Annotated in this window: 111 protein-coding genes and 1 tRNA gene (1 of these 112 cut by a window edge); 64 read left to right on the top strand and 48 right to left on the bottom strand. The window is 64.6% G+C overall.

Translation table 11 applies throughout. The features are described 5' to 3' along the window. From AKN83_RS34210 to AKN83_RS34195, 4 genes are all read left to right on the top strand, one after another. A protein-coding gene (locus tag AKN83_RS34210; protein ID WP_050405469.1) for an ABC-F family ATP-binding cassette domain-containing protein crosses the window boundary here: on the top strand, nt 1-374 show its 3' portion. 1,216 nt of this gene lie to the left of the window's left edge; the window shows 374 of its 1,590 coding nt (coding positions 1,217-1,590); its start codon lies beyond the left edge, outside the window; it ends in the stop codon at nt 372-374. A gap of 707 nt (nt 375-1,081) precedes the next feature. Next, on the top strand, nt 1,082-1,366 hold the full coding sequence (locus AKN83_RS34205) for a hypothetical protein (protein WP_050405468.1): 285 nt from the start codon (nt 1,082-1,084) through the stop codon (nt 1,364-1,366). A gap of 225 nt (nt 1,367-1,591) precedes the next feature. Beyond that, on the top strand, nt 1,592-3,412 hold the full coding sequence (locus AKN83_RS34200; protein WP_050405467.1) for an AAA family ATPase: 1,821 nt from the start codon (nt 1,592-1,594) through the stop codon (nt 3,410-3,412). Nucleotides 3,413-3,439: 27 nt separating this feature from the next. Continuing rightward, entirely contained in the window at nt 3,440-4,579 is a 1,140-nt protein-coding gene (locus AKN83_RS34195; RefSeq protein ID WP_083992365.1) for a DUF4238 domain-containing protein, read from the top strand. A 478-nt stretch (nt 4,580-5,057) separates the two neighbouring features. Here the strand turns inward: AKN83_RS34195 and AKN83_RS34190 are convergent, their stop codons facing one another. The 3 genes from AKN83_RS34190 to AKN83_RS34185 all read right to left on the bottom strand — a co-directional run bounded on the left by AKN83_RS34190 (nt 5,058) and on the right by AKN83_RS34185 (nt 6,405). Continuing rightward, nucleotides 5,058-5,702, bottom strand: coding sequence for a reverse transcriptase domain-containing protein (locus AKN83_RS34190; RefSeq protein ID WP_172803661.1), 645 nt, complete (start codon nt 5,700-5,702; stop codon nt 5,058-5,060). 25 nt (nt 5,703-5,727) lie between these two features. Next, complete coding sequence (locus AKN83_RS40775; RefSeq protein ID WP_172803660.1) at nt 5,728-5,907, bottom strand: hypothetical protein; 180 nt, start codon at nt 5,905-5,907, stop codon at nt 5,728-5,730. A 408-nt stretch (nt 5,908-6,315) separates the two neighbouring features. After that, a tRNA-Ser gene (locus tag AKN83_RS34185) sits at nt 6,316-6,405 on the bottom strand. Nucleotides 6,406-6,617: 212 nt separating this feature from the next. Here AKN83_RS34185 and AKN83_RS34180 point away from each other — a divergent pair. Further along, nucleotides 6,618-7,481, top strand: a complete 864-nt coding sequence (locus AKN83_RS34180; protein WP_050405464.1) for an alpha/beta fold hydrolase — start codon at nt 6,618-6,620, stop codon at nt 7,479-7,481. A 197-nt stretch (nt 7,482-7,678) separates the two neighbouring features. Here the strand turns inward: AKN83_RS34180 and AKN83_RS34175 are convergent, their stop codons facing one another. Continuing rightward, nucleotides 7,679-8,824 (bottom strand): ROK family protein, encoded by a 1,146-nt coding sequence (locus AKN83_RS34175; protein WP_050405463.1) that lies wholly within the window; start codon nt 8,822-8,824, stop codon nt 7,679-7,681. A 108-nt stretch (nt 8,825-8,932) separates the two neighbouring features. Next, nucleotides 8,933-9,736 carry an SDR family NAD(P)-dependent oxidoreductase gene (locus AKN83_RS34170; RefSeq protein ID WP_050405462.1) on the bottom strand — a complete coding sequence of 268 codons (804 nt, stop codon included), beginning with the start codon at nt 9,734-9,736 and terminating at the stop codon, nt 8,933-8,935. A gap of 124 nt (nt 9,737-9,860) precedes the next feature. On the opposite strand from AKN83_RS34170, the gene AKN83_RS34165 reads away from it, so the two are divergent. The 4 genes from AKN83_RS34165 (at nt 9,861) to AKN83_RS34150 (ending at nt 12,703) form a co-directional block, all read left to right on the top strand. Continuing rightward, nucleotides 9,861-10,811 (top strand): GlxA family transcriptional regulator, encoded by a 951-nt coding sequence (locus AKN83_RS34165; RefSeq protein ID WP_050405461.1) that lies wholly within the window; start codon nt 9,861-9,863, stop codon nt 10,809-10,811. Nucleotides 10,812-11,066: 255 nt separating this feature from the next. After that, the gene (gene rplU / locus AKN83_RS34160; protein WP_050405460.1) at nt 11,067-11,537 is read left to right on the top strand and encodes a 50S ribosomal protein L21; all 471 of its coding nucleotides are present in this window, start codon (nt 11,067-11,069) and stop codon (nt 11,535-11,537) included. Between the two features lie 102 nt (nt 11,538-11,639). Further along, nucleotides 11,640-11,909 carry a 50S ribosomal protein L27 gene (gene rpmA / locus AKN83_RS34155; RefSeq protein ID WP_024583287.1) on the top strand — a complete coding sequence of 90 codons (270 nt, stop codon included), beginning with the start codon at nt 11,640-11,642 and terminating at the stop codon, nt 11,907-11,909. Nucleotides 11,910-12,079: 170 nt separating this feature from the next. Further along, the gene (locus tag AKN83_RS34150) at nt 12,080-12,703 is read left to right on the top strand and encodes a GNAT family N-acetyltransferase (RefSeq protein WP_050405459.1); all 624 of its coding nucleotides are present in this window, start codon (nt 12,080-12,082) and stop codon (nt 12,701-12,703) included. Between the two features lie 136 nt (nt 12,704-12,839). Here AKN83_RS34150 and AKN83_RS34145 read toward each other — a convergent pair whose 3' ends face one another. Further along, nucleotides 12,840-13,754, bottom strand: a complete 915-nt coding sequence (locus tag AKN83_RS34145) for a DMT family transporter (RefSeq protein ID WP_050405458.1) — start codon at nt 13,752-13,754, stop codon at nt 12,840-12,842. Between the two features lie 159 nt (nt 13,755-13,913). On the opposite strand from AKN83_RS34145, the gene AKN83_RS34140 reads away from it, so the two are divergent. The 12 genes from AKN83_RS34140 (at nt 13,914) to AKN83_RS34085 (ending at nt 25,365) form a co-directional block, all read left to right on the top strand. After that, nucleotides 13,914-14,393 (top strand): MaoC family dehydratase, encoded by a 480-nt coding sequence (locus tag AKN83_RS34140; RefSeq protein WP_050405457.1) that lies wholly within the window; start codon nt 13,914-13,916, stop codon nt 14,391-14,393. A 205-nt stretch (nt 14,394-14,598) separates the two neighbouring features. Next, complete coding sequence (obgE, locus tag AKN83_RS34135; protein ID WP_050405456.1) at nt 14,599-15,648, top strand: GTPase ObgE; 1,050 nt, start codon at nt 14,599-14,601, stop codon at nt 15,646-15,648. A 70-nt stretch (nt 15,649-15,718) separates the two neighbouring features. Then, nucleotides 15,719-16,861, top strand: a complete 1,143-nt coding sequence (proB, locus tag AKN83_RS34130) for a glutamate 5-kinase (RefSeq protein ID WP_050405455.1) — start codon at nt 15,719-15,721, stop codon at nt 16,859-16,861. Nucleotides 16,862-16,983: 122 nt separating this feature from the next. Further along, on the top strand, nt 16,984-18,276 hold the full coding sequence (locus AKN83_RS34125; protein ID WP_063695659.1) for a glutamate-5-semialdehyde dehydrogenase: 1,293 nt from the start codon (nt 16,984-16,986) through the stop codon (nt 18,274-18,276). A gap of 45 nt (nt 18,277-18,321) precedes the next feature. Continuing rightward, a complete protein-coding gene (locus AKN83_RS34120; protein WP_050400861.1) occupies nt 18,322-18,945 on the top strand; it encodes a nicotinate-nucleotide adenylyltransferase in 624 nt (207 codons plus the stop codon). A 201-nt stretch (nt 18,946-19,146) separates the two neighbouring features. After that, nucleotides 19,147-19,515, top strand: a complete 369-nt coding sequence (rsfS, locus tag AKN83_RS34115; protein ID WP_050400862.1) for a ribosome silencing factor — start codon at nt 19,147-19,149, stop codon at nt 19,513-19,515. 50 nt (nt 19,516-19,565) lie between these two features. Further along, nucleotides 19,566-20,048: a 23S rRNA (pseudouridine(1915)-N(3))-methyltransferase RlmH gene (gene rlmH, locus AKN83_RS34110; RefSeq protein WP_050400863.1), complete on the top strand. Its 483-nt coding sequence runs from the start codon at nt 19,566-19,568 to the stop codon at nt 20,046-20,048. Between the two features lie 40 nt (nt 20,049-20,088). Beyond that, nucleotides 20,089-21,483, top strand: a complete 1,395-nt coding sequence (locus tag AKN83_RS34105; protein WP_083992364.1) for a murein hydrolase activator EnvC family protein — start codon at nt 20,089-20,091, stop codon at nt 21,481-21,483. After that, nucleotides 21,480-22,862, top strand: coding sequence for a S41 family peptidase (locus AKN83_RS34100; protein ID WP_050400864.1), 1,383 nt, complete (start codon nt 21,480-21,482; stop codon nt 22,860-22,862). Before AKN83_RS34105 ends, AKN83_RS34100 begins: the two co-directional genes overlap by 4 nt. Before the next feature lie 151 nt (nt 22,863-23,013). Next, nucleotides 23,014-24,228 carry a divergent polysaccharide deacetylase family protein gene (locus AKN83_RS34095; RefSeq protein WP_050400865.1) on the top strand — a complete coding sequence of 405 codons (1,215 nt, stop codon included), beginning with the start codon at nt 23,014-23,016 and terminating at the stop codon, nt 24,226-24,228. Nucleotides 24,229-24,309: 81 nt separating this feature from the next. After that, on the top strand, nt 24,310-24,813 hold the full coding sequence (locus AKN83_RS34090) for an RNA pyrophosphohydrolase (RefSeq protein WP_050400866.1): 504 nt from the start codon (nt 24,310-24,312) through the stop codon (nt 24,811-24,813). 45 nt (nt 24,814-24,858) lie between these two features. Continuing rightward, nucleotides 24,859-25,365 carry an RNA pyrophosphohydrolase gene (locus AKN83_RS34085; RefSeq protein ID WP_050400867.1) on the top strand — a complete coding sequence of 169 codons (507 nt, stop codon included), beginning with the start codon at nt 24,859-24,861 and terminating at the stop codon, nt 25,363-25,365. Nucleotides 25,366-25,380: 15 nt separating this feature from the next. Here the strand turns inward: AKN83_RS34085 and AKN83_RS34080 are convergent, their stop codons facing one another. From AKN83_RS34080 to AKN83_RS34055, 6 genes are all read right to left on the bottom strand, one after another. Further along, nucleotides 25,381-26,412, bottom strand: a complete 1,032-nt coding sequence (locus AKN83_RS34080) for an AraC family transcriptional regulator (RefSeq protein WP_050400868.1) — start codon at nt 26,410-26,412, stop codon at nt 25,381-25,383. 454 nt (nt 26,413-26,866) lie between these two features. Beyond that, nucleotides 26,867-27,274, bottom strand: a complete 408-nt coding sequence (locus AKN83_RS34075; protein WP_050400898.1) for a F0F1 ATP synthase subunit epsilon — start codon at nt 27,272-27,274, stop codon at nt 26,867-26,869. A gap of 116 nt (nt 27,275-27,390) precedes the next feature. Beyond that, nucleotides 27,391-28,833: a F0F1 ATP synthase subunit beta gene (atpD, locus tag AKN83_RS34070; protein WP_050400869.1), complete on the bottom strand. Its 1,443-nt coding sequence runs from the start codon at nt 28,831-28,833 to the stop codon at nt 27,391-27,393. Nucleotides 28,834-28,859: 26 nt separating this feature from the next. Further along, on the bottom strand, nt 28,860-29,738 hold the full coding sequence (locus AKN83_RS34065) for a F0F1 ATP synthase subunit gamma (RefSeq protein ID WP_050400870.1): 879 nt from the start codon (nt 29,736-29,738) through the stop codon (nt 28,860-28,862). 91 nt (nt 29,739-29,829) lie between these two features. Continuing rightward, complete coding sequence (gene atpA / locus AKN83_RS34060; protein WP_050400871.1) at nt 29,830-31,359, bottom strand: F0F1 ATP synthase subunit alpha; 1,530 nt, start codon at nt 31,357-31,359, stop codon at nt 29,830-29,832. Beyond that, a complete protein-coding gene (locus AKN83_RS34055; protein ID WP_050400899.1) occupies nt 31,359-31,919 on the bottom strand; it encodes a F0F1 ATP synthase subunit delta in 561 nt (186 codons plus the stop codon). The genes atpA and AKN83_RS34055 overlap by 1 nt, the downstream gene beginning before the upstream one ends. 630 nt (nt 31,920-32,549) lie before the next feature. Between AKN83_RS34055 and AKN83_RS34050 the strand changes: the two genes are divergently transcribed. Further along, a complete protein-coding gene (locus AKN83_RS34050; RefSeq protein WP_050400872.1) occupies nt 32,550-33,038 on the top strand; it encodes a septal ring lytic transglycosylase RlpA family protein in 489 nt (162 codons plus the stop codon). Nucleotides 33,039-33,139: 101 nt separating this feature from the next. Here AKN83_RS34050 and AKN83_RS34045 read toward each other — a convergent pair whose 3' ends face one another. Continuing rightward, on the bottom strand, nt 33,140-35,350 hold the full coding sequence (locus tag AKN83_RS34045) for a primosomal protein N' (RefSeq protein ID WP_050400873.1): 2,211 nt from the start codon (nt 35,348-35,350) through the stop codon (nt 33,140-33,142). A 123-nt stretch (nt 35,351-35,473) separates the two neighbouring features. Between AKN83_RS34045 and AKN83_RS34040 the strand changes: the two genes are divergently transcribed. Next, nucleotides 35,474-36,445 carry a tyrosine recombinase XerC gene (locus tag AKN83_RS34040; RefSeq protein WP_050400874.1) on the top strand — a complete coding sequence of 324 codons (972 nt, stop codon included), beginning with the start codon at nt 35,474-35,476 and terminating at the stop codon, nt 36,443-36,445. 157 nt (nt 36,446-36,602) lie between these two features. Beyond that, nucleotides 36,603-37,193 (top strand): DUF4337 domain-containing protein, encoded by a 591-nt coding sequence (locus AKN83_RS34035; protein ID WP_050400875.1) that lies wholly within the window; start codon nt 36,603-36,605, stop codon nt 37,191-37,193. 213 nt (nt 37,194-37,406) lie between these two features. Here the strand turns inward: AKN83_RS34035 and AKN83_RS34030 are convergent, their stop codons facing one another. The 12 genes from AKN83_RS34030 to AKN83_RS33975 all read right to left on the bottom strand — a co-directional run bounded on the left by AKN83_RS34030 (nt 37,407) and on the right by AKN83_RS33975 (nt 51,587). Next, nucleotides 37,407-37,946 (bottom strand): hypothetical protein, encoded by a 540-nt coding sequence (locus tag AKN83_RS34030; protein WP_050400900.1) that lies wholly within the window; start codon nt 37,944-37,946, stop codon nt 37,407-37,409. 38 nt (nt 37,947-37,984) lie between these two features. After that, nucleotides 37,985-39,385: a dihydrolipoyl dehydrogenase gene (gene lpdA, locus AKN83_RS34025; protein WP_050400876.1), complete on the bottom strand. Its 1,401-nt coding sequence runs from the start codon at nt 39,383-39,385 to the stop codon at nt 37,985-37,987. An 83-nt stretch (nt 39,386-39,468) separates the two neighbouring features. Beyond that, nucleotides 39,469-40,218 carry an SDR family oxidoreductase gene (locus AKN83_RS34020; protein ID WP_050400901.1) on the bottom strand — a complete coding sequence of 250 codons (750 nt, stop codon included), beginning with the start codon at nt 40,216-40,218 and terminating at the stop codon, nt 39,469-39,471. Between the two features lie 72 nt (nt 40,219-40,290). Continuing rightward, on the bottom strand, nt 40,291-41,538 hold the full coding sequence (odhB, locus tag AKN83_RS34015; protein ID WP_050400902.1) for a 2-oxoglutarate dehydrogenase complex dihydrolipoyllysine-residue succinyltransferase: 1,248 nt from the start codon (nt 41,536-41,538) through the stop codon (nt 40,291-40,293). Between the two features lie 188 nt (nt 41,539-41,726). Beyond that, a complete protein-coding gene (locus AKN83_RS34010; protein WP_050400877.1) occupies nt 41,727-44,687 on the bottom strand; it encodes a 2-oxoglutarate dehydrogenase E1 component in 2,961 nt (986 codons plus the stop codon). 255 nt (nt 44,688-44,942) lie between these two features. Further along, on the bottom strand, nt 44,943-45,824 hold the full coding sequence (sucD, locus tag AKN83_RS34005) for a succinate--CoA ligase subunit alpha (protein WP_050400878.1): 882 nt from the start codon (nt 45,822-45,824) through the stop codon (nt 44,943-44,945). A gap of 27 nt (nt 45,825-45,851) precedes the next feature. Further along, a complete protein-coding gene (locus tag AKN83_RS34000; protein ID WP_050400879.1) occupies nt 45,852-46,328 on the bottom strand; it encodes a DUF1579 family protein in 477 nt (158 codons plus the stop codon). Nucleotides 46,329-46,330: 2 nt separating this feature from the next. Next, nucleotides 46,331-47,527 (bottom strand): ADP-forming succinate--CoA ligase subunit beta, encoded by a 1,197-nt coding sequence (gene sucC / locus AKN83_RS33995; RefSeq protein ID WP_050400880.1) that lies wholly within the window; start codon nt 47,525-47,527, stop codon nt 46,331-46,333. Nucleotides 47,528-47,687: 160 nt separating this feature from the next. Next, nucleotides 47,688-48,656 (bottom strand): malate dehydrogenase, encoded by a 969-nt coding sequence (gene mdh / locus AKN83_RS33990; protein WP_050400881.1) that lies wholly within the window; start codon nt 48,654-48,656, stop codon nt 47,688-47,690. A gap of 221 nt (nt 48,657-48,877) precedes the next feature. After that, entirely contained in the window at nt 48,878-50,065 is a 1,188-nt protein-coding gene (gene zapE / locus AKN83_RS33985; RefSeq protein ID WP_050400882.1) for a cell division protein ZapE, read from the bottom strand. A gap of 147 nt (nt 50,066-50,212) precedes the next feature. Beyond that, a complete protein-coding gene (thpR, locus tag AKN83_RS33980; protein ID WP_050400883.1) occupies nt 50,213-50,749 on the bottom strand; it encodes an RNA 2',3'-cyclic phosphodiesterase in 537 nt (178 codons plus the stop codon). 166 nt (nt 50,750-50,915) lie between these two features. Further along, on the bottom strand, nt 50,916-51,587 hold the full coding sequence (locus AKN83_RS33975; RefSeq protein WP_050400903.1) for an arylesterase: 672 nt from the start codon (nt 51,585-51,587) through the stop codon (nt 50,916-50,918). Between the two features lie 55 nt (nt 51,588-51,642). Between AKN83_RS33975 and AKN83_RS33970 the strand changes: the two genes are divergently transcribed. The 3 genes from AKN83_RS33970 to AKN83_RS33960 all read left to right on the top strand — a co-directional run bounded on the left by AKN83_RS33970 (nt 51,643) and on the right by AKN83_RS33960 (nt 55,972). Next, the gene (locus AKN83_RS33970; protein ID WP_050400884.1) at nt 51,643-52,362 is read left to right on the top strand and encodes an ABC transporter ATP-binding protein; all 720 of its coding nucleotides are present in this window, start codon (nt 51,643-51,645) and stop codon (nt 52,360-52,362) included. A gap of 13 nt (nt 52,363-52,375) precedes the next feature. Continuing rightward, nucleotides 52,376-54,946 (top strand): ABC transporter permease, encoded by a 2,571-nt coding sequence (locus AKN83_RS33965; protein WP_050400885.1) that lies wholly within the window; start codon nt 52,376-52,378, stop codon nt 54,944-54,946. A gap of 234 nt (nt 54,947-55,180) precedes the next feature. Further along, a complete protein-coding gene (locus tag AKN83_RS33960; protein ID WP_021078796.1) occupies nt 55,181-55,972 on the top strand; it encodes a Bax inhibitor-1/YccA family protein in 792 nt (263 codons plus the stop codon). Between the two features lie 271 nt (nt 55,973-56,243). Here AKN83_RS33960 and AKN83_RS33955 read toward each other — a convergent pair whose 3' ends face one another. The 3 genes from AKN83_RS33955 to acnA all read right to left on the bottom strand — a co-directional run bounded on the left by AKN83_RS33955 (nt 56,244) and on the right by acnA (nt 60,871). Then, the gene (locus AKN83_RS33955) at nt 56,244-56,615 is read right to left on the bottom strand and encodes a DUF2794 domain-containing protein (RefSeq protein ID WP_050400886.1); all 372 of its coding nucleotides are present in this window, start codon (nt 56,613-56,615) and stop codon (nt 56,244-56,246) included. 527 nt (nt 56,616-57,142) lie between these two features. Beyond that, nucleotides 57,143-57,904 (bottom strand): DUF1223 domain-containing protein, encoded by a 762-nt coding sequence (locus AKN83_RS33950; protein WP_050400887.1) that lies wholly within the window; start codon nt 57,902-57,904, stop codon nt 57,143-57,145. A 246-nt stretch (nt 57,905-58,150) separates the two neighbouring features. Continuing rightward, nucleotides 58,151-60,871 carry an aconitate hydratase AcnA gene (gene acnA / locus AKN83_RS33945; RefSeq protein ID WP_050400888.1) on the bottom strand — a complete coding sequence of 907 codons (2,721 nt, stop codon included), beginning with the start codon at nt 60,869-60,871 and terminating at the stop codon, nt 58,151-58,153. A 240-nt stretch (nt 60,872-61,111) separates the two neighbouring features. Here acnA and ccmA point away from each other — a divergent pair, with 240 nt between their 5' ends. The 6 genes from ccmA to AKN83_RS33915 all read left to right on the top strand — a co-directional run bounded on the left by ccmA (nt 61,112) and on the right by AKN83_RS33915 (nt 64,564). After that, entirely contained in the window at nt 61,112-61,714 is a 603-nt protein-coding gene (gene ccmA, locus AKN83_RS33940; RefSeq protein ID WP_050400889.1) for a heme ABC exporter ATP-binding protein CcmA, read from the top strand. Next, nucleotides 61,711-62,379, top strand: a complete 669-nt coding sequence (gene ccmB / locus AKN83_RS33935) for a heme exporter protein CcmB (RefSeq protein ID WP_050400890.1) — start codon at nt 61,711-61,713, stop codon at nt 62,377-62,379. Before ccmA ends, ccmB begins: the two co-directional genes overlap by 4 nt. Before the next feature lie 75 nt (nt 62,380-62,454). Beyond that, a complete protein-coding gene (locus AKN83_RS33930) occupies nt 62,455-63,240 on the top strand; it encodes a heme ABC transporter permease (protein WP_050400891.1) in 786 nt (261 codons plus the stop codon). A gap of 4 nt (nt 63,241-63,244) precedes the next feature. After that, nucleotides 63,245-63,424, top strand: a complete 180-nt coding sequence (ccmD, locus tag AKN83_RS33925) for a heme exporter protein CcmD (protein WP_050400892.1) — start codon at nt 63,245-63,247, stop codon at nt 63,422-63,424. Then, nucleotides 63,421-64,014, top strand: coding sequence for a DsbE family thiol:disulfide interchange protein (locus tag AKN83_RS33920; RefSeq protein WP_050400893.1), 594 nt, complete (start codon nt 63,421-63,423; stop codon nt 64,012-64,014). Before ccmD ends, AKN83_RS33920 begins: the two co-directional genes overlap by 4 nt. A gap of 175 nt (nt 64,015-64,189) precedes the next feature. Further along, a complete protein-coding gene (locus AKN83_RS33915; protein ID WP_050400894.1) occupies nt 64,190-64,564 on the top strand; it encodes a ComEA family DNA-binding protein in 375 nt (124 codons plus the stop codon). Nucleotides 64,565-64,614: 50 nt separating this feature from the next. On the opposite strand, the gene AKN83_RS33910 is transcribed toward AKN83_RS33915, so the two are convergent. Together AKN83_RS33910 and ftsY are read right to left on the bottom strand one after the other, a co-directional pair. Continuing rightward, the gene (locus AKN83_RS33910; RefSeq protein WP_050400895.1) at nt 64,615-65,214 is read right to left on the bottom strand and encodes a septation protein A; all 600 of its coding nucleotides are present in this window, start codon (nt 65,212-65,214) and stop codon (nt 64,615-64,617) included. Further along, nucleotides 65,214-66,155 carry a signal recognition particle-docking protein FtsY gene (ftsY, locus tag AKN83_RS33905; protein ID WP_063695658.1) on the bottom strand — a complete coding sequence of 314 codons (942 nt, stop codon included), beginning with the start codon at nt 66,153-66,155 and terminating at the stop codon, nt 65,214-65,216. Before ftsY ends, AKN83_RS33910 begins: the two co-directional genes overlap by 1 nt. Nucleotides 66,156-66,204: 49 nt before the next feature. On the opposite strand from ftsY, the gene AKN83_RS33900 reads away from it, so the two are divergent. Both AKN83_RS33900 and AKN83_RS33895 read left to right on the top strand, forming a co-directional pair. Beyond that, nucleotides 66,205-66,906: an RluA family pseudouridine synthase gene (locus AKN83_RS33900; protein WP_050405627.1), complete on the top strand. Its 702-nt coding sequence runs from the start codon at nt 66,205-66,207 to the stop codon at nt 66,904-66,906. Between the two features lie 127 nt (nt 66,907-67,033). Beyond that, nucleotides 67,034-68,173: a DUF2336 domain-containing protein gene (locus AKN83_RS33895; RefSeq protein ID WP_063695657.1), complete on the top strand. Its 1,140-nt coding sequence runs from the start codon at nt 67,034-67,036 to the stop codon at nt 68,171-68,173. Between the two features lie 185 nt (nt 68,174-68,358). On the opposite strand, the gene mtaB is transcribed toward AKN83_RS33895, so the two are convergent. After that, on the bottom strand, nt 68,359-69,642 hold the full coding sequence (gene mtaB, locus AKN83_RS33890; protein WP_050405625.1) for a tRNA (N(6)-L-threonylcarbamoyladenosine(37)-C(2))-methylthiotransferase MtaB: 1,284 nt from the start codon (nt 69,640-69,642) through the stop codon (nt 68,359-68,361). Nucleotides 69,643-69,660: 18 nt separating this feature from the next. Continuing rightward, nucleotides 69,661-70,536: a diaminopimelate epimerase gene (gene dapF, locus AKN83_RS33885; protein WP_050405624.1), complete on the bottom strand. Its 876-nt coding sequence runs from the start codon at nt 70,534-70,536 to the stop codon at nt 69,661-69,663. A gap of 344 nt (nt 70,537-70,880) precedes the next feature. Between dapF and AKN83_RS33880 the strand changes: the two genes are divergently transcribed. Continuing rightward, the gene (locus AKN83_RS33880; RefSeq protein ID WP_083992363.1) at nt 70,881-71,585 is read left to right on the top strand and encodes a GyrI-like domain-containing protein; all 705 of its coding nucleotides are present in this window, start codon (nt 70,881-70,883) and stop codon (nt 71,583-71,585) included. Nucleotides 71,586-71,590: 5 nt separating this feature from the next. Further along, entirely contained in the window at nt 71,591-72,319 is a 729-nt protein-coding gene (locus AKN83_RS33875; RefSeq protein ID WP_050405628.1) for an SIMPL domain-containing protein, read from the top strand. A 104-nt stretch (nt 72,320-72,423) separates the two neighbouring features. Here AKN83_RS33875 and AKN83_RS33870 read toward each other — a convergent pair whose 3' ends face one another. Beyond that, the gene (locus AKN83_RS33870; protein ID WP_050405622.1) at nt 72,424-73,488 is read right to left on the bottom strand and encodes an MBL fold metallo-hydrolase; all 1,065 of its coding nucleotides are present in this window, start codon (nt 73,486-73,488) and stop codon (nt 72,424-72,426) included. A gap of 467 nt (nt 73,489-73,955) precedes the next feature. Here AKN83_RS33870 and ffh point away from each other — a divergent pair, with 467 nt between their 5' ends. From ffh to rimM, 3 genes are all read left to right on the top strand, one after another. Then, entirely contained in the window at nt 73,956-75,503 is a 1,548-nt protein-coding gene (gene ffh, locus AKN83_RS33865) for a signal recognition particle protein (RefSeq protein ID WP_063695656.1), read from the top strand. 85 nt (nt 75,504-75,588) lie between these two features. Then, a complete protein-coding gene (gene rpsP / locus AKN83_RS33860; protein ID WP_050402543.1) occupies nt 75,589-75,921 on the top strand; it encodes a 30S ribosomal protein S16 in 333 nt (110 codons plus the stop codon). A gap of 17 nt (nt 75,922-75,938) precedes the next feature. Next, the gene (gene rimM, locus AKN83_RS33855) at nt 75,939-76,460 is read left to right on the top strand and encodes a ribosome maturation factor RimM (RefSeq protein ID WP_050402542.1); all 522 of its coding nucleotides are present in this window, start codon (nt 75,939-75,941) and stop codon (nt 76,458-76,460) included. A 14-nt stretch (nt 76,461-76,474) separates the two neighbouring features. Here rimM and gcvA read toward each other — a convergent pair whose 3' ends face one another. Further along, on the bottom strand, nt 76,475-77,386 hold the full coding sequence (gcvA, locus tag AKN83_RS33850; RefSeq protein WP_050402541.1) for a transcriptional regulator GcvA: 912 nt from the start codon (nt 77,384-77,386) through the stop codon (nt 76,475-76,477). A 171-nt stretch (nt 77,387-77,557) separates the two neighbouring features. On the opposite strand from gcvA, the gene AKN83_RS33845 reads away from it, so the two are divergent. The 6 genes from AKN83_RS33845 to AKN83_RS33820 all read left to right on the top strand — a co-directional run bounded on the left by AKN83_RS33845 (nt 77,558) and on the right by AKN83_RS33820 (nt 83,423). Further along, nucleotides 77,558-78,757 carry an MFS transporter gene (locus AKN83_RS33845; RefSeq protein ID WP_050402540.1) on the top strand — a complete coding sequence of 400 codons (1,200 nt, stop codon included), beginning with the start codon at nt 77,558-77,560 and terminating at the stop codon, nt 78,755-78,757. Between the two features lie 137 nt (nt 78,758-78,894). Continuing rightward, nucleotides 78,895-79,977 carry a quinone oxidoreductase family protein gene (locus tag AKN83_RS33840; RefSeq protein ID WP_050402539.1) on the top strand — a complete coding sequence of 361 codons (1,083 nt, stop codon included), beginning with the start codon at nt 78,895-78,897 and terminating at the stop codon, nt 79,975-79,977. A 9-nt stretch (nt 79,978-79,986) separates the two neighbouring features. Next, nucleotides 79,987-80,748, top strand: coding sequence for a tRNA (guanosine(37)-N1)-methyltransferase TrmD (gene trmD, locus AKN83_RS33835; protein ID WP_050402538.1), 762 nt, complete (start codon nt 79,987-79,989; stop codon nt 80,746-80,748). Between the two features lie 109 nt (nt 80,749-80,857). Next, nucleotides 80,858-81,238, top strand: a complete 381-nt coding sequence (gene rplS, locus AKN83_RS33830) for a 50S ribosomal protein L19 (protein WP_050402537.1) — start codon at nt 80,858-80,860, stop codon at nt 81,236-81,238. Between the two features lie 360 nt (nt 81,239-81,598). Beyond that, on the top strand, nt 81,599-83,005 hold the full coding sequence (gene leuC, locus AKN83_RS33825; protein WP_050402536.1) for a 3-isopropylmalate dehydratase large subunit: 1,407 nt from the start codon (nt 81,599-81,601) through the stop codon (nt 83,003-83,005). 208 nt (nt 83,006-83,213) lie between these two features. Next, entirely contained in the window at nt 83,214-83,423 is a 210-nt protein-coding gene (locus AKN83_RS33820; RefSeq protein WP_050402546.1) for a hypothetical protein, read from the top strand. A 145-nt stretch (nt 83,424-83,568) separates the two neighbouring features. On the opposite strand, the gene AKN83_RS33815 is transcribed toward AKN83_RS33820, so the two are convergent. Both AKN83_RS33815 and AKN83_RS38945 read right to left on the bottom strand, forming a co-directional pair. Next, on the bottom strand, nt 83,569-83,907 hold the full coding sequence (locus AKN83_RS33815) for a hypothetical protein (protein ID WP_063695662.1): 339 nt from the start codon (nt 83,905-83,907) through the stop codon (nt 83,569-83,571). A 126-nt stretch (nt 83,908-84,033) separates the two neighbouring features. Beyond that, nucleotides 84,034-84,288, bottom strand: coding sequence for a hypothetical protein (locus tag AKN83_RS38945; RefSeq protein WP_083992362.1), 255 nt, complete (start codon nt 84,286-84,288; stop codon nt 84,034-84,036). A 318-nt stretch (nt 84,289-84,606) separates the two neighbouring features. On the opposite strand from AKN83_RS38945, the gene AKN83_RS33810 reads away from it, so the two are divergent. Next, nucleotides 84,607-84,828, top strand: coding sequence for a hypothetical protein (locus tag AKN83_RS33810; RefSeq protein ID WP_050402534.1), 222 nt, complete (start codon nt 84,607-84,609; stop codon nt 84,826-84,828). A 23-nt stretch (nt 84,829-84,851) separates the two neighbouring features. Here AKN83_RS33810 and AKN83_RS33805 read toward each other — a convergent pair whose 3' ends face one another. Continuing rightward, nucleotides 84,852-85,178, bottom strand: coding sequence for a hypothetical protein (locus tag AKN83_RS33805; RefSeq protein WP_050402533.1), 327 nt, complete (start codon nt 85,176-85,178; stop codon nt 84,852-84,854). Nucleotides 85,179-85,292: 114 nt separating this feature from the next. On the opposite strand from AKN83_RS33805, the gene AKN83_RS33800 reads away from it, so the two are divergent. From AKN83_RS33800 to AKN83_RS33780, 5 genes are all read left to right on the top strand, one after another. After that, the gene (locus tag AKN83_RS33800; protein ID WP_050402532.1) at nt 85,293-85,691 is read left to right on the top strand and encodes a metallopeptidase family protein; all 399 of its coding nucleotides are present in this window, start codon (nt 85,293-85,295) and stop codon (nt 85,689-85,691) included. An 87-nt stretch (nt 85,692-85,778) separates the two neighbouring features. After that, nucleotides 85,779-86,381: a 3-isopropylmalate dehydratase small subunit gene (gene leuD, locus AKN83_RS33795; protein WP_050402531.1), complete on the top strand. Its 603-nt coding sequence runs from the start codon at nt 85,779-85,781 to the stop codon at nt 86,379-86,381. A gap of 93 nt (nt 86,382-86,474) precedes the next feature. Then, nucleotides 86,475-87,266, top strand: a complete 792-nt coding sequence (locus AKN83_RS33790; protein WP_050402530.1) for a hypothetical protein — start codon at nt 86,475-86,477, stop codon at nt 87,264-87,266. A gap of 75 nt (nt 87,267-87,341) precedes the next feature. Then, nucleotides 87,342-87,767, top strand: a complete 426-nt coding sequence (locus AKN83_RS33785; protein ID WP_050402529.1) for a hypothetical protein — start codon at nt 87,342-87,344, stop codon at nt 87,765-87,767. A gap of 10 nt (nt 87,768-87,777) precedes the next feature. Further along, nucleotides 87,778-88,137, top strand: coding sequence for a c-type cytochrome (locus AKN83_RS33780; protein ID WP_050402528.1), 360 nt, complete (start codon nt 87,778-87,780; stop codon nt 88,135-88,137). A 24-nt stretch (nt 88,138-88,161) separates the two neighbouring features. On the opposite strand, the gene AKN83_RS33775 is transcribed toward AKN83_RS33780, so the two are convergent. Further along, nucleotides 88,162-89,034, bottom strand: coding sequence for an HpcH/HpaI aldolase/citrate lyase family protein (locus AKN83_RS33775; RefSeq protein WP_050402545.1), 873 nt, complete (start codon nt 89,032-89,034; stop codon nt 88,162-88,164). A 142-nt stretch (nt 89,035-89,176) separates the two neighbouring features. On the opposite strand from AKN83_RS33775, the gene AKN83_RS33770 reads away from it, so the two are divergent. After that, entirely contained in the window at nt 89,177-89,833 is a 657-nt protein-coding gene (locus tag AKN83_RS33770) for a carbonic anhydrase (RefSeq protein WP_050402527.1), read from the top strand. Nucleotides 89,834-89,847: 14 nt separating this feature from the next. On the opposite strand, the gene AKN83_RS33765 is transcribed toward AKN83_RS33770, so the two are convergent. Together AKN83_RS33765 and AKN83_RS33760 are read right to left on the bottom strand one after the other, a co-directional pair. Beyond that, complete coding sequence (locus AKN83_RS33765) at nt 89,848-90,399, bottom strand: TIGR00645 family protein (RefSeq protein WP_050402526.1); 552 nt, start codon at nt 90,397-90,399, stop codon at nt 89,848-89,850. A gap of 28 nt (nt 90,400-90,427) precedes the next feature. Next, entirely contained in the window at nt 90,428-91,462 is a 1,035-nt protein-coding gene (locus AKN83_RS33760; protein WP_050402525.1) for an aspartate-semialdehyde dehydrogenase, read from the bottom strand. Nucleotides 91,463-91,579: 117 nt separating this feature from the next. Here AKN83_RS33760 and AKN83_RS33755 point away from each other — a divergent pair, with 117 nt between their 5' ends. Both AKN83_RS33755 and AKN83_RS33750 read left to right on the top strand, forming a co-directional pair. After that, nucleotides 91,580-92,374, top strand: a complete 795-nt coding sequence (locus tag AKN83_RS33755) for a hypothetical protein (protein WP_050402524.1) — start codon at nt 91,580-91,582, stop codon at nt 92,372-92,374. Nucleotides 92,375-92,551: 177 nt separating this feature from the next. Beyond that, nucleotides 92,552-92,959, top strand: a complete 408-nt coding sequence (locus tag AKN83_RS33750) for a hypothetical protein (protein WP_050402523.1) — start codon at nt 92,552-92,554, stop codon at nt 92,957-92,959. Between the two features lie 82 nt (nt 92,960-93,041). On the opposite strand, the gene leuB is transcribed toward AKN83_RS33750, so the two are convergent. Beyond that, entirely contained in the window at nt 93,042-94,154 is a 1,113-nt protein-coding gene (gene leuB, locus AKN83_RS33745) for a 3-isopropylmalate dehydrogenase (protein WP_050402522.1), read from the bottom strand. 150 nt (nt 94,155-94,304) lie between these two features. Between leuB and AKN83_RS33740 the strand changes: the two genes are divergently transcribed. The 3 genes from AKN83_RS33740 to AKN83_RS40190 all read left to right on the top strand — a co-directional run bounded on the left by AKN83_RS33740 (nt 94,305) and on the right by AKN83_RS40190 (nt 96,824). After that, nucleotides 94,305-95,168: an EamA family transporter gene (locus AKN83_RS33740; protein ID WP_050402521.1), complete on the top strand. Its 864-nt coding sequence runs from the start codon at nt 94,305-94,307 to the stop codon at nt 95,166-95,168. A gap of 89 nt (nt 95,169-95,257) precedes the next feature. Beyond that, nucleotides 95,258-96,463, top strand: a complete 1,206-nt coding sequence (locus AKN83_RS33735) for a YbfB/YjiJ family MFS transporter (protein ID WP_050402520.1) — start codon at nt 95,258-95,260, stop codon at nt 96,461-96,463. Then, entirely contained in the window at nt 96,447-96,824 is a 378-nt protein-coding gene (locus tag AKN83_RS40190) for a hypothetical protein (RefSeq protein ID WP_157113696.1), read from the top strand. Before AKN83_RS33735 ends, AKN83_RS40190 begins: the two co-directional genes overlap by 17 nt. A gap of 25 nt (nt 96,825-96,849) precedes the next feature. Here the strand turns inward: AKN83_RS40190 and AKN83_RS33730 are convergent, their stop codons facing one another. The 3 genes from AKN83_RS33730 to AKN83_RS33720 form a co-directional block, all read right to left on the bottom strand. Continuing rightward, the gene (locus AKN83_RS33730; protein WP_050402519.1) at nt 96,850-97,635 is read right to left on the bottom strand and encodes a molybdopterin-binding protein; all 786 of its coding nucleotides are present in this window, start codon (nt 97,633-97,635) and stop codon (nt 96,850-96,852) included. Between the two features lie 11 nt (nt 97,636-97,646). Next, entirely contained in the window at nt 97,647-98,279 is a 633-nt protein-coding gene (locus tag AKN83_RS33725) for a cytochrome b/b6 domain-containing protein (protein WP_050402518.1), read from the bottom strand. A 181-nt stretch (nt 98,280-98,460) separates the two neighbouring features. Beyond that, nucleotides 98,461-99,015, bottom strand: coding sequence for a fasciclin domain-containing protein (locus tag AKN83_RS33720; protein WP_050402517.1), 555 nt, complete (start codon nt 99,013-99,015; stop codon nt 98,461-98,463). A gap of 329 nt (nt 99,016-99,344) precedes the next feature. On the opposite strand from AKN83_RS33720, the gene AKN83_RS33715 reads away from it, so the two are divergent. Next, on the top strand, nt 99,345-100,745 hold the full coding sequence (locus AKN83_RS33715) for an MFS transporter (RefSeq protein WP_050402516.1): 1,401 nt from the start codon (nt 99,345-99,347) through the stop codon (nt 100,743-100,745). Nucleotides 100,746-100,947: 202 nt separating this feature from the next. Here AKN83_RS33715 and AKN83_RS33710 read toward each other — a convergent pair whose 3' ends face one another. Continuing rightward, nucleotides 100,948-101,709, bottom strand: coding sequence for an SDR family oxidoreductase (locus AKN83_RS33710; RefSeq protein WP_050402515.1), 762 nt, complete (start codon nt 101,707-101,709; stop codon nt 100,948-100,950). An 87-nt stretch (nt 101,710-101,796) separates the two neighbouring features. Here AKN83_RS33710 and AKN83_RS33705 point away from each other — a divergent pair, with 87 nt between their 5' ends. Beyond that, complete coding sequence (locus AKN83_RS33705) at nt 101,797-103,323, top strand: malonate--CoA ligase (RefSeq protein WP_050402514.1); 1,527 nt, start codon at nt 101,797-101,799, stop codon at nt 103,321-103,323. A 147-nt stretch (nt 103,324-103,470) separates the two neighbouring features. On the opposite strand, the gene AKN83_RS33700 is transcribed toward AKN83_RS33705, so the two are convergent. Continuing rightward, the gene (locus AKN83_RS33700) at nt 103,471-104,328 is read right to left on the bottom strand and encodes a sulfite exporter TauE/SafE family protein (protein WP_050402513.1); all 858 of its coding nucleotides are present in this window, start codon (nt 104,326-104,328) and stop codon (nt 103,471-103,473) included. A gap of 687 nt (nt 104,329-105,015) precedes the next feature. Between AKN83_RS33700 and sdhC the strand changes: the two genes are divergently transcribed. Genes sdhC through AKN83_RS33680 form a run of 4 tightly spaced genes read left to right on the top strand, consistent with a single transcriptional unit; the run spans nt 105,016 to nt 108,452 of the window. Then, entirely contained in the window at nt 105,016-105,414 is a 399-nt protein-coding gene (sdhC, locus tag AKN83_RS33695; protein ID WP_050402512.1) for a succinate dehydrogenase, cytochrome b556 subunit, read from the top strand. Nucleotides 105,415-105,428: 14 nt separating this feature from the next. Next, nucleotides 105,429-105,803, top strand: coding sequence for a succinate dehydrogenase, hydrophobic membrane anchor protein (gene sdhD / locus AKN83_RS33690; protein ID WP_083992366.1), 375 nt, complete (start codon nt 105,429-105,431; stop codon nt 105,801-105,803). Between the two features lie 3 nt (nt 105,804-105,806). After that, nucleotides 105,807-107,648 carry a succinate dehydrogenase flavoprotein subunit gene (sdhA, locus tag AKN83_RS33685; RefSeq protein WP_050402510.1) on the top strand — a complete coding sequence of 614 codons (1,842 nt, stop codon included), beginning with the start codon at nt 105,807-105,809 and terminating at the stop codon, nt 107,646-107,648. Nucleotides 107,649-107,666: 18 nt separating this feature from the next. Continuing rightward, nucleotides 107,667-108,452 carry a succinate dehydrogenase iron-sulfur subunit gene (locus tag AKN83_RS33680; protein WP_050402509.1) on the top strand — a complete coding sequence of 262 codons (786 nt, stop codon included), beginning with the start codon at nt 107,667-107,669 and terminating at the stop codon, nt 108,450-108,452. 31 nt (nt 108,453-108,483) lie between these two features. Here the strand turns inward: AKN83_RS33680 and AKN83_RS33675 are convergent, their stop codons facing one another. Both AKN83_RS33675 and AKN83_RS33670 read right to left on the bottom strand, forming a co-directional pair. Next, a complete protein-coding gene (locus AKN83_RS33675) occupies nt 108,484-111,234 on the bottom strand; it encodes a bifunctional acetate--CoA ligase family protein/GNAT family N-acetyltransferase (RefSeq protein WP_050402508.1) in 2,751 nt (916 codons plus the stop codon). A 128-nt stretch (nt 111,235-111,362) separates the two neighbouring features. Then, a partial coding sequence (locus AKN83_RS33670) for a transposase (protein WP_172803659.1) occupies nt 111,363-111,643 on the bottom strand: 281 nt, incomplete at its 5' end.

The raw sequence follows: 111,643 nt of genomic DNA, 5'->3' as shown, positions 1-111,643 counted from the left end.
CGGTCAGCCTGCTCGATGCGTCAGCCTCCATCCTGGACAATTTCCGGCGCATCAACCCGGATGCGAGCGAGAACGCCTGTCGCGCCGCACTGGCGCGTTTCATGTTTCGTGCCGATGCGGCCTTGCAGAGCGTCGCGAGCTTGAGCGGCGGCCAGCTGCTCCGCGCCGGCCTCGCCTGCGTGCTGGGCGGCGTGAGCCCGCCGCCGCTCCTGATCCTGGATGAGCCGACCAATCACCTCGACATCGAATCGATGGAAGCGGTCGAGGCCGGACTGCGCGCCTATGACGGCGCGCTGCTGGTGGTGAGCCACGACGAGACCTTCCTCGAAGCCATCGCGATCACCCGCAGGTTCGAGCTCGCTTCGTCGAGATGATGCGGAGAGGTCAATCAACCAAGCCTGGTCGGGAAATGAACAGCCGAGCACGCGTCGCCTTGGGGTAGGTCGTAAAGGCGCGGTGCCCGGCTGTCAGGCCGCGCGGCGGTGCGGCCATTCCGCCAACCTCGCTCGTCCCCCGAGCAGGGCCGTCGGAGCTGAATCTCGATCTCGCCTGTTGCTAAATCCGCGCCGTCGAGTGGAGTGCGTTGCGCCAAAGGGCAAATGCGACAAAGCTTGCCAGCAGCAAGAAGCCGCCGCCGACCGCGATCAAAAAATACGCGAACGTCATGTTGGAACATCCCCAATGAGGAGCATCGTGCGGCGCGATATGCGCCGCAACCTGGCAATCACATGCACTTCAAAATGGATTTGCCCCGCCGGCCGCCGCCGGACAGCCCGAAAGGTGGCTGGCACTGCGCTCTGCCCACCCTTCGATTCCAGAGAGGTCGTCAGGCCACTCGGCTGTTGCCTCTCATCGTGCGGTTCGTCACGCCGCTCAACTGTCACGAGGATAGTCGATAAAATTTTACCGACAATCGAAAGAGAAAATTAAGGTTACCGGCGCGCGGCCGAGCGTCGGCAAATGCCGATCGGGCCTTGCGGCCGCCGCTCCCGCCAAAATATCGAAAACAACCCCATGCACAGTAGCCGGCAGGCGCCGTCCCAGCCCGAGCGGCGGTTGATCGCTGCTCAATTTGCCTGACGTGACGAATGACCTGACGAGCATTTGGAGCGACCTATGGAAGACGGTCGATTCCGTTAACGGCCTTCTCTCGTCGGGCGTCGGCCTTCCCGCCGAACTCGTCGTCACGTTACGAAAGTTTCAAGCCATTGATCATCGGCAGTTTGCCGGAAACCACAACGGCCAGTTGGTTCAGGCAATCTCATACTGGAAGGCCTATCGTCTGGCCCTCTGGAATAATGCCGATGCCTCTGGCCCAGAGCTGGTCGAAGACCAGGACGCGTCCGCAGCTGAATCGGTTGCATGACGCATTGCGCATCCCCGGGGAGCTTACTTCCTTTCCGCTCCGGGGCGCGACAAGTCAGGCGAGTGTCGCGAGCAAATAACCCCTGACAGCCGGTGCGAGGCCCCCTAACCTCGGTGACCGGCTTCGACCAAAATCCCGTATACAACCACAGTGTGTACCCGTAAGCTCACGAACTTTCAGAGGTACTTCGGGGCAGATGTCGGCTTTTGCCCATCGTGGGGGAATATGAAGCTCGTTCAATTTCGTGTGCAGAATTACCGAAATATCTTAGATTCAGGTCCAATCAACGTCGGGAAAGTAACGGCTTTTGTCGGTCAGAACGAAGCCGGAAAAAGCAATTTGTTTGAAGCCCTCTACTGTATCAACCCGATTACGCCCGACTCATACAAGCCCGATGAGGATTGGCCTGTTGACCAATGGCAGGGGCGCGCAGAGGCAAATGGCACGGAGGTATGCTCGGCCGAATTCGCTTTGAGTGCAGCCGAGATTCGGGAACTATTCACGTATGCAGCACCGCCGGCACCTACGCCGCCTGCCGATACCCCAGAAGGGTCTTCCAAGCCGCCTGCTTCAGCCCCAGTTCCTCTACCCAAGGAAGCGATTCTGCTGGCCCGTCGTGGATATGGGGGCGAAACCCGTTTCAAGATGCGCGCCGATGGCGCCCAAAGCCTGGACGCCACCAAGCTCACGGAATGGATGACGAAGAGGCTTCCTAAATTTGTGCTTGTCCGCGAGTACGATATGTCCGGCGAACAGGTCGAACTCGATCAGTTGCGCCAAAGGCTGGCAAACGCTGGCGGCAAGCGTCAATCCCTCTCGAACGAAGATCAAACGATCCTGATCATTCTCGATCTCGCAGCGATCGTTTTGGAGGACTTTTACACGAAGGGCCAGACGCCGGAGGGGCGCACCGTTCGTCAATTCGATAAGCGTTCGGCATCGGCTTATCTGACAAAGCAGTTTAACAGACTGTGGACACAGAAGGACGTGCGCTTCGACATCGACGTTGACGGCAACACGCTGAACATCTTTGCGGAAGACAAAGAGATCGGCATGCCCGTGCGCCTTAAGCGGCGGTCAACCGGATTCCGTTGGTACGTCTCATTCGCGTGGAAGTTCACTCACGCCACGAAAGGGGAATTCAAGGACTGCATCCTGTTGCTGGAAGAGCCCGGGATCCATTTGCACTACAGTGGCCAAAAGGATCTTCTGGATACGTTCGAGCGTCTCTCTGCAGACAACACCATTCTCTACACCACACACCTCGCATCAATGGTTGACCTCGCGAATCCTGAGCGGGTACGGATCGTCGAGAGCCGGGATCACCATCTTGGCATAACTCAGGGCGTCGTTAGCTCGTCGCGTGGGCCTATGGCCGTCATTGAGCGCTCGCTCGGCTTAACGGGCGATCTGAGCGGCATGTTAGGTAACCGGCAGGTCCTCATTGTCGAGGGTGGGACCGATGCATTGATCTTGCAGAAGCTGTCCGGGCTCCTGTCCAAGGACGGGAAGGGACTATCCGACCGTGTGTTCCTGTGGCCCGCGCAGACCGCATCCAAAACACCGATGTATGCGGCCTTCTCAATCGGGCAGAAGTGGGACGCTGCGGTACTCCTTGACACCGATCCAGAAGGCAATGCCGCTAAGGAAAAGATCAAGACTCAGTATCTTGATAAGCTCGCGCAAGACCAGCAAAATCGCTTTCGCGTTCTCATGCTCGGAAGTGCCGCAGGCATCAAAAAGACCGACGCGGGGATCGAGGACATATTTCCCGACGCGTTCTATCTTGAGTGCGTCAATGCCGCCTACGGCATCGCAATTAAAATCGGCGATCTTCCGCAAGACGGATCGGACATGATCACCAAGCGCGTCGAACAGGTCCTAACGAGCCGACATGCCTACAAGGCCCTAGATAAAGACCGGGTGTTTGCACAAATGCTCCTGAGGTTTGATCAATGGGAAAAAGTAGAGGATTTGCCGGTGGACACCGCCGAGCGCGCAGCACAGCTATTCGCCGCGATTAATCGAACATTCGCTGGCGACTAGCGTGACGGCGACCCCCATAGACGGTCAATGACTGATCGTAAGAATCAACACTTTGTCCCGCGGTGCGCACTAAAGCCATTCTCGCTGAGCGGTGAGGGGCGCGCAATCAACACTCATTTGATCGAAACACAGAGAGCGATTTCTAACGCCAGCCTGAAGAATCAATGCGCAAGGGATTACTTCTATGGTGCTGACCTGGAGGTCGAGACAGCCCTTGGTGACCTCGAAGGACAATATGCGCGCATCGTAAAGCTCTTGAGCGCTGGAAATGACTTGAGCGCTGACGACCAGGAATGGCTCAGGCTGTTCGTGCTAGTCCAAAATCGCCGAACCGAGGGGGCGATTGCTGACCTTGGTGCGATGCAAGAGCGATTAAAGTCCGAAATCTTCAAGCACCACGAAGATCAAAAGCCGCCCCCGCTCACCCATCACGAGCTCGTTGCGATGTCGATGAGCGCTGGGCTTGGGTCACACGACCTCGCCCGCGACCTAAAATTCATCGTGCTTCGCAACCAGACTAACGATGATTTCATTACATCAGATGATCCGGCGATATTCACGAACAAGTTTCACTTCGAGAAGAAATTGCACGGGGGATTTGGGGTGATTAGTTCGGGAGCAATTTATGCTTTGCCGCTAACACCAAAGCTTGTCGCGTTGTTCTTCGATATCGGCGTCTATACGATATCCATTCCACGCGGCACAAAATTTGTCGATGTTACCCTCGCCGCTGACGTCGCGGCGATCAACCACCTTCAGTGCATCAGCGCCAATAAGAACCTCTATTTTTCTGATTGGGAGAAACGATCAACGATTTTAGAAGCAGCAAATCTTGCTAAGTTGGTCCGGTCTCAGGTCAAGCATGAGGTGGAAACTATGGTGCGTGCGTCGGGAGTGACCGGCGAGGCGTTTCGTAAGGGCTCGGCTGACGAAGAAAAACAGGCCGAGAGTGCTTTGGTGCGAGCTAGCTTTTTATCTCGACAACCTTCAACGTGGCCGAGCTTTCTGAAGTATCGTCCCAAGCCGACAACGTTCAGCAACGGTACGACGATCGGGCACGTACGGAAAGAGGAATGGTTAAGGGGCGAGCATCGACAAACGGGTCGTGCCAGGACCGCATTTCGACCAGCGGCGGCGACGGCTCCTTCGCCGCCGCCTGCGGGATGATCGACGCGCGTCGTTAGCGCTCTATGACCTTCCGCGTGTCTTTAGCCGGGATTTGGGAGCGCACTTGGCGACGCAGATGATATGTCGGAGGGTTGCGATTCGCGGTCGGTCAAGCGAGGAGTCTACCTTCTCCCATAATTTAATCTGCGGACGAGCCATTGCTGCGCGCAATCGTCCCCACTACGTCTTACCCCGACAAAGAGCTGGCCGAAGCGTGTAGGGGGCACCGGTAGGCGGTAAACGTCCAAAAATCCCCAACCCGCTGGCTCAACGCGCGATGTCGGCTAAGTTAGGACCCCGCGCAGAGATTGGAGGGCACCATGTTGGTGTTTCTCACTCTCGAAGCCAGCCAACCGAGCGGAAAGACGTTCCGTCTTGGCCTCGGGTGCAATTTGCATCTGGCTTCGATGATCGCCTTACTGTCTAAGTTGTTCTGAACGGGCGGGACGCTCCGGCAACGGGGCGTCCTTTCCTCTTTTTAAACGTTCTGTGATCGCACGAGATCCCGGTACTCGTCGAACCCCGCGTCTGAAAGAGGGGTGCGGTCGGTGCGTGCGAGATATTTCGCGACCCGATCCGTTGTTACCTCAGCGGCGCCGCTGGTCAGGTCGCAGTTAAATGCGGTTATCGCCGCTTGCGGTGGCGCCAGCTTGCTAGGATTGGGAATAAACCCGGCCGCAACACACGTTGCCCGGATGTCCTCGTAAGCCTCCTTAAGCACCGCCTCGTCGTCATGAGAGCCGATAAAGTCATCAAGGTACACCGAGATGCACACGCCTTTTGCTGTGGCGCGGTCGATTGCTTCGGCAACTTCCGACTTGATCAACGCCAGGCTCGCGAGGAGCGGCGATTGGACGAAGCCGATAGGCAGCGCGTGTTTTGGTCCCGGTAGCGGATTGCGAACGCATGACCACATCGCAAACGTGTTAGCGCCGGGGTATCCCCACTGGCGCAGTGCGCGCGTTACCCGCATTCTCGCGATCGAGTAGTAGAAATTCTGGATGTCGATTTTGAAGAAGAGCTGATTGTTTAAATGCGCGTGAAGGGCCCCGACGTGGCCGCCCTTCTTAAAATGGTACATGTAGTCAGGAAACACGAGGCGCCGCTTGAAGTAGGCCAGCATGCGCCGACCGCGTCGCTCGCACTTGTCATTGGGAACGAAGAACCACTTGCCTCGCGAGCGATACTTGAACTCGTAATTTACGATCATGGCAGTTGGCGACCTTACCCACAATTTCGATCAGAAGATTGACGACGGTCAGGACCGGTATCAACCATTCCGCGATCTTGCGGGTAAGGGTCGCCATACGTGCAAAAAATTTGCTCATATGGCATCTCCATAGTTCACCGCCAGCTACCCGCGACCCAATAACTTGGAGTCGTCAACCGAGAAGCACTTGATACGCCGCGCTACGCACGTCGCGTCAATTGTCCGAACCGTACGCTTCGCAGCGACTACGTTACGAAACGCCCGATGTCGCCAGGTCATCGCCAGCGGAAAGCACAACGTAGAGATGCAGCTCAATTATTTCAATAGCTGTTGAGTTAAGGGCGCGCGGTCGAAGTTTCCGGCAGGCCAAGACCGGGATGCGGCTTGTTGGCGCGTCTCGTTTGGCCGAGCACTCGGCCCGAGCTCCAAACGTTATAGCTAAGGGCCGCAGTCCAGACTGCAACGTGTGCTAATCCGGGGGGCGTCCTCAGATTTCTTGAAAAACTGTAGTAATTTCAATTGGATATGGCGGAGAGGGAGGGATTCGAACCCCCGATAGGCTTGCACCTATGCCGCATTTCGAGTGCGGTGCATTCAACCACTCTGCCACCTCTCCGATGGCCCGGGTGATTTGCGCCACCCGCGGTCGGGGCGTGTTCTAGGCGAGGATGGCGAGCCAGACAAGGCGCTGCAATAATATTTCCGGCGCCGGTGCCGAGCGCCATCGGAGCACCGGGATGAGCTGAGAAAGTGCGCGGAAACAATGCGCTAGCGGGACGGTTCTGGTCCGGTCGGCGCACGGGCGAAGCAAATAAGCGGGAGCGGCTGATGGAGCATGTGACGATTCGAGCCAATGGCGCGGCGTTCCACGTCGCGCGGACCGGGAGCGGTCCTCAGCTGCTGCTGTTGCACGGCTGGCCGGAATTCTGGCTGACCTGGAAGCCTGTGATGGCGCGCCTCGCCGACCGCTACACCCTGATCGCGCCCGACCTGCGCGGCTTCGGCGACAGCGACAAGCCGCAAGGCCCGTTCGGCCCCGACCAGCATACCGACGACATGCTGGCGCTGCTGGACGCGCTCGGGATCGAGAAAGCCGGCGTGGTCGGCCACGACGTCGGCGGCGCCGTGATGCAGCCGCTCGCGCGCAGGGCGCCCGACCGCATCGCCGGGCTATTGTTCTTCGATTTCGTCTATCCCGGCATCGGGGCACGGATGGCCGCGCCCGACCGGCTGAACCACATCTGGTACCAGTCGTTCCACCAGATGGAGATGGCGCCCGCGCTGGTCGGCGCCAACAGAGAGACCTGCCGCCTTTATATCGGCCATTTCCTGCACAACTGGGCGCATCGCAAGGCTGCGTTCGACGACGTGATCGAGGACTTCGCCGACAACTTCTACAAGCCCGGCAACCTCGCCGGCGGCTTTGCGCATTATCGCGCGTCGCATGCCGGGCGCGTGAAGATGATGCAGGGCGAGGCGCCTTCGCTGCCGCCGATCACCGTGCCGACCTGCATCCGCTGGGCCGAGCACGATCCGCTGTTTCCCTATGCCTGGACCGACCGGCTGGGCGAGACCTTCTCGAACCTGGACCTGAAGATGTTTCCCGATGTCGGGCACTTCCCGCATCGCGAGGATCCTGACCGCGCTGCCAGCGAGATCGCCGGCTTCTTCGGGCGGATCAATTGGAGGTAGAAAATGGTGGGACCGCCAGGACGCGACAAAAACTGGCGGTCCCGTGCCGCTTCTTAGTATTGCTGGCCGGGAAGTGCGGCTTCGCCGGTCGGCGGGAGCGACACGGTCCACGGTAGCGGCGGGCGCCGAAACGGCAACGCGAAGCCGATCTTAACCTAACCGATCAACCTTACCGCGCGATCGCCGAGGCGCGGGGCTCAGGCATCGGCCTTCTTGGCTTTTTTGGCTTTCTTCTCGTCCTTTTCGCCCTCGCTGTCCTTGTCCTTCTTCTCGTCCTTGCCGTTGTCTTTCTTGCGGTTGGTGTAGCGGGCATTGCCGAGCCCGGTTCCGATCGTCAGTACGCCCCAGCGCGCGACATCCTGCATGAACGGGACCTCGGCCAGCCCCTGCACCACGCCGTCATTGTGCATCACGATCGCGGTGTCATGATCGCCGATCTGCGGGATCGCCTCGACCAGGCTTGCCGGCAAATTGAATTTGCTGCTCTCCCAATTGCCGGGCAGATTCTGCGCGCCCTTTTCGATCGAGCCATCCTCTTTGATGACGCCGGGACAGGCTATGCCGATGAACGGCGCGAGCTTGAGATTTTCCTTTTCGGCTTCGGCGATCAGGTCCTTCAGCATCTTCACCAGCCGCTTCACCGCGCCTTCGCGCGTCGGCTCGTCATCGGCATGGCGCCACAGCCCGGATTTCCAGACCATCGCCTTCGAGAGATCGGGCGCCTTCTTCCAGCGCGTCTCGACCACGCCGCAGCGGATATTGGTGCCGCCGATATCGACCGCGAGCACGCCGTCATGGGCCTCGAAGATCCACGACGGCGCCAGATTCAGCGTGCCGATCAGCCCGGCATCATCAGGGTGAAAGCGGATCGGCACCAGGTCGACCTTGAAATCCTCCGACTTCAGGATGATGTCGGTCCGCGCGATGGCGAGCTCACCGAGCCTGGAGTCGCGGAAGCCGCCGCCGACCACGATGCGCTCGGTCTTCGCCCAGGCCTTGGTGTTGAGGAAGCGCCGCGTCACATAGGCCAGCTCCTGGGCAAACTCCTCGATCGCGCTGTGCACCACCGCAGAGGCCTCGGTGTCGTCGCCGACCAGCATCTCATCGAGCTTCTTCTTGCTGATCTTGTCCGACGGCTCATCGCCGAACGGATCCTCGCCGGATTTGCGCAGAGGCTTGCGCCAGCGGTCGAAGATCTTGCGGAACGCGCCCTTGGAGGCGCGATCGCCGAGAAAACCCTCGTCGTCTTTCAGCTCGACGTTGAAGCTGTCGATGTCGACGGAGGGCAGCCGCGCGGCACCGTGGTGCGCGATGCCCGTGGTCAGTCCGGTGTCTTCAGCCATTTAGCTCTTTGCCTGCCCGCTTGAGGTTCCCGGCATTAACGATGGGGAACTCAAAAGGTTGCTTCCCGCGCGGCGCTTCCGGCCGCGCGGGACGCAATTTCGCAGGTCTCAGGCGACCTTCACCCCGTAGCGCGCCGCAGGCGCACTGCGCGAGAGGTTCGGCATCAGCTTCTGGCGGGCCGCCTCATAGGCCTGCCAATCCGCAGCCTCCGGCAGCGACGGCACAGTGAACACCTCGCCCTGGTCGAAACCGGCGAGCGCGGCATCGACCATGTCCTCGGCCTTCATCACGATCTCGCCGGGCAGATGCGCGACCGGCGTGCCGGCGATGTCCCAGAACTCGGTGGCGGTAGCACCGGGCAGCACGGCCTGGACCCGGATGTTCTTGTCCTTCAGCTCATGCTGCAGCGAGTGGGTCAGCGCCAGCACGAAGGCCTTGCTGCCGCCGTAGACGCCGTTGAGCAGCTCCGGCTGGACGCCGACGACCGAGGCGATGTTGATGATGGTGCCGCCGCCGCGCGCGACAAATCCCGGCACCGCTGCATAGGTCAGGCGCATCAGCGCGTCGACATTGAGCGCGATCATATCGCTCATCTTGTCGACATCGGATGCGAGCAGCGGCGCGGTCGCCCCGACGCCAGCATTGTTCACCAGCAGGCTGATGCCGGCATTGTCGCGCAGAATGGATTCGATCCGCGATACATCGGCGCGCTTGCTGAGGTCGGCGGCAACGATCTCGATCGATCGGCCTGTCTCCCTCACAAGACGCTTGGCGAGCCCATCGAGGCGCTCGCGGTTACGTGCGACGAGGATCAGATCGTAGCCACGCCGTGCGAGTCGGTCCGCATAAATGGCACCGATTCCGGACGACGCACCGGTAACGAGCGCCGTCCCCTTGGCTGACTTGGTCATGTTGGTCTCCTGTTTGACCTGAACGGCCGGACTTGGCCGTTGCTCAGGTTCTACAGGCCCCCTTGCATGTCTCAAATGTCATATATACACCTTTTTAGGACATGGATTGTCGTCGGAGAGTTCCATGAAGGAAATCGGCTTCGTCATCTTCCCGGACTTCCAGGTGATGGGCTTCACCGCCATCACCGCCTTCGAGGTCGCCAATTTGATCGCAGGCACGCCGTTCTATGAGGTCACGCTGCTGTCCGAGCACGGTGGCCCGGTGCGGTCCTCAGCCGGCTTCAATGTCGAAACGCAAGCCTTCGGCGATCGCAGCTTCGACACGCTGTTCATCGGCGCCGGCCACGAGCTACATCCGGCATCTCCGAAGCTGATCGACTACATGCGACGCGCCATGACGACATCGCAGCGGATCGCCGCACCCTGCATCGGCGCCTTCTCGCTGGCTGAAGCCGGCCTGCTCGACGGCCGCCGCGTCTCGACGCATTGGCAATTCGCCCCCGAATTGCAGGCCCGATTCCCCGGGCTCAAGGTCGAGCAGGACCGCATCTACATCGTCGACGGGCCGATCTGGACCTCGGCCGGCATGACCGCGACGATCGATCTGGCGCTGGCGATGGTCGAGCATGATCTCGGCGTCGAGATTGCCCGCTCGGTGGCCCGCAAGCTCGTGGTCTATCACCGCCGCACCGGCGGCCAGTCGCAGTTTTCCGCGCTGCTCGAGCTCGACCCGAAATCCGACCGCATCCAGAACGCGCTCCGCTACGCCAAGGCGCATCTGCGCAACGAGCTTTCGGTCGAGGAATTGGCTGAGGTCGCACGGCTCAGCCCGCGCCAGTTCAGCCGCGCGTTCCGTTCAGAGACCGGCCAGTCACCGGCCAAGGCGATCGAGCAGCTCCGGGTCGAGGCCGCGCGCGAACTGATCGGCGACGGCCGCCATTCGATGGACGAAATTGCCGGTGAGACCGGCTTTGCCGATCGGGAACGGATGCGGCGGGCGTTCCTGCGGGTGCTGGGCCAGCCGCCCCAGACCATCCGCCGGCATGCGCGGGCCGCGGCCAGGACCGCCGCTTGAGGGGCAATGCAGGCCAAAATCATGCCAAACCCTTCATTTTTGGCCGGTTTTCGCCCTGCTTTGCCTTGACTCTGGGTCGATTGCGGTTATAAGTCCGCCCATCCGGCGCGGGGATTTCTCGCGCCGATCGTTTTTGTGCGATCCAATTTGGGAATTCATTCCCTTCGCGCGAAACACATAACCCATAGCGACTGAACAAAAAGCCGACCCGGGCGATCCGTCCGAGGCCGGAACCGAACACGAAGGAATCAAACGATGTTCGCAGTCATCAAAACCGGCGGCCGGCAGTACCGTGTCGTTCCGAATGATGTACTCGAGATTGGCAAGATCGCCGGCGATGTCGGCACGATCGTGCAGCTAGGCGAAGTTCTGGTGCTCGGCGGTGACACGCCGGTGCTGGGAACGCCCACCGTGGCAGGCGCCACCGTTGCGGCGGAGGTGCTGCAGCACAAGCGCGGCGCCAAGGTGATCGCGTTCAAGAAGCGTCGCCGCAAGAATTCACGCCGCAAGCGCGGCTATCGCGACGAGCTCACGGTGCTTCGCATCACCGAGATCCTCGCCGATAACGCCAAGCCGACCATCGGCCCGCGGCCGAAGAAGGAAAAGGTCGCAGCGCCCGCCGAGGATGGCGAGGACGCAGCACCGAAGGCGGCCAAGAAGAAGGCGCCCGCAAAGGCGCCGGCCGCAAAGAAGGCTCCGGCGAAGAAGGCCGCGGCCAAGGCTTGAGAAGAAGTGATCGTCGCGCTTTCAGATGTGAAGCGTGACAAAACGTGAAATGATTCCGTCAAGGAATTGATCTACAGATCAAAGCGAAGTCGGAGACGAGCCATGGCTCACAAAAAAGCAGGCGGTTCATCGCGCAACGGACGTGATTCCAAGGGCAAGCGCCTTGGCATCAAGGCGTTCGGTGGCGAGCGCGTGATCCCCGGAAACATCATCGCGCGTCAGCGCGGCACCACCTGGCATCCTGGCCTTAATGTCGGCATGGGCACCGATCATACTCTCTTCGCCAAGGTCGAGGGTCATGTCGAGTTCCGTGCCAAAGCCAATGGCCGCACGTTCATCTCGGTTATTCCGATGGCAGAGGCGGCCGAGTAGACGGTGGACACACATGAGTCCGCCGGGTCCTGTTGAACCGGCGGAGTCGCAAAGGGCTCCAAGGGGAGGCGGGATGACCGGCCTCCCCTTTTTGTTGCGCGCGATCCGGTTCGACCGCGCGTGACGTTCCAAGCGTTGCGTATCGATTTTTCGCATCACAGGAGCTCGACATGTTGCAGGACATCCCGACGCCGACCTTGCGCGAGGCAAGAGCTTGCGTCCTCGAGACCGAACGGCTGACCTTGCGCAAGCCGACGCTCGCGGACGTAAAAGCCATCGCACGCCTCGCCAATGACCGCCGCATCGCGGAGAACACCCGGCGCCTGCCGCATCCCTATACCCAGGACGACGCCATCGACTTCGTGCGCACGCTCGGCGCCGGCGGACGCGAGACCGTTTTCCTGATCGAGAACAATCACACGCCGATCGGCATGGTCGGCATTGACTGGCGCAAGCCTGACGGCATCGACTGGCGCGAGGAGACCGCGGCCGCCGAACTTGGCTACTGGCTCGGCGTCGATTATTGGGGCCAGGGCTACGGCACCGAGGCCGCGCGCGCCGTGATCGACTATTTCTTCGAGGAATTCGATCTCGACCAGCTGATCGCAGGCGCCCGCGTCGTCAACCCGTCGTCGCGCAACATCCTCGAGAAGTGCGGCTTCCAGTGGAGCGGCGTCGAACTGCACCGCTTCGAGGCGCTGGGCTCATCGAGCCCGGTAGATGCCTTCCGGCTGTCGCGCGGCGTCTGGGCGTCGCTGAAGAGCTGGAATAGTTCGAAGCGGCGGGAGAGCTAGCACCCGTCATTGCGAGGAGCTCGCGACAAAATTGCAAAGCAATTTTGCGCTGAAGCGACGAAGCAATCCATATCGCCAATTGCGGCACCATGGATTGCTTCGCTTCGCTCGCAATGACGGAATCTGTCGAACAACCCTACGCCGGCGGGTTCAGCGCGGAGTCCCCGCGCCCGAGTTGCTGCTCGCGCACGAAGATGTAGAGGCCGGCCGCGATGATGATGGCGGCGCCGACGATGGTGGCCCAGGACGGCACGTCGCCGAACACCACGAAGCCGAAGATCACCGCCCAGACGATCATCGAATACTGGTAGGGCACCACCACACTCGCCGGCGCGAGCTTCAGCGAGCGGTTCACGCACAGCAGCGCTGCGACCGAGATGATGCCGGCGGTGAAGAACAGCACGAGGCTGCCGGCTGACGGCGTCACCCAGCCGATCGGCGAGAGCACGAGGCCAAGGATGAACGTGCCGACGAATTGCGACGTCGCCAACACGATATCGGGCGTCGCGCGCAGCGAGCGCGTGATCAGCATCAGCACCGCAAACGACAGGCTGCCGCCGAGCGCGATCATCGCCGGCCAGCTGATGGTCTGCGCCGATGGCCTGAGCGCGATCAGCACCCCGCAAAAGCCGACCAGGATCGCGGTCCAGCGCCGCCAGCCGATGTGCTCGCCGAGCACGAGGCCCGACATCGCGGTGACGAAGATCGGTCCGGCCAGGTAATAGGTGATGACGTCGGCGAGCGGCAGATAGACGGTCGCCAGGAAGAACGCCGCGACCTCCAGCGTCGACAGCGTGACGCGCAGCAATTGCAGCCACGGCCGCTCCAGATGCAGGAAATCCGCGCGCCGCTTCCACACGATCGGCAGCAGCACCAGCAGCGCCGCGCAGGCGCGCAGCCACAGCAATTGTCCGACCGAATAGGTGGCGACGAGGAATTTGCCCATCGCATCGCCGAACGAGAACATGAAGATCGACAGCAGCATCAACCCGATGCCGGCAAGCCGCGCCGATCGATCGTCGTAGGAGGACAGTTTTGCGAACAGGCTCATGGAGGAATTCCGGGGGGTCGTCCGGTTTAAGAGCCGTGGGTGCCCGGGACAAGCCCGCCCATGACGAATTGAACGAAGACCAATTGAACGGATTGCCGCACCTGCATCGCTGCGATACCGGTAGCTGATCCCGGCAACAAAAAGAGCAGGAAACGCCGCATGAGCGAATTCGACCCCACCCAGCATCGCATGGTCCCCGCGCAGCGCTGGTTCGAGGATTTCGTGCTCGGTGAGCGCTTCGTGATTCCGAGCCGGACCCAGACCTCGGCGGTGTTCGCGGCGTTCCAGACCGCCAGCGGCGACACCCATCCGATCCATTACGACGTCGAATATTGCCGGGCGCGCGGCATGCCGGATCTGCTCGCGCACGGCTTCCAGACCCTGGTGCACACCGCGCCCGGCGCCGGGCTGTTTCCCTATGTCGTCGAGGAGTCGCTGGTCGGCTTCCTGGAACAGGCGAGCAAGTTCCTGAAACCGGTCTATGCCGGCGATACCATCTACCCCGCGCTGGAGGTGATCGAGCTCGAGCCGGGCAGGACCACTGGCGTCGTGACACTGCGCTCGACCGTGCACAACCAGCGCCGCGAGCTGGTGCTGGAGGGGATGCAGAAATTCCTGGTCCGGCGGCGGCCGGCCTAGCCGGCAGGCCGCAAAAAGGCCCGAAAATTAAGGCTTTTCGCCGAAGTCGGGGCGCTGGCGGGTTGCCGCCAAGGCCGCCCTGGCTTAACTAGAGCGGACCGGTCCTGAACGGGTCAGAGCCGGTACGCTCCCGATTTTCATTTTGACGCGTTTTTGTCCGGCGAACCGGCGTCCGCTTCGCACGAAAGCGCTATAGTAGCGGATCATGAAATTCCTCGATGAAGCCAAGGTCTATATTCGCTCCGGCGACGGCGGCAATGGCTGCGTCGCGTTCCGGCGCGAGAAGTTCATCGAGTTCGGCGGTCCCTCCGGCGGCAATGGCGGCCGCGGCGGCGACGTCATCATCGAATCCGTCGACGGCCTGAACACGCTGATCGACTACCGCTACCAGCAGCACTTCAAGGCGCAAAAAGGCACCAATGGCATGGGCAAGGACCGCCATGGCGCCAACGGCAAGCCGATCGTGCTGAAGGTCCCTGTCGGCACCCAGGTGTTCGACGAGGACCGCGAGACGCTGCTGCACGACTTCACCGAACTCGGCGAGAAATTCGTGCTGGCTGAAGGCGGCAATGGCGGCTTCGGCAACGCGCATTTCAAATCCTCCACCAACCGCGCGCCGCGCAACGCCAATCCCGGCGCCCCGGGCGAGGAGCGCTGGATCTGGCTACGGCTGAAGCTGATCGCCGACGCCGGCCTGGTCGGCCTGCCCAACGCCGGCAAATCGACCTTCCTGTCGGTGGTCAGCGCGGCACGGCCGAAGATCGCCGACTATCCCTTCACCACGCTGCATCCGCAGCTCGGCGTCGTGAATTACGGCGGCCGCGAGTTCGTGCTCGCCGACATCCCCGGCTTGATCGAAGGCGCGCATGAGGGTGCCGGCCTCGGCGACCGTTTCCTGGGCCATGTCGAGCGCTGCCGTGTGCTGCTGCATCTGGTCGATGCGACCTGCGAGCATGCCGGCAAGGCCTACAAGACGGTGCGCACCGAACTCGAAGCCTATGAAGGCCAGCTCGCCGACAAGATCGAGATCGTCGCGCTCAACAAGATCGACGCGGTCACGGCTGACGAATTGAAGAAGCAGAAGGACCGCCTCAAGCGCGCGGCGAAGAAGACGCCGCTGCTGCTCTCCGGCGCGACCGGCGAAGGCGTGCAGGATGCGTTGCGCGCGCTGGTCGAGGTGATCGGCGAAGCGCCGGTGTCCAACAAGGCCAAGAGCCAGGCGGAGCCGTGGGCGACGCCGCTGCCGCAGGGTTGAGCGGCACATCGATCTCTTAAAGCCACATCGTGGCGCCTCTTTGCTTCTACCTTCCTGCCAGACCGAACCCATGAAACGCCCCGCGCTCAAGAACTTTCGCCGCATCGTCGTCAAGGTCGGCTCGTCGCTGTTGGTCGACTCGCAGGCCGGCGAGGTCCGTGCATCCTGGCTCGCGGCGCTCGTCGACGACGTCGCAAAACTCCACAAGCGGGGCTGCGAGGTCATGGTGGTGTCGTCGGGCTCGATCGCGCTCGGCCGCAGCCGCCTGAAGCTGCCGCGCGGGCCGCTGAAGCTCGAAGAGAGCCAGGCTGCCGCGGCAGTCGGCCAGATCGCGCTGGCGCGGATCTGGTCGGAGGTGCTCGGCCATCACGGCATTGGCGCCGGGCAGATCCTGGTGACGCTGCAGGATACCGAGGAGCGCCGCCGCTATCTCAACGCGCGCTCGACCATCGCCAAGCTGCTGGAATGGGGCGCGGTGCCCGTCATCAACGAGAACGACACGGTCGCCACGACAGAGATCCGCTACGGCGACAATGATCGCCTCGCCGCCCGCGTCGCCACCATGGCAAGCGCGGACCTGTTGATCCTGCTGTCCGATATCGACGGCCTCTACACCGCGCCGCCCGCGCTCGATCCCGATGCGAAGCTGATTCCTGTGGTCGAAAGCATCACCTCGGAGATCGAGGGCATGGCCGGCTCGGCCGGCTCCGAGCTGTCGCGCGGCGGAATGACCACCAAGATCGAGGCCGCGAAGATCGCGACCACCGCCGGCACCCACATGCTGATCGCCTCCGGCAAGATCGAGCATCCCTTGCAGGCGATCGCCGACGGCGGCCGCTGCACCTGGTTCCTGACTCCGGCCAATCCCGTCACCGCACGCAAGCGCTGGATCGCGGGCTCGCTCGAGCCGAAGGGCACGCTGACCATCGATGCCGGCGCGGTGGCGGCGCTGCGTGCCGGCAAGAGCCTGCTGCCGGCCGGCGTGATCCGGGTCGACGGCCAGTTCGCCCGTGGCGATGCCGTGGTGGTGCGCGGCCCCGACACCCATGAGATCGGCCGCGGCCTCGTCGCCTACGACGCCGAGAACGCCGAGAAGATCAAGGGCCGCTCCTCGCCGGACGTGATGGCCATTCTGGGCATCAGCGGCCGGTCGGAAATGATCCACCGCGACGACCTCGTGATCGGCCCGGCAGGCACGATCCCGCCGAAATAGGCGGTCGGGTCGGCCATTGGCCGAGCGGGCGGCCTGCCGCCCACCTGCCATGCCGGTTCCGCGCCTCGCCACCCCTCAATTGCCATGCTAGAACATGGCCTTAGTCCAAAGCTGGTAGTTTCATGAGCGCCCCCCTGAAGGCAATCGACGGCAACGCCGATCTCGCCGCCCTGATGACCGACCTGGCCGCCAAGGCCCGCGCCGCTGCGCGCGTGCTGGCGCTGGCGCCGCCGGAGCAGAAGAACCGAGCGCTCTCCGCGATCGAAGCCGCGATCCGCGCCAACGCTGCGGCCATTCTCGCCGCCAATGCCGAGGATGTCGCCGAGGCGCGGGCCGGCGGCATGAGCTCCGCTTTCGTCGACCGGCTGACACTGACGCCGGCGCGCGTCGACGGCATGGCCGATGGCGTTGCCACCGTGCGCGAGATCATCGATCCGGTCGGCGCCGTCACCGAAAGCTGGCAGCGTCCGAACGGAATGACCATTGAGCGCGTCCGCGTGCCGCTCGGCGTGATCGGCGTGATCTTCGAAAGCCGCCCCAACGTCGCTGCCGACGCCGGCGTGCTGTGCCTGAAGTCCGGCAACGCCGTGATCCTGCGCGGCGGCTCCGACAGCTTCCGCTCCTGCCGCGCGATCCATGACTGCCTGGTGCAGGGCCTGCGTGAAGCCGGCCTTCCTGAGGCTGCGATCACCCTGGTGCCGACCCGCGACCGCGCCGCCGTCGGCCTGATGCTGACGGGACTGAACGGCGGCATCGACGTGATCGTGCCGCGCGGCGGCAAGAGCCTGGTCGCACGCGTCGAGGCGGAAGCGCGCGTTCCGGTGTTCGCGCATCTCGAGGGCGTCAACCACATTTACGTCGATGCCAGCGCCAGACTCGATATGGCCAAGTCGGTGGTGCTGAACGCCAAGATGCGCCGTCCCGGCGTCTGCGGCGCCGTCGAAACCCTGCTGATCGATCGCAACGCTGCCGCGACCAAGCTGAAGCCGCTGGTCGAGATGTTGATCGAGGCCGGTTGCGAGGTGCGCGGCGACGACACCGTGCAAGGCGCCGATAGCAGGGTGAAACCTGCGTCCGACGAGGATTGGAACACCGAATATGAGGACGCGATCATCTCGGCGAAGATCGTCGACAGTCTCGATGATGCAATCGCGCATATTCAAAATCACGGCTCGCATCACACCGATGCGATCGTGACGGAGGATGCCGCTGCCGCGCAGAGATTCCTCAACGAAGTCGATTCGGCGATCGTGCTGCACAACGCGTCGACCCAGTTCGCCGACGGCGGCGAATTCGGCTTCGGCGCGGAGATCGGAATTGCCACCGGCAAATTCCACGCCCGCGGCCCGGTCGGCGCCGAGCAACTGACGAGCTTCAAGTACCGCGTCCACGGCACCGGGCAGACACGGCCGTGATCATTGTCGCACGCGCACGGTAGCCCCTTGCAGCAAGCTTCCACCGTGCCGTTATCCGCAGCGCAGGCGCTTCCGTTCTACACCAACGGCATGCGCATCGGGCTGCTCGGCGGCTCCTTCAATCCGCCGCACGCCGCGCATCGCGCCATCAGCCTGTTCGCGCTCAAGCGGCTGCAGCTCGACCGCGTGTGGTGGCTGCTGACGCCGGGCAATCCGCTGAAGAACCACGACGGCCTGCATGCGCTCAACGAGCGCGCCGCGGCTGCGCGCCGCGTTGCCGACGATCCGCGCATCGACATCTCCTGTCTCGAAGCTGTCATCGGTGTCCGCTACACTGTGGACACGATCATCCACTTGCGCCGCCGCGTCTCCGGCGTGCACTTCGTCTGGATCATGGGCGCTGACAATCTCGCGCAATTTCATCGCTGGAAAGATTGGCGGCGCATCGCGTCCGATGTGCCGATTGCCGTGATCGACCGTCCGCCCCAGAGTTTCCGCGCCCTTGCCGCACCAGCGGCGCAGGCGCTTTCGCGCTATCGCATGCCCGAAAATCAGGCGACACGGCTGGCCGACCAACAGGCGCCGGCCTGGGTGTTCCTGACAGGAATGAAATCCAATCTGTCTTCGACCGGACTGCGGAACCCGGATGGGAGCTGGAGAACGGCATGAAGCGCAAAAGGGTTACTGGAATATTGAAACCATTAACCCCACATGCGTAGTATGGCGCGTGGGGCCGAGGATTCGGCGCCCGCGATACAGTGAAAGGAATGGTCCCTGGCCACATCTGTATTGTCCAAGTCTGTTTTACCCAAGGTTCCAAAGACTTCAGGTCCAAAGACTGCGCGTAAAACATCGACGAAAACCGCGGCCTTGCAGGCGCAACCGGACGCCGACAAACCGGATGCCGACAAGACGCTGAGCCTGATCCTCTCCCGCCTCGAGGATATGAAGGCGGAAGAAACGGTCACCATCGACCTTCGCGGCAAATCCGCATATTCCGACTACATGATCGTCACCACCGGCCGGGTTAACCGGCACGTTGGCGCGATCGCGGAAAATGTGACGAAGAGCCTCAAGGAAAACGGGGTCAAGAACATCCACGTCGAGGGCTTGCCCAATTGCGACTGGGTGCTGATCGATTCCGGCGACGTGATCGTGCACGTGTTCAGGCCTGAGGTGCGCGAGTTCTACAACCTCGAGCGGTTGTGGACTCAGAACCCGGCGGTCGCGGCGGTCTAAGGCGTATCGAAGCCGATGCGAATCGGCTGCAGCGCATATAGCTTGCGCTGATGCGCCTCGTCGTCATCTGCATCGGCCGCCTGAAACAGGGCCCTGAACGGGAGCTCGCCGAGCGTTACCGCGAGCGCTTCGAGGATATCGGCCGCAAGCTCGGGTTTCGCGGCCTCGACGTCCACGAGATTGCGGAGAGCCGCGCGCGCGACACGGGCGCGCGCATCGCCGAGGAGGCCGCGGCGATCGCGGCCTTGCTGCCTGAGAAGCACATGCTGGTCGCGCTCGACGAACGCGGCAAGAGCATCGACAGCGCAAGCTTTGCGCAGCAGCTCGGCCGCTGGCGCGACGACGGAGCAGCGCATACTGTCTTCGTGATCGGCGGCGCCGACGGACTTTCGCCAGAATTGCAGCGCAAGGCTTCGTTGCGTATTGCATTCGGCTCCGCGACCTGGCCGCATCAAATGGTCCGCGTCATGCTTCTGGAACAGATTTATCGAGCCGCGACCATTTTGGCCGGCCATCCCTATCATCGCGCCTGAGCCGCGGTGACGGACAGTCGAAAGCGCCGAACCCACGCGAATGCAGCACAAGCGGGACACAGCTTCGGATTCGCATCTCGGCACCGCGTGCCGGCGCTGGCTGCCGGCATCCCTGCCCGTGTCGATCATCATGCTCGCCGCCGCTCCGCTGGCAGCAGCGTATGCGCAAGCGGCACCACCCGCACAACCCGCCCCGGCGGCACAGCAGGCCGCAACGGAGACATCGCCGGACGCCATCAAGCAGCGCGAGCAGGAGCTCGAGGCCGCGCGCGAACAACAGCGCAAGGCCACCGAGCTGCAGGAGAAGCTGAAGGCCGACATCGCCGCGATGGGCCAGGACCGCAGCAAGCTCAACCAGCAGCTGATCGACATTGCCGGCCAGGTGCGCGGCGTCGAGACGCGGATCGCCGATGCCGAGGCGCGTCTGCAGCCGCTCGACGGCCGCGAGCGCGACATTCGCGGCTCGCTCGATTCACGCCGCTCCGAAGTGATCGAGGTGCTGGCCGCTTTGCAGCGCGCCGGGCGGCGCACGCCGCCGGCGCTGCTGGTGCGGCCCGAGGACGCGCTGCAATCGCTGCGTACCGCGATGCTGCTCGGCGCGGTGGTGCCGGAATTGCGCGTCCGCGCCGAGAAGCTGGCGGCCGATCTCGGCGAACTGGTGGCGCTGCGCAAGACCATCTCGACCGAGCGCGATGCGCTGGCGGCCGACCGCGACAAGCTGAAGGAAGACCAGACCCGCCTGGCCGCACTGGTCGACGAACGGCAGCGGCAGCAGAGCGCGGCCGAAAAGGACATGGAAGCCGAAGGCACCCGCGCCATCGCGCTGTCGAAGCAGGCCGCCGATCTGCAGAGCCTGATCGCCAAGATGGAGCAGGACCTCAAGAGCGCGGCGAAGGCCGCCGCCACGGCCAGCCTCCAGGGGGCCCCGGCAACCGTTAACGGCAAGCCGAATCTGGGTGCTCTCAAGGATCCGGCCCGCATGAGCCCGGCGGTCGCCTTCGCCTCGGCCAAAGGCCTGTTTTCCTATCCGGTGAACGGCACCAAGATTCGCGAATTTGGCGGTTCCGACGGTGCGGGCGGCGTACAAAAAGGCATTTCTTTGGCCGCCAAACCGGGCGCGCAGGTCACAACCCCGTGTGACGGATGGGTTGTTTACGCTGGTCCTTTCCGCAGCTATGGACAACTCTTGATCCTCAATGCCGGGGGCGGGTATCATGTCCTGATCGCCGGGATGGAGCGTATTTCGGTAAACATCGGCCAGTTTGTGCTAACGGGGGAGCCGGTTGCGACCATGGGGTCGACATCCCAGGTTGCATCGATTCTCGCGACCAATGCGAGCCAGCCAGTGCTCTATGTCGAGTTCCGGAAAGACGGCACTCCAATCGATCCAGGTCCATGGTGGACCGCAAATGAAGGCGAAAAGGTTCGCGGATGATGCGCAAGACTTCGGTAATTCTCCTTAGCGCCGCCACCGGCGCGGCCCTGACGCTTTTCGTCACGCAGCCCCGCGCTGTGCTGATGGGATCGAGCGCGCGCGCCGCGACGTCGGACACCTATCGCCAGCTCAATTTGTTCGGCGACGTGTTCGAGCGGGTGCGCAGCGACTATGTCGAGAAGCCGGATGACAGCAAGCTCGTCGAGTCCGCGATCTCGGGCATGCTGTCCGGCCTCGACCCGCACTCGAGCTACATGGATGCCAAGAGCTTCCGCGACATGCAGGTGCAGACCCGCGGCGAGTTCGGCGGCCTCGGCATCGAGGTCACGATGGAAGACGGTCTGATCAAGGTCGTCTCGCCGATCGACGACACCCCGGCCTCGAAGGCCGGCATCATGGCCAACGACATCATCACCACACTCGACGACGAGGCCGTGCAGGGCCTGACGTTGAACCAGGCGGTCGAGAAGATGCGCGGCCCGGTCAACACCAAGATCAAGCTCAAGATCATCCGCAAGGGCCAGGACAATCCGATCGACGTCACGCTGGTGCGCGACAACATCCGCGTCCGCTCGGTGCGTGCGCGCGTCGAGGCCGACGACATCGCCTATATCCGCATCACCACCTTCAACGAGCAGACCACCGAAGGCCTGAAGAAGGAGGTTGCCAACCTTCAGGGCCAGATCGGCGACAAGCTGAAGGGCTACATCATCGACCTCCGCAACAACCCCGGCGGCCTTCTCGAAGAAGCCGTCACCGTGTCCGACGCCTTCCTGGAGCGTGGCGAGATCGTCTCGACCCGCGGACGCAATGCCGAGGAAACCCAGCGTCGCGCCGCTCATCCCGGCGACCTGACCAAGGGCAAGCCGGTCATCGTGCTGATCAACGGCGGCTCGGCATCGGCCTCCGAAATCGTCGCCGGCGCGCTGCAGGACCATAAGCGTGCGACCCTGGTCGGCACCCGCTCGTTCGGCAAGGGCTCGGTGCAGACCATCATTCCGCTCGGTTCGGGCAACGGCGCGCTGCGCCTGACCACCGCGCGCTACTACACGCCGTCGGGCAAGTCGATCCAGGCCAAGGGCATCGTGCCCGACATCGAGGTGCTGCAGGACGTGCCGGAAGAGCTGAAGGCGCGCACCGACACCAAGGGCGAGGCCTCGCTGCGCGGCCATCTGAAGAACGATGGCGACGAGAAGACCGGCTCGCAGTCCTACGTCCCGCCGGATGCCAAGGACGACAAGGCGCTGAAGATGGCCGACGACCTCTTGCACGGCATCAAGTCGACCTCGAACGCCACGCCGGCACCAGCCGCCCCGTCCGACAAGGCGCCCGGCGACAAGGCCGCCGCCGACAAGCCGGCCAACAAGTCCGCGAACTGATCCGATCCAATTGATTCGACGAACAGGGCGGCCCTCGGGCCGCCCTTTCTGTTTTCGCCGTCCACCGCCGCCGGTGCTTTGACGGGATGGCCGGCCGCGCGGGAATGCACCGCATCGTGCTATCGTTCGCGCTGTTGATTCGGGGAGGGTCATGGCAGAAGCGGCCGACGAACTGAGCACGCCGCTTGGGCAGAACACCGTGGGCAGGACGCGCCGTTTCCGTCTGCCGTTCACGGCGATGCAGGCGCTCGCCGTCCTGCTCGGCCTCGTGCTGGTCAGTTTCGCCGGTGTCGCTTTGTTCAACGACAATCCGCTCGGCGGCGAGCCGATGGCCCGCATCACGCTGCGCAATCCCCCGCCCCCGGCCTCCGACGACAAGCAGGCCCCGGCCGAGCCGGCGGTCAAATCCGCTGCCAAGGGTCCGGCCGCAGCCGGCGACGCCAAGAACGATGCCAGGACTGTCACCATCATCGACGGCTCCAGCGGCAAGCGCCAGGACGTGGTGATCGGCGCCGGCGATCCAGCCGAAAAGGCGATGGATGGCGACGCGCCGCCACTGGCGATGACCGGGATCGACCCCCGCCTGCTGGAAAAGTCGCGCTACGGCATGATCCCGGTGGTCGCTGACGGCCTGAAGCCGTTCACGGTCTATGCGGGCGAGGCCGACCGCGCCAAGGCGGCCCGGATGCCGGTGGTCGCCATCGTGGTCGCGGGCCTCGGCGTCGGCGCCGCCAAGACCACTGACGCCATCATGAAGCTGCCGCCGGCGGTGACGCTGGCCTTCACGCCATACGGCGCCGATCCCGGCAAACTCGCGGAACGCGCGAGGGGCCAGCGCCATGAGATCCTGCTGCAGATCCCGATGGAGCCGTTCGACTATCCCGACAACGATCCGGGCCCGCAGACCCTGCTGACCACATTGAGTGCCGAGCAGAACCTTGATCGTCTCTATTGGCACCTCAGCCGCCTGCAGGGCTATGCCGGGATCACCAATTTCATGGGAGCCCGGTTCGTCGCGACCGATCCCGTGATGCAGCCCATCGTGCGCGAGGCGGCCAAGCGCGGCCTGAGCTTTTTCGACGACGGTTCCACCCCGCGCAGCGTCGCGCAGAGCCTCTCGGCCGGCCAGTCGTTGCCGTTCGCCAAGGCCGATTTCGCTATCGACGTGGTGCCGACATCGGCGGAAATCGACCGCGCGCTGGTCAAACTGGAAACGATCGCCAAGGAACGCGGCACGGCCGTGGGCGTCGCCTCGGCGCTGCCGGTCTCGATCGAGCGGCTCGGCGCCTGGCTCAAGACATTGGACTCCAAAGGCATCATGCTCGTGCCATTGACAACCGCGATGCTGAAATCAAAATCGGGCTAGAGATCAATCTGTTGGTGCAACTCAAGACCTTGCCGGGGGGCCGGGTCGGAGTGGCGCCGGGAACTGCGAGGTAGCGGCGGCATGGCACGTTATGAAGACCTGCCCTATCGAACCTGCGTCGGCATCATGCTGCTGAATACGGCCGGACTGGTCTTCATCGGACGCCGTGCCGGCGGCATCGAGCATGTCGACGACGCGCATGTCTGGCAGATGCCGCAAGGCGGCGTCGATCCCGGCGAGGATACGTTTCAGGCCGCCCGGCGCGAGCTCTATGAAGAGACCAGCATCAAATCCGTGGAGAAGCTCGGTGAGGTCTCCGACTGGTTGATCTATGATATCCCGCGCACCGTCGCGGGCCGCGCCTGGAAGGGCCGCTACCGTGGCCAGCGCCAGAAGTGGTTCGCGCTGCGCTTCACCGGCGACGAGAACGAGATCAACGTCGCCCACCCCGGCGGCGGCCACAAGGCCGAGTTCGTCACCTGGCGCTGGGAGCCGATGAAGAATCTGCCGGAGCTGATTGTGCCGTTCAAGCGTCCGGTCTATGAGCGCGTCGTGAAGGAATTCGCCGGTCTGGCGGCCAAGTAATTGGCCGGGCAATCGGCCAGATCAACGCGCGGCGCACCGGTCGAAATGTCATCAGATAAACCCTATCGCCCCAATGTAGGCATCGCGCTGTTCAGCGGCGACGGACGCGTTTTGATCGGCCACCGGATCAAGGACGACGGTCCGGAGATCGTGCTGCCCGGCCTCGAATGGCAGATGCCGCAGGGCGGCATCGACGACGGCGAGGATCCGCGCCAGGCCGTGATGCGCGAATTGTGGGAAGAAACCGGCGCGGTCAATGCCGATTATCTCGGCGAGACCGACTGGCTGAGCTACGAATTCCCGGCCTATGACGGGCCGGCATCGCATCGGCTCGCCAAATTCCGCGGCCAGCGGCAGAAATGGTTCGCGCTGCGCTTCACCGGACGCGACGACGAGATCGATCCATTGACGCCGCGCAACGGCCAGCCCGCGGAATTCGATCAATGGCGCTGGGAGCGTCTCGATCGCGTCGCCGACCTCGTGGTGCCGTTCCGCCGCGAGGTCTATCGCACAGTCGCGATCCGGTTCGCGGAATTCGCTAAAGCGCGATAACATCAGGTTGAAGCGTCATCGTGCTTTAGACGCTTGTTCGAGCACGATCTTTCCGGAAAGCCGCTTCGCACTCTCCGGATCATGCGCGTGCTGATCCTGCGACGGAAGGCGCCGCGCGTCGCCCGGCGTCATGCCATAGGTCGCGCGGAAGACGCGGTAGAAGGTCGCGATGCTGTCGAAGCCGCACGCGAACGCGATCTCGTCGATGCCGGGCTCCTGCATCGAGGAGAGCAGCCGCTTCGCCTCCTTCAGCCTGGCCGCCGTCAGCGTTCGCGCGAACGACAGTCCGGTCGGCTCGAACAGGGCATGCAACTGCCGCAGTGAAATGCCGAGCTCGGCGGCGACCGCAGCCGGCGTGAGCGCGGCACGATGCAGATCGCGCAGCAGGATTTCGCGCGCAGCATGGAGGTAGCCCGCATGCAGCGCCGCGCGGATCTCATCCTGGCGCGGCCGCACCCGTCCGCGCGCAAGCAGCGCCAGGCGCACCATATGCGTGGCCTCGTCGGCGAACTGCCCGGCTTGCGCCGGATCACGCGTCATGGAGCGGAACATGGCTCCGACCAGCCGGGTCAGGCTCGCATCGCGCGCCAGCGCGACCAGCGGCACGTCCTCGATCCGGGCACCGAGCACGAGTTCGTCGGTGACGGGAATCTTGAGGCTGAAGAAGCGAAAGCCGTCGGTCCGATCCGGCGTCGAGGCAAACGGAAGATTGGAATGGCCGAACACCATATCTCCGTTGCCGACCCACTGGACGCGGTCGCGGCCGATATTCATGTGGCCGGGGCCGCGCACCTGCCAGCCGAGATGCAGGCTGTTGCTCGGAACACGCCGGATATCGGATGACGTCCGGCTGACGCGGTAGGACGAAGCCGACATTTCCGCCAGCACGGCATCGCCGACCGGCGTCGCGGAAAAGCGTCCGTGGAAATCGGATCGCCTGTCGCGCTCGAGCTCGATGGTAACGCCGAACAGGTTTTTGCCGCGCACGTCGCACCAGTGCTCGAAGCGGTCCTGCGGGCGGAGAGCGTCGGTCGAGAAAGTCAGCACAGCTTCTTGTCCGTGACGTCGGGGGATGAAATCGCGGTGCGGTCGGGCCAGTTCGTCATCGCGGCGCAGCTTGGCATGTGTGCCCGATCCTCGCTGTAAGCTGCTTCACATGTTCCGGGTTGCCGCCTGGTTCCGACCGACCGCGGAGCCGTTCGCATTGGCAATGGCTGTCGCGCCTGGCGCAGACATCGCGTGGAGCGGACCAGACCATAATATCGGCCGCAATGGTCGCTGCGATCTTACGTTTCATGAGTGCCAGCCGCGGAACCCAGAAAATATGCCGGCACGATGCCGTCAGACGGCTCAGGGCGCAACAGGCACTCAACGCACGCCGGGGTTTGGCGAGCGTTGAATGCATCAATCTTGGCAGACGATAGCTGGAAAAGTGTGAGCGATTTCAGAAGGGGCCGGCTCACTCGACGCTATGGCGCGATCGCAGGCCGGCAATCGCGCCTTAGTGCATAGCCGTGGTGTTGAGCTCGTGCTGGATGCTCTTGAAGTGGTCGAGCCGCTCGATCGCGTGATCGAGCTCAGAGCCTTCCTTCTCGGCGAGCTTCTCTTCCATCTCCTTGATGGTCTCCGCGAACTTCGCACGATCGAGTTCGGCAATCGTGGTCGCGACGTCGGCGAGCACGGTGAGGCCCTTATCCGACACCTCGGCAAGACCACCGAGCACGATCACCTTCTCGCGCTTGCCGGCGGTCGTGATGGTCAGGATACCCGGACGAATCGTGGCGACGACCGGAGCGTGGCCGGCGAGCACACCGAAATCACCCTCCACACCGGGAACGTCGACCTGATCGACCTCACCGGAGAAGGCGAGCTTTTCGGGAGAGACGAGATCGAAGTGGAAGGTGGCCATGGTCTTTCCGTTCTTTGCGCTGTCACCCGCGGGCTTGACCCGCGGGTCCATCAGTCAAAAAAGTTCTCGTTCGATGGATCGCCGGATCAAGTCCGGCGATGACGACATCCTGAAGCTCAGGCCGCTTCCGCGGCGAGCTTCTTGCCCTTCTCGACGGCTTCTTCGATGGTGCCGACCATGTAGAACGCCGCTTCCGGCAGATGGTCGTACTTGCCCTGGCAGAGATCGCGGAAGCCCTTGATGGTGTCGGCGAGGTCGACGAACTTGCCCGGCGAACCGGTGAAGATTTCGGCGACGTGGAACGGCTGCGACAGGAAGCGCTCGACCTTGCGGGCGCGAGCCACCGTCAGCTTGTCCTCTTCCGACAGTTCGTCCATGCCGAGGATGGCGATGATGTCCTGCAGCGACTTGTAGCGCTGGAGGATCTGCTGGACGAGGCGCGCGGTGTTGTAGTGCTCTTCACCGACGACCAGCGCCGACAGCATGCGCGAGGTCGAGTCGAGCGGGTCCACCGCCGGGTAGATGCCCTTTTCCGAGATCGCGCGCGACAGCACCGTGGTGGCGTCCAAGTGCGCGAACGAAGTGGCGGGCGCCGGGTCGGTCAAGTCGTCGGCCGGCACGTAGATCGCCTGCACCGAGGTGATCGAACCCTTCTGGGTGGTGGTGATGCGCTCCTGCAGCGCGCCCATGTCGGTGGCGAGCGTCGGCTGATAGCCCACGGCGCTCGGAATACGTCCGAGCAGCGCCGACACTTCCGAACCCGCCTGGGTGAAACGGAAGATGTTGTCGACGAAGAACAGCACGTCCTGGCCCTGGTCGCGGAAGTGCTCGGCGACCGTCAGGCCGGTCAGACCGACGCGGGCGCGGGCGCCCGGCGGTTCGTTCATCTGACCGAACACCAGCGCGCACTTCGACTTCACGCTCGGATCCGGATTGTGCGGATCCGCATTGACCTTCGATTCGATGAACTCGTGATAGAGGTCGTTGCCTTCGCGGGTCCGCTCGCCGACGCCGGCGAACACGGAGTAACCGCCGTGCGCCTTCGCGACGTTGTTGATCAGTTCCTGAATCAGCACGGTCTTGCCGACGCCGGCGCCGCCGAACAGGCCGATCTTGCCGCCCTTCGCGTACGGAGCAAGAAGGTCGACGACCTTGATGCCGGTGACGAGAATTTCCGCTTCGGTCGACTGGTCGGTGTAGGTCGGCGCTTCCTGGTGGATGGCGCGCAGGCCGTCGGACTTGATCGGACCGGCTTCGTCGATCGGCTCGCCGATGACGTTGATGATGCGGCCGAGCGTGCCTTCGCCGACCGGCACCCGGATCGGCTCACCGGTGTCGATGACTTCCTGGCCGCGGACCAGACCTTCGGTGATGTCCATCGCGATGGTGCGGACGGTCGATTCACCGAGATGCTGCGCGACTTCGAGCACCAGGCGGTTGCCGCCGTTCTTGGTCTCGAGCGCATTCAAAATCGCCGGAAGGTGGCCTTCGAACTGCACGTCGACCACGGCGCCCGTGACCTGGGTAACGCGACCGATCTGGTTGGCTGCTGTAGCCATGAACTGTTCTCCTTCGAAAATCTGCCTTAGACCGCCTCAGCGCCGGAGATGATCTCGATCAGCTCCTTCGTGATCTGGGCCTGACGGGTTCGGTTGTAAATCAGGGTTTGCTTGCGGATCATCTCGCCGGCGTTGCGCGTCGCGCTGTCCATCGCGCTCATCTGCGCGCCGTAGAACGAGGCGTTGTTCTCCAGCAGCGCGCGGAAGACCTGCACCGCGAGGTTGCGCGGCAGCAGGCTGCCGAGAATCTGATCCTCTTCCGGCTCGTATTCGTACGAGGTCGTCGGAGCCACGCCGGCCGCGGGCGCCGCCACTTCGAGCGGAATGATCTGCTGCGCGGTCGGGATCTGCGCGATCACCGACTGGAAGCGCGAATAGAACAGCGTGCAGACGTCGAACTCGCCGGCCTCGAACCGCGCCAGCACCTTGCTCGCGATGTCCTCGGCGTTGACGAAGCCGATCTGCCGTACCGAACGCAGGTCGAGATGCTCGATGATCCGCTTCTCATAGGTCCGACGCAGCTGCTCGTAGCCTTTGCGGCCGACGCAGAAGAATTTGACTTCCTTGCCCTGCGCGAGCAGCGACTGCGCCCGCTCGCGCGCCAGACGCACGATGGCGGAGTTGAAAGCGCCGGACAGGCCGCGCTCGCCGGTGCAGACCAGAAGCAGGTGCACCTGGTCGTTGCCGGTACCTGCGAGCAGTGCCGGCGCGCCGGGCGAGCCGTTGGCCGCGGCAGCGATGTTGGAAATCACCGCATCCATCTTGGTGGCATAGGGCCGCGCCGCTTCGGCGGCGTTCTGCGCGCGGCGCAGCTTCGAGGCCGCGACCATCTGCATGGCCTTGGTGATCTTCTGCGTCGCCTTGGTCGAGGCGATGCGGACCCGCATGTCTTTTAGTGACGCCATTCTTCGTTCACCCCGGCGATCCGACCACAATGGTCAGATCGCAAGCCTCTGTTCGTCACGCCCGGCGGCGAGCCGGGCGACGCCCCACTCGTTAAGCAAACGTCTTGGCGAAGCCGTCGACCGCCGCCTTCAGCTTGGCAGCACTGTCGTCGGACAGATCGCGGCTGTCGCGAATCGCATTGAGGATCTCGACGTGCTTGCCACGCAGCAGCGACAGCAGGCCATCCTCGAACGCCTTCACCTTGTTGAGCGGAAGCGCATCGAGATAGCCGTTGGTGCCGGCCCAGATCACGCAGACCTGCTCTTCCATCTTCAGCGGCGAGAACTGCGGCTGCTTCAGGAGCTCGGTCAGGCGCGAGCCGCGGTTGAGCAGACGCTGCGTCGAGGCGTCGAGGTCGGAGCCGAACTGCGCGAACGCCGCCATTTCGCGGTACTGCGCGAGCTCGCCCTTGATCTTGCCGGCGACCTTCTTGGTCGCCTTGGTCTGCGCCGACGAACCGACGCGCGACACCGACAGACCGACGTTCACCGCGGGACGGATGCCCTGGAAGAACAGATCGGTTTCCAGGAAGATCTGACCGTCGGTGATCGAAATCACGTTGGTCGGAATGTAGGCCGACACGTCATTGGCCTGGGTTTCGATGACCGGCAGCGCCGTCAGCGAGCCCAAGCCATGATCCTTGCCGAGCTTGGCGGCGCGCTCGAGCAGACGGGAGTGCAGATAGAACACGTCGCCCGGATAGGCTTCGCGGCCCGGCGGGCGACGCAGCAGCAGCGACATCTGGCGGTAGGCGACGGCCTGCTTGGACAGATCGTCATAAATGATCACGGCGTGCATGCCGTTATCGCGGAAATATTCGCCCATGGTGCAGCCGGTGAACGGCGCGATGTATTGCATCGGCGCCGGGTCGGACGCGGTCGCCGCAACGACGATCGAGTATTCCAGCGCGCCCTGCTCTTCGAGCACCTTGACGAACTGCGCAACGGTGGAGCGCTTCTGACCGACCGCGACGTAGACGCAGTACAGCTTCTGACTCTCGTCCGGCTGGGCGTTGAGCGGCTTCTGGTTCAGGATAGTGTCGAGCGCGATCGCGGTCTTGCCGGTCTGACGGTCGCCGATGATCAGCTCGCGCTGGCCGCGGCCGATCGGGATCAGCGCATCGATCGCCTTCAGGCCGGTCGCCATCGGCTCGTTCACCGACTTGCGCGGAATGATACCGGGCGCCTTGACGTCGACGCGCTTGCGTTCGGTGGCCTGGATCGGGCCCTTGCCGTCGATCGGGTTGCCGAGCGCGTCGACGACGCGGCCGAGCAGCCCCTTGCCGACGGGCGCGTCCACGATCGCGCGGGTGCGCTTGACGGTCTGGCCTTCCTTGATCTCGCGGTCGGCGCCGAAAATCACGATACCGACGTTGTCGGTTTCGAGGTTGAGCGCCATGCCGCGCGTGCCGTTCTCGAACTCGACCATTTCACCGGCCTGAACGTTGTCGAGACCGTAGACGCGGGCAATACCGTCACCGACGGACAGCACCTGGCCAACTTCGGTGACTTCGGCTTCCTGGCCGAAATTCTTGATCTGGTCCTTGAGGATCGCAGAAATTTCTGCGGCGCGGATGTCCATCAGCCTGCCTCTTTCATCGCGTTCTTGATCGAATTGAGTTTGGTGCGAAGCGAACTATCCACCATGCGGCTGCCGAGCTTGACCACCAGGCCACCAATAATGGAGGGATCGACCTTCACGTTGAGCGCGACGTCTTTGCCCGTCACTGACTTCAGTGCGGCCTTCAGCCCGTCGAGATTCTTGTCACTGAGCTGCTCGGCGACGGTGACTTCCGCTGTCGCCTCGCCCTTGAACTTCGCCACCAGCGCGCGATAGGCGCGGATCACATCGGCCACGGCGAACAGCCGGCGATTGGCGGTGAGCACCTTGAGGAATTTTGCCGACGTGCCGGCAATGCCGGCCTTGTCGAGCACCGCGGTCAGCGCCTTCAGCTGGGCGTCCGCGGCAAACACCGGACTGCGGACGAGGCGCTTGAGATCGGCGCTCTCGTTGAGCATGGCCTCGAACTTGTCGAGGTCGGCCCGGACTTGATCGACGGATTGCTCGTCGCGCGCCAACTCGAACAGGGCCGTTGCGTAACGACCGGACACTCCCGAAACGGACGGATCTTCAGCAGCCACGAGCTCGCTCTTTTTTGCTGTCAAACTCGCAAGGGAAAAACCGTCGCCACCAAAGCAGCGCCTAGCGATCCAAGCCCTTGGAATTCAAGCGGGACTTCGATTTTCGACCGACACAGGACGTGCCGGGACCGTTAAAATCGCGGCTTTGCTAACATAGCAATCGCGCAGGTGCAACATGACGGCATCGTGAGAGCCGCCTTGTCGCACGCGGTTTTTGGCGACCGCAGCGGACGGTCGAATCAGAAAAATTCGACGCGCGGAAATTCAGCGCAACCGCTCCGATGCGCGCCGACGCGGATTTGTTCCATCGAAATTTGCATGGGCCCATGGCCGGGCGCGCAAGGAACCCGAAGCGCGCCGCCGTTTCATTTGGCTATTACTTACTGAAAACTTACCGTCAGCCGTTTAATCAGTATAAGCAAATATACTGATCGTTAAAAATTGGTTAATGCACAAGATTACGGAACCTCGATTGAATACCCCAAGGCGGTAACAAGATATTTCAACCGGAGACAATCAGGATTTACTGCCCAATTCGTGCCTCATTGCGAAACCAAACGGCCTTGGTCAACGAAGGGACGGGGGTTCCACTTGCCACGTTAGTGGCAATACTGTCTGAGGGTCTTATCAATGCTGAATATCAAGAAGGCGACGGGCAATGTGACCCGCTCGCGTACGGCGCTTGCGTTTGTAGCCGCAACTATTCTGGTCGGGGGCAGCGTGACGGAGGCGTCCGCGAAGTCCAGGCACCACCATCATCGCCATCATCATCATCAGGCTCGCGCCGAAGGTTCGTCCTGGCGCGACGCCAATGCATCGGTCCAGCCGTCCGGCGGCCACTCATTCTCGGGGATGGCCTCGTTCTACGGCAATGAGTCGGGCAGCCGCACCGCTTCCGGCCAGCGCTTCAATCAGAACGCCATGACCGCCGCCCACCGCTCGCTGCCGTTCGGCACCAGGCTCCGCGTCACCCATGGCGGCCGCAGCGTCGTCGTCACCATCAACGATCGCGGCCCGTTCGTCCGCGGCCGCGTGCTCGACCTCTCGACCGGCGCAGCCCGGGCCATCGGCCTGACCGGCCGCGGCGTCGGCCGCGTCACCGCCGAGGTCGTCTCGTAAGCGCTTCAGTAAGCGTTGCGTTGCGTATCCGCCGCGAGGCCTGCCTCGCGCCAAAGGCCTGCCGTCGCAAATGACGGCAGGCTTTTTCTTTGGTGGCTCGCCTACAGGAAGCTCTGCGGATCGACGTCGACCTCGAGCTTCAGATTGCCCTTGGTCTTGGGACCCGCCTCCAGCCATTCGCGCAGATATTGCGACAGGTCGACATTGCGCAGCGACTTCACCAGCAGGCGGAAGCGGTAGCGGCCCTTGATGACGGCAAGCGGCGCCTCGGCGGGGCCGAGCACCTGGATCCGCTCGTCGAGCGGCGCCACCGCCGCAAGCTTGCGTGCGAAGCCCTCCGCCGTCGGCCGATCGCCGGCGGAGACGATCAGGCTCGCCAGCCGGCCGAACGGCGGATAGCCGGTGCGCTCGCGGATATCGATCTCGCTGGCGTAGAACGCCTCGCGGTCGTTGGCGATCAGAGCCTTGATGACCGGATGCTCCGGCTGATGGGTCTGCAGATAGCCGACGCCGCGGCCCTGCTCGCGGCCGGCGCGGCCGACCACCTGGTTCAAGAGCTGGAACGTCCGCTCGGCGGCGCGCGGATCGCCGTTGCTGAGGCCGAGATCGGCATCGATGACGCCGACCAGGTTGAGCCGCGGGAAGTTGTGCCCCTTGGCCACCAGCTGGGTGCCGATGATGATGTCGACGCGCCCCTCGGCGATCTCGTTGAGCTCGCTGCGCATGGTCTCGATCGAGGTGATGAGATCGCTCGACAGCACCATCGTGCGGGCCTCGGGAAAGATGTTCGCGGCCTCCTCCTGCAGGCGCTCGACGCCGGGGCCGACCGCAGCCAGCGATTCCTCGGCGGCGCAATGCGGGCAGCTGTTCGGCCGCGGCATCGAGAAGCCGCAGTGATGACAGACCAGCCGCTGACGGAATCTGTGATCGACCAGCCAGGCGTCGCAGATCGTGCAGGCGAAGCGGTGGCCGCAGGCGCGGCAGAGCGTCAACGGCGCGTAGCCGCGGCGATTGAGGAACAGCAGCGCCTGCTCGCGGCGCTCGATCGCATGGCGAATCTGCTCGGCCAGAATTGGCGAAATGAAGCGCCCGCGCGGCGGCGGCGCGCGGCGCATGTCGATCGCCTCGATATGCGGCATGTGCTGGCCGCCGAACCGTGACGGCAGCGCGACGCGCTGGTAGCGCCCCTTGCGCGCATTGACCTCGCTCTCGACCGAGGGCGTCGCCGACGCCAGCACGATCGGGATCTTTGCGATATGCGCGCGGACCACCGCCATGTCGCGCGCGTGATAATGCGCGCCGTCGTCCTGCTTGTAGGCCTGGTCATGCTCCTCATCGACGATGATGAGGCCGAGATCGGCATAGGGCAGGAACAGCGCAGAACGGGCGCCGACCACGACCGGCGCCTTGCCCTCGGAGATCGCCGCCCAGTTCCGCGCCCGCGTGCGCGGCGTGAGCTCCGAATGCCACTCCAGCGGCCGCACGCCGAAGCGCTGCGCGAAACGGTCGAGGAACTGGCCGGTCAGCGCGATCTCCGGCATCAGGATCAGGGTCTGCTTGCCGCGGCGGATATTCTCCGCGATCGCCTCGAAATAGACTTCGGTCTTGCCCGAACCGGTGACGCCGTCGAGCAGCGCGACGTGAAAGCTGCCGCTCGCCGCCAGCGTCCGCATCACGTCGACCGCGCTGCGCTGCTCGCGCGAGAAATCCGGCTGCGCAAAGGCGGGATCAGGAATCGGAGGCGGCGCGGGCGGCGGCATCGCCTCGACCGTCAGCGTGCCCTCGTCGACCAGGCCATCGACCACGCCCGAGCTGACGCCGGCCTCCCGCGCCGCCTCCGACTTGCCGTGCAGCAAGCCATCCGACAGCACCTCGATCAGCCGCCGGCGCGCCGGCGTCAGGCGCCGCGGCGGCTCGCCGACCAGGCGCACCCCGAGCCGCATCCGCTCCGGCCCGAGGTTCTCGCCCATCCGCAACGTCATCCGCAGCACCATGCCGCGCGCCGACAACGTGTAATTGGAGACCCAGTCGACGAGCTGGCGCAGCTCCGCGCGGAGCGGCGGAACATCGAGCTTCTCGCTGACGTCCTTGAGCCGGTTGTGCAGCCGCGGATCCGGCCTGGCGTTCTCGGCCCACACCACCGCAACGACCTCGCGCGGTCCGAGCGGAACACAGATCACGTCGCCGGGCGCAAGCTCCATGCCGCGCGGCACGCGGTAGGAATAGGTCTGGTTCAGCGCGACAGGCACGAGCACGTCGACGATCCGTGTCGTCGATGCGGGGACGGGGCTGGGGCGCGTGGTGTGGTCCATTGAATCAGAGCTTTTGAATCGGAGCTTTGAGCCGGGCTAGCACCGCTGCGCGGTCTTAGCGAACAGTAAACGAAGGCAGTGCGATATAATCAGGAGATTAGCAGCGCCAACAGCCCTTACGACATGGCCAGAACCGATCAGCCCATCCCACCGCTCGAGCTCGACTGCGCCGACGTCACGGTCACGCAGGAGATGACGCGCTGGTTGTCGCATCTGCGCGCCGAGCGGCGGCTGTCGCCGAAGACGCTCGAGGCCTATGCCCGCGATGTACGGCAATGCCTGGCCTTCCTGGCCGGGCACTGGGGCGGGCGCGTGACGCTTGCGGCATTCTCCGCGCTCGAGGCCAGCGATGTCCGCGCCTTCATGGCGATGCGCCGTGCCGACGAGATCGGTGGGCGATCGCTGATGCGGGCGCTGGCGGGCCTGCGCTCGTTCGGACGTTTCCTGGAGCGCGAAGGCAAGGGCAAGGTCGGTGCGCTGTCGGCTATCCGCGCCCCCAAGGTGGCGAAGAGCCTGCCGAAGCCGATCCACATGGAAGCCGCGAAACGCTTTGCCGACGCCGACGAGCGCGCCGGCGAAACCCGCGAGACCTGGATCCTGGTGCGTGACGCCGCCGTGATGGCTCTGCTCTATGGCTCGGGTCTGCGCATCTCCGAGGCGCTGGGCCTGAAGCGCCGCGACGTGCCGAAGCCGGGCGAAGGCGACGTGCTTGTCGTCACCGGCAAGGGCAACAAGACCCGGATGGTGCCGGTGCTGCAGAACGTGCTGCAGTTGATCGCGGACTATGCGGCGATCTGTCCGCATCAGCTCAGCCCGACCGGGCCGATGTTCGTCGGCGCACGCGGCGGACCCTTGAGCCCACGCATCATCCAGCTCACCATGGAGCGGCTGCGCGGCGCGCTCGGCCTGCCCGACAGCGCAACGCCGCATGCGCTGCGGCACTCCTTCGCCACGCATCTGCTGAGCCGCGGCGGCGATTTGCGCGCGATCCAGGAATTGCTCGGCCACGCATCGCTGTCGACCACGCAGATCTACACCGGCATCGACAGCGAGCGCCTCCTGGAAGTTTATCGCTCCGCGCATCCGCGCGGCTGAACGCCCGGACCTTAGTTCAAAATACGGCGCGGGGTTGGCACCAAGGCGCCGTTCATCTTGCGTCGTTCATATTCATACGGCTGCCACAAATCGCTCGGCACTTGCCTTGTACGCCGCATTCGGCAATCGTGGCGCGGTCTCATCCGGAGGGGGAATCATGAGCGCACAGGAAAGTATGGAGCACGCGGAGCATGCCGAGCATGCGTCGGGCGAGAACAAGAAGATCGCGCTCCTGATTGCCGTGATCGCCCTCTGCCTGGCGCTGTCGGAAACGCTCGGCAAGGGCGCCCAGACCGAATCGATCAGCAAGAACGTCGAAGCCTCCAACCTCTGGGCCTTCTTCCAGGCCAAGAGCATCCGCCGCACCGCGGTGCAGACCGCAGCCGAGCAGGGCAAGCTGAACCTTGCGACCACCACCGACGAGGCGGCCAAGGCCGCGCTGCAGAAGCAGATCGACGACTGGCAGAAGACCGCGGCGCGCTACCGCTCGGAGCCGGAGACCGGCGAGGGTTCAGAGCAGCTCTCCGAACGCGCCAAGCACGCCGAGCACGAGCGCGACGAGGCCACCGCGAAATATCATCATTTCGAGCTTGCCTCCGCCGCTTTCCAGATCGCCATCGTGCTGGCCTCCGCGACCATCATCACCGGCATCGCCGCGCTGGCCTGGGTGTCCGGCCTGGTGACGCTCGCCGGCGTCGCGATGACCTTGCTCGGCCTGTTCCAGCCGCATCTGCTGCATCTGCATTGAGGCCCACAGCTCCGGCGCCGTCATCCTGAGAGGATGTGAGTCCTTGCATTTCCGTCATTGCGAGGAGCGATAGCGACGAAGCAATCCATCCGTCCGTTCTGCCGAGCTATGGATTGCTTCGCTTCGCTCGCAATGACGAGGATAGAACTATGCGCCCGTCATCCTGAGGTGCGAGTGAAGCGAGCCTCAGGATGACGGGACGAGGGTCGTTGCTCAGAGGACCTTGCTGGTCTGGTGGACGCTTTTGCGGAAGCGCGCGATCAGGCGCAGGGTGCGCGCGGTCCAGCCGTCACCATCGCCCCTGATCATCTCGAGGATGCGCCGCTTGACCGGCTCGACCAGCGCGGTGGCCTTGGCGCGCAGCGCCATCACGAAGTTATAGAGCGCCTCGAACCAAGGCATCTCCAGCAGTTTCGAGCGCGTCACGTCGAACAGGAAAGCGGTAACGCCGACGCCGACGATCTTGGCGAACAGGATCAGCGAGACCGCGCTGAACCAGTATTGATTCGCGAGCAGCCAGAGGCCGACCAGCTTGAGCGGAAACAGCGGGATCAGCGGCACCACGAAAACGATCAGCGTCATTGCCGGCGACAGCGCATCGACCCGTTCGGCAAGCCATTGCTTGAGCGCGCGCAGCGGAATCCACGCCACCACCCGGGCCACGATCGGCTCGACGTGATCCCATAGCCAGGCCTCGATCAGGAAGATGATCGCAAGCAGGACCCAGAACGGCTGAAGCAGACGGCGCAACATCACTGTGATCTCGACCCGGCTCGCACCGGGATGTTCGATCACATATGGATGGCGCGCTTGCCCACCGCAAGCGCGGCTTCCTTGATGGCTTCGGAGCGGGTCGGATGGGCGTGGCAGGTGCGCGCCAGATCCTCCGCCGAACCGCCGAATTCCATCAGGACGCAGGCTTCGTGGATCATTTCGCCGGCCTCAATGCCGATGATGTGCACGCCGAGCACCCGATCCGTCTTCGCATCTGCGAGAACCTTCACGAAGCCGTCGGTGGTCTGATTGACCTTGGAGCGGCCGTTCGCGGTGAACGGAAATTTGCCGACGGTATAAGCGACGCCGGCCTGCTTGAGATCTTCCTCGGTCTTGCCGACCGACGACACTTCCGGCGTGGTATACACAACGCCTGGGATGACGTCGTAGTTCACATGGCCGGCCTGGCCCGCGATGATCTCCGCGCAGGCAACGCCCTCGTCTTCCGCCTTGTGCGCCAGCATCGGCCCGGCCACGACGTCGCCGATCGCGTAGATGCCTTTCACATTGGTCGAGAAGTGCGCGTCGATCTCGACGCGGCCGCGATTGTCGAGCGCAACGCCGGCTTCCTTCAGCCCGAGGCCTTCGGTGTAGGGCACGCGGCCGATGCACACCAGCACGACGTCGGCTTCGATGGCTTCGGCAGCGCCCCCCGCGGCCGGCTCGACCTTGGCCTGAAGCGTCTTGCCCGAGGTGTCGACTGACGTGACCTTGGCGCCGAGCTTGAAGGTAAAGCCCTGCTTTTCCAGGATGCGCTGGAATTGCTTCGCCACCTCGCCGTCCATGCCGGGCAGGATGCGGTCGAGGAATTCCACCACGGTGACCTTGGCGCCGAGACGATGCCAGACCGAACCGAGCTCGAGCCCGATCACGCCGGCGCCGACGATCAGAAGGTTTGAGGGCACCTTCTCCAGCGACAGCGCGCCGGTCGACGACACGATGCGCTTCTCGTCGATGTCGATGCCCCTCAGCCGCGCGATGTCGGAGCCGGTGGCGATGACGATGTTCTTGGTCTCGACGGTCTCGGACTTGCCGTCGCCGGAGACCTCCACCTTGCCCGCACCGAGGATCTTGCCGGTGCCCTTGAGGACGTCGATCTTGTTCTTCTTCATCAGGAACTCGACGCCCTTGACGTTGCCGTCGATGCCCTGCTGCTTGAAGTTCATCATCGCGGGCAGGTCGAGCTTCGGCGCCGGGACGCTGACACCCATCTTGGCGAAGGAGTGTCCGGCTTCCTCGAACATCTCGGAGGCGTGCAGCAGCGCCTTTGACGGCATGCAGCCGACATTGAGGCAGGTGCCGCCCAGCGTCGCGTTCTTCTCGACGACGGCAACCTTCATGCCGAGCTGCGCCGCGCGGATCGCGCAGACGTAACCGCCGGGGCCGGTGCCGATGACGACGAGATCGTAAGAAGCCATGATTGAGATCCTGTAGCTAAACTCGGTGACAGTTGGGCGGGCGCGCGATCTAGTCGGAAGACCGCTTCCCGTTTGATCGTATTCTAGCGACCGCCCGACACGTCGAGGATCGCGCTGGTGACGTAGGAAGCCTCGTCCGAGATCAGCCAGACGATGGCGTTGGCGATTTCGTCCGCGGTGCCGACGCGCTTCATCGGCACCATATGGGCGAGCCGATGGGCGCGATCGGGCTCGCCGCCCGCGGCATGGATGTCGGTATCGATCAGTCCCGGCCGGATGCCGGCGACGCGAATGCCTTCACCGGCGACTTCGTAGCCGAGGCCGACCGTGAAGGAATCGATCGCCCCCTTGGAGGCGGCATAGTCGACATAGGTGTTGGGCGCGCCGAGCTTCGCCGCGACCGAGGAGAGGTTGACGATGACGCCACCCTGGCCGCCGTGCCTGGTCGACATCCGCTTCACCGCCTCGCGCGCGCACAAAATGCTGCCGGTGACGTTGACCGCCATCATCTGCTGGATGCGCTCGGCCGACATCTCGTCGACACGCACGCCGCTCTTGCCGACGATGCCGGCATTGTTGACGAGGGCGCCGAGCGTGCCGAAGGCATCCGCCGCCTTGAACAGCGCCAGGATGTCCTGTTCGCTGCCGACGTCGCACTTCACCGCGATCGCCTTGCCGTTCTTCGTCTCGATCGCGGCAACGACCTCGTTCGCCGCAGCCTGGTTTGTGGCGTAGCCGACCACGACGCGATAGCCGCGCGCAGCAGCCGCGAGCGCGGTGGCGCGGCCGATGCCGCGGCTGCCGCCGGTGATGACAACGACTTTATCCGTCACAGCGATCCCCAAACGTAAGCACCCAACGAATCGCGACGCCCGAGCCGATCGGGCGCCGCGTGCGACTTGACCTTAGAGGTCCAGCACCAGGCGGGCCGGATCTTCCAGGCTCTCCTTGACGCGCACCAGGAAGGTGACCGCTTCCTTGCCGTCGATGACGCGGTGATCGTAGGACAGCGCCAGATACATCATCGGCCGCACCTCGATCTTGCCGCCGACCACCATCGGCCGCTCCTGGATCTTGTGCATGCCGAGGATGCCGGACTGCGGCGCGTTGAGGATCGGCGTCGACATCAGCGAGCCGTAGATGCCGCCATTGGTGATGGTGAAGGTGCCGCCCTGCATCTCGTCGATCTTGAGCTGACCGTCGCGGGCTCTACGGCCGTAATCGGCGATCGACTTCTCGATCTCGGCGATCGACTTGTGGTCGCAGTCGCGCACCACGGGCACCACCAGGCCGCGGTCGGTGCCGACCGCGACGCCGATGTGGTAGTAGTTCTTGTAGATCAGGTCGGAGCCGTCGATCTCGGCGTTGACGGCCGGAATGTCCTTCAGCCCCTGCACGACCGCCTTGGTGAAGAAGCCCATGAAGCCGAGCTTCGAGCCATGCTTCTTCTCGAACGTGTCCTTGTAGAGGGCGCGCAGCTTCATCACCTCGGTCATGTCGACCTCGTTGAAGGTGGTGAGCATCGCGGCGGTGTTCTGCACGTCCTTGAGGCGGCGCGCGATGGTCTGGCGCAGCCGGGTCATCTTGACGCGCTCCTCGCGCGCGGCATCGTCCGCCGGCGAGGGGCTGCGGACCTGCACGGCGGCAGCCGGCTGGTTGACCGGGGTCGGCGCCGAGGCGGCCTTCTCGATCGCGGCCAGCATGTCGCCCTTGGTCACGCGGCCGTCCTTGCCCGAGCCCGGAACGGTGGAAGCGTCGACGCCGCTTTCGGCGGACAGCTTGCGCACCGAAGGCGCCAGCGGCGCATCCGCCGGCGGCACTTTTGGCGCGGCAGGCGCGGGAGCGGCGGCAGGAGCCGCAGCAGCCGGGGCGGCAGCCTTGGCAGGCGCGGCGGCGGCAGCCGGCTTGGCCGGCGCCGCGCCGTCATTGATCTGGCCGAGCAGCGCGCCGACGGCGACGGTCTCGCCATCCTTGGCGATGATCTCGCCGAGCGTGCCGGCGACCGGCGCGGGCACCTCGATGGTGACCTTGTCGGTCTCCAGCTCCACCAACGGCTCGTCCACCGCGACGGCTTCACCGGCCTTCTTGAACCAGCGGCCGATCGTGGCCTCAGTCACGGATTCACCGAGCGTTGGAACGCGAATTTCAGTCATGATCTTTTCCTCGATAACCTTGCGGTCGCAAAATTTGGCAGTCACAAACCTGGTCCGCCACCGTCCACCAAAGCGAACGACCCGGTACTCCGTGACGACAGCGGTGAGGCTGGATGACGCGGGATACCGGATGCCCCGCTCCAGTGCGCAGTTGCGCACAGAGCGGGGCATGGCTTCAGTGAAGGCCGTTAGTTCAGTGCGTCGTCGAGCAGCGCCTTGAGCTGCGCCAGGTGTTTCGACATCAAGCCGGTGGCGGTCGCCGCCGATGCCGGACGGCCGGCATAGCGCGGACGCTTGTTGGCTGCGTTGGCCTGGTTCAGCACCCATTCCAGATAGGGCTCGATGAAGTGCCAGGAACCCATGTTACGGGGCTCTTCCTGGCACCAGACCACCTCGGCACGCTTGAAGCGGCTGAGCTCCTGCACCAGCGCCTTTAGCGGCACCGGATACAGCTGCTCGATGCGCATCAGATAGATGTCGTCGATGCCGCGCTTCTCGCGCTCCTCGTACAGGTCGTAGTAGACCTTGCCGGAGCACAGCACGACGCGACGGATCTTGTCGTCGGGCACCAGCTTGATCTTCTCGTCCGGCAGCATCTGCGCGTCATCGTACAGGATGCGGTGGAAGGTGGCGTTCTTGCCGAGCTCGTCGAGCCGCGACACGGCGCGCTTGTGACGCAGCAGCGACTTCGGCGTCATCAGGATCAGTGGCTTGCGGATTTCGCGATGCAGCTGGCGCCGCAACACGTGGAAGTAGTTTGCCGGCGTGGTCGGATTGACCACCTGCATGTTGTCCTCGGCGCACATCTGCAAATAACGCTCGAGGCGCGCGGAGGAGTGCTCCGGTCCCTGCCCCTCGTAGCCATGCGGCAGCAGGCAGACGAGGCCCGACATGCGCAGCCATTTGCGTTCGCCCGAGGAGATGAACTGGTCGAACACCACCTGCGCACCGTTGGCGAAGTCGCCGAACTGGGCTTCCCAGAGCGTCAGCGCATTCGGCTCGGCCAGCGAGTAGCCGTACTCGAAGCCGAGCACCGCCTCTTCCGACAGCAGCGAGTTGATGACCTCGTAATGGCCGGTATCCTCGCCGCCGAGATGGTTGAACGGCGTGTAGCGGCTCTCGTCCTCCTGATCGATCAGGACCGAATGGCGCTGCGAGAACGTGCCGCGCTCGGAATCCTGGCCCGACAGGCGCACATGATGGCCCTCCTGCAACAGCGTGCAGAACGCCAGCGCCTCGCCGGTCGCCCAGTCGATGCCGACACCGGTGTCGATCGCCTTGGCGCGGTTGTCGAGGAAGCGCTGAATGGTGCGGTGGGCGCGGAAGCCGTCCGGCACCTTGGTGATCTTGCGGCCGATCTCCTTGAGCACCGCGACATCGACACCGGTGACGCCACGGCGGGCGTCCTCTTCCTGATCGGCCGACTTGAAGCCGGCCCATTTGCCGTCGAGCCAGTCGGCCTTGTTCGGCTTGTAGCCCGAGCCGGCTTCGAGCTCGGCATCGAGCCGGGCGCGCCAGTCGGCCTTGGCCTTCTCGACCTCGCCCTCGGTCAAGACGCCATCGGCGACCAGCCGCTTGGCGTAAATCTCGAGCGTCGACGGATGCGAGGCAATCTTCTTGTACATCACCGGCTGGGTGAACGCCGGCTCGTCGCCCTCGTTGTGGCCGTGACGCCGGTAGCAGAACATGTCGATGACGACCGGCTTGTGGAATTTCTGCCGGAACTCGATCGCGACCTTGGCCGCGAACACCACGGCCTCCGGATCGTCGCCATTGACGTGGAAGATCGGCGCGTCGATCATCTTCGCGACGTCGGACGGATAAGGCGACGAGCGCGAGTAGCGCGGATAGGTGGTGAAGCCGATCTGGTTGTTGACGATGAAGTGCAGCGAGCCGCCGGTGCGGTAGCCCTTCAGGTCGGACAGGCTGAAGCATTCCGCCACCACGCCCTGGCCCGCGAACGCCGCGTCGCCGTGCATCAAAAGCGGCAGCACCGAGATGCGCATGTCAGGCGGATCGCCGTGCTGATCCTGCTTGGCGCGCACCTTACCCATCACTACCGGATCGACGATCTCGAGATGCGAGGGGTTCGCGGTCAGTGACAGATGAATGTTGTTGCCGTCGAACTCGCGGTCCGAGGAGGCGCCGAGGTGATACTTGACGTCGCCGGAGCCTTCGACCGAGTCCGGATTGGCCGAACCACCCTTGAATTCATGGAACAGCGCGCGGTGCGGCTTGCCCATCACCTGGGTCAGCACGTTGAGGCGGCCGCGATGCGGCATGCCGACCACGATCTCCTTCACGCCGAGATTGCCGCCGCGCTTGATGATCTGTTCGAGCGCCGGGATCAGCGATTCGCCGCCGTCGAGGCCGAAGCGTTTGGTGCCGGTGAACTTGGTGTCGCAGAACTTCTCGAAGCCGTCGGCCTCGATCAGCTTGTTGAGGATCGCGCGACGGCCCTCGGGCGTGAAGCTGATCTCCTTGTCCGGGCCCTCGATGCGCTCCTGGATCCACGCCTTCTGCGCGGCATTGGAGATGTGCATGAACTCGACGCCGAGGGTCTGGCAGTAGGTGCGCTCGCAGATCTGGACGATCTCGCGCAGCGTGCCGTATTCGAGGCCGAGCACGTGGTCGAGGAAGATCTTGCGATCGAAGTCGGCCTCGCTGAAGCCGTAGGAGCGCGGATCGAGCTCCTCGCGGTCGCGCGGCGCCTCGATGCCGAGCGGATCGAGCTTGGCGTGGAAATGGCCGCGCATGCGATAGGCGCGGATCAGCATCAGCGCGCGAACCGAATCGCGGGTGGCCTGGTGCACGTCGGCGTCGGACAGTTCGGCGCCCTTGGCCTGTGCCTTGGCCGCGAGCTTGGTGCCAACCGCCTTCTCGACCTGGGCCCAGTTGCCGTCGAGCGCCGAGGTCAGCTCGTCACGCGGCGTCACCGGCCAGTTGTCGCGGCCCCACGAGGCGCCCTCGGCATTCTTCTGGACGTCGGCCGGGGCGTCCTTCAGGCTCTTGAAGAAATCCTGCCATTCGGCGTCAACCGACGCTGGGTCCTGCTCGTAGCGGGCGTAGAGGTCGTCGATATAGGCGGCGTTGGTGCCCTGCAGGAATGATGAGAGAGCAAAAGCAGCATTCGCGTCTTGGCGAGACATGGGGCAGTCCTGGTGATTTTTCGGTTCGCGCGTAGGAGACGGCGCTGACGCCGGTCTGGAAGTGCGCCGGCTGGATAGATACCCTTTACCCTATCTAGGTCGGATATTCCTGCCTAAAAGAACCAAGAAATGAATTAATTTTCATATTTTATTGATCAACATTCTCGCGGCAAAACGCAACAAATAGGCGGGTTCCCCAAGGAGAACCCGCCCAAAATTCCGCTAAAATCCGAAGGGAACCTGGCCTGACGGAGGTTACTTCAGCATCTCGGCGAGCGTGTGCCCGAGCCGCGCTGGCGACGGCGACACCTTGATGCCGGCGGCTTCCATCGCCGCCGTCTTGGAACCGGCGTCGCCCTTGCCGCCGGAGATGATCGCACCGGCATGACCCATGCGGCGGCCGGGAGGTGCGGTAACACCAGCGATGAACCCAACCATCGGCTTCTTGCGGCCGCGCTTGGCTTCGTCCTTGAGGAATTGGGCGGCATCCTCTTCGGCGGAGCCGCCGATCTCGCCGATCATGACGATCGACTTGGTGTTCTCGTCGGCCAGGAACATCTCCAGCACGTCGATGAACTCGGTGCCCTTGACCGGATCGCCACCGATGCCGACCGCAGTGGTCTGGCCGAGGCCCTCCTGGGTAGTCTGGAAAACCGCCTCATAGGTCAGGGTGCCGGAGCGCGAGACGATGCCGACCGAGCCGGGCTTGAAGATGTTGGCCGGCATGATGCCGATCTTGCACTCGCCGGCGGTCATCACGCCGGGGCAGTTCGGCCCGATCAGCCGCGACTTCGAACCCGACAGCGAGCGCTTGACGCGCACCATGTCGAGCACCGGAATGCCCTCGGTGATGCAGACGATCAGGGGGATCTCCGCATCGATCGCCTCGCAGATCGCGTCCGCCGCGCCAGGCGGCGGGACATAGACCACGCTGGCGTCGGCGCCGGTCTTGGCGCGCGCGTCCGCGACGGTGTCGAACACCGGCAGGTTGAGATGGGTCGAGCCACCTTTGCCCGGCGCCACGCCGCCGACCATCTTGGTGCCGTAAGCGATCGCCGCTTCCGAATGGAACGTGCCGTTCTTGCCGGTGAAGCCCTGGCAGATGACCTTGGTGTTCTTGTCGATCAGAATGGACATGGGATGCTTTCGCGAGACGAGAAGGGTTTAGTGGATACGCCGGTACACGCCGGTGAGCACGTCGGCCCACCCTTCCGCGTCAGGCGAGAACTGGATTTTCATGTTGTAGGTGTTGTCGTCGACGACCTCGTAGACGTGACGGGCATTGCCGCGTAGCGAACCGCGCACCAGGATCAGCGACTTGCCGGCCCAGCCGCCGGACGCCGGCGACGGCGGGTAGTAGCCGAGCGAGTCGTGCCAGAACAATTTGTAGGCGCGATCCTCGCGGTCGTAGGTGAAGACGCCGTGGGTCGCGAAGCTCTCCTTGCCGTCGCGCCTCTGCACGCTGTCCTGGATCAGGTAGAAACCGTTCAGTGCGATGCGCGCTGTGACATGCGAGGTGGCTGGACCGCCCGCGGTCCAGCGCGAGGGATAGACCACCTCTTCGCCGTTCCACTCTCCCGCGAAAACCGCGAGCTTGCGGTGTTCGTCCAGCGGGGTCGGAGCGTCGAGATGATCGGCCATCGCTAGCCTCCCTTGACGGCTTTCACGATCTTCTGTGCGGCATCATCGAGATTGTCGGCGGCGAGAACATTGAGACCGCTGTCGCGAATGATCTTCTTGCCGAGCTCGACATTGGTGCCTTCGAGGCGCACCACGAGCGGCACCTTGAGGCCGACCTGCTTCACCGCGGCGACCACGCCCTCGGCGATCACGTCGCACTTCATGATGCCGCCGAAGATGTTGACCAAAATGCCCTTCACGTTCGGATCGGCGGTGATGATCTTGAACGCAGCTGCGACCTTCTCGACGCTGGCGCCGCCGCCGACGTCGAGGAAGTTCGCCGGCTCCATGCCGTAGAGCTTGATGATGTCCATCGTCGCCATGGCGAGGCCGGCGCCGTTGACCATGCAGCCGATCGTGCCGTCGAGCGCGACATAATTGAGGTCATATTTCGACGCCTCGATCTCCTTGGCGTCTTCCTCGGTCTCGTCGCGCAGCGCGACCACGTCGGGATGGCGGTACAGCGCGTTGCTGTCGAACGACACCTTGGCGTCGAGCACACGGAGCTGGCTCTGTTTGGTGACGACCAGCGGATTGATCTCGAGCATCGCCATGTCCTTGGCGACGAAGGCGTTATAGAGCTGACCGGTCAGCTTCTCGGCCTGCTTGGCCAGATCGCCCTTCAGCTTCAGCGCCTCGGCGACGGTGCGGCCGTGGTGGGGCATGATGCCGGTGGCGGGATCGACCGAGAACGAGACGATCTTTTCCGGCGTCGAATGCGCGACGTCCTCGATGTTGACGCCGCCTTCGGTCGACACCACGAAGGAAACTTCGGAGGTCTCGCGATTGACCAGGAGCGAGAGATAGAACTCCTTGTCGATGTCGGAGCCTTCCTCGATGTAGAGGCGGTTGACCTGCTTGCCGTGCGGGCCGGTCTGCACCGTGACCAAGGTCGCGCCAAGCATCTGCTTGGCGAATTCGTCGACCTCGGCCACCGACTTGGCGATGCGGACACCGCCCTTGTCGCCGGCGGATGCCTCCTTGAACTTGCCCTTGCCGCGGCCGCCGGCATGGATCTGGCTCTTCACCACCCAGATCGGACCGGGGAGCTGCTTGGCCGCCGCGTCGGCATCTTCCGGCTTCAGCACCGGCACCCCGCGCGAGATTGGCACGCCGAATTCATGCAGCAGTGCCTTGGCCTGGTATTCGTGGATATTCATGGAAAGACGCTCCCAAACCCTCGTGCGGCGAACTTCACGTCAGCCCTGGTTCTGGCATACCACATACCAAGACTCGCGCAACTACAAAATTCGTCGGAATTTCATCACCTTGCGCCCGACAGGCGATTGAAATCGCCTATGGGGCCATTGCCGATCGAGATTACTTGCCGAGCAGATCGGGCGCGATCTTCTTGCAGGCGTCGACCAGGCCCTGCACCGCGCCGACCGACTTGTCGAAGGCTTCACGGTCCTTGCCGGCGAGCTCGATCTCGACGATGCGCTCGACGCCCTTGGAGCCGATCACGGTGGGGACGCCGACATACATGTCCTTCACGCCGTACTCGCCGTTGAGATAGGCGGCGCAGGGCAGTACGCGCTTCTTGTCCTTCAGATAGCTCTCGGCCATCGCGATCGCGGACGCCGCCGGCGCGTAGAAGGCCGAGCCGGTCTTGAGCAGATTGACGATCTCGGCGCCGCCGTTACGGGTGCGGTCGACGATCTCGTCGATGCGCGCCTGCGAGGTCCAGCCCATCTTGACGAGGTCGGGCAGCGGAATGCCGGCAACCGTCGAGTAGCGGGTCAGCGGCACCATGGTGTCGCCGTGGCCGCCGAGCACGAAGGCGGTGACGTCCTCGACCGAGACGTTGAATTCGTCGGCCAGGAAGTAGCGGAAGCGCGCGGAGTCGAGCACGCCGGCCATGCCGACGACCTTCTTGTGCGGCAGGCCGGACGCCTTCTGCAGCGCCCAGACCATCGCATCCAGCGGGTTGGTGATGCAGATGACGAAGGCGTCGGGCGCGTACTTCTTGATGCCGGCGCCGACCTGCTCCATGACCTTGAGGTTGATCGACAGCAGATCGTCGCGGCTCATGCCGGGCTTGCGCGGCACGCCGGCGGTGACGATGCAGACCTTGGCGCCGTCGAGCGCTTCATAGGAGTTGGCGCCGACCAGGTTGGAGTCGAAGCCGTCGACCGGCGACGACTGCGCGATGTCGAGCGCCTTGCCCTGCGGCACGCCCTCGGCGATGTCGAACAGCACGACGTCTCCGAGTTCCTTGAGGCCGACGAGGTGCGCCAGCGTTCCGCCGATCTGTCCGGAGCCAATCAGAGCAATCTTGTCGCGTGCCATGGGAAATCAGTCCTTTGAACTGGTGCAGGAGGGAGGGAAGTCGGTTGCAAGGGTGGTTATCCCTTTCGAATGATCCATTCAAGTCGCGGCCTGCCCGATTGCCGGCCGTGCCTGCAATTCGATCAGGCATGCCAGCAACATCCGCCCGGAGACACGAAAAGTTGCTCCGAACCGGACTGCACGCAAGACCGAATATGAGGGCCGAATTTCACGGTTGAACTTCAGGTCTCGACCAGACCGGTCGACGAGCCGCTGGCCGAGGAGTCCTTGCGGCCGTGCGGCAGCGCCAAATAGGATTCCGAGCTCATCTCGATCAGGCGCGAGGCCGTGCGCTTGAACTCCATCGCCTCGATGCCGTCGGTCGCAAGGTACAGCGACACCGGATCGGCCTCGGCCGAGGCCATCAGCTTCACCGCATTGTCATAGAGCGTGTCGATCAACGAGATGAAGCGCTTGGCGGCGTTGCGCTCGGCGTAATCCATCACCGGAATATGGTCGATCAGGATCGTGTGGTAGTCGTGCGCCAGCCTGAGGTAATCGGACGCGGCGAGCGGCTTCTCGCAGATGTCGGCGAAGCTGAAGCGCGCGACGCCATGCGACGAGCACGGCACTGTCAGCAAACGCTTTTTGATTTCGATAAGGCGCGCCTTGCACGGCGCGTTGCCGGTCATCTTGCGCCACGCCGCGCTGAGCACATCGCGAGCCGCGTCATCGGCGGGCACCAGCCACATCTTCACGCCGGCGAGCTTCTCGAGCCGGAAGTCGGTGCGTGCATCGAGCCGCAGCACATCCATGTGGTCGGAGATCTGCGCGATGAACGGCAGGAACAGCGCGCGATTGAGACCGCCCTTGTAGAGATCGTCAGGCGCGACGTTCGAGGTCGCGACCACGACGGTGCCGAGATCGAACAGCTTTGCGAACAGCCGTCCGAGGATCATCGCATCCGCGATGTCGGTGACGTGGAATTCGTCGAAGCAGAGCAGCCAGGCTTCGTCGAAGATCGCCTGCGCGGTGAGCGCGATCACATCGCCGTCGGCGATCTCGCCGCGCGCGATCTGCTGGCGGTAGCCGTAGATGCGCTCATGCGCTTCGGCCATGAACTCGTGGAAGTGCGCGCGGCGCTTGTGCTCGACCGGGCTCTGCTGGAAGAACAGGTCCATCAGCATGGTCTTGCCGCGGCCGACCTCGCCATGGACGTAGAGCCCGCGCGGCGGCTTGTCGTCCCCGTTGCCGCCGAACAGCCGCCCGAACAGACCCTGCTTGCGCGGCGGCTTGTAGCTCGCGAGCCGCTCATCGAGTGCGCCGAATGCATCGGCGGCGCGGGCTTGCGCGGGATCGGCCTCGATCGCACCGGAGGCGACCAGGGACTTGTAGTGTTCGAGGAAGGAACTCGGCGAGGTGGACAGCATGAGCCCACCTTACGGCCCTAGTGCGCGGCAAATTGCAAGCCGTGAATTGTGCCAATGGGGTATGCAAGCGCAAGCCCTTGCACACCCCGGCCTACCGCACGACCTCGCCGGGCCGGGAAGCGCGATCTCGCCGCGATCTCCGATGCCTTACGCGCAAAGCTCGTAGGAATCCTCGACCACATAGGGGCCGCCACCGGTCGACGCGCGCGACGAGAACAGCACGAAGCGGTCCGCCATGAAGCTGCGGCTCGGGAAGTAGCCGCGCACCGACAGATAATCCGCGACGTCCTGACTCGATGCGTCATGCAGACGCGCGAGCGTGACATGGGGCGTGAATTTCCTGCCCTCGGGATTGAGCCCCATCCGCTGCATCATCCGCTCGAGCTCGGCCTGCAGTTCGATCAGCGGCCGACTGGGCTCGACGGCGGCAACCACCGCGCGCGGCTTGCGTCCACCGAAGCTCGACAGGCCCTGCAGTTTGACCTCGAACGGTTTTCGGTTCACCCGAAACAGCATCGTCGCGATCTCGTTGGCCCAGATGCCGTCGATATCGCCGATGAAGCGCAGAGTGACGTGATAATTTTCGGGATCGATCCAGCGTGCGCCGGGAAGGCCGCCACGCAAATTGGAAAGTGTCTGGCCGATCTCGGCCGGAATTTCCAGTCCAGTGAACAGACGCGGCATCGCAATAATCCTCGATGCTTGGCGCGGGTTTTGGGAGCCCGCACCCCATAACAGCCCGGTGACGAATCACCGATGCCTATTTGTACCCGAGATATGTGACTCTGCGAAGCATGACCCGTTAACAGCTCGTAAACCTACGGACACGACACGGCTCGCTGCCCGCGTTTCAACTGCGTTGCCCTGATAATGCGCCGAGAAATGCCTCCACCGTGGGCAGGATGTTCTTGACGACGATGTCCACACCTTCGGCCGTCGGATGCATGCCGTCGGCCTGATTGATCTTCGGATTACCAGCAACGCCGTCGAGGAAGAACGGATAGAGCGGCACGCCGAGCGATTTCGCCAGATCCGGATAGATCGCGTTGAACTTCGCTGCATAGTCGCTGCCATAGTTCGGCGGCGCGAGCATGCCGCACAACAGCACGGCGATCTTGCGCGCCTGCAACTTTGTGATGATGTCGGAGAGCGCGGCACGCGTCACCGCAGGATCGATGCCGCGCAAGGCATCGTTGGCGCCGAGCTCGACGATCACCGCATCGGTTCCATCCGCCACCGACCAGTCGAGCCGCTCGCGGCCGCCCGAAGCGGTATCGCCGGACACCCCGGCATTGGTCATCTCGACCATTATCCCCTTGGCTTCCAAGGCTTTTTGCAGCCGGACCGGAAATGACGCCGGGCCCGGGAGACCATACCCGGCGCTCAGGGAATCGCCCAGGACCACCATCTTGATCGGCTTCACGGCGCCTTGCGCCGGGCCTTTCTCTTTTCCGTCCCCGGATCCGGGCGTCTGCGCACTTGCCGCCGTCATCAAGCCCATAAGCAACACGAGTATGTGCACGAAGATTTTCAACCGGCCCTCGACCGCAGCTGCGGAAGTGCCATATGACCGAGCCATGGACAGTCTCATCGAATCCTCTTCATTGACCGGCGTCGAGCCGGACACCATTGCCGTCAGGAACGTCAATCTCTCGCTCGGCACCGGTGCGGCACGGGTTCATATCCTCAAAGATATCAGCCTTCGTGTGGCAGCGGGTGAGGCGATCGGCCTGATCGGCCCGTCGGGCTCGGGCAAGTCGACCTTGCTGATGGTGATGGCGGGGCTTGAACGTCCTGACAGCGGAGAAGTGGTCGTCGACGGCACGTCGTTCAATGCCCTCGACGAAGATGAGCTGGCGCGCTTCCGCGGCCGCCAGGTCGGCATTGTCTTCCAGTCGTTCCATCTGATCCCGACCATGACGGCGCTGGAGAATGTCGCGGTGCCGCTCGAACTCGCCGGTAATCCCGATGCGGCAGCGCGCGCCGCGCGGGAGCTGCAATCGGTCGGCCTCGGCGAACGGCTGCATCACTATCCGACCCAGCTCTCCGGCGGCGAGCAGCAGCGCGTTGCGATCGCGCGCGCGCTGGCGCCCGATCCCGCGATCCTGGTCGCCGACGAGCCCACCGGGAATCTCGACGAGACGACGGGAAAGCAGATCGTCGACCTGCTGTTCGCCAAGCACGCCGAGCGCGGCATGACGCTGGTGCTGGTGACGCATGATCTCGCGCTCGCGCAGCGCTGCGATCGTGTGGTGCGGCTGCGCTCCGGCCGCATCGACGGGCAGTCAACTACATGAGCTTTGCCGCGACATGAGCATTGCATCCGAAGTTGCGGTGCAAGGCCGCGCGTCGTCGCTTGCCTTCCGTTACGCGCTGCGCGAACTGCGCGGAGGCCTGCGCGGTTTCTACGTGTTCATCGCCTGCATCGCGCTCGGCGTGATGGCGATTGCCGGCGTCGGCTCGGTCGCTGCGAGCCTCGGCGACGGCCTGTCGCGCGAGGGCCGCACGCTGCTCGGCGGCGACGTCGCATTCTCGCTGATCTCGCGCGAGGCCAAGCCCGACGAGGTCGCGTATCTGCGCACCCGTGGCGAGGTTTCGGTTGCAGCCACACTGCGCGCGATGGCCCGCAGCGGCGACGGCAAATTGGCGCTGGTCGAGCTCAAGGCGGTCGACGGCAGATATCCGATGCTCGGCGAGCTGACGCTCGAGCCGAACATGCCGGTCGCCGATCTGCTTGCCGAACGCGACGGCGTTTTCGGCGCGGCTGCCGACTCAACCTTGCTGGCGCGGCTCGACCTGAAGCTCGGCGACCGCGTCACCATCGGCAGCGCGACCTACCAGATCCGCAGCGTGGTGGCCGCCGAGCCCGACAAGCTCGCCGGCGGCGTCGGCCTCGGCCCGCGCTTCCTGATCAGCGAAGTCAGCCTGCGCGCCACCGACCTGCTGCAGCCCGGCAGCCTGGTGCGCTGGATCTACCGGGTGAAGCTGCCCGACGGCGCCAACGACGATCGCGCCACCACCGCGTTGATCGACGGCGCGCGGGCTGCCGCGCCGCAGGCCGGCTGGGAGGTCCGCAGCCGCAACAACGCCTCGCCGCAGCTTGAGCGCACCATCAACCGCTTCACCCAGTTCCTGACCCTGGTCGGCCTCGCCGCCCTGCTGGTCGGCGGCGTCGGCGTCGCCAACGCGGTGAAGAGCCATATCGACCGGCGCCGCGACGTCATCGCCTCGTTCAAGGCGCTCGGCGCCACCGGCCGCGACGTCTTCACGATCTACTGCACGCAAGTGGTGGTGCTGGCCGGGATCGGTTCGGTGATCGGGCTGGTACTCGGCGCCGCGCTGCCCTTCATCATTGTCGGCCTGTTCGGCAAGCTGCTGCCGCTGCCGGTGGTGCCGGCCCTGCATCCCGACGAGCTGGCGCTCTCCTTCCTCTACGGCCAGCTCACCGCGCTGGCGTTCGGGCTGTGGCCGCTCGGCCGGGTCCATGACGTGCCGGTCGCCGCGCTGTTCCGCGAAACCGTCGCCAGCGAGTGGCACCGCCCACGCTGGAGCTATCTCGCGCTGATGGCGGCGGTGGTCGCGCTTCTCATCGGCGTCGCGATCGGGCTCGCCTACGACAAGCGGGTGGCTTCGGTGTTCGTCGCCTCGTCGATCGCAGTGTTCCTGCTGCTACGCGGGATCGCCGAGATCCTGATGGCGGTGGCGCGGCGGCTGCCGCGCAGCCGCATGACCATGCTGCGGCTCGCCATCGCCAACATCCACCGGCCGGGCGCGCTGACGCCCTCGGTCGTGCTGTCGCTGGGTCTTGGCCTCGCGGTGCTCGTCACCATCACCCAGATCGACGGCAATCTGCGCCGACAGTTCCTGGCCGCATTGCCGGAACGGGCACCGTCGTTCTTCTTCATCGACATCCCCTCGACCGAGGCCGACCGCTTTGGTGCTTTCCTCAAGCAGATCTCTCCGGACTCGACCATCGAGGACGTGGCCATGCTGCGCGGGCGCATTGTCGCCGCGCGCGGCGTCAAGGCCGACCAGCTCAAGCCGTCGGTCGATTCGGAATGGGTGCTGCAAAGCGACCGCGGCCTGACCTACACCGGCGAAATTCCCAAGGGTTCGAAGATCGTCGAGGGCGAATGGTGGGGGCCGGACTACAGCGGACCTCCGCTGGTCTCGATGGAAAAGAAGATCGCCGACGGACTGTCCTTGAAGATCGGCGACGAGATCGTGGTCAACGTGCTCGGCCGCGATGTGCCGGCCAAGATCGCCAATCTGCGCAACATCGACTGGCAGGGCCTCGGCATCAATTTCGTGCTGGTGTTCTCGCCGAATGCCTTCAAGGGCGCGCCGCATAGCCACGTCGCGACCCTGACGGAACCCCATGCCGGCGCCACCGATGACGCGCGCATCATCAAGCAGGTCGCCGACGCATTCCCGATGGTGACCAGCGTCCGGGTCCGCGAGGCGCTGGAGACGGTCGGCACCGTGGTCAGCAATCTGGTGCTGGCGATCCGCGGCGCCAGCGCCGTGACGCTGATCTCGGCGATCCTGGTGCTGGGCGGCGCGCTCGCCGCCGGGCACCGCCACCGCGTCTATGACGCCGTGATCCTCAAGACGCTCGGCGCCACGCGGGCGCGACTGCTCGGCGCCTACGCGCTGGAGTATCTGATGATAGGCTTTGCAACCGCAATATTCGGGGTGATCTCAGGTTCGGTCGCCGCCTGGCTGATCGTGACGCGGCTGATGACGCTGAGCTTCATCTGGCAGGCCGGCAGCGCGGCGCTGGTCGTGGTCGCCGCGCTGGTCGTCACCGTCGGATTGGGGCTGGCGGGGACGCTGCTCGCGCTGAACCAGAAGCCGGCCTCGGTGCTGCGGAATTTGTGACAATTTGTAGCGGCGGCAGCGCCGTTTTGCCTGAAAATGCTAGGCCAGAGCGACATTCGGCCGCGCGTGGAAGCTTGCGTCGGATGTGTTAATTTCCCACATACCACTCGGGTCGGATAGTCGGTTTGAATGACACGCAATTAATGTTCCGCAAACCGAGCCATCTGAGATAGATTTACGACCGGCGCCGCAAATCCCTTGCGCTCCACCGGGACCAACCACGGGAATTCGACCATGTCGGACCTAGACCGCAACTACGCTTCTCCTTTCGGCCGGGCCGCCGGGCGCATTGACGCTGCGGCCGTCGACGCCGGTCTGCGCGCCTACATGCTGCGCATCTACAACTACATGAGCATCGGCCTGGCCATCACCGGCCTTGCCGCGCTCGGCGTCTACATGGGCGCGGTGACGACCGACCAGTCCGCCGCCGTCGCCAAATTCGGCAATGCCTATCTGACGCAGTTCGGCTACGCGATGTTCGTGAGCCCGCTGAAGTGGCTGTTCATCCTCGCCCCTCTGGCGATGGTGTTCGTCATCTCGGCCGGCATCAACCGCCTGCAGCCCGCGACCGCCCAGCTTCTGTTCTGGGTGTTCTCGGCGCTGATGGGCCTGTCGCTGTCGTCGATCTTCCTGGTGTACACGCACACTTCGATCGTGCGCGTGTTCTTCATCACCGCGGCGACGTTCGGTGCGCTGAGCCTCTACGGCTACACCACCAAGCGTGACATGAGCGGCATGGGCTCGTTCCTGTTCATGGGCCTGATCGGCATCATCATCGCGAGCCTGGTCAACCTGTTCCTGGCCAGCTCGGCACTGCAGTTCATCGTCTCGGTGGTCGGCGTGCTGGTGTTCGCAGGCCTCACCGCTTGGGACACCCAGCGGCTGAAGAACGACTACATCTACGGCTACGCCTCGCAGGGTGGCGTGATGGCAGAGCGTGCGGCAATCACGGGTGCGCTGTCGCTCTACCTGAACTTCATCAACCTGTTCACGCTGTTGCTGCAGCTGCTCGGCCAGCGCGACTAAGCGGCTCGCGCCAGCCAATCGATCCAAGCCTTGCAAATCCAAGCCTTGCAAGCCCCGGCCATGCGGCCGGGGCTTTTCTTTTGCGCCGGGAAAATACTGACGATGCGGCACACGCTCGGCGTGGGCTGCACAACGGTTTCCGGCGGATTGGAACGACGACCGCGTGGCCCGGATAGACGCAGCGCAATCCGGGACAAGTCCATCCGCTGTTATGGCAGCCCCGGATTGCGCTGCGCTGCATCCGGGCTACGAAGCGGCGGGTTTGCCGCGCCTACACCAGCGACAGCTTGCGATCGATCACGAACAGCACCCGTTCGAGCTCGTGGCCGCGGCGCAGGATCAGGCCGGTCGCCGAAATCACGCTGTACATGCCCTGCTTGCGCGCGAGCCGGGGATCCTTCTCGATCCGGTAGATCGGCATTTCGGAGGCGCGCCGGAACACCGAGAACACGGCGCGGTCCTTGAGGAAGTCGATCGCATAGTCGCGCCACTCGCCGTCGGCGACCATGCGGCCGTAGAGATTCAGAATGCGGTTGAGCTCAAGTCGGTTGAATGTCACGCGGTTGGGCTGAGGGGTCGCGGCGGCGGGACGCGCCGCGGCACGACTCCCGCTCGGATCGGTGTCCTCCGAGATCAAACTCATCGAGCGCCTCCTGTCATCCCGGTGACGATCAAGCTCCGAAGCCCGGTGCCCCCACCTCGGGATCGTCACGAGAGTGACATGATTGCGCTAAGCGAAGGACGCCGCAAGGGGCCATTCGCAATGCAACCAGCCCTTAACCACGGGCATGCGCGACGAATTGTCCGGAAAACCGAAGAGTCACGGGAACGTTAGCAGAATCATATTGCTGCCCCACTTCCGCCCATCGCCCGCCCCGCTGCCCTGCGAAAAGATAATCCTGCGTTGGCCCGGTCCTTTCGGTTCCGGATTCCTCAGCCCCCAGCCCCCCGGGGCCGTCGGGATCGGGCCTGTTCGCAGGGGAATCAAATCCCAACACTGGGCCAACGAAAGTTGGTCCTTTTTGTTTTTGGGGCCCTGCTCGATCAACGCGCGATCGAGACTTGCGCAAGGCCCCGGCGCCTTGCTTCAAGAAAAACCGGACGCGCGCTCGCCGCCGCGCAAGGCGGCGCGACAGCACGCATGCGTCTCGACGACGCGGCCGACTGAAACTAGCGCAGCGAGGTGAATGCGGCGCCGAGCATCGGGCCCGGCTTTTCGCGATTGCCGTCCTGGACGTAGACGGCCGCGGCGTCGACACCATCGCGCGTGATGTTCTCCAGCGGCACGGTCCAGCTCCCGGACGAGCCATTCCAGTCACCGACCTTGAGGAGATTGCGCACCACGTTGTGGTAGGTGATCTCGCGGCCGCGGTTCTCGCCGCGCGCGATCGAGATCGGTACCGACTTCGAGATCGAGCAGATCCAGACTTCGCCGCGCGACGCCGCGGGCGATTTCGATGCGGCGACCGACACGTTGATCTGCTTGCCGGTGAGCGTCATCGTCACCGGCACCGACATCACGCTGCCGCTCTTCTCGGTGTCCTTGATGGCGTCCTCAATGCTGGCACGGTCGCTGCCGATCACATGCGCGGAGCCGTTAATCACGGCCTGCGGCGTGTAGACGTCGCGGTCGCCGCGCATGTGCGAATAGGCTTTCTGGCGCGCGCTGAAACGGGAATCGGCCAGCGTGTCCTTCCAGCCGAGATAGTCCCAATAGTCGATCGGCATGCTCAGCGCGATGACGTTGGGATCCTTCGCGAGCTCCCCGATGATCTTGTCCGCGGGCGGACAGGACGAGCATCCCTGCGAGGTGAAGAGTTCGACGACAGCACGCGGATCGGCGTGCGCGGGGCGGATGATCGCAACGATCGCGCAGAACCCAAGCGCGCTGGACCATCGCGAGATAGAATTATAGGCCATCATCGCTGTCATACTGCGAACCAGTCGTGATGATTTCTATCCGTAATTGTACGGAGCATGAAGTCTGTCCCTGAACTTGCGTGCCCCAAAACGCGAGAAAGCGGCCTTTTCATAGGCCGCCTTCTTTTTAGCCGCTACTCACTAAGCAGTGAGGCACCGATCACAAATCCGCGCGAGAGCGTGTCCGGAAAGTGCGAAGCGGTTTTCCCCGCGACAAACGCAAGGCGTTTGCGCGGAGATCATGCTCGAACAAGGGGCTTAGGCCGCGAGCTTGCGCAGCACGTAATGCAGGATGCCCCCGTTGCGATAGTAGTCGAGTTCGTCCAGCGTATCGATGCGGCAGAGCAGCGGGACGTCCTTCTTGCCGCCGTCGGCGGAGACGATCTCGGCCGTCAGCGTCTGGCGCGGCTTCAAATCGCCCTGCAGCCCGCGGATCGTGACCTTCTCGTCGCCCTTGAGGCCGAGCGAGGACCACGACGTGCCGTCCTGGAAGGTGAGCGGAAGCACGCCCATGCCGACCAGGTTGGAGCGATGGATGCGCTCGAAGCTCTGGCAGATCACCGCGCGCACGCCGAGCAGGCGGGTGCCCTTCGCGGCCCAGTCGCGCGACGAGCCGTTGCCGTATTCGGCGCCGGCGAACACCACCAGCGGCACGCCTTCGGCCTGGTACTTCATCGCGGCGTCGTAGATCGACATCTGCTCGCCGTCGGGCCAGTGCTTGGTCAGACCGCCTTCCGGAATATTGCCGTCAGCGCCCTTCAGCATGAAGTTCTTGATTCGGATGTTGGCGAAGGTGCCGCGCATCATCACTTCATGGTTGCCGCGCCGCGTGCCGTATTGGTTGAAGTCGGCGGGGCGCACCTGGTGCTCGCTGAGGAATTTGCCGGCGGGCGAGGTCAGCTTGATCGAACCGGCCGGCGAGATGTGGTCGGTGGTGATCTTGTCGCCGAACATCGCGAGGATGCGGGCGTCGACCACGTCGGTGACCGGATCCGGCTGCTTCTTCATGCCCTCGAAATAGGGCGGGTTCTGCACATAGGTCGAGCTCATGTTCCAGCGATAGGTCTCGCTTTCCGTGGTCTTGATCTTGCGCCAGTTGGTGTCGCCCTTGAACACGTCGGCGTACTTCTTCTTGAAGATCGTCGCAGTGACGTACTTCTTCATGAAGGCGTTGATCTCCTTGGCGGTCGGCCAGATGTCCTTGAGGAACACCGGCTTGCCGTCCTTGCCGATGCCGAGCGGCTCGACCGCGAGATCCTTGGTCACGGTGCCGGCGAGCGCATGCGCGACCACCAGCGGCGGCGAGGCGAGGTAGTTCGCCTGCACGTCCGGCGAGACGCGGCCTTCGAAGTTACGGTTGCCCGACAGCACGGCGGCGGCGACGATGCCGTTTTCGTTGATCGATTTCGAGATGTCTTCCGGCAGCGGGCCGGAGTTGCCGATGCAGGTGGTGCAGCCGAAGCCGACCAGGTTGAAGCCGACCTTGTCGAGATCGGCCTGCAGGCCGGAATTGGCGAGATATTCCGCCACCACCTGGCTGCCCGGCGCGAGCGAGGTCTTCACCCAGGGCTTGGCCTTCAGGCCCTTGGCGACCGCCTTGCGCGCCAGGAGGCCGGCGCCGATCAGCACGCTCGGGTTCGAGGTGTTGGTGCAGGAGGTGATCGCCGCGATCACGACGTCGCCATGGCCAAGGTCGAAGTCACGGCCCTCGACCGCGAAGCGCTTCGTCTCACCCTCGGGCTTCTTGTATTCGCCGACCAGCGCGGTCGCGAAACCGGTCGACACCGCCGGCAGCGCGATGCGGCCTTCGGGGCGCTTCGGCCCGGCCATCGACGGCACGACGTCGCCGAGGTCGAGCGTCAGCGTGGTGGTGAACACCGGGTCGGCCGACTTGGCGGTCCGGAACAGGCCCTGCGCCTTGGCATAGGCCTGCACCAGCTTGACGCGATCGGCCTTGCGGCCCGAGGTCTTCAGGTAATCGATGGTCGCGGCGTCGACCGGGAAGAAGCCGCAGGTCGCGCCGTATTCGGGCGCCATGTTGCCGATGGTCGCCTTGTCCGCGACCGAGAGATAGTCGAGGCCGGGGCCGAAGAACTCGACGAACTTGCCGACCACACCGAGCTTGCGCAGCATCTGGGTGACGGTCAGCACGAGGTCGGTCGCGGTGACGCCTTCCTTGAGCTGGCCCTTGAGCTTGAAGCCGACCACCTCGGGCAGCAGCATCGATAGCGGCTGGCCGAGCATGCAGGCTTCCGCCTCGATGCCGCCGACGCCCCAGCCGAGCACGGCAAGGCCGTTGACCATCGTAGTGTGCGAGTCGGTGCCGACCAGCGAGTCCGGATAGGCGACCTCGAAGGTGCCGGTCTTCTTGCCGACCGTCATCTTCTCCTTCTTGGTCCAGACCGTCTGGGCGAGATATTCGAGATTGACCTGATGGCAGATGCCGGTGCCGGGCGGGACCACCGAGAAGTTCGAGAACGCCTTCTGGCCCCACTTCAGGAACTCGTAGCGCTCCTGGTTCTGCTTGTATTCCTCGGTGACGTTCTTCGCGAACGCCTTGTTGTCACCGAAGAAGTTGACGATCACCGAGTGGTCGATGACGAGATCGACCGGCACCAGCGGGTTGATCTTCTCGGCATCGCCGCCGAGGTTCTGCATCGCGTTGCGCATCGCCGCGAGATCGACCACGGCCGGAACGCCGGTGAAATCCTGCATCAGCACGCGCGCCGGGCGGAATGCGATTTCGTGCTCGAGCTGGCGCTTCCTGAGCCACTTCGACACCGCAACGATATCTTCCTTCTTGACGGTGCGGCCGTCCTCGTTGCGCAGCAGGTTCTCGAGCAGAACCTTCATCGAATACGGCAGCTTCGAAATGCCCTTCAGTCCGTTCTTCTCTGCCTGGGGCAGGCTGTAATAGACGTAGGACTTGGCGCCGACCTTCATGGTCTTGCGGCATTTGAAGCTGTCGAGCGAGGTCATGCGAGGAATCCCAATTTTCAGTTATACCCGGCAAGGGTAACTAAACACCGGCGATCGACACTGGCCGAGGGGATGGCCTGGGTGGGTTGCGGCCGCCGATTGTGTGTGCTGCATCAAGTTCCGGGCTTATAGAACCTTTCTAGAAGCGCCGCCACACCGACAAGCGTGCGACAACGCTGCGTGACCCAAAAATTCTCACGCGGTAGCGAAAGATTTCAGAGGGCTGTGACACAACGAACCATGCGGCTCTCGGGACGAAATCTGAAATGCGTGCGCGGCGGACGCGAGGTGTTTTCCAGCCTCGATCTGTCGGCTGCGGCCGGCGAGGCGCTCGCCGTCACCGGGCCCAACGGCGCGGGCAAGACCTCGCTGCTGCGCGTCCTTGCCGGGCTGCTGGTTCCCGCCGAAGGGTCTATCGCGCTGGAAGGCGGCGACGCCGAGCTCAGCCTGCCCGAACAGGCCCACTACCTCGGCCATCGCGACGCCTTGAAGCCGGCGCTCAGCGTCGCGGAAAATCTTTCCTTCTGGCGGGATTTCCTCGGCGGCGAGACCCGCGATGCCGCCCAATGCCTCGCGGCCGTGGCGCTCGAGCATGCCGCGCACCTGCCGGCGGCCTACCTCTCCGCCGGCCAGCGCCGCCGGCTGTCGATCGCGCGCCTGCTTTCGGTGCGACGGCCGGTCTGGCTGCTGGACGAGCCGACGTCGGCGCTCGACGCGGCCGGACAGGCGCTGTTCGTCGCCCTGATGCGCGATCATCTCGCGAGCGGCGGCCTGATCGTCGCCGCGACCCACCTTCCGCTCGGCATCGATGCGCGCGATCTGCGGATGGGAGGCGCGGCATGAGCGCACTGGCCGCATTGATTCGCCGCGACATCCGGATCGCGCTGCGCGCCGGCGGCGGGGCGCTGATCGGGGTGTTGTTCTTCCTCACCGTCACGGTGCTGATGCCGTTCGCGGTCGGGCCCGATCTGGCGCTGCTGTCGCGGCTCGGCCCCGCCATCCTCTGGCTCGGCGCGCTGCTGGCGAGCCTGCTGACGCTGGACCGGCTGTTCACGGCGGACCATGAGGACGGCTCGCTCGACCTAATCGTGATGAGCCGGACGCCGCTGGAACTCGCCTGCGCGGCCAAGGCGCTGGCGCACTGGATCGCCGCCGGGCTGCCGCTGATCGTCGCGACGCCGGTGCTCGGCCTGCTGCTCAATCTCGACGGCACCGCGACGCTCGCGGTTGCCGCGACCCTGCTGGCGGGAACTCCGGCGCTGACCTTCACCGGCATGATCGGCGCGGCCCTGGCGGTGACGCTGCATCGCGGCGGGCTACTGCTCGCGGTGCTGGTGCTGCCGCTGTCGATCCCGGTGCTGATCTTCGGTGTCGCGGCCTCGCAGGCGGCGATCTCGGGACCCCTGCCCTTTGGAACACCGTTCTCGATCCTCTGCGCGTTGTCGCTTGCCTGCCTCGTGATCGGCCCGTTTGCCGCCGCCGCGAGCCTGCGGCACGGGCTGGACTGAGTTGAGCTCGATCAAATCTCGCCGAAGGGAATTCGGCCAATTGCCTGTGACACACCGGACGATTATCAGGGTGCCATGAAGCTGACCGAGACGCTGACCGACCTCGCCAATCCGACCAGGTTTCTGGCGCTGACCGCGCGCATCCTGCCGTGGCTCGTGGGTGTGACCGCGATCCTGCTCGCGATCGGGCTGTACCAGTCGGCGATGGCGCCCGACGACTACCAGCAGGGCGCCACGGTCAAGATCATGTTCATCCACGTGCCGAATGCATGGCTGTCGATGTTCGTCTGGGGCGTCATGAGCGTGGCCGCGCTCGGCACGCTGGTGTGGCGGCATCCGCTCGCCGACGTCGCTGCGAAAGCCGCCGCCCCGATCGGCGCCGCCTTCACCTTCCTTGCGCTGGTCACCGGCTCATTGTGGGGCCGGCCGATGTGGGGCACTTATTGGGAATGGGACGCGCGGCTGACCTCGGTCTTGATCCTGTTCCTGATGTATCTCGGCCTGATGGCGCTGTGGCGCGCGGTGGAGGATCCTTCGCGCGCGGCACGGGCGGCGGCGGTGCTGACCCTGGTCGGCGCGATCAACATCCCGATCATCAAATTCTCGGTCGACTGGTGGAACACGTTGCATCAACCGGCATCCGTGCTCCGGATGGGCGGATCGACGCTCGACAAGGCGTTCCTGTGGCCGCTGCTGGTGATGGCGATCGCGTTCTCGCTGCTCTTCATCACGCTGCACCTGGCGGCGATGCGCAACGAGATCCTGCGCCGGCGTGTGCGCAGCCTGCAGATGATGCAAGCCAGTCGCGTCACGTTTACGAGCGAAACGTCCGCCGGCCCAAAAGAAATCGGGGCGGCGTAGCACGATGTCGCTTGGCCCCTACGCGTCCTTCATCGTGACGTCCTACGCACTGGTCGCGGCCGTCGTGCTGCTCTTGATCGTCTGGATCATCGCCGACTATCGCCGGCAGCAGGCGCGCCTCAAGGAGATCGAAGCCAGCGGCGTCACGCGCCGCTCCGGCCGCAGCGCGGCGGATATCAGATGAGCGAGCAGGCGACCAACAGTCCGCCGCAAGCCCGCCGCCTGCTGGTGGTGCTGCCGCTGGTGGTTTTCCTCGCCCTCGCGGGGCTGTTCCTGCTGCGGCTCTATGGCGGCGATCCCTCGAAAATCCCGTCGGCCCTGATCGGCCGGCCGGCACCGCAGACCGCCTTGCCCGCGCTCGACGGCCTCGTGAAGGATGGCGCGCCCGTCCCCGGCCTCGATCCCGCGGCCTTCAAGGGCAAGGTCTCGATCGTCAACGTCTGGGCGTCCTGGTGCGTGCCCTGCCACGATGAGGCGCCGCTGCTGACCGAGCTCGGGAAGGACCAGCGCTTCCAGATCATCGGCATCAACTACAAGGACTCGCCCGACAACGCGCGGCGCTTCCTCGGCCGCTACGGCAATCCGTTCGGCATCGTCGGCGTCGACGGCAACGGCCGCGCCTCCATCGAATGGGGCGTCTACGGCGTGCCCGAGACCTTCCTGGTCGGGCGCGACGGCACGATCGTCTACAAGCTGGTGGGCCCGGTGACGCCTGACAACGTCAACACCGTGCTCAAGGTCGAGATCGAGAAGGCGCTGCGCGCGGACAAGTAGTCGCGTCGGCATGCCGTGACTCGCGACCCTGAATTGCGCATGAACGACGCGAGCAAACACCTGCGGCATAATACTTCGACACATTTATCTGCGGTTCATTTCGCGGCCACGGCAACGCCATGAACGCACCCCCAACTCAGTGACGTTGACATCAACGTTCCTCTGGAGGGGACATATGCGCAAGACCACGCTCGCCTCACTTCTCGCTACCGCGCTCACGCTCGGCCTGATGACGGCCACGCCGTCGATGGCCCAGTCGCCGCAGCCGGCCGCGCCCGCCGCCAAATCCGAGAGCCACACGGCGTCAGCGCCGAAAACGGCGGCGCCCGATCTGAAGACGACGGGAATGGCGAAGGACGACCTGCTCGACATCAACAGCGCCAGCCCTGACCAGCTCGACGCGCTGCCCGGTGTCGGCAAGGCCTATTCGGCCGCGATCATCAAGGGCCGCCCCTACAAGGGCAAGGATGAACTGGTGCAGAAGCACATCCTGCCGCAGGCGACCTACGACAAGATCAAGGACAAGATCGTCGCCAAGCAGAAGAGCTGAGCTCTGAGCCTCGAACGCAGCGCGGCGCAATCCCCGCGCTGCGTTCCGATCTATTTCCGCAGGTCGCCGGCTTCCGCCTCGCTGGTTTCCAGCGAAACCGGCTCCAGGTGATAGCGCTTGGTCAGCGGCATCTGGGCGATGGCGAAGATCATGGTCAGCGGCGTCACGCCGAATACCTTGAAGTTGACCCAGAAATCCGTGGTCTGCGTCCGCCAGACGATCTCGTTGAGGATGGCCATGCCGGCGAAGAACAGCGCCCAGCGCATGGTGAGGATGCGCCAGCCCTGCGGCGTCAGATTGAACATCTGGTCGAACATCACGGCGATGAAGGAGCGGCCGAACAAGAGCCCGCCGCCGAGCACGGCCGCGAACAGGCCGTAGATGATGGTCGGCTTGACCTTGATGAAGGTCTCGTCGTGCAGCACCAAGGTCAGGGTGCCGAACACCAGCACGATCGCGCCGGTCACCAGCGCCATGATCGGCACGTGTTTGGTCACCACATAGGACGCGATCATGGCGGCCACGATCGCGACCATGAACGCAGCCGTCGCGACGAACAGATGGTACTTGGCGTTCGCGACGAAAAACACGAGCAGGGGCCCGAGTTCGGTCGCAAGCTTGAACAGCGGATGCGGCTGGGTCTTGTCCATTAACTCTCGATTCCGGCAATCGCCTTGGCAAAATCCTTCGCGGTGAAGGGCGCAAGATCCTCGACGCCTTCGCCCACGCCGATGAAATGCACCGGCAGCTTGTGCTTCTCCGACAGCGCGACAAGGATGCCGCCGCGCGCGGTGCCGTCAAGCTTGGTCATCACGAGGCCGGTGACGCCTGCCGTACGATGAAATGCCTCGACCTGCGACAGCGCATTTTGTCCCACCGTGGCGTCGAGCACGAGCAGCACCGCATGCGGCGCCGACGCATCGACCTTCTTGATGACGCGCACGACCTTTTCGAGCTCGTTCATCAGCTCGGACTTGTTCTGCAGCCGACCGGCGGTGTCGATCAGCAGCACGTCGCGCGCCTGCTCCTTGGCCGCCGTCAGCGCGCTGAAGGCGAGGCTTGCCGAATCCGAGCCCTGGGCACCCGCGATCACCGGCGACTTGGTGCGCTCGCCCCAGACCTTGAGCTGCTCGATCGCCGCGGCGCGGAAGGTGTCGCCGGCGGCCAGCATGACCTTGCGGCCCTCGGCAGAAAATTTCGCGGCCAGCTTGCCGATCGTCGTGGTCTTGCCGGAGCCGTTGACGCCGACCACGAGGATCACGAACGGCTTCAGCGTCGCATCGATCTCGAGCGGCTTGGCCACCGGCGCCAGCACCTTCTCGACCTCGGTCGCAACCACATCCTTCACCTCGTCGGCAGAGATCGCCTTGTCGTAGCGGCCCTTGCCGACCGCCTGCGCAATGCGGACCGCGACATCGGTGCCGAGGTCGGCGCGCAGCAGCACATCCTCGATGTCATCGAGCATGGCCGAATCGAGCTTGCGCTTGGTGACGAGGTCGGCGACCGCGGTCCCGATCGAACTCGAGGTTCGCTTCAGGCCGCCTTTCAGGCGCTGCCACCAGCTCTGTTTTGTTCCCGTGGTATCGTTCATGGCGCGGACGTGTTAGCCGTTTCGGCTCACAAACGAAAGTCTCGACGAATTGATCGATGTTCCCCAATTGACCGCGGAAGAAATCCTGGGCCGGGTGCTCCACCGCGACGGCCTGATGCTGGTCATCGACAAGCCGGCCGGCCTGCCGGTGCACCGCGGCCCCAAGGGCGGCCCCAATCTGGAGGCCTCGTTCGACGCATTGCGGTTCGGCCTGCCGCGGCCGCCGGTGCTGGCGCATCGGCTCGACAAGGACACCTCCGGCTGCCTCGTCCTGGGACGCCACCGCAAGGCCACCGCCTCGCTTGGGCTGCTGTTCAAGCACAGCAAGATCTCCAAGACCTATTGGACCGTGGTCGAGGGCGGCCCGACCGAGGACGAAGGCGCCATCGACATGCCGCTCGGCCGGCTCAACGCCGAACGCGGCTGGTGGCAGAAGCCGGACCCGGACGGGCAGAAGGCGATCACCAACTGGAAGGTGCTGGGCCGCGGCGAGGGCATCGCCTGGCTCGCGATGGAGCCGGTCACCGGCCGCACCCATCAGCTCCGGGTGCATTCGGCGGCGATGGGCTGGCCGATCGTCGGCGACAATATCTACGGTAACGGTCCGCGCTTCGGCGAGCCGACCCTGCATCTGCATTCGCGCGAAATCGGCATCCCGATCTCCCGCAACAAGGACCCGGTGCATGTCGTCGCGCCGGCGCCGGCGCACATGCAGGAACGGCTCAAGGCCTGCGGCTGGAACGGCGAGTAGCGCGCTTTCCAGTGGTGGAGCTTCCTCCGGGATTCTACTGATCGTTATCCTTACGAAACGTTCAGGTCCGCTCGATAAAGCTGCAAACTGGCTTAGAACAAGCAATCGGACGGGCTCAGGACGAGCAATGCTGGCTGCCGGGCAGGCAATTGTCGACGAGGTCGAGGCTGCGATACGCGCCGGCTCCGCCGAAAAATGCATCGCGACGGCGAAGCGCGTCACGGATCTCTTCCTCCACTCCGCCGGCAGCTTCAACAGCGAGCAGATCGAACTGTTCGACAATGTGCTCGAGCGGCTGGTCAAGACCATCGAGCTGCGCGCGCTCGCCGAGATCAGCGCCCGGATGGCGCTTGCCGAGATCAGCGAGCAGCTCGCCCCGGTCGCGCAGGCACCGCCCACGATCGTTCGCCGCCTCGCCAGCAACGACGAGATCCGGATCGCGCGGCCGATGCTGCAGGAGTCCTCGCGCCTCAGCGCCGAGGACCTGGTCGAGATCGCGCAGACCAAGAGCGAGCAGCATCTGCTCGCCGTCGCCGGCCGCTGGTGGCTGAAGGAAGTCGTCACGGATGCGCTGCTGGCCCGTCGCTTTGCCAGCGTGAGCCATCGCCTCGTCACCAATCCCGGCGCCAAGGTATCGCCGGACGGATTTGCCGTCATCCTCGCGCAGGCAGAGCACGATCCGGTCCTCGCAGTCGAGACCGGCATCCGCGCGGACCTGCCGGCGGAGCTCCGCCTTCAGCTCTTGCGTCGGGCCACGGAAGAGGTGCGCGGCCGTTTGCTGGAACGTGCCCCGCCGTATCTGTACGAGGAAATCCGGCACGCGGTCGCCGCGGTCGCCGCCGGCGTCGAGCGCGACATGTCGCAGGTCCGCGATTTCACCGCAGCCAGACGCCACATCGCAAAGCTCAAGGACAGCGGCGAGCTCGACGAGGCCGCCCTGCTCGGCTTCGCCAGGCAGCGAAAATATGAGGAGACCATCGTTGCGCTGGCGGACCTCGCGCCGTCGAGCATCGAGGTGATCCGCTCCCTGATGCAAAGCCTGCGCAGCGAGGGCCTGCTGGTGCCGTGCCGGGCAGCGGGCCTGAGCTGGGAGACCACCGCCGCGGTGATGGAATGCCGCTACACCACCGGCTCGATGGGCCCCGTCGAACTCGCCAATGCGAAGAGCCAGTTTACGAAATTGACCCGCGCAAACGCCGACCGCCTGCTGCGGTTCTGGCAGGTTCGCGCCTCGCATTCGCCAAGGCCCGGCAGCCGCGCGCACTGAGAACGTCGTGTGCGATGTCGCGACCGAAATACTCCGTCGCCATTCCGGGGCTCGCCGAAGGCGAGAACCCGGAATCCATCGGGCCGCACGACAAGTGGACGAATGGATTCCGCGCTCGCGCCAAAAGGCGCGCCCCGGAACGACGAAAGAGTGGCACGCCGCCCCGGGAAAGCGCGCGCCTTGCCTCAGCGAACGCCGGCGGACACTGCAACGAGGCGCGTGCCGTCGTGACCGGTTACGGCCAGCCGCCGCACCGTGCCGGACATATGGCCATCGATCGCAACCGGCAGGAAGTGTTCGGTGCGGCCCTGCGTGCGACTTTCGATCAGCACCTCGCGCGTCGCGCCGACTTCCGCAGCCAGCCGGCGCACCAGCGCGGCTTCGCCGGCTGCGCGCAGCCGCCTGGCGCGCTCCCTGATCGTCCCGCCCTCGACCTGCGGCATCCGCGCCGCCGGCGTGCCCGGACGTCGCGAATACGGAAACACGTGCAGGAAGGTGAGATCGCATTCCGCGACCAGATCGAGCGAGCGCGCAAACATCTCCTCGGTCTCGGTCGGGAAGCCCGCGATGATGTCGGCGCCGAGCGCGATGTCCGGCCGCAGCCGGCGTACCTGCGCGCAGAAATCGATCGCGTCCCGGCGTGAATGCCGCCGCTTCATCCGCTTCAGGATCATGTCGTCGCCCGATTGCAGCGACAGATGCAGGTGCGGCATCAGCCGCGGATCGTCGGCGATCACATCGAGCAGGTCGCGATCGGCCTCGATCGAATCGATCGACGAGATGCGCAGCCGTTTCAGCTCGGGCACATGGCGGAGGATCTGCCGGGTCAACTGGCCGAGCTTCGGCGCGCCCGGCAGGTCGGCGCCATAGCTCGTCAGATCGACACCGGTCAGCACGATCTCGGCATGGCCGCGTTCGACCAGCGTCCGGACCTGATCGACCACCGCGCCCATCGGCACCGAGCGCGAATTGCCGCGGCCGTAGGGGATGATGCAGAAGGTGCAGCGATGATCGCAGCCGTTCTGCACCTGCACGAACACCCGCGGCAGGCCGCGCTCGAAGCCGTCGAGCAGATGCGGCGCCATCTCGGTCACCGCCATGATGTCGGCAACCGCGACCTTCTCGCTCGCATCGACGCCAAACGGCGCAGCGAACGCCGCACGCGTCGCCTGCCAGGCGCGGCCGCGCATCTTCTCGTCATTGCCGACGACGCGATCGACCTCGGCCATCTCGGCAAACATCCGGCTTTGCGTCTGCGCCGCGCAGCCGGTGACGACGATGCGCGCGGCCGGGCGTTCGCGCTTCAGCTTGCGGATCGACTGCCGTGCCTGCGCCACCGCCTCATTGGTGACGGCGCAGCTGTTGATGACGATGGTGTCGGAAAGTCCCGCCTGCTCCGCCTCGCGCCTGATCACCTCGGATTCGAACGAATTGAGGCGACAGCCAAAGGTGACGACATCGACGCCCATGATCGATCTCGCACCCGATCAGGCGACGCTGGCGAACAGCGCCGGATCGAAGCGGCCCTCATATTCGAAATCGGCGGTGCCGGTCATCAGCACGTGATCGTCGCGCTCGCGCCACTCGATGCCGAGCTTGCCGCCGGGCAGCGTGATCTCGACGATCCGGTTGGCGCGCTTCAGTCGCGCCGCCGCGACCGCGGTCGCGCACGCCGCCGAGCCGCAGGCCCTGGTGAGGCCGGCGCCGCGCTCCCAGGTGCGGATCGTGATGTGGTCGCGATCGACGATATGGGCGAGAGTGATGTTGGCGCGCTCCGGGAAGATCGGATGGTTTTCCAGCAGCGGTCCGAAACGTTCGAGATCGTAGGCATCGACGTCGTCGACCCAGAAGATCGCGTGCGGATTGCCCATCGAGACCACCGAGGGGGAGTGCAGCACCGGATTGTCGATCGGCCCGACCTGCAGCTCGATGTAGCGGGTGTCGCGAAATTCCTCAGCCAGCGGAATGTCCTGCCAGCCGAACTTCGGCGCGCCCATGTCGACGGTGTAGAGATCCGGCGCCGGCCCCTGCCAGCAATTGAGCAGGCCGGCGCGGGTCTGGAACGTCGCCGTGGTCTGGCCGGTCTTCTCGAAGATCCGCCGCACCACGCAGCGCATGCCGTTGCCGCAGGCCCCGGCCTCCGAGCCGTCATTGTTGTAGATCGAGATGAACGCTTCGGTGCCGTCGAGCCGCGGCGGCTGCAACACCATCAGCTGGTCATAGGGCACGCCGCCGGCCGGCGACGCCACGGCGCGCGCCTCGTCAGCCGAAACCTGCGCCTTGGAATCGCGCAGGTCCACGACGACGATCTCGTTGCCGATGCCGTTCATCTTGGCGAATGCGTGATTGGCGAGCGCGCTCATCGATTTTCCTAAATTCTGCCCGGTTATATGGCGAGTTGTGGCCGATTGGCTAGTGCGGCGAATTTGAAGCTCCTCCGGTGGCTCCGCGGGTTCTGTAGGAGCTTCAAATTCGAAACCGCACTAGGAACAATCGTTTGCTGGTGCTCCTCTAATTCCGAAGTTCGCATAGTTTCCGCCGCACTTGCTTGCGAACTTCGGAATTGGAGCACCAGTCTGAATGGCCCTATGACACATCTGTCATGGGACGAATGCAGAACTCGCGTGTTAGGAATATCGCGCCTCACGGACCGTGCGCGCCGGGACAGATCGAGCGGCCGTTTGAGGAAGGGGATGGAGAATACCGAATGAACCGTATCAGCACGCTCCGCGCGGCCCTGGTCGCGCTGCTCCCTTTGGCCACGATCGCCCTGGCAAGCCCGGCGTCCGCCCAGTCGCCATCAGCCTCGCCCGCTCCGGCGGCAAGCCCGACCCCAGCGCCTGCGCCATCGGCAACCCCGGTGCCCCCGCCGGCCGAGACCAAGTCGCCGGCTGACAGCCCCGCCGCATCGCAGTCCCCGACACCGCCCCCGGCCGCTGCGGTGCAGACCGCCGACCCGTTCGGCGAGCCGTTCACGCTGGAACCGAAGAAGGTCGTGATGCTGAAGGGCACGGCCAATTGGGATTCGGCCTTCGACGCGCTGATCGAGGCGTTCAAGCAGCTCACCGCGCTGCTCGACAAGGACGGCGTCAAGGCCGCGGGCAATCCGATGATCGTCTACACCTCGACCGACGACACCGGGTTCACCTTCATCGCCGAGATCCCGGTCGACCAGGACGTCAAGAACCTCGGCAAGAACATGAGCATGGGCAATTCGCCCGACGGCAAGGCGCTCAAATTCGTCCATCGCGGGTCCTACGACAACATGGACAACACCTATGAGGCGATCACCAATCACCTCGACGACAAGAAGCTCGAAGCCAAGGACACCTTCATCGAGGAATACATCACCGATCCGCTGAAGACCGCCGAAGACAAGCTTGTGATCAACGTCTACGTACCCCTGAAGTGAGCCAGATGACCCATCGCCTTTTCCCCGGCGTCCCGTTCGCCGCCGCCTTCCTCGCGACCACCCTGCTCGCCGCACCCGCCATGGCCGATACCGACTTCCCGCCAGCAATTTCGGTCACGGGCGAGGCCACCGTGTCGGCCGCGCCCGACGAGGCGCAGCTCGACGCCGGCGTCACCACCGATGGCAAGACCGCGCGAGAGGCCACCGACGCCAACAATGTGACGATGGGCAAGGTGCTGGCGGCGCTGAAGGGCGCCGGCATCGCGGAGAAGGACTATCAGACCTCGCGGCTGTCGCTGCAGCCGCAATTCGCCAACCGCACCCCGTCGTCGAACAACGCCCCGCCCAGCATCGTCGGCTATCACGCGAGCAATCGCGTCACGATCAAGCTGCGCGATGTGAGCAAGGTCGCCAGCGTGATCGACGTGCTGGTCGGCGCCGGCGCCAACGATATCGGCGGGCTCAATTTCTCGGTGTCGCAGGCCTCGAAGCTGCTCGACGAGGCACGCGAGCGCGCGATCGCCGACGCCCGCCGCAAGGCCGAGATCTACGCCAAGGCCGCCGGCGTCACGCTCGGCGCGCCCTTGAACATCGCGGAGGTCGGCTCGGCGCCGGTCCCGATGTTCCGCGCCAAGATGGCCACGGCGGGATTTGCGGCTCCGACGCCGGTGGCGCAGGGCGAGGAAACGCTGACCGTCAACGTAACCGTCTCCTGGGCGATCAAGGAGAAGTAGAGCCACAGGCGTAGCCCGGATGGAGCGCAGCGAAATCCGGGTCGGCTTCTCCGCGGATGGACTTCCCCGGATTTCGCTGCGCTCCATCCAGGCTACCCTTCCTTCTAAATCTCAAACACCTGCCCCGGCTTTAGCGCGACAAACTTCTCCCGCGGCACGCCCGCAGCGTCGAGCGCTTCACCCAGCGCGATCGCCGGCGCGTCGATCGCTTCGTCGGTCAACTGAAACGTGCCGTGGTGATGCGCCAGCGCTTGCGCCGCGCCGCAATCGGCCAGCGCCTTCACCGCATCTTCCGGGTTCATGTGCTGGTCGCGCATGAACCAGCGCGGTTCGTAGGCGCCGATCGGCAGGATCGCGAGCCGGAGCGCGCCGTGCGCCTCGGCCACCCGGCGAAAATGCCGGCCGTCGCCATAGCCGGAATCGCAGACGATGTAGAGCTTGCCCGCCGGCGTCTCCAGCACGAAGCTCGCCCACAGCGCCTTGTTGCGGTCGAACAGGCCGCGCGCCGACCAGTGCCGCGTCGGCACCAGCGTCACGGCAACGCCGCCGCCGAGTTCGACGCGCTGGTGCCAGTCGAACGCCTCGGCCTTGATCGCGGCATCGGAGGCGCGCATCGTGACGTCGTTGCCGAGCGGCGTCACGACGCGAGGGCTGAACGCCGCCTCAAGCTTCGACAGCGTCGCGACATCGAGATGATCGTAATGGCCGTGCGACACCAGCACGACGTCGACCTTGGGCAGCTTCTCGAATGCTATGCCGGGGTCATTGTGCCGCTTGGGACCTGCGAAGCCGAACGGCGAGGCCCGCATCGACCACACCGGATCGACCAGGAGATTGAGACCTGCGGTTTGGATCAGCCAGCTGGCGTGGCCGACAAAGCAGAGCCGCACTCTGTCGCCATCGACCCGCGGCGGCGGCGTATCGGCATAAGGGCTCGGCGCCCAATCCGGCCAGACCGCGCGCTGCCTTGCGCCGCCGAGCTGCCAGCGCAGCACCTCTCGAAGCGATTTCGGCGCCGCGCCATCCGGATCGAAGAAGTGCAGGCCGTCGAAATGATCGGAGACGGGGCCGTCATAGGTTTTCATCAGGGACATCCAGATCGAGGGCACGCCGAGTGCTGCGACGGCTCCGGTCAGGCTGGCGAGAACGCGGCGGCGGGTGATGGGCAAGCGGGTTCCCAAACAGGAGGCTGGCTCCGGTTATATGGGGGACGACGCAGAATTCGGAACCGGCGCGGTAAATCGACGCAACTTCAATACCTTAAGGTCAAGGCGAGCCGACTTGCCGCGAAACTTTCCTTGACTTTGCCGCTGCGGCAGCGTTTAACGCCGCGACTTTCTCGGAAAGATCCTTCTTTTCGACCCGCCGACTGGTCCTGGAGGCCAGAGGCCAACGCCCGACAGCGCGATGCGCCCTCGGGCGCGAAAGTGTTTGGACCATCGTCTTGGCGCGCCATCTTGGCACGGTGCCAAGGCAAACTATCTGGTCATCAACCGCGAAAGCGGGTGATCCAGTACTCCAGAGGCAGCTCGGCTTGAACCGAGGAGTCGCGGCGCACTGGATACCCCCGCTTTCGCGGGGCATGACGGCAAGTGAATGCAGCGAGCGCTCACGAGCGCAACGAAGGACAACGGCATTGTTCGACAATCTGTCGGAACGGCTTGGTGGCATTCTCGATCGTCTGACGGGGCGCGGCGCGCTCACCGAAAAGGACGTCGATGCCGCGATGCGCGAGGTGCGCCGCGCGCTGCTCGAAGCCGACGTCGCGCTCGAGGTGGTCCGCAGCTTCATCGACCGGGTCCGCGAACAGGCGATCGGCGCCACCGTCGTCAAGTCGGTGACCCCGGGCCAGATGGTCGTGAAGATCGTCCACGACGAGCTGGTCGCCACGCTCGGTTCCGACGGCCAGACCATCGACATCAATTCCGTGCCGCCGGTCCCGATCATGATGGTCGGCCTGCAAGGCTCCGGCAAGACCACCACCACCGCCAAGCTCGCGCGCCGCATGGTCCAGCGCGACAAGCGCAAGGTGCTGATGGCCTCGCTCGACGTCTACCGCCCGGCGGCCATGGAGCAGCTCGCGGTGCTCGGCCGCGACCTCGATATTCCGACGCTGCCGATCGTCGCCGGCCAGATGCCGCCGCAGATCGCGAGGCGCGCGCTGGAGGCCGGCAAGCTCGGCGGCTACGACGTCGTGCTGCTCGACACCGCCGGCCGCACCACGCTCGACGAAGACATGATGAAGGAGGCGGCCGAGATCAAAGCCGCCGCCAACCCGCATGAGGTGCTGCTGGTCGCGGATAGCCTCACCGGCCAGGACGCGGTCAATCTGGCGCGCTCGTTCGATGAGCGCGTCGGCCTCACCGGCATCGTGCTGACGCGCGTCGACGGCGATGGCCGCGGCGGCGCCGCGCTGTCGATGCGCGCGGTCACCGGCAAGCCGATCAAGCTGATCGGCACCGGTGAAAAGACCGATGCGCTGGAAGACTTCCATCCGAACCGCATCGCCGGCCGCATCCTCGGCATGGGCGACGTCGTCTCGCTGGTCGAGAAGGCCGCGGCCAATATCGACGCCGAGAAGGCCGCGCGCACCGCCGAGCGGATGCGCAAGGGTCAGTTCGACCTCAACGACATGCGCGAACAGCTGCAGCAGATGGCGAACATGGGCGGCATCGGCGGCCTGATGGGCATGATGCCCGGCATCTCCAAGATGAAGAACCAGATCGCCGCCGCAGGGATCGACGACAAGATCATCAAGCGCCAGGTCGCGATCATCGATTCGATGACGCGGCAGGAGCGGAAGAATCCGGACCTCCTGAAGGCGAGCCGCAAGAAGCGGATCGCGGCCGGCGCCGGCCAGAGCGTCGAGCACGTCAACAAGCTGCTGAAGATGCACCGGAACATGGCCGACATGATGAAGGCCATGGGAAGCGGCAAGCGCGGCCCGCTCGCCGGCATCGCGCAGGCGATGGGTTTCGGCGGCGGCATGAAGCCGCCCTCGCCCGAGGAGATGAAGGCGCTCGCCGAGAAGATGCAGGGCGGCGCCGGCGGCGGTCTGCCGAGCCTGCCGAAGGATTTGCCGGCCGGGCTGCGCGGCGGCCTGCCGAACGTGCCGGGCCTGACCGGCCTTTCCGGCAAGCCGATGCTGCCGGGGCTCGGCGGCTTCCCGGGCAAGAAGAAATGAGGAATTCGTCGCGACGGCTCGCACGCAGCCGGCGCGACGCGGAATGCCAATCAATCGAACACATCGACCTTTGAAGGAGAACTAAATGTCCGTTGTTATCCGCCTCGCTCGCGCAGGCACCAAGAAGCGTCCGGTCTATCACGTCGTCGTCGCCGACTCGCGCTTCCCGCGTGATGGCCGCTTCATCGAGCGTCTCGGCCACTTCAACCCGCTGCTGCCGAAGGACAACGAGGCCCGCCTCAAGCTCGACATGGACAAGGTGAAGGCCTGGCTCGCCAAGGGCGCGCAGCCGTCGGATCGCGTGACCCGCTTCCTCGACGCCGCCGGCGTCGTCAAGCGCGCCGCGCGCAACAACCCGGAAAAGGCCGTGCCGCGCAAGGAGCGCAAGGCGCAGGCCGAAGCCGCCGCCAAGGCCTAAGCGGAACGGCGACCACGGTGACTGCACCGGTCTGTGTCGCCCGTATCGGCGCTGCGCATGGTGTGCGCGGCGCCGTCCGGCTGTGGACCTTCACCGAAGATCCGCTGGCCGTGAAGGATTACGGCCCGCTGATGACCAAGGACGGCACGCGCCAGTTCGAGGTCACGCATGCGCGCGAGGCCAAGGACCATCTGGTGGTGACGCTGAAGGGCGTCGCCAGCCGCGATGATGCCGAACGGCTCAACGGCCTCGAGCTCTATGTTCCGCGCGACCGGCTGCCGGAAACCGACGACGGCGAATACTACCACACCGACCTGATCGGGCTCGCCGCGGTGACCACCACAGAGCAGCCGCTCGGCAAGGTGATCGCGATCCACAATTTCGGCGCCGGCGACATCATCGAGATCGCACCAAAGCAAGGCGCGACGATGTTGCTGCCCTTCACCAACGCCGTGGTGCCGACCGTCGATCTCGACGCCGGCCGCGTCGTGATCGACCTGCCGCAGGAAATCGACGGCGACGATCCGTCGGCAGCCTGATCAAACATTTTTCGTCAGCCAGTCATGCGGCCCTGCTGCTCGAGCCAGTCGCAGAACACCGCGCTATGCGGATCGTTGCTGCGGCCCGCCGGAAAATACGCGAAGTAGCTTCGCGCCGGCAGGCTAACGGCCGGAAACGGCGTCACCAGCCGCCCGGCCGCGAGGTCGTCCGCAATCAGCGCGGTTGGACCCATCGCAACGCCGAGGCCATCGAGCGCGGCCTGGATCGTTAGATAGAAATGATCGAACGTCAGCGAAGCTGCCGGCTCCAGCGCGGAGTGCCCGGCCTCGGTCAACCAGTCGCGCCACAGCCGCGGCATCGACGTGACATGCAGCAGCGTATGCCTGGAGAGATCCGCGATCTCATGCAGCGGCAATTGCGCCGATAGCGAGGGACTGCACACCGGCAATCTCCGCTCCGACACCAGGAAGCGCGACGAGAAGCCATGAAATGTATCCGGACCGCCCCGGATCACGACGTCGAATGTGTCAGGCAGCGCGTCCACCGGATCGTTCGACGTGCTCAAGCGCACCTCGATATCAGGATGCTCGGCGCGAAACCGGCTCATCCGCGGCAACAGCCAGCGCAGGCTGAAGGTCGCGAGCGCATTGACGCGCAGCACCGCCACCACTGCATCGCCGCGCCGCTCGCGATGCTGCTGCACGGCGGCGGAGATCCGGTCGAGTGCCGGAGCGAACTCCGCCAACAACGCCGCACCCGCCGGTGTCAGCACCACGCGCCGCACCGATCGCCGGAACAGCGCCGGCGCGCCGAGCCACTCCTCGAGCAGCCGGATCTGCTGGCTGACCGCGCCATGGGTGACGCTGAGCTCGGCGGCCGCCTCCTTGAAGCTGCCGAGCCGCGCGGCGGCCTCGAAGGCGCGAACCGCATTGAGCGGCGGCAGGCTGCGGCGTGGGACGAACATGACGTCTTAATACCAGATTTTCTAACGTATGATCCGATTATTACTGATTTGTAACAGCGACCGTTCGGGCGCATATTGCGCAGCAAGCCACTCACAAGTCATCGATTTTCGAAGACCTTCTCCAGTGTACAGCCGCTCTATCTTTAGTTTTTCTTGCTTTGGGCGCCAACGATGAGCGCATCCGCGGAAGCCGGCGCATCCCGTTCCGACCATGTCCATGCGCCCCGAACACTGACGGTGACCGGGCTCAACCACGCCCTCCATGACGGCTACACCGACCTGATCTACGTGCTGCTGCCGGTCTGGCAGGCGGAGTTCGCGCTGAGCTACGGCTTGCTGGCGCTGCTGCGCGGGCTCTATGCCGGCGCCATGGCCGGGCTGCAGATCCCGGTCGGGCGTATCGCGGAGCGGATCGACGGCAAGATCATCCTGATCGCAGGCACGGTGCTGTCGGCGCTCGGCTATGTGTTGGCCGGATTGCCCGGCGGCGTCATCGGACTTGGCCTGGCGCTCGCGCTCTCCGGCGCGGGTTCGAGCACGCAGCATCCGATCGCGTCCGCGGCGGTGTCGCGCGCCTACGGCGCGGCGGCGCGCGGCCCGCTCGGCATCTACAATTTCAGTGGCGACCTCGGCAAGGCGGCGATCCCGGCCCTGACCTCGATCCTGCTCGTGATCATGTCGTGGCGGCACACGCTGCTCGTGCTCGCGCTTGCAGGCCTGCTGGTCGCGATCTGCATCGCACTCTGGATGCCGTCGGTCGGCAAGGGCGCAGAGCGCAAGACGGTCGCCGCATCACGCCACGAAGCTACCGGCGGCGGCTTCTACTGGTTGCTCGCGATCGGAATCCTCGACACCGCGGTCAGGATGGGTTTTCTCACCTTCCTGCCGTTCCTGTTGCGCGACAAGGGGGCCTCGCTGCCGACCAACGGCCTCGCGCTGGCGCTGGTGTTCATCGGCGGCGCCGCGGGGAAATTCACCTGCGGCTGGCTCGGCGCGCGCATCGGCACGCTGCGCACCGTGCTCATCACCGAAGGCGGCACGGCGGCGCTGATCCTTGCGGTGCTGGTATTGCCGCTGGCGCCTGCCATCGTGCTGCTGCCGCTGCTCGGCGTGATGCTCAACGGCACCTCCTCGGTGCTCTATGGCACGGTGCCCGAGCTCACACCGCCGCATCAGACCGAGCGCGCCTTCGCGCTGTTCTATACGGGGACGATCGGATCGGGCGCGATCGCGCCTGTCATCTACGGCCTGCTTGGCGACGCGCTCGGCCCGACGCTCGCCACCACCGCGACCGCGCTCACGGCGCTGGCGATCTGTCCGCTGGCCGTCGCGCTTGCGCGGCATCTCGCCGACGACCCGACGGCGGCGTGACGCAAAATGCGGTTTGGCTTGTAGCCCGGATGAAGCGCAGCGCAATCCGGGGCCGCTCTCGCCGCGGATGGTCCGCTCCCGGATTGCGCTGCGCTCCATCCGGGCTACTTATAGCGTTGGTGTCACGGAGCATCCCAATGACAAGCACGCACAAGGCCTGGCGGCTGCACGCCCACAATGATCTTCGCTTCGAGGATGTCGCAACGCCGAGGCCCGCGCCCGATGGCGTCGTAGTCCGGATCGAAGCCGGCATGGTGCTGTCCTATACCAACAAGCTCTTGTCGGGCGCGCTGCCCTACAGCCTGCCGCCGATGCCGTTCGTGCCGGGGACCAACGCGATCGCGCGGATCGTCGCCACCGGCGACAACGTCACGCATGTGCGGAGCGGCGACCGCGTCTTCCTGAGCCCGCATCTGCGCGGCGACGTGCCGGATCGCGATCCGCCGCAGATCCTGATCGGCCTTACCGCGACGGTGACGACGCCGGAGGCGTTCGCGCTGCAGGCACGCTGGCGCGACGGGGTGTTCGCGGAGATCGCGCATTGGCCTGCCGCCTGCGTCACGCCGCTTGCCAATCTCGACGACAGACCGGCGACCGAGTTGATCGGCCTGGCAAAACTGATTGTGCCGTTCGGCGGCTTGCAGCGCACCGGCCTGCGCGGCGGACAGACCATCATCGTCAACGGCGCGACCGGCTATTTCGGCTCGGGCGGCGTGATGCTCGCGGTCGCGATGGGCGCGGGTCGTGTCGTCGCGGTCGGACGCAAACAGGCCGCGCTCGAGCAATTGCGCGATGCGTTCGGCCCGCGCGTCATTCCAGCCGTCGTCACTGGCGATGCCGCCGCCGATCTTGCGATCATCCGCCGCGCCGCCGGTGGCAGCGCCGATGTCGCGCTCGACCTGCTCGGCGCCGCCAAGAGCACCTCGACCACGCTGTCGTCCCTGCGCGCGCTCAGCCGCGGCGGCCGAATGGTGCTGATGGGCAGCGCCGAAGTGCCGCTCGAGCTCTCGTTCCGCGAGATGCTGGCCAATGACTGGGAAGTGGTCGGGCAGTTCATGTACGATCGGACGGCGCCGGGCCAGCTCGCCGGCCTCGCCGCCGAGGGCCTGCTCGATCTGAGCAAGATCAATGTCGCGACATTCAAGCTCGCCGACTTCCGCCGCGCGGTCGACGCCGCCGCAATGATGCAGAGCCTCGACCTCACGGCCGTGGTGCCGTAACCAGAGGCCATGACATCGCAAGAGACCCCGTCCCAGGCGACGCCATGGCGCGCCACCGTGCTGACCCTGTTCCCGGACATGTTTCCGGGACCGCTCGGCGTCAGCCTGGCCGGCAAGGCGCTGGCCAGCGGACTCTGGGCGCTGGAGGCGCGCGATATAAGGGCGTCGGCGACCGATAGGCACCGCAGCGTCGACGGTACGCCGGCCGGCGGCGGTCCGGGCATGGTGCTGCGCGCCGACGTACTCGCGGCGGCAATCGATGCCGCTGATACCGCGCCTGGCCGCCCGCGGCTCTTGATGAGCCCACGGGGTCGGCCTCTGACCCAGGCCCAAGTGGTGGAACTGGCGGCCGGGCCCGGCCCCCTGATCGTCTGCGGCCGCTTCGAGGGCATCGACCAGCGGGTGATCGAGGCGCGGGGGCTCGAGGAGGTCTCGATCGGCGATTATGTGCTGTCCGGCGGCGAGATCGCCGCGATGGCCCTGATCGACGCCTGCGTGCGCCTGTTGCCAGGGGTGATGGGCAAGCATGCCTCGGGAACCGAGGAAAGCTTCTCTGAGGGACTACTGGAATACCCTCAATACACCCGTCCGCAGGAGTTCGAGGGCCGCCAGATCCCTGAAATCCTGATTTCCGGTGATCACGCGAAGGTCGCGGCCTGGCGGCTGGCCCAATCCGAGGCCCTGACGGCAGCCCGGCGGCCCGATCTGTGGGCCCGGAAGGCCGGCCAAAAAACCGCTCCGCGCGGGACAAAAAACACGACAGACGGGTGACAAACCCTGCGCTTTGCCTTATACGGGCGGCCAAATCCGCACCCCGCGCAGGATAGATGGACGTTTGCGCAGCCCGCGAAGGCTGGGCGCGCCGCCGATGGAGATTTCAATGAACCTTATTCAGCAGCTCGAAAAAGAGCAGTTCGACAAGCTCGCCGCCACCAAGACCATCCCGGAATTCGGCCCCGGCGACACCGTCATCGTCAACGTAAAGGTGGTCGAAGGCGAGCGTACCCGCGTGCAGGCCTATGAAGGCGTTTGCATCGGTCGCTCCGGCCACGGCCTCAACGAGAGCTTCACCGTGCGCAAGATTTCGTACGGCGAGGGCGTCGAGCGCGTCTTCCCGGTGATGTCGCCGATGATCGACTCGATCAAGGTCGTGCGTCGCGGCAAGGTGCGTCGCGCCAAGCTGTATTACCTGCGCAACCTGCGCGGCAAGTCGGCCCGCATCGTCGAGAAGCAGGACCGCCAGACCGCCGTCGGCGAGTAACTCTTCCCTTCAGGGAATGTGGTCAAAAGCGCGGGGCCTGCCCCGCGCTTTTTCGTTGCGGCATACCTATCTGATGGACAGGCCCGCGTATCGACCGATTGTCGCGGGCGTAAGCCCTGTGTTAGAAATTTAGAATGGTTCCGGATCAAGCAAGCCAGCGCTACCCAAGTCAGAGCTGCCAGCGCGTCGTGATCGACGATCGCTCGCGGCTGCCCGGCCGCTTCTTCGGGCGCTTTGCCACGTCGGCGACATCAGAGCTTAGACCCGCAGCGTAACGCTGCCTGGACGCTCTCGCCTGCCGGCGCGGCCTGCCCGCGCTCGCCGCCATTCACCACCGAATTTCTTCTGGAGCTGAAGCTCATGTCCAAACCGACCACGCTGTACGACAAGATCTGGAACGACCACCTGGTCCACGAGGCCGAAGACGGCACCAGCCTGATCTATATCGATCGCCACCTGGTGCACGAGGTGACCTCGCCGCAGGCGTTCGAAGGCCTGCGCGCGACCGGCCGCAAGGTGCACGCGCCCGAGAAGACCCTCGCCGTCGTCGACCACAACGTGCCGACCACCGATCGCACCAAGCCCAACCCCGACCCCGAGAGCATCGAGCAGATCAAGGCGCTCGCCGAGAACGCCAAGGAGTTCGGCATCGAGTATTACAACGAGTTCGACAAGCGCCAGGGCATCGTCCACGTCATCGGCCCGGAGCAGGGCTTTACGCTGCCCGGCACCACCATCGTCTGCGGTGACAGCCACACCTCGACCCACGGCGCGTTCGGCGCACTCGCGCACGGCATCGGCACGTCGGAAGTCGAGCACGTGCTGGCGACGCAGACGCTGATCCAGAAGAAGGCCAAGAACATGCGCGCGATCGTCGACGGCAAATTGCCCGACGGCGTGACCGGCAAGGACATCATCCTGGCGATCATCGGCGAGATCGGCACCGCCGGCGGCACCGGCTATGTGCTGGAATATGCCGGCGAGGCGATCCGTGCGCTCTCGATGGAAGGCCGCATGACGGTCTGCAACATGTCGATCGAAGGCGGCGCCCGCGCCGGCCTGGTTGCGCCCGACCAGAAGGCGTTCGACTTCCTGCGCGACCGCCCGAAGGCGCCGAAGGGCGCGGCCTGGGATGCCGCGATGCGCTATTGGGAGACGCTGCGCTCCGACGAGGACGCGCATTTCGATCACGAGCTGCGGCTGGACGCTGCCAAGCTGCCGCCGATCGTCACCTGGGGCACCAGCCCGGAGGACGTGATCTCGGTGACCGGCTTCGTGCCCGATCCCGACAAGATCGCGGACGAGGCCAAGCGGCTCTCCAAGCACCGCGCGCTGAAATATATGGGCTTGAGCGCCGGCACCAAGATCACCGACATCAAGCTCGACCGCGTCTTCATCGGCTCCTGCACCAACGGCCGCATCGAGGACCTGCGGGCCGCGGCGAAGATCGCCGAGGGCAAGACCGTCAACGCCAACGTCAACGCGATGATCGTGCCGGGCTCGGGCATCGTGAAGGAGCAGGCGGAAGCCGAAGGCCTCGACAAGATCTTCATCGCGGCAGGCTTCGAATGGCGCGAGCCGGGTTGCTCGATGTGCTTGGCGATGAACCCGGACAAGCTGAAGCCGGAAGAGCGCTGTGCCTCGACCTCGAACCGCAACTTCGAGGGCCGCCAGGGCTTCAAGGGCCGCACCCATCTGGTGTCACCCGCGATGGCTGCGGCCGCCGCGATCGCCGGCCACTTCGTCGACGTCCGCGACTGGCGGTAAGGCAAGCGCGGGAGCTTCGGTTCTGACCCGATCAGAACCGAAGCCCGATTCTCTTCTTTGACGCGTTTTCTTCACGCGAACCGGACTCCACTTCGCTCGAAAACGCTATGGCTTGTCTCAAGCTCGAGCCGTTGTGGAAACGGCTCGTTAACATGACGTACGCACACTGCCTCCTTGCGAAACCAAGTCTTCGCAAGGAGTGCGTGCCGTGGCGGACAAACCCGAATTCGTCGACATGATCAGTGAGGCGACGCGGCAGAAGCGCCGTCGCGCCGCACCACGTATCATCGATCCGCTGCCCGAGGTGAAGGAAACCTCGCGCCTCAGCCACTGGCCGCCGGAGCGCTGGACGCAATGGCGGATGGAAAACCTGACGCCGTGGAAGATAAAGTCCTGGAAGCTGAAGGACTGGGACTAGACTGAAAAACGGGCGCCGTGAGGCGCCCGCTGTCATTTCAGCCCTCACCAATAGACCCGACACGGCCGCCAGTGGTGACGATGGAAGCCGCCGGCGCGATAGCCGACGTGGAATGTCGGCGACGATCGCAACGCCGCCAGTTGCATCACCAGAACGGGCCGAACCCGAAGCCAAAGGTGAACGGCGCCGGCACGGCGTATGGATACGGCCGATAGTAATAAGGCCGCCCGTAATAATAGGAGCCGTACGGCCGGTAATAGGAATAGGGCTGGTAGTACGGCCGGTGATAGGGCCGGTAGCCGCGGTGATAATGGTGACGATGGTAGTGGCGATGATGGCGCTGCGCGCTGAAGTCGGTCGCCTTGCCCGCCGCTTGCTGTTGTGCCGCGACCTGCGGCTTGGCTGACGCCACGGCACTTGCCGATGCCGGCGCCGTCAGCGCCAATGCACAAGCGACCGCGGCAACACCGATCCATCTCATCATGATCAACTCCTGTAGATTGCGATTGATGTCATCTCGGGCGCGCGAATCTGCCGGTTTGATGGCTGGAGCGACAACAGGCCCGCTGCTCACGGGCCTGTGTCTCAACTGCGCTGATACGCCGCGCGATCAGCGGCGCCAGTGGCCTCGATGGCCCCAGCCACGATGGTGTCCACGATCCCAACCATGGTGATGTCCGCGACCCCAGCCACGGTGATGTCCATGGCCCCAGCGTACCTGGGTGGTCGTCTGGTTCGCGTTGTCCTGAACCGCTGCGGCAGTGCCCGGCGTCGCAAGCGACATCGCGCTCGCGCGCTCGGCCGGCACCGCCACAACCAGCACGGCGCCGACGGCCGCGAGCCCCAGAACTTTCATCACCTTCATGAGTTTTCTCCTTGATCCCCTGATGTCACGCCTTGCAACGACGACTCGAGCTTCTTGCCTTGACGCGCTTTCTTCATGCGAACCGGAATCCGCTTCGCTCGAAAGCGCCATGACATGCGAATCGACCCCCGTTGCCGCGACGCAGATCGCAAGCCAAATGCGGGCGACGTGAATGGGATGTGAATGACTGCGCCACTTGGGTGAATGCCGCTGGCGCGCGCAGGTTCCGGCACAGCCGCTGGAATTTTCATGTCCGTGCGTAAAACCGGAATAGACGATGGTCGTATGTTGTAAGGAGCCTCGCACAGGAGATCGCCAATGACACAACATGGCTCGCGCAAATGGTCCACGCTCGCCGCGGCAGTGCTCGCTGGTTCCATGATTTCAATTGATGTCGCGCTGTCCTCGCAAGGACCGGGCGGCGGCAGGGGAACGGCGAGCCATCTCACGCAAATGCTGATGGCGCTCGCGGTCTATGGAACGACAGGAGCGGTCGTCGCGGCTGGACTGATCGGCGCTGTGCGCCAGCGTCACCTCTAGCTGCCGCGCTGCTCGAAGACGAGCTAGCCCGGGCGCCAGAAGCAGTTCATGCGCGGCGTGATCACGGTGCCGCTCGGCCGGTGCTCCTGAACATAGGTCGCGGTGCAATCGCGCACGGCGTTCGGACCGGGATTGTAGCGCGGGATGACATCCGGTTCCCAATGATCGGGGCGCGACCGGTAAATCGGCACGCGCCTCAGCCGGCGGTGCTCGACGACACGCTCGCGCACGACCGGCGCCGGCTCACCGATGCGCGCTTCGGCCGCCGCGCTCTGTGCCCGCGCCTCTCCCGCCGGGAGCGAGAGCCCGACTGCCACCGCCAACAGCGTTGCCGTCACGATCCGTTTCATCACGCCACCCAAGCCCCATTCTTGAGCCCCAATCTTGGGCCGCACGGTCTCCCATTGCACCGCCAAGGTCAACTGCGCTGGCGCCGGCTGAGGCACTCGCGCTAAAGGAGTGTCATGTGGACCACAGAAAAAGCCCCCTCGCTCGCCGAGATGGAGGCCGTGGCGCACGAGATCTTCGAGCGCCTGCCTCCAACGTTCCGGGCCCTCTGCGAGGGCCTGATCATCCGTGTCGACGACTTCCCGACCGACGAGGTGCTCGACGAGATGCAGGCCGAGAGCGAGTTCGACCTGCTCGGCCTGTTTCACGGCATCGGCCTGCCGCAGCAGAGCCATGGCGACGTGGCCCGCCTCCCCAACCTCATCTGGCTCTACCGACGGCCGATCCTGGACTACTGGGCGGAGCACGACGAGACCCTCGGCCACATCGTCCGCCACGTGTTGATCCATGAAATCGGGCACCATTTCGGCCTCTCCGACGCCGATATGGAGGCGATTGAGGCCGATGCGGGCTAGCTGTGCAGAAATGGCCCTTTTACCGGTGTCACATTCGAGATAGATATCCAGCCCCTACCCCCACTTTTTGGCCCGGGAAGAGCACCGATGGACAAGTTCACCACGCTGGAAGGCGTCGCGGCACCGCTGAAGATCATCAATGTCGACACCGACATGATCATTCCGAAGCAGTACCTCAAGACCATCAAGCGCACCGGCCTTGGCAAGGGGCTTTTCTCCGAGCAGCGCTACAAGGATGACGGCAGCGAGAACCCGGATTTCGTCCTCAACCAGTCCGCCTATCGCAATGCGAAGGTGCTGGTCGCCGGCGACAATTTCGGCTGCGGCTCGAGCCGCGAGCACGCGCCCTGGGCGCTGCTCGACTTCGGCATCCGCTGCGTGATCTCGACCTCGTTCGGCGACATCTTCTACAACAACTGCTTCAAGAACGGCATCCTGCCGATCCGCGTGTCGCAGGAAGACCTCGACAAGCTGTTCGACGATGCCGAGCGCGGCGCCAATGCGACGCTGACCATCGATCTCCCCAACCAGGAGATCCGTGGTCCCGACGGCGGCACGGTGAAGTTCGAGATCGACCCGTTCCGCAAGCACTGCCTGATCAACGGCCTCGACGATATCGGCCTGACGATGGAGAAGAAGTCGTCGATCGACAGCTATGAAGCCAGGCTCAAGGAACGCGCCTGGGCCTGAGGCGCATCCGTTCGTCGCGCCCCGGTGCCTTCAGGCGCCGGGGCTTTTCTTTGCGAGATTGTCTCCTCACGAACCTGCTGATGGCTGACGCCCATGCTGCCTGACATCGTCACCTTCTGGCATGGATCGATGGACGCGCTGCGCCGGACCTGTCTGCGCTCGCAGCTGGCCGCCGGGCACAAGGTCACCGTCTACAGTTTCGATCCAATTCCCGGCCTGCCGGATGGCATCGGCAACGCCGAGGCCGAGGCCGTGCTGCCGCATTCGTTCTCGGAGCGGCTGCGCCCGGCCGAGCGCGACGGATCATGGCGCGACTGGACCATCCTGCAGTTCAGCGACTTCTTCCGCATGCGGCTGATGGCGCAGCGCGCCGGGCTCTGGCTCGACGCCGATGTGCTGCTCTTGAAGGGTGTCGAGATCGATCCGGCAAAGCCCTATTTTGCCTGGGAGCGGCCGCGGCAGCTCGGCAACTCCGTGCTGTATCTGCCGCACAACGATCCGATCGTACGCGCATTCGAAGCGCTGATGCAGCAGGACGAGCTCACGCCGGACTGGCTGGCGCTGCGCCACCGCCTGACCTTCGCGATGCGCAAGCTGCGCGGCAAATCCAATCGCCTCTCCGACATCCGCGTCGCGATCTTTGGCCCCGCCGCGCTGACCGCGCTCGCACGCCGCGAAGGCGAGTTACAGCACGCGCTGCCGAAGCGCTCGTTCTATGCGGTGCATGCCGAACCAAGACTGTTCTTCGAGCCGTCGGATATTTCGCGCTACCTGAACGATCCCGCAATCATCGGCCTGCACATCTCGCCGAAAGGACGCGGCAAGGAGGCGCCGATCCCCGGCAGCCTCTATGCGTGGGCGGCGGAGCGCTTCGGCCAAGCCTGAGCGGATTTGATCTGCCGCAAGGCGAGATCGCGCAGAAGGTTTCAGATAGGCGGCCACTCTTTATCGGAGGTGCGCATGACCACAGAAGCCCAGTACCCCGTCGTTGAATATCTGATCGATCTGTTCAGCAACTGGCTGAAGCATCAGCGCGAGCTCGGCGAACTGCGCGAACTGGACGACGCAAGCTTCAGCCAGATTGCGAGCGACTTGCGGATCAGCCCCGAGGACCTCATGGCGCTGGCGCGCCAGGGTCCGCACAGTGCGGACCAACTGCCCATGCTGCTCGAGGCGCTCGGGATCGATCGGGAGAAGCTGGCGCGCGCCGAGACACTGGTGCTGCGCGACATGGAGCGAGTCTGCAGCCTGTGCGGCCACAAGCGGCAGTGCGACCATGATCTCGCTGCCGGCACCTCCGGTGCGTGCTATCAGCAATACTGTCCGAACGCCCCCACGATCGAAGCGCTGGGTGAGGCTGTACGCCACGGCAGATCACCGTCTTGAAGGTAAATCGATGCTGAATCAGCACGCCGTCTGGCGTCACGCATTGCTGATCCTGCTGGTCGGGATGGCGGCGCTCCTGCTGCTGCGCCTGCATCAGGCCAACGGCGCGGAACAGCCTTCGGATAGCATCACGGCCGGGCATCGGCTGGCGGAAGCCTGGTGCATGGAGTGTCATCTCGTCGGCCCGCTCGCGACGGGCGCGAAGAAAGTCCCGCCGGACTTCGCCGCCGTCGCCAACCGGCCTTCAACCACCGTGCTTTGGCTGAAGGTATTCCTGAAAACGAGTCATCCGACGATGCCTAACATCATCATCGGGCCAGGCGAGGCCGACGATCTCGCGAATTACATCATGAGCCTGAAGCGGGACTAGCGCTCGCCGCAGGATCGACGGTCGTCACGACCGCATCGCGGCGATCGCATCCGCGATTGCGATCGTGCGCTTGGCCATCTCGGCATGCAGGCGCTCGACCATGCGGCCGTCGAGCTGGATCGCACCGCGCGCGGCGTTCTCCGGCTGCTCGAACGCGGCGATGATCTTGCGGGCCTCGGCGACCTCGGCCTCAGGCGGCGTGAAGATCGCGTTGCAGGCATCGATATGGCTCGGATGGATCAGCGTCTTGCCGTCGAAGCCGAGATCGCGGCCCTGCGCGCATTCCTCGGCGAAGCCGTCGATATTGCTGATATCGCCATAGGGACCGTCGAGGATTTCGAGCCCGTGCGCGCGGGTCGCCAGGATGCAATGCGTGATCATCGGGATCATCGCCGCGCGGCCCGGCTTCATCCGGATCCGGGTTTCGCGCGCGATGTCGTTCGGCCCGAACACGAAGCCGGCGAGCCGGATTTCGGAATCCTTCGATGCCGCGGCAAGCTTGTCGGCGTCAAGCACGGCACGCGCGGTCTCGATCATGGCCCAGACCCGGATCGAGACGTCAGCGCCGCGCAGCCGGTCGGCGACAGCTTTCAAATCCTCGACGGTGGAGATCTTGGGAACCAGGATCCCGTCCGGCTGCGCCTTGCCGGCCATACCGATGTCGTCGACCCACCACGGGCTGTCGAGCGCGTTGATACGGATCAGGACCTCGCGCTTGCCAAAACCCTTGGCGGCGACCGCCTTGGCGATCTGCTCGCGGGCCACCGCCTTGGCGTCGGGGGCAACGGAATCCTCGAGGTCGAGGATGATGCCGTCCGCCGCCAGCGTGCGGGCCTTCTCCAGCGCCCGTGCATTCGATCCCGGCATGAACAACAGGCTGCGGCGCGGACGGGTCATCGGCATTCTCCAGGGGGCTCCGGGTCCGCCACTGTCCATTGTTTGGGCATTCGGCGGAACCATCGTTCAATGCTGCCGTATCATCTCAGGCGGCACGCCGAAAGTCTTGTTCCCGTCACCAGCATGTGGTTAGCCAGAGGCCATGAAATTCTTTCCGAAGCAGTTGATCGACGGCTACCGGACGTTCGCGACCCAGCGGTTGCCGACTGAACAGTCGCGATACCGGGACCTGTCGGAGCGCGGCCAGTTCCCCGAGACCATGGTGATCGGCTGCTGCGATTCCCGCGTCTCGCCGGAAGTGATCTTCGATGCCGGACCCGGCGAATTGTTCGTGGTCCGCAACATCGCCAATCTGGTTCCGGTCTATCAGCCCGACAGCAATGCCCACGGCGTCTCGGCCGCGCTCGAATATGCCGTGACCGTGCTGAAGGTGAAGAACATCGTGGTGCTGGGCCACGCCCAGTGCGGCGGCATCCGCGCCTTCATCGACAAGATCAAGCCGCTGACGCCCGGCGACTTCATCGGCAAATGGATGCAGATGTTCATCAAGCCGGGCGAGGTGGTCGAGCAGCGCGACCATGAGAGCATGCAGGACTTCGTCACCCGCATCGAGAAGGCCGCGGTATTCCGCTCGCTGGAAAACCTGATGACCTTCCCGTTTGTCCGCGAGCGCGTCGAAAGCGGCGAGATGCAGCTGCATGGCGCCTATTTCGGCGTCGCCGAGGGCTCGCTGTTCGTGCTCGACCGGGTCGCCAAGGAATTCATCAGCGTTGCCGATGCCGTGAAGGCCGGCGCGTAGCTGCGCGCGATCGGCTACTCATCACCGTGATAGCCGCCCCAGCGATCCGACAGCGCGAGCAGCAGCGCTGAGATCACGAACACCAGGTGCACCGCGACGAGCCAGGTCATCCGCGTCGCGTCGAACGCGGCATCGATGTTCAGGAACGCTTCCAGCACATGGATCGCGGAGATCGCGACGATCGACGCCAGCAGCTTCTGCTTCAGCCCGGCAAAATCGATTTTGGTGATCCAGATCGGCCAGTTCGGATTGCCCGACGTGTCGATGCGCGAGACGAAGTTCTCGTAGCCTGAAAACACCACGATCAGAATGAGGTTGGCGACCAGCGTGACGTCGATCAGCGCCAGCGCATCGAGGATGACTTCCGTCGATTTGTAGCCGGACGCATGCAGGACGAATTCCCAGAGCATGCGCGCGAATTTCAGCAGCAGCACGGCAAGCGCCACCACCAGGCCGACATAGAACGGCGCCATCAGCCAGCGGCTGTTGAACAGCACATATTCGAAGCCGCGCATGATGCGAGGCGTCGGAGGGCTCGATGGGGTGGGAGCCAACTGTTCCGACATGGTTGCGCCCCCCGTTGGTCCCCGTCCTTTAGGCCGCTTTCTGCTTCGCGGTGATCAGCTTGCGGTTGATCAGGACTTCCGCGATCTGGATCGCATTCAGCGCCGCGCCCTTGCGCAGATTGTCCGACACGCACCAGAACGACAGGCCGTTCTCCACGGTCGCATCCTCGCGGATGCGGCTGATATAGGTCGCATCCTCGCCGGCGGCCTCGTAGGGCGTGACGTAGCCGCCCGGCTCGTGCTTGTCGATCACGAGGCAGCCCGGCGCGTTGCGCAGGATGTTGCGTGCCTCGTCCGCCGTGATCGGGTTGGCGAACTCGACGTTGACGGCCTCGGAGTGGCTGACGAACACCGGCACGCGCACGCAGGTCGCGGTCAGCTTGATCTTCGGATCGAGGATCTTCTTGGTCTCCGCCATCATCTTCCACTCTTCCTTGGTGAAGCCGTCTTCCATGAAGACGTCGATCTGCGGAATGATGTTGAAGGCGATGCGCTTGGGAAACTTCTTATTGACCAGCTCGTCATTGGTGTAGACGGCCTTGGTCTGCGAGAACAATTCGTCCATCGCATCCTTGCCGGCGCCCGACACCGATTGATAGGTCGCGACCACGACGCGCGTGATCGTCGCCTTGTCGTGCAGCGGCTTCAGGGCGACGACGAGCTGCGCGGTCGAGCAGTTCGGGTTGGCGATGATGTTCTTCTTGGTGAAGCCAGCGGCTGCATCCGCGTTCACCTCTGGCACGATCAGCGGCACGTCCGGATCCATGCGCCAGGCCGAGGAATTATCGATCACGACCGCGCCGGCGGCGCCGATCTTGGGCGACCATTCCTTGGAGACCGAGCCGCCGGCCGACATCAGGCAGATGTCGATGTCGGAGAAGTCATAGTGCTCGAGCGCCTTCACCTTCAGGGTGCGGTCGCCATAGGAGACCTCGATGCCGACGCTGCGGCGCGAGGCCAGCACGACGACCTCGTCGGCGGGGAATTTGCGCTCGTCGAGAATGTTGAGCATTTCGCGCCCGACATTGCCGGTCGCTCCGACCACCGCGACTTTGTAACCCATCGTTCACTCTCCGACGAAAAATGCCCGTTTCCCCGTAACTCAAGGAAAGGGAAGAGGCAGCGCTTCTATGCGAGAAACCCTGTCAAGACAACGTTGCGCAAGCTTTTGAGCGTTTTGATGCGTTTATTTCGGGCCGATCCGGCCCCGCCCCATCATACGAGGAATCTGTCCGCGCTGACGAGCTTCGTCGATGAGGTCTACGCCACGCTCTCCGGGCTGTTCGCCTATGCCGCCGTGCTCGCGCTGTTCGCCGCCCTCGGCAGTTATCTATGGAAGCAACTGCCGGAGGCAACGGCGACGCCGGTCCCCGCCGCCGCAGGCTGGAGCCTGGCTGGCCGGCAGGCGCCTGCCTTCGCCGTGAGCAGGCTCGATCCGCGAGATAAAACAGAGACTTACGAAATCTTCCGGCATCCCGAGGGCGGCCGCAAGGACATCTTCCGCTGGACCGATGCCAACGGCGCACCGGCGGCCGAGCTGGAAATCTACCGCCCCGGCGGCGAGGCCATGGGATCCGCGGTTACCGAGATTGCCGGGCGGCTCGACCCGGGCGGCGTCCGCGACCTCGAGGCCGCCGGCATCGTCGACAGCAAGTTCGGCAGCGTCGCCCTGCTGCGTCCGGCGCGGCCGGACGGCAGCCGCGCCTGCCTCGGCTTCCTCAAGCAGGCCGATGCACCTGATTTGCGCATCTCGGGCTGGACCTGCCAGGGCGCCAGCCTGCCGGCCCAGCGCGCTGCGATCATTTGCATGCTGAACCGCCTGACCCTGCTGGCCGCGGGCAACGACCCAAGGCTCGCCGCGCTGTTCGCGCATGCCGAGCTGCGCCGCACCGACTGCGTTACCTCCGGCCCGCCTGCCCTGTCGGCCGACTGGGTGATAGGCAGCGAGAACCCGCTTCTGCGCGGCGCGCTTTGATGGCGAGACCGTGGCAACGTACTGGTTTTCATGAAACTTTTGCGCTTGGACACGCATTATCTCTGATGGTGTGGCGCAATTGACCTAGTGACGGCCTCCCACCATGGCTACAATGTGTTCCGAGTGATTTTGGCTGATGCGCCAGCCCCCAATGGGGGCCGTAATGACGAGGATGCGATGACCTTGAAATTCCCTGCCGCGAACAAGCTCGTGGTGTTGCTTGCCGCGGCTGCCGTCACCGCAACCGCGTTTGGCATGACCGCGGCCAGCGCGCAGCAGACCCCGAGCAAGCGCAAGCAGCAAGAGCAGTATGACCGTGACGGCCGCCGCTATTACGGCGCGCAGGGTCCGAACCGGGTCTATCAGCAGGGGCCGCGCACCCGGGTTTACGTCACCACGCGCTCCTGGCTCGACGCCGGCACCGAAGTGCTGCCCGGCGACCGCAAGTTCAACGACTACGCCTATCCGCCGGACGTCGGCTACCCGTCGTTCGCGCGCGAGAACAACAACCGTCCGATCGACCGCCAGCCGCTCAGCCCGCCGGCCGACCTCGGCGGCTATCCGCGGAATTTCCCGCTGTACTGAATTTCGGCTGATAGCCGATAAGAAAATGCCCGGCTCCGGCCGGGCATTTTTGTTTTGGGCTTCGTCATTCCGGGGCGAGCCGTTACGCGTGCAACTTCTGCAATTCGCTCAGGATTGCCTCGCCCATCTGCGCCGTGCTGACGGACGTGGTGCCCGCCGACTTGATGTCGGCGGTGCGCAATCCGCTGGCGAGCACGGCGGCGATCGCGGCATCGACCTTGTCGGCGAGATCGCCCATGCCGAAGGAATAGCGCAGCGCCATGCCGAACGAGGCGATCATCGCGATCGGATTGGCAAGGCCCTTGCCGGCAATGTCAGGCGCCGAGCCGTGCACAGGCTCGTACAATGCCTTGCGCTCCTTGGTCTTGGCGTCCTCCTTGCCGAGCGAGGCCGACGGCAGCAGGCCGAGCGAGCCCGTGAGCATCGCGGCGATATCGGACAGCATGTCGCCGAACAGATTGTCAGTCACGATGACGTCGAACTGCTTCGGCGTCTTGACGAGGTTCATGCCGCCGGAATCGGCGAGCTGATGCTCCAGCGTGACGTCCTTGTACTCGCGCGCATGGAGCTGGGTCATGACCTCGTTCCAGAGCACGCCGGACTTCATGACGTTGCGCTTTTCCATCGACGTCACCTTGTTCTTGCGCTTGCGCGCCAGCTCGAAGGCGACGCGGCCGATCCGCTCGATCTCGAAGGTGTCGTAGACCTGGGTGTCGATCGCGCGCTTCTGGCCATTGCCGAGATCGGTGATGGTCTTCGGCTCGCCGAAATAGACGCCGCCGGTAAGCTCGCGCACGATCATGATGTCGAGACCCTCGACCACCTCGCGCTTCAGGCTCGAAGCATCCGCCAGCGCCGGATAGCACACCGCCGGACGCAGGTTGGCGAACAGGCCAAGATCCTTGCGCAGCCGCAGCAGGCCGGCCTCGGGGCGCACCTCGTAGGGCACGCTGTCCCACTTCGGACCGCCGACCGCGCCGAAGATCACGGCGTCGGCCGCATTGGCCTTGGCCATGTCGGCTTCCGAGATCGACACCTTGTGCGCGTCATAGGCCGAGCCGCCGACCAGGCCCTGCTCGGTCTCGAATTTCGCGATGCCCTGCGCGTTCAGCCAGTCGATCAGGCGCTGCACCTCGGCCATCACTTCGGGGCCGATGCCGTCGCCGGGGAGAAGCAGCAGTTTATGGGTCGCCATGGTCGTTACCTCGCTCAATCGGGCATGCCCGCCATCATTCCGCGCGAGTGCTAAAACGCCCCGCACCGATTGGCAAGGCACCCCGGACAGGGCCAAAATGACCCGCAAAGAGCCAACCGCGCCCCAAGAGAAGCCAACAAGACGGACCTCATGACCGCAGCCATTATCTGCGCCTTCGCCTCGGCCATTTTCCTCGGCGCCGGCGTCGTGCTGGCGCAGCTTGGCCTGCGTACCGTCGAACCGCTGTCGGGCGCAGCGATCAGCGTGCCATCCTTCACCCTGCTATTCCTCATGCTGTCGCCGCTGATCCTGCATGGCGAGCCGATGGTCTGGCGCGGCCTGCCGATCTTCATGGCGATCGGCCTGTTCTTCCCGGCCTCGCTGACGCTCCTCACCTTCGCCTCGAACCGGGCGCTTGGACCTGTCATCACCTCGACATTGGGCAATCTGGCGCCGCTGCTTGCGGTCGCCGCCGCCGTGGTGCTGCTGCACGAGCCGCTCGCACCGCAACAGCTGATCGGGCTCGTGGTCGCGGTGGCCGGTGCCGCGATCATTACCGTGACCCGGCCGCGCGATCTCGGTCATTGGCGCAGCTGGGCCCTGCTGCTGCCGCTCGCCAGCGCGCTGGTGCGCGGCATCGTGCCGCCGATTGCCAAGCTCGGGCTGGCGATCTGGCCGAGCCCGCTATGGGCCTGCCTGGTTGGCTACATCATGTCCTCGCTGGTGGTGCTGACGGTGCAGCGCGTCCGCAAGGGCAGTTTCATGGTGCAGGCGCCGCGTGACGGCCGGTTCTGGTTTGCATTGACCGGAATCAGCAACGGGCTCAGTGCGCTCAGCCTGTTCGCCGCGGTCCGCAACGACCCGATCACGCTGGTGGCGCCGCTCGCTGCGATCTACCCGCTGGTGACCGTGGCGCTGAGCGCCGTCATGCTCAAGCATGTCGAGATCACCGCGCGGATCGTCGCCGGAACCCTGCTGACCGTGATCGGCGTCGCGCTGGTCCTGATCGCCTGATTGCCCGATCCGCAAGGCAGTGTTGCCGCCCACGGCGCTGGGCAGGACCGGCGCGGCCTGCCACAATGTCGATATTGCCGGAGTGAATTGTGAGAGCCCCCTCCCCAGCCTACCCGCATCCCGCGCGGCTGATCCTGATTTTGTCGCTCGCACCGACGGTCGGTCTCGGCATCGGCCGCTTCGCCTATTCGCTTGTTCTGCCCGACATGCGCGAGCAGCTGGCCTGGTCGTATTCGGCCGCCGGCTTCATGAACACGATCAATGCCGCCGGCTACCTGGTCGGCGCGCTGTTCGCCTCGCGCCTGATCCGGCGCTTCGGGCTGGCCGCGTCGGTGCGCTGGTCGACGCTGGCCTGCGTGCTCTCGCTGGCGCTGTGCGCCATATCAGGCAATTTCGCAGTGCTGAGCTTCGCCCGCCTGCTGGCCGGCTTCGCCGCCGCGTTCGGCTTCGTCGGCGGCGGCGCGCTCGCAGCAACCATCGCGCAATCACGGCCGGAGCGCGCGAATTTCCTGCTCAGCCTGTTCTATGCCGGGCCGGGCGTCGGCATCCTGGCATCCGGCCTGATCGCGCCGTTCGTGTTGCAGGGCTTTGGCGCCGGCTCATGGTGGATCGTGTGGTGGGCGATGACCTTGCTCTCCGCGATCATGATCGTGCCGCTGATGTTGGCGCCACTCCACGCCAATGCGATCGCCGGCGGCATCGTGCGTACCAAATTCGCCATCGCGCCGGTCCTGATCTACCTCACCGCCTACTTCCTGTTCGGCGCCGGCTACATCGCCTACATGACCTTCATGATCGCCTATGTCCGCGACGGCGGCGGTGGCGCAGCCGCACAGAGCGCGTTCTGGAGCCTGATCGGCATCAGCGCGTTCGTGACGCCATGGGTCTGGCGGCGCGTGCTGGCGCTCGACCGCGGCGGGCTCGCGACCACCATCATCCTCGGTGTCAACGCGCTCGGCGCGGCGCTGCCGATCTTCGGCCATTCGCCTCTGCTGCTCGCGATCTCGGCGCTGGTGTTCGGCGTCGCGTTCTTCGCCGTGGTCGGCTCGACCACCGCCTTCGTGCGCCTCAACTACCCACCGGAAGCCTGGCCGACCGCAATCGCGGCGATGACCATCGCCTTCGGCATCGGCCAGACGCTCGGCCCGATCGTAGTCGGCGCCATCACCGACGCGGTCGGCAGCCTGTCGTTTGCACTGAACGTCTCGGCCGCGATGCTGGCGTTGGGGGCGGTGCTGTCGGCGTTTCAGAAGAAATTGGACGTCGGAGGAACTGCGCGTGAGCGTCACGAATGAAGAGACCGGCCGTTTAGTCCGGAAAATCTGGTGGTCATCCTTGGATGAGATCGGGAATCTCGATCTCCAGCGACGGACGTGGCTCGATCCCAACAACAAGAACCCGCACTGGTCGTATGTCGAGTTCGTCTGCTCATATCCTGATACGGATGAATTAGAAGCAGGTCAGAAAAAGGGCTGGCTATCGCCCGCCGAGGCGACAATCCTAATCGAATTCGGCAAGACGCTTGCCGCCCACAAATCTCCAGCTGGAAATGATTACGACAACGCGGCCATCCTCGATGACCCCGCATGGCATGATGTCGTTCGATCTGCACAACAGGCCCTGCAGAAATTGACCAAGCTCCCTCGGCATCGATAGCGCGTGAGGCTTTCAAGGAGCGACATCAGTTCCCACTGAACGAGTTGTAGCCCTGGTCTTCCCAGTAGCCGCCCTTGTAGTCGTTGGTGACTTCCATCGAGAGCACGTATTTCGGGTTCTTGAAGCCGAGCTTGGTCGGCACCCTGATCTTCATCGGGAAGCCGTAGGCGCGCGGCAGGATCTGGTCGGCGAATTTGAACGTCATCTGGGTCTGCGGATGCAGCGCGGTACGCATGTCCAAAGGTGAATTATAGCCGTCCTTGTCGGCGCACTGGAACCAGACATATTTGGCGCGCGTGTCGGCACCGACCAGCTTGAGGAAATCGCGCAGCGGCGTGCCGGTCCAGCTGCCGATCGCGCTCCAGCCTTCGACGCAGATGTGGCGCGTCACCTGCTTCTCCTGCGGCAGCTTGTACAATTCGTCGAGCGTCCACGACTTCTTGTTCTCGACCAGCCCGCGCACCTCGAGCTTCCAGTCCGCGCCTGCGATCTCGGGCGCATCGTCGAGATCGTAATAGGCGTTGAACGGAAACGGCTTGGTGATCATGCTCTCGGGGAAGGTCGGGGCCAGCGCATCCGGATTGAACATCCAGGCCTGCACGGCGTCGTTGAACTTCGAGACCTTCTTCAGCAATTCCTCCGCCGACGACGAATCGACCACGTCGCAGCCGGTCAACAGCGTCAAGGCGCCGAGGCTGGTGCCGGCCGTGATGAAGCGGCGGCGCGTCAGCTCCGGCATCGTCTTCACTGCGTCGCGCACAAGCAGCTTCTTGTCGACGCCAGGGATCAGGAGTTTTCTGAGACGACGCATGGTGACCTCCCTCAGCGCCCGATGATCATGGCGCGCAGGCTCTTCGGCACCAGCAGCGCGAGCGCAACATGGATCACCAGGAAGGCGACGATCAGCGCCATGCAGGTGAAGTGGACATAGCGCGCGATGTCGTAGCCGCCGAACAGCGATACCAGCCAATGCAACTGCACCGGCTTCCACATCGACAAGCCGGACAGCACGATGACGACGCCGACGGTAATGATGCCGGCATAGAGCAGCTTCTGCACCGAATTGTACTTGCTGAGATCGTCATGCGAGAGCTTGAAGGTCAGCGCCGCCTTGGTGTCGGCAATCACGCCGCCAGGGGTGATCGGCAGCAGCTTCTTGCGGAAGCGGCCGGTGGCGAAGCCAAGCGCCAGATAGATCAGGCCGTTGACCATCAAAAGCCACATCGCCGCGAAATGCCAGAGCAGCGCGCCGCCGAGCCAGCCGCCGAGCGTGATGCTGTGCGAGAAGGTGAAGCCGAACAGCGGCGAGGCGTTGTAGATCTGCCAGCCGGACATGATCATCAGGATCATCGCGAACGCGTTGATCCAGTGCACCAGCCGCACCCAGACCGGCTGAATCACCTTCGCGGGCGCCGCGGTCTCTGCCTGGTGGTCACTGACGGCAAGGCTCGTCATGGAATGTCTCTGCTTATGGTCGTTACCGGCTTATACGCCGGGAACCGGCGGTCCGTTACGGGGTCGCGCATCATCAGTTCGATATATGCCAGTTCGCACGGTCACAAAAATGCGAGCCGGAGCGAGGCTCCGGCTCACTGTCTTGCAGGTCGGTCCAGGGACTAAATCGGGCCGCGGGGTGTTACGTCGCCGGCATCAGCACGGTGTCGACCACGTGGATCACGCCGTTCGACTGGTTGACATTGGAGATCGTCACCATCGAGGTGCCGCCCTTGGCATCGACGATCCAGACCTTGCCGTCCTGGTGCTTCACGGTCAGTTCCTCGCCTTCGGCGGTCTTCAGCTTCTTGCCGTCGGTGAGGTCGGAGGCTTCGAGCTTGCCGGGCACCACATGGTAGGTGAGGATCTTGGTCAGCGTCGTCTTGTTCTCGGGCTTGACCAAATTGTCGACGGTTCCGGCCGGCAGCTTGCCGAACGCGGCGTTGGTCGGCGCGAACACCGTGAACGGCCCCTTGCCTTCCAGCGTGCCAACCAGACCGGCGGCCTTCACCGCGGCGACGAGGGTGGTGTGGTCCTTCGAATTGACGGCGTTCTGAATGATGTTCTTCGATGGGAACATCGCGGCACCACCGACCATCACGGTCTTCTCCTCGGCGCGGACCGGCGCCACGACGGTGGCGGTGATCGCGAGCGCGCTGAAGGCGGCGGCGGCAAGATAGGCAATACGCTTCGACATGGTTCGTCTCCCGATGGGCAATCTGGCCGGCTCAGTTTCGCCGGCGATGAAGGGGCAACAACGGCGCGGGTTGGATGGTGTGTGCGTCGTCGTCGACCTGAGCTACGGCAGGTTTTCCGGGCGGTTTCCGGAAATAACTCTTTGTGATTCCTGAAACCGGGCGGGACGCGCTTCGTACATGCGGCGCTTTACGCAGCGCGCCCGCGCATTCCACTCAACGGAATGGACGCGTGCGCTGCCGCGAGCAATTCGCTTGCCGCTATGCTGCAATTGGTTCAGCCTGAGATTGCGGTGCGGCTTCGCCGCAGGCAGTCGTGGGGATGCCAATCATGAGCAGCATGACGGCGGACGGGTGCGCCGCGCCTGCGGTCAACGATGCCGACGGCGACGTCGGCCCGCTCGAGCAGAAGCATCTGCAATACGCCAACTACCGCGCCGTCGCCGGCAGCACCGAGCTGACGAAAACCCATTGGCACATCGCCACCGCCAACGCGCTCGGCTGGGGCTTCGACGGCATGGACGGCGTGATCTTCGCGCTGATCTCGCCGATGGTGATCGAGGAATTCCAGCTCAGCCTGCCGGAATACCGTTCAGGCATGCAGATCGCGCTGTTCGTCGGCATCGCCGGGCTCTATTTCTGGCCGTGGCTCGCCGACCGCTACGGCCGCCGCACGCTGCTCGCCGTCAACATCGCGCTGTTCTCGCTTCTGATGCCGGTCGCGGCGCTCTCGCCGACCTTTACGGTGTTCGTGATCGCGCGCTCGCTGTTGTTCTTCGCGCTCAACGGCGAATGGTCGCTCGGCTCGATGCTGGTGGCGGAGACCTGGCCGGCCCGCCTGCGCGGCCGCGTCATCAGCATCACGCGCTCGGCCTGGTGCATCGGCGCCACGCTTGCCGGCGCGATCACCGGCCTCGTCGCCGCCAATTTCGGCTGGCGTATCGCCGTGATGGTGCCCGGCGCGATCGCGCTGCTCGCGATCTATATCCGCTCCACCTGTCCGGAATCGCCCTATTGGGTGCGGTCGCAGGATCGCAAGCGGCGCATCTCGGAAACGCTGGCGCGCGGCGGCACGGTGGGCGCCGATGACAGCGCCTGGTTCGGCAAGGCCAAGTCAGTCGGCATCCGCCAGGTGTTCATGCCCGACGTGCTGCCTTCGACGCTCGTCGCGCTGTTCGTGGCCTGCGCCTCGACCTGCATCTACGGCACGGTCGGCGCCTGGATGCCGCTTTACCTCTCGACCGAGAAGCACTGGTCGACCGCCGAATACAGCCTGTTCTACGTGTTTTACGGACTGTGCGGCTTCCTCGGCCTGTGCCTGGTCGGCTGGCTGATCGACAAGGTCGGCCGCCGCCGCACCTTCATCATCACCCTGATCGAGGGCGCGATCTTCATGACGCTCTGGGTTTATTCCGAGGATCGCGTGCTGCTGTGGACGTTCGGACTTCTCTGGTGTCTCGGCTTCCTCGGCTTCTGGGGCCCGAGCACGACGCTGACCGCGGAGATCTTCCCGACCCGCATCCGCGGCGCCGCCAACGGCGTGGTCTGGGCGATCGCCTATTTCGTCGGCTTCGTGCTATTCCCGTTCGTCTCGATCGCGCTCCAGCAGCGCACCGGCTCGTTCGCGCTGGCGTTCCTCTGCATCCCCGTGCTGATGATCGCGATGGCGGTCGGCGTGTTCTTTTGCGTGCCGGAGCATACCGGCAAGGAGCTGAACGAGATCAGCGAGTGAGCATGTAGCCCGGATGGAGCAAAGCGAAATCCGGGCTACAAGGCTTGATCCGGGCTACGTAAGTCAACCTCCCCTTGAAAAGGGGAGGTCGCTTTGCTCGCACGCAGAGCAAAGCGGGTGGGGATCAGCTCTCTCCACCAGCAGTGTCGCCTGTGGCCGACCCCCATCCCGACCTTCCCCCTTGCAGGGGGAAGGAGGAGACCTAGTCCCGGTTCGCCGGCGTCTGAATGAATCCGCGGTTGTGGGTCGGGCTGATCAGGATCTCGTTCACGCAGACCCGCGCCGGCATGCTGGCGACGAAGGCGATGGTGCGGCCGCAATCTTCCGGCTGCAGCATCTTGGCCTGCTCGGCCTCGCTCGGCACCACCGGCCGCTGCTTCAGAATCGGGGTTGCGACCTCGCCCGGCGACAGGCAGCAGGCGCGCAGGCCGTTGACGCATTCGTCCATGTTGAAGGAATGGGTCAGCGCCAGCACCGCATGCTTGGTCGTGGTGTAGGCCGGACCCGGCATCTTCGAGACGTGGCGGCCGGCCCAGGAGGCGACGTTGATGATGCAGCCGTCCTGCTGCTTGCGCATCGTCGGCAGCACGGCGCGCATGCAATACAGCACGCCGTTGAGATTGACCTCGACCAGCTTGTCCCAGCCCTCCAGTTCCATGTCGGCCCAGCTGCGCTTCGGCACGTTGATGCCGGCGCTATTGACCAAAAGGTCGATGCGGCCGTGCTTGGCGACGATCGCCTCAGCTGCCTTGTTGACGGCGGTCTTGTTGCTGACATCGAGCGCGATCGCCTCGGCCTTGCCGCCCTTTTTCGCGATGTTGGCCACCACGCGGTCGAGCTCTTCCTTGCGACGGCCGGACACCACCACGGTCCAGCCGTCCGCAGCCAGGAATTCCGCCCCGGATTCGCCGATTCCAGTGCCGCCACCGGTGACCCAGGCCACGCGTTTCCCATTATTTGTCATGCAAACTGTCTCCGTTGCTTTCCGAAGGGCGTTTTTGCTAATCCAGCCGGACCTTTACCGGCGCTTTCGCCCCTCAGGGGATGTTGCATGAACACGACCACCAACGCCAACCTGTTTTCCCGCCTGTTCGACGGCCTCGACGACCCCAATCGGCTCGCGATCGAGCAGCTCGACGGCAGCCGCATCTCCTATGGCGATTTGATCGCGCGCGCGGGCCAGATGGCGAACGTGCTGGTGGAGCGCGGCGTCAAGCCGGGCGACCGCGTCGCGGCGCAGACCGAGAAGTCGGTTTCGGCGCTGGTGCTCTATCTCGCCACCGTGCGCGCCGGCGGCGTCTATCTGCCGCTCAACACCGCCTACACGCTGAACGAGCTCGAATACTTCATCACCGACGCCGAGCCGTCGCTGGTGGTCTGCGATCCGTCCAAGCTGGACGGCATCATGGCGATCGCCGCCAAGGTGGGGGCGAAGGTCGAAACGCTCGATTCCAGCGGCAAGGGCTCGCTGACCGAGACCGCCGACAAGGCGCCGAAGGACTTCGCCACGGTGCCGCGCGGCAATGACGACCTCGCCGCGATCCTCTACACGTCGGGCACCACCGGCCGCTCCAAGGGCGCGATGCTGTCGCACGACAATCTAGCGTCGAACTCCTACTCGCTGGTCGATTACTGGCGCTTCACCGACAAGGACGTGCTGATCCACGCGCTGCCGATCTATCACACCCACGGCCTGTTCGTGGCGAGCAACGTGACGCTGTTCTCGCGCGCCTCGATGATCTTTCTGCCGAAGTTCGATCCGGACGCGATCCTGAAGCTGATGGCCCGCGCCACCGTGATGATGGGCGTGCCGACCTTCTACACCCGCCTGTTGCAGAACCCCGGCCTGAACAAGGACGCCACCAAACACATGCGGCTGTTCATCTCGGGCTCCGCGCCGCTGCTCGCCGACACCCACCGCGAATGGTCCGCGCGCACCGGCCACGCCGTGCTCGAGCGCTACGGCATGACCGAAACCAACATGAACACGTCGAATCCCTATGACGGCGACCGCGTGCCCGGCGCGGTCGGCTTCCCGCTACCCGGCGTTTCGGTGCGGGTCACCGATCCCGAGACCGGCAAGGAGCTCGCGCGGGAGACCATCGGCATGATCGAGGTCAAGGGCCCGAACGTGTTCCAGGGCTATTGGCGGATGCCGGAGAAGACCAAAGCCGAATTCCGCGCCGACGGCTTCTTCATCACGGGCGACCTCGGCAAGATCGACGACAAGGGCTACGTCCACATCCTCGGCCGCGGCAAGGATCTCGTGATCTCCGGCGGCTTCAACGTCTACCCGAAGGAGATCGAGAGCGAGATCGACGCCATGCCCGGCGTGATCGAATCCGCCGTGATCGGCGTGCCGCATGCCGATTTCGGCGAAGGCGTCACCGCCGTCCTCGTCTGCAACAAGGGCGCCGATATCAGCGAGGCCTCGGTGCTGAAGGCGCTCGACGGGCGGCTCGCCAAATTCAAGATGCCCAAGCGCGTCTTCGTCGTCGACGAATTGCCGCGCAACGCGATGGGCAAGGTGCAGAAGAATATTCTGCGCGATACGTATAAGGATATCTACGCGAAGTAGCTCGGTGTCGCAGCCTGCCTGTCTTCTCCTTCTGCAAGGGGGAAGGTCGGGATGGGGGTCAGCCGCAGACCTGCTGCAAGCCGAGAGAGCAGATCCCCACCCGCTTTGCTCTGGCGAGCAAAGCGACCTCCCCTTTTCAAGGGGAGGTTATGCGCCGCCCAACAGACTGATCACGAACCGTCCGCCGACGATGAAGAGATAGGCCCCGAACGCCACCTCCAGCGCCCGCTTCGACAGCGCGTGCGCGACCTTGACGCCGAGCGGCGCGGTGACCAGCGTGGTCGGCATCACCAGCAGCGCTCCGATCAGCGAGACGTAGCCGAGCGCGAACGGCAGCTGCAGCGCCGTAACATCGGGAAAGCGCGCGGCGGCGGGCCAGCCGGCATAGACGTAGCCGAGCGCGCCGGGGATCGAGATCAGCACCGCGAGCGCTGACGACGTCGCGACCGCCTGATGGATCGGCCGGCCATAGAAAGTCATCAGCAAGTTGGCGAACAGGCCGCCGCCGATCCCCATCAGCGTCGACAGCAAGCCGACGAAGAAGCCGTAGACGCGCATCAGAAATCCCTTCGGCACGTCGTCGCCGAACTTCCAGGTCTCGCGCGCCAGCAGCAGCCGTGCCGCCGCCGACCAGGCCACCAGCACGAACACGATCTTGAACAGCGGCTCCGGCGCGAAGCGCGCGGTGACACTGCCGGCGGCGACGCCGATCACGATCGGCAGCCACCAGCGCTTCAGGATCTCCATATCGACCGCGCCGCGGCGATAGTGGGCGCGAAACGAGCTCAGCGAGGTCGGGATGATGATCGCGAGCGAGGTACCGATGCAGAGCGGCATCCGCACTTCGAGCGGCACGCCGGCGAGGCGAAAGCATTCGTAGAACACCGGCACCAGGATCGCGCCACCGCCGATGCCGAACAGGCCGGCGAGAAATCCGGACAGCGCGCCGACCGCGATCAGCAGCAGCGCAAGCTCGAGCAACTCCCTGGGATCGAGGCCGGCCATTGTCCTTTTCGTGCAGCATCAGGTTGGTGTCGCCAGAGCGGATGCTTCGGCGGCGTCTCGCGACTGTCGCTCGCGAGCAATAACCGCTTTTCAGGTTCGGGAGTATCGGTGCGACTGCGCAGGACCTCATGCAGATCTCGCGTGCGTCCTCCTATCGACGTACGAAGGCGAATCGCGAATTCCGCATATCCGGTCGGCTCTGAATGAATGGCCTGGAGACGTTGGTTGATGCGCTGCGGTATCGCGCCGGCATCGTCCGCATGCCGGCTCCGACATCTGCAGTCTGGCCGCGTCAGTGGCCGGTCGCGGCGTGCCGTTCGGCCGCAAGCCGCCAGCGACTCCAGTGCAACTGCGTTTCGCCCGTCACGCGGAGCGGCGCCTAAGATCAGGGCAACAGCCAATTATCCGGTGGAACAATGGGGCAAATCGACGCCTCACGCCCCCTCCGCGCGGCCTTCAGCTCGCTGGGTGATGTCATGATCATAGATTCATTTTTTGGTTCGAGCGATCTTGCATATCGTATACCACACTGCGGATCAACCAGAATTCGGCAACTCTAACAATGAACTTCGGTTCGACCGAAGGCTATTTGGCCGTTGCGCGGCGGGGTGCGACTCCGTAAATAGAACTCCTCTACCGCGTTCCCCGATGGGCCGGCCGCGGTCCCTCACACCATAAAGCCCGCCGATGACCGCCAGGATCGAACGACCGCTTTCACCCCATTTGCAGACCTACCGGTGGACGCTGACGATGGCGCTGTCCATCGTCCACCGCGCCACAGGTGTGGCACTCTATTTCGGCACCCTGCTGCTCGCATGGTGGCTGATCGCAGCCGCCTCCGGCCCCACCGCCTATGCCAACGTCCAGGCCTTCACCGGCAGCGCGATCGGCAAGCTGATCGTGTTCGGCTACACATGGGCGCTGATGCACCATCTGTGCAGCGGCATCCGGCATTTCGTCTGGGACCTCGGCTACGGCTTCAAGGCCAATGAGCGCGAAGCTCTGACCTGGGGCGCGCTGGTCGCCGGCATCGCGCTGACCGTGCTGGTCTGGATCATTGCCTACGCGGTTGGAGGTGGACGATGAGCGGCCCCTCTTCGATGCGCACGCCGCTGGAGCGCGTCCGCGGCCTCGGCTCCGCCCACACCGGCACCGGCGATTTCTGGCGCCAGCGGCTTACCGCGGTGGCGATGACGCTGCTGATCGTTCCCGTGATCGTCGTGGTGATCATGCTGATCGGCCGCAACCATGCCGGCGCGGCACAGATCCTCGGCTCGATCCCGATCGCCATCATCCTGCTGCTCTTCATCGTCGCCAGCACCTGGCACATGAAGATCGGCATGCAGGTCGTGATCGAAGACTACATCCACAACGAGAAGCTGAAGATCGCCAGCGTGATGGCGAACAACTTCTTCTGCGTCGCGGTCGCATTGGCCTCGATCTACGCAATCCTTAAATTGTCGTCGGGAGTATAACCCATGGCCGGTGAAGGAAACGGCAAGGCCACCAACGGCAGTGGCCCGGCCACCAATGGCAAGGCCTATCCGATCCAGGACCACACCTACGACGTCGTCGTGGTCGGCGCCGGCGGCGCGGGCCTGCGCGCCGTGGTCGGCTGCTCGGAAGCGGGCCTACGCACCGCCTGCATCACCAAGGTGTTCCCGACCCGCTCGCACACCGTTGCGGCGCAGGGCGGCATCTCGGCCTCGCTCGGCAACATGCATCCGGACGACTGGCGCTGGCACATGTACGACACCGTGAAGGGGTCGGACTGGCTCGGCGATCAGGACGCGATCGAATACATGGTGCGCAACGCGCCCGACGCGGTCTACGAGCTCGAGCATTGGGGCGTGCCGTTCTCGCGCACCGAGGACGGCAAGATCTATCAGCGCCCGTTCGGCGGCATGACCATGGACTACGGCAAGGGCCAGGCCCAGCGCACCTGCGCGGCCGCGGACCGCACCGGGCACGCCATGCTGCACACGATGTATGGCCAGTCGCTGCGCCACTCGGCCGAGTTCTTCATCGAATTCTTCGCCATCGACCTGATCATGGACGACCAGGGCGTCTGCCGCGGCGTGATCGCGCTCAAGCTCGATGACGGCACGCTGCATCGCTTCCGCGCCCAGACCACGATTCTCGCGACCGGCGGCTATGGCCGCGCCTATGCCTCCTGCACCTCGGCGCACACCTGCACCGGCGACGGCGGCGGCATGGTGTTGCGCGCCGGACTGCCGCTGCAGGACATGGAGTTCGTCCAGTTTCATCCGACCGGCATCTACGGCTCGGGCTGTCTCGTCACCGAGGGTGCGCGCGGCGAAGGCGGCTATCTCGTCAATTCCGAGGGCGAGCGCTTCATGGAGCGCTATGCGCCGTCGGCCAAGGACCTCGCCTCGCGTGACGTCGTCTCGCGCGCGATGACGATCGAGATCCGCGAAGGCCGCGGCGTCGGCAAGAAGAAGGATCACATCTTCCTGCACCTCGATCACCTCGATCCGAAGGTGCTGCACGAGCGGCTGCCGGGCATCTCCGAATCGGCGAAGATCTTCGCCAATGTCGACGTCACCCGCGAGCCGATCCCGATCGTGCCGACCGTGCACTACAACATGGGCGGCATCGCCACCAACTATCACGCCGAGGTGCTAACCAAGCGCAACGGCGACGACAATTCGGTGGTGCCGGGCCTGATGGCGATCGGCGAAGCCGCCTGCGTCTCGGTGCACGGCGCCAACCGCCTCGGCTCCAACTCGCTGATCGACCTCGTGGTGTTCGGCCGCGCCGCGGCGCTGCGCCTTGCCGACAAGCTGACGGCGAACGCCAAGCAGCCGGAGCTGCCGAAGGATTCGGCCGACCTCGCGCTCGGCCGGCTCGATCGCTTCCGCCACGCCTCCGGCGGCACGCCGACCGCGAAGCTGCGCGACAGCATGCAGCATGTGATGCAGAACAATTGCGCGGTGTTCCGCACCGGCGACGTGCTGCATGAAGGCCAGAACCTGATTCACAAGGTCTATGGCGGCGTCGGCGACATCTCGGTGTCGGACCGCTCGCTGGTGTGGAATTCCGACCTGGTCGAGACGCTGGAGTTCGACAATCTGATCGTGCAGGCGATCGTGACGATGGATTCGGCGGCGAACCGCACCGAAAGCCGCGGCGCGCATGCGCGCGAAGATTTCTCGACCCGCGACGACAAGAACTGGATGAAGCACACGCTGACCTGGATCGATCCGGCCGGCAAGACCGCGATCGATTATCGTCCGGTCCACGACTACACGATGACCAATGATGTGCAGTACATCCCGCCGAAGGCGCGGGTCTACTGAGAACGAAGGCGAGCAAGCATGGTTGAATTCGCACTTCCAAAGAATTCGAAGATTTCCGGCGGCAAGACCTGGCCGAAGCCGGCCGGCGCCACAGAGACGCGCGAATTCCGGGTGTATCGCTGGAACCCGGACGACGGGAAGAATCCGAGCGTCGACACCTATTATGTCGATACCCATGATTGCGGTCCGATGGTGCTGGACGGCCTGATCTGGATCAAGAACCACATCGACCCGACGCTGACCTTCCGCCGCTCATGCCGCGAAGGCGTCTGCGGTTCCTGCGCGATGAACATCGACGGCCAGAACACCTTGGCCTGCACCAAGTCGATGCACGACGTCGGCGCCGGCGGCGCCGTCAAGGTCAATCCGCTGCCGCACCAGCCGGTGGTCAAGGACCTCGTCCCCGACCTCACCAATTTCTACGCCCAGTATGCCTCGATCGAGCCGTGGCTGAAGACCACGACGCCGACGCCGCAGAAGGAGTGGAGGCAGAGCCACGAGGACCGCGAGAAGCTCGACGGTCTCTACGAGTGCATACTGTGCGCCTGCTGCTCGACCTCCTGCCCGAGCTACTGGTGGAACAGCGAGCGCTTCCTCGGTCCCGCCGCGCTGCTGCAGGCCACGCGCTGGGTCACCGATTCCCGCGACGAAGCGACCGGCGAGCGGCTCGACAATCTCGAGGATCCGTTCCGCCTCTATCGCTGCCACACCATCATGAACTGCGCCAAGGCGTGTCCGAAGGGCCTCAATCCCTCGGAAGCGATCGCCGAGCTCAAGTTCAAGATGGTCGAACGCCAGATCTGATCCGACCCGATCGCGGCTGCCGCTGCTGGTATCAGCGGGCAGCCGCCCCGGCCCGGATCAGGATATCGGAGCCGACCGCCTCGACTCCCGGCTTGCGGAGATCGAGCGCGACGTCGACGATGCTGTGATCCTCCGGATCCATCGTCACGGTGAAGCCGAGATCGCGGCACATCCCGATCATCGTGGTGTTCTCGGTCAGCACCTGGCCGGACAGCCGCTTCAATCCCTCCGATCGCGCATAGTGGATCAGGAGCTGCATCAGCGCCCAACCGAGCCCTTTGCCCTTGAGATCGGACTGCAGCAGGATCGCGTATTCGGCGTTTTCGTACAGCGAGTCCGAATGCAGCCGGACCGCCCCCATCATCTCGCCGGTCGCCGGATCGAGCGCCACAAACGCCATCGCGCGCGCATAGTCGAGCTGGGTCAGGCGCGCGATGAAGGCGTGCGAGAATTCCTTCATCGCGTGGAAGAAGCGCAGCCTGAGATCTTCGGCGGTGACGCGCTTGAAGAACTCGGCGATCATCGGCTCGTCCTCCGGCCGCATCGGCCGCACCACGACGCGCGAGCCGTCGCGCAGCGCAAGCTCGCCCTCCCATTGCGACGGATAGGGCCTGACCGCCAATCTGGTTTGACCGGCGAACAGCCGCGCCGGCTTGCGGATCGCCACCCGCGCATCGAGCGCGAGCACACCGGTCTGGTCCGCCAGCATCGGATTGATGTCGAGGCCGGCAACCTCGGGAATGTCGGCCGCCATCTGCGCCAGCTTGACCAAAGTGAGCGGCACCACATCGGCCGGAACAGCGGGCACATCGCCATAGCCACCGAGCAGCCGCGAGACTCGCGTGCGTCCGACCAGCTCGCGAGCGAGATTCATGTCGAGCGGCGGCAGCGCCAGCGCCTTGTCGTTGATCACCTCGACCGCAGGGCCGCCGCGGCCGAACACGATCACCGGCCCGAAGGTCGGATCGTCGGCGATGCCGAGGATCAGTTCGCGCGCCGCGCGCCGCACGATCATCGGCTGGATCGTCACGCCTTGCAGGGTGGCATCGGGCCGCGCGCTGCGTGCCCGCTGCATGACTGTGCGGGCGGCCTCGACGACACTTTCCCTGGTGCGCAGGTCGAGGATGACGCCGCCGACATCAGCCGCGTGCCTGATGTCGCGCGAGAACACCCTGACCACGATCGCATGCCCTTCGGCGAGGAACGGCGCCGCCTTCTCGGCCGCGTCCTCCGCATTGTCGGCGACGACCGTCGTCACGATCGGAATGCGATAGGCCTCGAACAGAGTGACGATCTCGGCCGGATCGAGCCAGGCGCGCCCTTCCGACAACGCGTTTACGACCACGTGCCGCGCCGCGGCCGTCTCCGGCGTGAACACCGATGCGACGCCAGGCGGGGTCGCGGCGAGCGCGGTGGAGGCCTCGCGATAGCGCACCAGATACATGAAGGCGCGCACCGCATCGTCCTCGGTCGGGAAGTGCGGAATCCGCGCCGCCTCGAAGATCGCGCCGGTGCGCTCATCGGCGCCGACCCACGCCGCAAGCACCAGTGCTGCCACCGCACTCCGCTTCGTCCTACGCTCACGCACGCATTGCGCCACCGCCTCGGCAATGCCATCGGCCGGCGCCACCGCCGTCTCGACATTCGCGACCAGCACCGCATCGCTGTTCGGGTCATCGAGCAGCGCGTTGAGCGCCACCACGTAGCGGGCAGCATCGGCATCGCCCGCGATGTCGACTGGATTGGCGCATGACCAACCCGGCGGCAGCATCTTGTCGAGCCGCTCGATCGTCTCCGTCGTCAGTGTCGCGGGAACGCCGCCGAGCTCGGCCAGCCGATCGGTGGCGAGGATGCCGAGCCCGCCGCCATTGGTCAGGATCGCGAGCCGGTTGCCGCGCGGCACGAAGCCACGGCCGAGCAGCTCGGCGCAATCGAACAGCTGGCGAAGATCGTAGACCCGCAGCACACCGGCGCGGCGGAACGCGGCGTCATAGACCGCATCGGAGCCGGCCAGCGCCCCGGTGTGGGTCGCGGCGGCCCTTGCCCCCTCCGCCATCCGGCCCGACTTGACGATGACGACCGGCTTCATGCGCGCGGCGGCGCGCGCCGCCGACATGAACTTGCGCGCGTCCTTGACCGCTTCGAGGTAGATCAGGATCGCGCCGGTGTGATCGTCGAGCGCGAAATAATCCAGGAGGTCGGCGACGTCGACATCGAGCTGGTCGCCGATCGAGGCGATACCGGAGAAGCCGAGCCGCCGTTCCGCCGCCCACTCGATCATCGCCGACGCGACCGCGCCGGACTGCGAGATCAGTGCAACATGGCCATCGGACGGCTGATGCGAGGCGAAGCTCGCATTGAGCTTCGCACGCGGCACCATGATTCCGAGGCAATTCGGCCCGAGCAGGCGCATGCCGTGCCGCCGCGCCGCCTGCTCCACGATCTCCGCGAGCGAGCCTGCGCCATGGCCGAGACCGGCCGACAGGATCGCAGCACCGGCAACCCCGGCGAGCCCGGCCTCCGCGACGATCTCCGGGATCGCCGCCGCCGGTGCGCTGATGACGACGAGGTCCGGAACGAACGGAAGCGACTTCAGGTCGGCAACGGTGGGCTCGCCGTCAACATCGGCATAGTGCCGATTGACGATGCCGACCTTGCCGGCGAAGCCGCTCGCCTTGAGGTTTCGCAGCACCGCCGCGCCGAGCGACGACGGGCGGGGGCTGCCGCCGGCAATGGCGATGCTTCGAGGCGAAAATAGCCGCTCCAGGCCGTACGTCGACATTGCAAGGTCTCGCAGGGAACCCGTGGATGCGCGCAAGGCGCCCCGAACGAACTCTACTGCGTCGCCCGCCCGGTTGCACCCATTGCCGCCGCGACAGAACGCAACGGCCCGGCTAGAGCATGATTGGTTCATGTTGAAGCGTATCCGGCGTTTGCGATGTAGTTGGCGCATTCCTGGGGCGTGAAGCAGTTGAGTAGAGCGCCGATGCGCATCCAGGTTGCTTCGACGGTTCGCTCGGCAGCTTTTCGGAGCAAGGTCTTGAGCTTGGCGAAGACCTGCTCGATCGGATTGAGATCCGGGCTGTAGGGCGGCAAGAAGAACAACTTTGCGCCGGCGGCGCGGATGGCGCGACGGACGGTCTTGCCTTTGTGACTGCCGAGGTTGTCGATGATGACAATGTCGCCAGGCT

It is taken from the genome of Bradyrhizobium embrapense (genome assembly GCF_001189235.2).
GTDB lineage: Bacteria > Pseudomonadota > Alphaproteobacteria > Rhizobiales > Xanthobacteraceae > Bradyrhizobium > Bradyrhizobium embrapense.
The sequence above is the reverse complement of the archived record's forward strand: the minus strand, read 5'-3'. Positions and strand labels throughout refer to the sequence as shown.

Excerpts from the sequence above, each read along its gene's own strand:
- AKN83_RS34200 (WP_050405467.1), top strand. The coding sequence starts at position 1,592 with ATGAAGCTCGTTCAATTTCGTGTGCAGAATTACCGAAATATCTTAGAT.
- AKN83_RS34195 (WP_083992365.1), top strand. The coding sequence starts at position 3,440 with ATGACTGATCGTAAGAATCAACACTTTGTCCCGCGGTGCGCACTAAAG.
- AKN83_RS34190 (WP_172803661.1), bottom strand. The coding sequence starts at position 5,702 with ATGCTGGCCTACTTCAAGCGGCGCCTCGTGTTTCCTGACTACATGTAC.
- AKN83_RS40775 (WP_172803660.1), bottom strand. The coding sequence starts at position 5,907 with ATGAGCAAATTTTTTGCACGTATGGCGACCCTTACCCGCAAGATCGCG.
- AKN83_RS34180 (WP_050405464.1), top strand. The coding sequence starts at position 6,618 with ATGGAGCATGTGACGATTCGAGCCAATGGCGCGGCGTTCCACGTCGCG.
- AKN83_RS34175 (WP_050405463.1), bottom strand. The coding sequence starts at position 8,824 with ATGGCTGAAGACACCGGACTGACCACGGGCATCGCGCACCACGGTGCC.
- AKN83_RS34170 (WP_050405462.1), bottom strand. The coding sequence starts at position 9,736 with ATGACCAAGTCAGCCAAGGGGACGGCGCTCGTTACCGGTGCGTCGTCC.
- AKN83_RS34165 (WP_050405461.1), top strand. The coding sequence starts at position 9,861 with ATGAAGGAAATCGGCTTCGTCATCTTCCCGGACTTCCAGGTGATGGGC.
- rplU (WP_050405460.1), top strand. The coding sequence starts at position 11,067 with ATGTTCGCAGTCATCAAAACCGGCGGCCGGCAGTACCGTGTCGTTCCG.
- rpmA (WP_024583287.1), top strand. The coding sequence starts at position 11,640 with ATGGCTCACAAAAAAGCAGGCGGTTCATCGCGCAACGGACGTGATTCC.
- AKN83_RS34150 (WP_050405459.1), top strand. The coding sequence starts at position 12,080 with ATGTTGCAGGACATCCCGACGCCGACCTTGCGCGAGGCAAGAGCTTGC.
- AKN83_RS34145 (WP_050405458.1), bottom strand. The coding sequence starts at position 13,754 with ATGAGCCTGTTCGCAAAACTGTCCTCCTACGACGATCGATCGGCGCGG.
- AKN83_RS34140 (WP_050405457.1), top strand. The coding sequence starts at position 13,914 with ATGAGCGAATTCGACCCCACCCAGCATCGCATGGTCCCCGCGCAGCGC.
- obgE (WP_050405456.1), top strand. The coding sequence starts at position 14,599 with ATGAAATTCCTCGATGAAGCCAAGGTCTATATTCGCTCCGGCGACGGC.
- proB (WP_050405455.1), top strand. The coding sequence starts at position 15,719 with ATGAAACGCCCCGCGCTCAAGAACTTTCGCCGCATCGTCGTCAAGGTC.
- AKN83_RS34125 (WP_063695659.1), top strand. The coding sequence starts at position 16,984 with ATGAGCGCCCCCCTGAAGGCAATCGACGGCAACGCCGATCTCGCCGCC.
- rlmH (WP_050400863.1), top strand. The coding sequence starts at position 19,566 with ATGCGCCTCGTCGTCATCTGCATCGGCCGCCTGAAACAGGGCCCTGAA.
- AKN83_RS34105 (WP_083992364.1), top strand. The coding sequence starts at position 20,089 with ATGCAGCACAAGCGGGACACAGCTTCGGATTCGCATCTCGGCACCGCG.
- AKN83_RS34100 (WP_050400864.1), top strand. The coding sequence starts at position 21,480 with ATGATGCGCAAGACTTCGGTAATTCTCCTTAGCGCCGCCACCGGCGCG.
- AKN83_RS34095 (WP_050400865.1), top strand. The coding sequence starts at position 23,014 with ATGGCAGAAGCGGCCGACGAACTGAGCACGCCGCTTGGGCAGAACACC.
- AKN83_RS34090 (WP_050400866.1), top strand. The coding sequence starts at position 24,310 with ATGGCACGTTATGAAGACCTGCCCTATCGAACCTGCGTCGGCATCATG.
- AKN83_RS34085 (WP_050400867.1), top strand. The coding sequence starts at position 24,859 with ATGTCATCAGATAAACCCTATCGCCCCAATGTAGGCATCGCGCTGTTC.
- AKN83_RS34075 (WP_050400898.1), bottom strand. The coding sequence starts at position 27,274 with ATGGCCACCTTCCACTTCGATCTCGTCTCTCCCGAAAAGCTCGCCTTC.
- atpD (WP_050400869.1), bottom strand. The coding sequence starts at position 28,833 with ATGGCTACAGCAGCCAACCAGATCGGTCGCGTTACCCAGGTCACGGGC.
- AKN83_RS34065 (WP_050400870.1), bottom strand. The coding sequence starts at position 29,738 with ATGGCGTCACTAAAAGACATGCGGGTCCGCATCGCCTCGACCAAGGCG.
- atpA (WP_050400871.1), bottom strand. The coding sequence starts at position 31,359 with ATGGACATCCGCGCCGCAGAAATTTCTGCGATCCTCAAGGACCAGATC.
- AKN83_RS34050 (WP_050400872.1), top strand. The coding sequence starts at position 32,550 with ATGCTGAATATCAAGAAGGCGACGGGCAATGTGACCCGCTCGCGTACG.
- AKN83_RS34045 (WP_050400873.1), bottom strand. The coding sequence starts at position 35,350 with ATGGACCACACCACGCGCCCCAGCCCCGTCCCCGCATCGACGACACGG.
- AKN83_RS34040 (WP_050400874.1), top strand. The coding sequence starts at position 35,474 with ATGGCCAGAACCGATCAGCCCATCCCACCGCTCGAGCTCGACTGCGCC.
- AKN83_RS34035 (WP_050400875.1), top strand. The coding sequence starts at position 36,603 with ATGAGCGCACAGGAAAGTATGGAGCACGCGGAGCATGCCGAGCATGCG.
- AKN83_RS34030 (WP_050400900.1), bottom strand. The coding sequence starts at position 37,946 with ATGTTGCGCCGTCTGCTTCAGCCGTTCTGGGTCCTGCTTGCGATCATC.
- lpdA (WP_050400876.1), bottom strand. The coding sequence starts at position 39,385 with ATGGCTTCTTACGATCTCGTCGTCATCGGCACCGGCCCCGGCGGTTAC.
- odhB (WP_050400902.1), bottom strand. The coding sequence starts at position 41,538 with ATGACTGAAATTCGCGTTCCAACGCTCGGTGAATCCGTGACTGAGGCC.
- AKN83_RS34010 (WP_050400877.1), bottom strand. The coding sequence starts at position 44,687 with ATGTCTCGCCAAGACGCGAATGCTGCTTTTGCTCTCTCATCATTCCTG.
- sucD (WP_050400878.1), bottom strand. The coding sequence starts at position 45,824 with ATGTCCATTCTGATCGACAAGAACACCAAGGTCATCTGCCAGGGCTTC.
- AKN83_RS34000 (WP_050400879.1), bottom strand. The coding sequence starts at position 46,328 with ATGGCCGATCATCTCGACGCTCCGACCCCGCTGGACGAACACCGCAAG.
- sucC (WP_050400880.1), bottom strand. The coding sequence starts at position 47,527 with ATGAATATCCACGAATACCAGGCCAAGGCACTGCTGCATGAATTCGGC.
- mdh (WP_050400881.1), bottom strand. The coding sequence starts at position 48,656 with ATGGCACGCGACAAGATTGCTCTGATTGGCTCCGGACAGATCGGCGGA.
- zapE (WP_050400882.1), bottom strand. The coding sequence starts at position 50,065 with ATGCTGTCCACCTCGCCGAGTTCCTTCCTCGAACACTACAAGTCCCTG.
- thpR (WP_050400883.1), bottom strand. The coding sequence starts at position 50,749 with ATGCCGCGTCTGTTCACTGGACTGGAAATTCCGGCCGAGATCGGCCAG.
- AKN83_RS33970 (WP_050400884.1), top strand. The coding sequence starts at position 51,643 with ATGGACAGTCTCATCGAATCCTCTTCATTGACCGGCGTCGAGCCGGAC.
- AKN83_RS33965 (WP_050400885.1), top strand. The coding sequence starts at position 52,376 with ATGAGCATTGCATCCGAAGTTGCGGTGCAAGGCCGCGCGTCGTCGCTT.
- AKN83_RS33960 (WP_021078796.1), top strand. The coding sequence starts at position 55,181 with ATGTCGGACCTAGACCGCAACTACGCTTCTCCTTTCGGCCGGGCCGCC.
- AKN83_RS33955 (WP_050400886.1), bottom strand. The coding sequence starts at position 56,615 with ATGAGTTTGATCTCGGAGGACACCGATCCGAGCGGGAGTCGTGCCGCG.
- AKN83_RS33950 (WP_050400887.1), bottom strand. The coding sequence starts at position 57,904 with ATGACAGCGATGATGGCCTATAATTCTATCTCGCGATGGTCCAGCGCG.
- acnA (WP_050400888.1), bottom strand. The coding sequence starts at position 60,871 with ATGACCTCGCTCGACAGCTTCAAATGCCGCAAGACCATGAAGGTCGGC.
- ccmA (WP_050400889.1), top strand. The coding sequence starts at position 61,112 with ATGCGGCTCTCGGGACGAAATCTGAAATGCGTGCGCGGCGGACGCGAG.
- ccmB (WP_050400890.1), top strand. The coding sequence starts at position 61,711 with ATGAGCGCACTGGCCGCATTGATTCGCCGCGACATCCGGATCGCGCTG.
- AKN83_RS33930 (WP_050400891.1), top strand. The coding sequence starts at position 62,455 with ATGAAGCTGACCGAGACGCTGACCGACCTCGCCAATCCGACCAGGTTT.
- ccmD (WP_050400892.1), top strand. The coding sequence starts at position 63,245 with ATGTCGCTTGGCCCCTACGCGTCCTTCATCGTGACGTCCTACGCACTG.
- AKN83_RS33920 (WP_050400893.1), top strand. The coding sequence starts at position 63,421 with ATGAGCGAGCAGGCGACCAACAGTCCGCCGCAAGCCCGCCGCCTGCTG.
- AKN83_RS33915 (WP_050400894.1), top strand. The coding sequence starts at position 64,190 with ATGCGCAAGACCACGCTCGCCTCACTTCTCGCTACCGCGCTCACGCTC.
- AKN83_RS33910 (WP_050400895.1), bottom strand. The coding sequence starts at position 65,214 with ATGGACAAGACCCAGCCGCATCCGCTGTTCAAGCTTGCGACCGAACTC.
- ftsY (WP_063695658.1), bottom strand. The coding sequence starts at position 66,155 with ATGAACGATACCACGGGAACAAAACAGAGCTGGTGGCAGCGCCTGAAA.
- AKN83_RS33895 (WP_063695657.1), top strand. The coding sequence starts at position 67,034 with ATGCTGGCTGCCGGGCAGGCAATTGTCGACGAGGTCGAGGCTGCGATA.
- mtaB (WP_050405625.1), bottom strand. The coding sequence starts at position 69,642 with ATGGGCGTCGATGTCGTCACCTTTGGCTGTCGCCTCAATTCGTTCGAA.
- dapF (WP_050405624.1), bottom strand. The coding sequence starts at position 70,536 with ATGAGCGCGCTCGCCAATCACGCATTCGCCAAGATGAACGGCATCGGC.
- AKN83_RS33880 (WP_083992363.1), top strand. The coding sequence starts at position 70,881 with ATGAACCGTATCAGCACGCTCCGCGCGGCCCTGGTCGCGCTGCTCCCT.
- AKN83_RS33875 (WP_050405628.1), top strand. The coding sequence starts at position 71,591 with ATGACCCATCGCCTTTTCCCCGGCGTCCCGTTCGCCGCCGCCTTCCTC.
- rpsP (WP_050402543.1), top strand. The coding sequence starts at position 75,589 with ATGTCCGTTGTTATCCGCCTCGCTCGCGCAGGCACCAAGAAGCGTCCG.
- gcvA (WP_050402541.1), bottom strand. The coding sequence starts at position 77,386 with ATGTTCGTCCCACGCCGCAGCCTGCCGCCGCTCAATGCGGTTCGCGCC.
- AKN83_RS33845 (WP_050402540.1), top strand. The coding sequence starts at position 77,558 with ATGAGCGCATCCGCGGAAGCCGGCGCATCCCGTTCCGACCATGTCCAT.
- AKN83_RS33840 (WP_050402539.1), top strand. The coding sequence starts at position 78,895 with ATGACAAGCACGCACAAGGCCTGGCGGCTGCACGCCCACAATGATCTT.
- trmD (WP_050402538.1), top strand. The coding sequence starts at position 79,987 with ATGACATCGCAAGAGACCCCGTCCCAGGCGACGCCATGGCGCGCCACC.
- rplS (WP_050402537.1), top strand. The coding sequence starts at position 80,858 with ATGAACCTTATTCAGCAGCTCGAAAAAGAGCAGTTCGACAAGCTCGCC.
- leuC (WP_050402536.1), top strand. The coding sequence starts at position 81,599 with ATGTCCAAACCGACCACGCTGTACGACAAGATCTGGAACGACCACCTG.
- AKN83_RS33815 (WP_063695662.1), bottom strand. The coding sequence starts at position 83,907 with ATGATGAGATGGATCGGTGTTGCCGCGGTCGCTTGTGCATTGGCGCTG.
- AKN83_RS38945 (WP_083992362.1), bottom strand. The coding sequence starts at position 84,288 with ATGAAGGTGATGAAAGTTCTGGGGCTCGCGGCCGTCGGCGCCGTGCTG.
- AKN83_RS33810 (WP_050402534.1), top strand. The coding sequence starts at position 84,607 with ATGACACAACATGGCTCGCGCAAATGGTCCACGCTCGCCGCGGCAGTG.
- AKN83_RS33805 (WP_050402533.1), bottom strand. The coding sequence starts at position 85,178 with ATGAAACGGATCGTGACGGCAACGCTGTTGGCGGTGGCAGTCGGGCTC.
- AKN83_RS33800 (WP_050402532.1), top strand. The coding sequence starts at position 85,293 with ATGTGGACCACAGAAAAAGCCCCCTCGCTCGCCGAGATGGAGGCCGTG.
- leuD (WP_050402531.1), top strand. The coding sequence starts at position 85,779 with ATGGACAAGTTCACCACGCTGGAAGGCGTCGCGGCACCGCTGAAGATC.
- AKN83_RS33790 (WP_050402530.1), top strand. The coding sequence starts at position 86,475 with ATGCTGCCTGACATCGTCACCTTCTGGCATGGATCGATGGACGCGCTG.
- AKN83_RS33785 (WP_050402529.1), top strand. The coding sequence starts at position 87,342 with ATGACCACAGAAGCCCAGTACCCCGTCGTTGAATATCTGATCGATCTG.
- AKN83_RS33780 (WP_050402528.1), top strand. The coding sequence starts at position 87,778 with ATGCTGAATCAGCACGCCGTCTGGCGTCACGCATTGCTGATCCTGCTG.
- AKN83_RS33775 (WP_050402545.1), bottom strand. The coding sequence starts at position 89,034 with ATGACCCGTCCGCGCCGCAGCCTGTTGTTCATGCCGGGATCGAATGCA.
- AKN83_RS33770 (WP_050402527.1), top strand. The coding sequence starts at position 89,177 with ATGAAATTCTTTCCGAAGCAGTTGATCGACGGCTACCGGACGTTCGCG.
- AKN83_RS33765 (WP_050402526.1), bottom strand. The coding sequence starts at position 90,399 with ATGTCGGAACAGTTGGCTCCCACCCCATCGAGCCCTCCGACGCCTCGC.
- AKN83_RS33760 (WP_050402525.1), bottom strand. The coding sequence starts at position 91,462 with ATGGGTTACAAAGTCGCGGTGGTCGGAGCGACCGGCAATGTCGGGCGC.
- AKN83_RS33755 (WP_050402524.1), top strand. The coding sequence starts at position 91,580 with ATGCGTTTATTTCGGGCCGATCCGGCCCCGCCCCATCATACGAGGAAT.
- AKN83_RS33750 (WP_050402523.1), top strand. The coding sequence starts at position 92,552 with ATGACCTTGAAATTCCCTGCCGCGAACAAGCTCGTGGTGTTGCTTGCC.
- leuB (WP_050402522.1), bottom strand. The coding sequence starts at position 94,154 with ATGGCGACCCATAAACTGCTGCTTCTCCCCGGCGACGGCATCGGCCCC.
- AKN83_RS33740 (WP_050402521.1), top strand. The coding sequence starts at position 94,305 with ATGACCGCAGCCATTATCTGCGCCTTCGCCTCGGCCATTTTCCTCGGC.
- AKN83_RS33730 (WP_050402519.1), bottom strand. The coding sequence starts at position 97,635 with ATGCGTCGTCTCAGAAAACTCCTGATCCCTGGCGTCGACAAGAAGCTG.
- AKN83_RS33725 (WP_050402518.1), bottom strand. The coding sequence starts at position 98,279 with ATGACGAGCCTTGCCGTCAGTGACCACCAGGCAGAGACCGCGGCGCCC.
- AKN83_RS33720 (WP_050402517.1), bottom strand. The coding sequence starts at position 99,015 with ATGTCGAAGCGTATTGCCTATCTTGCCGCCGCCGCCTTCAGCGCGCTC.
- AKN83_RS33715 (WP_050402516.1), top strand. The coding sequence starts at position 99,345 with ATGAGCAGCATGACGGCGGACGGGTGCGCCGCGCCTGCGGTCAACGAT.
- AKN83_RS33710 (WP_050402515.1), bottom strand. The coding sequence starts at position 101,709 with ATGACAAATAATGGGAAACGCGTGGCCTGGGTCACCGGTGGCGGCACT.
- AKN83_RS33705 (WP_050402514.1), top strand. The coding sequence starts at position 101,797 with ATGAACACGACCACCAACGCCAACCTGTTTTCCCGCCTGTTCGACGGC.
- AKN83_RS33700 (WP_050402513.1), bottom strand. The coding sequence starts at position 104,328 with ATGGCCGGCCTCGATCCCAGGGAGTTGCTCGAGCTTGCGCTGCTGCTG.
- sdhC (WP_050402512.1), top strand. The coding sequence starts at position 105,016 with ATGACCGCCAGGATCGAACGACCGCTTTCACCCCATTTGCAGACCTAC.
- sdhD (WP_083992366.1), top strand. The coding sequence starts at position 105,429 with ATGCGCACGCCGCTGGAGCGCGTCCGCGGCCTCGGCTCCGCCCACACC.
- sdhA (WP_050402510.1), top strand. The coding sequence starts at position 105,807 with ATGGCCGGTGAAGGAAACGGCAAGGCCACCAACGGCAGTGGCCCGGCC.
- AKN83_RS33680 (WP_050402509.1), top strand. The coding sequence starts at position 107,667 with ATGGTTGAATTCGCACTTCCAAAGAATTCGAAGATTTCCGGCGGCAAG.
- AKN83_RS33675 (WP_050402508.1), bottom strand. The coding sequence starts at position 111,234 with ATGTCGACGTACGGCCTGGAGCGGCTATTTTCGCCTCGAAGCATCGCC.